Genomic DNA, 114,888 nt, shown 5'->3' with positions numbered 1-114,888 from the left:
GCTTTGCCTTCAACATCACCCAGCATTCGCAGCACCACCTGCACCCCGGCTGGCATTTCTGGGAAATCGAAGCGCAGGCGGATCACCCCCGGCTACCGGTCGGTCCCAGCGTGTTGTGCGCCATCGCGGCCATCCCGCCGCTGTGGTTCTGGTTCATGAAGCCGCATCTGGCCCGGTGGGACCGTGACTTTGCGACCGAAGAAGAACTGGCACTCTTGAAGCAGCTTTAGATCATGACCTCACAGTCGATGCCAACGTCGGCCAATTGGCTGCAGATCGCGGCAACGGGGGCATCATTGTCGGCAGGCAGGTTCAGACTCATATATACCCGTCCGTGCGACTGGGTCACGATGCAGGACGTCAAGGCAGGGGTGTTCGAGCCCGAGCCGATGCAAGTCGCCCCTGCAAGACCCGCAAAGCGATGTGTGCGGATCGGGGGCACCACCGAAAAACTGAGGCTGGTCGGGAAGTATTGAAAGCTGCGCGCGGGGTAAAGGGCTGGCAACCATGTGGCCAGCTTGCGGTGAAGCGGCAGCCCGGCGGTGATGATGTCGTAAAGCGAAAGGCGGCGTTTTTCGCGGGGCTGAAGTTTCCGGTCGCAGCAGCGGGCTAGTTGGATCAAGTCCGCATCTGGTCGCAGAACCCCTAGGCGCATTCTGAACTGGATCGAATGATCATCGAGGCCTGAGCGCAGTTTTGGCACTTCGGAAACGGCCACCGGGCAGGGCAGGCGAAGGCGCATCTGCACAGCACCGCATCCGCTGTTCACCATGCTGGCCATCAAGAGCCCCTGCCAACTGACCCCAGCCGCGCCGCTGGCCGCGCGCAGGCTTTGGCGATCAACCGACAAGATCCGCCGCGCGAACCGGTGGCGTGGCCGGGCCAGCAGTGGCGCAAGACCAATCTGCAAGACCCCCAGGGGCAATGTAAGAATGGCCAAAGTGCCCCGTTTCAGCCGGGCCGCGTGCGTCGGCGCAACCCGCTCACGCGTGGGCGTACCCAGCTTCAGCACGTCGATGCCTTCGATGGCGGCATGCGGCGCCGAGAAGAACAGGAGCGTTTCCTTTCGGGTTCGTGATGGCACGACGCTACAGTGAAAGGTCGGCTTCAATCCTGGCGTGAAAGGCTCAGCCAGGTCGGCAAGCAGTCCGGCAAGCGCCCGGGCAAAGTCCTGTGGCGGGCGCAGGTCCAGCAGGTCGTCGGTGTTGCCTTGCCGGGCGTGAAAGCTCTGCGATCGAGCCAGATCAACCTCACAGCTTAGCCGGGGGAACACCGCCATAAGCTCATCCAGTAACCCGGCGACCTCATCCGGCGTCGGGTGTCCGGGCACGACAAACGCCATATAGGCGATGTGGTGCGAGCGGTTCAGGAACCACTGAATGTTGCTCAGGCGCGTCGCGCGCATTGCCGAACCTCGCGGGAACACTGGGCCAGGTAAAGGCCCCATCTCGTCCGGGTATATCAGCTGTCCACCGGGCTTCCATCGCGCAACTTGGCGCAGGTCCGGTGCTCAGGTGACCTGACGCAGGGCCGTGTCCAGCTTGTCGGTGATCTCGCCGATATGGTCGTGGGTCATGATGAAGGGCGGGGCCAGAAGAACGTGATCACCCTGCACGCCATCGCGTGTGCCACCCATCGGGTAGCAGACCAGCCCGGCCTCGAACGCAGCGGCCTTGAAGCGCGCGGCGGTCTTTCTGTCCGGGGGCAGGGGCGTTTTCCCGGCCCGGTCGGCGACAAGTTCCATCCCCAGGAACAAGCCCCGACCGCGAATGTCGCCCACATGGGGGTGGTTGCCAAAGCGATCCTCCAGCGCGCCCTTCAGCGCGCGCCCCAGCGTCTGAACCCGTGGCACCAGCCCGCGATCCAGAATGGCGCGCGTCACCGCCAGGGCCGCTGCGCAGGCGACCGGATGGCCGATATAGGTGTGACCGTGCTGGAAATACCCGCTGCCCTCGGCGATTGTGTCATATATTTTGCGGGTGCACAGCATTGCGCCGATCGGCTGATACCCGGCCCCCAATCCCTTGGCGATACACAGAATGTCCGGCGCGACGTCGTCGCCGTCACAGGCGAACAGATGCCCGGTGCGCCCCATGCCGCACATGACTTCGTCAAGGATCAAAAGCACGCCGTATTGGTCGCAAATCTCACGGATACGTTTGAAATACCCTTCAACGGCCGGCACCGCGCCCAGCGTCGCGCCGACGACGGGTTCGGCCAGGAAGGCCATGACCGTGTCGGACCCCAACCGCAGGATCTCGTCCTCCAACTCCTGCGCCACGCGCTGACCATAGTCAAAGCTGCTCTCACCCTCGGGCCGTTCGGCATATTCATAGCAGGGCGCGATATGGGTGATGTCGATCAGGATCGGTTGAAACTGCGCCCGACGCCATTGGTTGCCGCCCGCCGCCAGCGCGCCCAGCGTGTTCCCGTGGTAGCTTTGGCGCCGCGCAATCACGTGGCGGCGCTGCGGTTCGCCGCGCTCAAGATGATATTGTCGGGCCAGCTTCATCGCGGCCTCGGTCGCTTCGGAGCCGCCAGAGACGAAATAGACCCGGTCCAGGTCGCCGGGAGCATGTTTGATCAGCAGATCCGCCAGCTCCTCGGCCGGGTCGGTGGTGAAAAACCCGGTATGGGCAAAGGCCAAGCGTTGGGCCTGATCCTGCACCGCACGGATGATCTCGGGGTCGCCGTGACCCAAACAGGACACCGCGGCGCCACCCGAACCGTCGAAATACCGCTTGCCGTTCGCGTCGATCAGGTAACAGCCCTCGGCCCCCACGGCGGTGGGGGGCGGGGTCGCGATGTTGCGGGGAAAAACGTGGCTCATGGCATCACCCGTCGCGGTTGGAACCCGGCCCTTGCGGCGGTTTCGACAAAGGCCGCGACCGATGCGGCATTGTCAGGGTAGGGCGTGCCGTCGGCGGCGATGGTGTTGTTTTCAAACCCGATGCGCGCGTGGCCGCCGGTGTTCAAAGCCGCCATCAAGCAGTCATGTTCTTTCGGGCCGAAGGCGCAGACCGACCAGGTCAGGTCACGCGCGCCAGGCACGGCCAGGAACGGGGTCAGATCGTCCGGGGTGGCCACCTGATGTTCGCTGTAGCGGCCAAGAACGAACAGCACCCGGCGCGACCGTGGCGCGATCAGCCCCTGATCGAAATACTGGAGCAGAAGCTCCAGGTCGGCCGCGTCATAGAGGATGTGCTGCACGTCCGTTCCGTTTGCCTCGACCACCTTATATGCTTCGGTCAGAAGGTCCGGGCGGCGGGTTATTTCACGCAAGGCAATGCTGGCATCCGGCGCCTTCACAGCGCGCAGGCATTCGATCTGGGTCGGGACATCGAAGATGCCCACCGCTTCGGTCGACATCTGCACCCGGATCGGCGTGCGCTGCGCCACGGCAGCAATGGCCTTGTCATACAGGTTCGCGTCCAGTGCATGATGCCCGTCGGCGTCGCGCACGTGCAGGTGAATTGCCCCCGCGCCCGCAGCGGCGCAGGCGGCGGCAGTGCGCGATAGCTCCTCGGCCGTGCAGGGCACGGCGGGGTGATCAGCTTTGCCAAGGCGTGCGCCGTTCGGGGCGACCATCAGGTCAAACGCGGTTCCCATTCGGATCTCCGGTGGAGGGGTGGTTTGTCGTTCGATTTGGAAGTGAATTACAATTTCTGTCAATCGCGCAGAAAAATAACATATGTTATTCGTTGTTGCGAAAGGCGAATCAGCATGGATCCGACCCTGAAATCCCGACTTGTGGCGTCATTGAAGGACGAAATCGCGCATCTGGCGCCGCAATTGCGCACCGCTGCGAAATACGTGATCGACCACCCGTCCGATTTCGGATTGGATTCCATTCGCGAAAGCGCGCGCAAGGCGCAAGTCAGCACCTATACCTTTGTTAACATAGCGAAAACGATGGGGTTCGCCGGTTTCGAGGAGTTTCGCCAGCCGTTCCGTCATGCGCTGGTTTCAGGCGGCTTCGACGCGGTTGCTCCGGCCTGGTTGGACGATGTGGCCACAGACACGCCGCTGGCCACGACCTATGTGGACGCGGTGAAGAACACGATGTCGATCGTTGATCGTTCGTTGGAGCGTCAAGTGATCGAGGAATTGGACGCGGTTGCCGATGCTCTGACCGCCGCGGATCGGGTCTATCTGACCGCTGTGCGCTCAAGTTATGCGATGGCGTATTACCTTCACTATGTCGGGCGGATGGCGCTCCCCAGCCTTCACCTGATCCCGCGCCACATGAATTCTGCAATCGATGATCTGAACGAGGCGGGGCCGGGTGATGTGCTGATCGCGATAACCATCACGCCTTATTCCCGCGAAACCATCGAAGCGTGTCGGTTTGCCAAGGAAAAAGGGGTGAAACTGGTTTTGATCACCGATAGCGAGGTCGTTTCGCCCGAGCTTGCGCCGGAATTCAGCCTGGTCGCCTCGGTGCTGAGTACGCACCATTTTGGCTGCTTTAGCGGCATGATGGCGGTGATCGAAACCCTGATCGCGCTTCTGATGCAAAGGGGTGGGGATGCGGCGCGGGCGCGAATCAAATCCTATGAAACCTTGCGGAAAGAGAACAACGCCTATTGGGTGGCGCAGAAAAAACATTAGTTTTTTCGTGACTCCGTCCCAAACATTTCAGAACCTTCACGCACAAGCGCGATCCCAAAACGCGCTGAATCGAATGGGAGTGATTCATGAAATATACGAAAATCATCGGCGGCTTTGTTGCAGCTGCGGCGATCTCGCTGGGCAGCGCAGCCTCGGCGGCTGATCAGCAATTCATCTCGATCGGGACCGGTGGCGTCACCGGCGTTTATTACCCGACCGGCGGTGCCATCTGCCGTCTGGTGAACAAGTCGCGCAAGGAGCACGGCATCCGCTGTGCGGTCGAAAGCACCGGCGGCTCGGTCTACAACATCAACACGATCAAGGCCGGTGAGCTTGAGTTCGGCGTGGCCCAATCCGACTGGCAGTACCATGCCTACAACGGCACGTCGAAATTCGAGGACAATCCGTTCCCGGAAATCCGTGCGATGTTCTCGGTCCACCCGGAGCCTTTCACCCTTCTGGTGCGTGCCGACAGCGGCGTGACCAAGTTCGAAGAGCTTGTGGGCAAGCGCGTGAACGTGGGTAACCCCGGATCCGGCCAGCGTGCGACGATGGAAGTCGTGATGGGCGCCTTCGGTGTGACCATGGACGATTTCGCGCTGGCGACCGAATACAAAGGGTCCGAGATGGCCAAGCAGATCTGCGACGGCAACATCGACGCGATGATCTATACCATCGGTCACCCGGCCGCGGCGATCAAGGAAGCCACCACCACCTGTGACGTGAAACTGATCTCGGTGAATGGTGAGGGGATCGACAAGCTGGTCGAAGAGAACCCGTATTACCGGACTGCAGTCATCCCGGGCGGCACCTATGCTGGTAACCCGGACGACACCCGCACCTTCGGTGTTGGCGCGACCTTCGTGACCTCGGCCGATGTGTCTGATGACGTGGCCTATGTCGTCGCCAAGGCGGTTCTGGCCAACCTGGACGACTTCCGCGGTCTGCACCCGGCGTTTGCCAATCTGGATGCCGCGCAGATGATCAAGGACGGCCTGTCCGCTCCGCTGCATCCGGGCGCCGAGCGGGCCTATAAGGAATTGGGCCTGATGGACTGACGGCGCGTGCCGTTTTCCAAGTGACAAGAGCGCCAGCGCATCGATTTCGGTGCGCTGGCGTTTTGCAAAAAGACTGTGTGAAAGACTGAGGGGCGTAGGATGACCGAGACAGAACTGAAATCCGCCGAAGACATGGTGGCCGAGGCTGATACCGGGGCGCGGCAAGCGGGTGCGTTTGCAACGCGCCTGATCTTCTGGCTCTGCGTGACCTGGTCGGTCTTCCAGCTTTATATCGCCTCAAAAGTTCCGGGCATCGTGGCCCAGGCCACCGGAATCAACGATTTCGCCAACATCGTGGCGCAGGCGCGGTATGTGCACCTGGCCTTTGCACTGGCCCTGGCCACGCTGGCCTTTCCGATCTTCGGCCATCGCCACAAGATCCCGCTTTATGACTGGGCGTTGCTTGTGGCCGGGGTGTCGGCCTGCCTGTATCTGGTCGTGTTCCGGTTCGAGATCGCCGACCGTCCGGGCCTGTGGACCACGACAGATATCGTGATGTCCGCTATCGGCATGGGCGTGCTTCTGGTCGCCGTGTTCCGGTCGCTGGGCCTGCCGCTTGTCATCATCGGGTCGCTGTTCCTGGCGCTGGCGTTCTTCGGCGGCTATTCCTCCTGGATCGGCTCGATCACCAACTATGGTGGCGCGTCCTTCTCAAAGGCGATGGGCCACTACTGGATGCAGACCGAGGGCGTGTTCGGCGTCGCGCTGGGCGTATCCACGACGATGATCTTCCTGTTCGTGCTGTTTGGCGCGCTGCTTGAGAAAGCAGGCGGCGGCAACTGGTTCATCAAGGTCGCCATCGCGCTTCTAGGTGCCCTGCGGGGCGGGCCTGCGAAGGCGGCTGTTCTGTCGTCGATGATGACCGGCATGATTTCGGGGTCGTCCATTGCCAACACGGTAACCACCGGCACATTCACCATCCCCTTGATGAAGCGTATCGGCTTTTCCCCCGAAAAGGCCGGCGCGGTCGAGGTGGCCTCATCGACCAACGGTCAGCTGACCCCGCCCGTGATGGGCGCCGCGGCGTTCCTGATGGTCGAATATGTGAACATTCCCTATATCGAAGTCGTGAAACACGCCTTCCTGCCGGCAGTGATTTCCTACATCGCACTGCTGTATATCGTGCATTTGGAAAGCCTGAAGCTGGGCCTGCAGGGTTTGAAAAAGCCGGGCCGTCATATCGGCGTGGTGATGATCATGGTGTTGTTCCTGACCGGCTTTTTGGGCATGGCGGTGATCACCTTCGCCGTCGTCAGCTTCCGCGCGATGCTGGAGCCGATGATGCCCGGCGCAACGGTTTATCCGGCGCTGGTCCTGCTTGGCGCGGCCTATATCGCGCTGACCTACATGGCGTCGAGATTTCCGGATATCGAGGTGGATGATCCCAACGCGAAGGCCGTCAGCGCCCCGCGTTTGACCCCGACCTTCCTGGGTGGTGCTTATTATGCGCTGCCGATCTTCGTGCTGGTCTGGAACCTGATGGTGCGCACCGAGCATCTGGACCGCCTGTCCCCTGCGTTGTCGGCCTTCTGGGCGACCATTGCGATGGTCGTCGTGTCGATGACTCATCGGCCGCTGAAAGCGTTCTTTCGCGGCGAACACCACATGGTAGAGGAGGCCCGCGAAGGCGTGCGCGACTTCATCTCTGGCCTGGAAAGCGGCGCGCGCAACATGATCGGGATCGGTGTCGCCACCGGTGCGGCCGGTATCATCGTCGGCACGATTTCCCTGACCGGCGCACACCAGATCATCGGTCAGGTGATCGAGGTGATCTCGGGCGGCAACCTGATCATCCTGCTGCTTTTGGTTGCGGTTCTGTCGCTGATCCTGGGCATGGGCCTGCCGACCACGGCGAACTATATCGTCGTGTCGTCGCTGATGGCGCCGGTGATCGTGTCGGTGGGCGCGCAGTCGGGCCTGATCGTGCCGCTGATCGCGGTGCACATGTTCGTGTTCTATTTCGGCATTCTGGCGGATGACACGCCACCGGTGGGCCTTGCGGCCTATGCGGCTGCCGCGATTTCACGTGGTGACCCGATCAAGACGGGTCTGGTGGGCTTCAGTTATGACATCCGAACCGCGCTTTTGCCGTTCATGTTCATCTTCAATACCGACCTGTTGTTGATCAACGTGGGGCCGGTGAAGGCGGTTTTCGTGTTCTTCGTGTCGCTGATTGCGATGCTGCTGTTTGCTGCCGCGACCCAAGGCTATTTCATCGCGAAAAGCCGCAAGTGGGAAACCGCGGTGATCCTGTTGATCGTGTTCACCCTATTCCGCCCCGGATATTGGCTGAACCAGTGGCAGGACCAGTACACCGAGGTGACCGGCCCCGCTGCGATCACGGCGTTGGGCGATCTGCCGGTGGGCACGCCTGCACGCTTGCAGGTTTCCGCGCCAGATTTCGACACCGGTATCGTCGGCACCACCACGGTGGTCCTGACCCCCGAAGCCGAGGGCAGCGGCGAAGAGCGGCTTCAGGCCGCAGGTCTGGCCGTGATGGAGAACGATGGCATCCTGCAACTGGACGAACCCTTCCCGGGCACGCCGTTCTTCGACATTTTGGCGAATGACTATGACTTCTATGGCGATGAACCGGCTCAGATCGCCTCGGTCGCCATTGAGAATGATCGGATGCCGAAGGAAATCTTCTTCATCCCTGCATTCATCCTGCTGCTGTTGATCGTCGCGCTGCAAAGCCGCCGCGCAACCCAGCCAGCGTTCTAGGAGGGCGTGTGATGTTCAAGACCGTACTGATACCCGTTGACGTGACGATCCCCGAGGAAACCCAGAAGATCCTGGCGACAGCCAAAGGCCTGTCGGCGTGCTGGGGCAGCGAACTGCATGTTGCCACCATTGTGCCCGATGTCGGCATGGCCATCGTCGGATCTCATTTCGACAAGGGGTTCGAGGAAGAGAATCGGCACCGCGCCCATGACGAATTGGACGCGGCCCTGGCCGAAGCTGGGATCAAGGCCGAAACCCATGTGATGTCGGGCACGGTTTATGACCGTGTCATTGCTCTGGCCAATAAGCTGGATGCCGACCTGATCGTGTTTGGTGCCAGTCGGCCCGAGTTGAAGGATTACCTTCTGGGATCGAACGCGGCCCGCCTGGTGCGGCATTCGAACCGCTCGGTTCTGGTGCTTCGCGACTAACGGTTTCGCAGCGGTCACAACTTGGTAGCGCTTGGCATCATGGCTTTGGACGCGAACTGACGCGTGATGTCCCGACGCTGCGTGAAAGTGAGCGGCAAGTGGATGATGCGCTGTGGGAGGACTACGGGTTCCCCATACCGCTCCGGTCGTTTCTGCAGTTCGCCAAGGGGTGACTTTCGGCCGGCGGTTCCTGTGGGCCGACCTGACGGCGTGGTTCGCAGGAAGCATTGGAGTTGAACCGCAAACGGGGACTGGTTGAGGTTGACTGGTCGACTGTCACAGGCGGACTAGCCTTGATGCGTCAGTCCTTGCGCCGAAGATAGGCGCGCGCCTGATCGCGGCTTTCAAAGATGTGGGAGCGGTGCTCGGCAAAGACCTGCCCCAGTTTCATCCGCATGAAGGCCGACCCGGAATAGCGGGTGACATTGCGGTAGTATGCTGACTCAAGCCCGGCCACCATGCGGGCCCAATCGCCAGTCAGGTCTTCGTCAATTCGGAATCCGTCATAGTTCACGATCACGTCTACCGGCCCCGGCGCAGCCTTGCAGGTGTCGGCCACGGCGCGGCCAATCTGGTCGACTTCTTCCAGGCTACGCACGCGCATCTTTTCGAAGTTCAGAAATAGCTGACGCGCGTCCGTGTCCATTGCGATCCGGTCCGGCAGGTCGAGGTGCAGAAGATCCGTGCGTAGGTTCATCTCACCGGGCAGGAACAGGCGTGGGTCCATCTCGGCAATCTCATCGATGATGGGGCGGGTATCCATTTGCGCCAGAATGTCCCGCTCCAGGTCGATCCCCGGCGCGATTTCGGTCAGTTTCAGGCCGTCTGTTGTTAGCTCGAACACGCAGCGTTCGGTGACAAAAAGCACGGGCTGCCCCAGCCGGGCCGCGCGCGGGCCCGAGAAGGTGACCTGTTCGACCTGCTCCAGGAATTTGCGCGACGTGCCTTCGCTGCGGATTGTCATGCGGCCGTCGTTGATGTCGACCGTCAACCCCTTGGCGGTGAAGGTGCCGGCAAAGATCACGTTGCGCGCGTTTTGCGAGATGTTGATGAAGCCGCCCGCGCCTGCCAGCCGGGGACCGAAGCGCGACACGTTCACGTTGCCCGCCGTGTCCGCCTGCGCCAGCCCCAGGCAGGCCATGTCCAGCCCGCCGCCGTCGTAAAAATCGAACTGGTTGTTCTGCGCGATCACCGCGTCGGTGTTCACGGCAGCGCCGAAGTCCAGCCCCGATGCGGGTTGCCCGCCCACCACGCCAGGTTCGGCGGTCAGGGACAGGTGATCCAAAAGCCCCTCCTCGGCGGCCACGGCGGCCACACCTTCGGGCATGCCGATGCCCAGGTTCACTACGCCATTCACCGGAAGCTCAAAGGCGCAGCGCCGGGCAATCACTTTGCGGGCGTCCAGCGGAAGCGCCGGAATCTCGCCGGTGGGCGGGCGGATGCGGTTGGTGAAGGCCTGTGAAAAGGCAGTTTTGTAGGTTTGGACGTGGTTCTCCGGGCGCGCCACCACCACCGCGTCCACCAGGATGCCGGGAATGATCACGTCGCGCGCGGGAAGCGTTCCGGCCCGCGCCAGGCGTTCGACCTGGACGATCACCACGCCGCCCGCGTTCTTCACTGCCATCGCCTGCGCCAGGTTGTCGAGGATCAGCGCCTCGCGCTCCATCGTGATGTTGCCGACCTCATCCGCTGTGGTGCCGCGCAGCAGGGCGACGGTCATGCGCTGGGCTGGATAGAACAGGAATTCCTCGCCGTTCAACTCGGTCAGTGTGACCTGGTCCTCGGTGCTGATGTCGTTGATGCGCCCTCCGCCGTTGCGTGGATCAACGAAGGTCTCAAGCCCAACGCGCGACAGCATGCCCGGCTTGCCCGCCGCCACGTCACGATAAAGCTGGCTGATGCAGCCCTGCGGCAGGTTCCAGCCCTTGATCTTGCCCGCCACCGCCAGGGCGGCGACTTTGGGCGCGAGACCCCAGTGCCCGCCCACGACGCTGGCCAACAACCCCTCATGCCCCAGGTGGTTCAACCCGCGGTCGCCCCCGTCGCCTTGCCCGGCGGCAAAGATCAGCGACAGGTCGCGCGGGGATCCGGTCTCAAGGAAACGTGCTTCGATCGCCATGAGAAGTTCATCGGGCACGCCAATCCCGACAAAGCCAGATGTGGTGAGTGTGTCACCATCGTTGATCAGGGCGGCGGCGTCGGCGGCAGAGATAACCTTACGTTTCATGACAGTATTGTCAGGCAGCCGGGCTGCAACCGTCAACAGCGTAACTCAGCCGCAGGGAAACTTGTCGTTGAGGGCTTCAAGAATGGCGTCACCCACGGGCATGTTGCCCCGTTTTCGGAACGATCCGTGAACCCACTGCGCAAAGGCGCGGCGCACCTGATCGTCGCGGTTCGCATCCGGCAGGCAGATCTTTTTGCCAAGGTCGGACAGATCCACCGCCGCCATGAAGCCGCGGATGAAACTGACGCACTCAAGTTCGGCAATGAACCCGTCACGGGGGTCGTTGTCCGCCTCCTGACAAGGTAGGAGCAGGTCCTTGGCCACAGTTAGATCGGGTACGGTCTGGGCCTGAAGCGGGGTGACGGTGGCCGTCGCCAATGCGCAGGCAAACAGGATGGGGGTCACATTTCGCATGGGGTCTCCTTGGCGCAAAGGTCGGCGCATGTCTCAGGCGATATTCAACAGGTTGTGGTGGAAAAGAAAAGGCCCGGCCGGGTGTAGATCCGGCCGGGCCCAGGTCTTTCATGCTGTCCGACTACTCGGCGACCGGGTTGGTCTCAGCATAGGCTTTCAAAGCCGCGTCCAAAACGTCCTGGTGCTCTTGGTTGGTGACAAAGCCAGGTGAATTGACTTTGCTCCAGAGCTCTTCGTTGGTCATGTTCTGGTGGCAGCCCATGCACAGGCCGGTGCGTTCCATCTTGTCACGCATCTCCTGCGGCAGCGGGCCGGTCAGCGGCCAGTGCGACCCGACGGTCACGAGCTGCTTGCCATCCTCGGTCACGATCCGGCTAAGGTCGTGGTCGAGCGACGGGATCGGCTGCGACTGGAACTGGCTCTGCTGCGGGATGATTTCACCCGTTGCAGTTTCCAGGTCGACAACAAGGCCGTCCTGATACCCAGCCATGAAGCGGCCACCCATGATCCCATAGCCAAGGGCTTTCGGGTTGTTGTGGCAGCTTTCACACTCGCGCGCCTGACGCCCGGCCGTGTGCGGTTGCACTGCAGCGTGGTCCAGGCCCTTGGTGCCACCGGCGTCCGGCGTCATCCAGGTCTCGTTGTGGGCGACAGTGTTGCCGTCCTTGTCGATGACCGTCGTGATGACCTGGCAACCCGGCATCAGCGGGCTCACGCGACCTTCGCCGTTGATCCCGAGGGTCGGCTCTTCCCAACGCAGGTAGGAGCGCGTCTCGGAGACCTTGCCAGGAGACGTCAGGCCGTTGGTGCCAAGCTCGTTGTCCGGACCAAGACCGTTCGCGCCGATGGCGTTCGCGTTGTTGATCCAGTCGACGTCGGTTTTGCCTTCCGAATAGTCCACGGTGATGTGGCAGCCATAGCACTGCGGGGCCCAGTCAGCGTGGCATGCATAGCATTCCATGCTTTCCATATGCGACCCGACCTGGCTCATCGCGACCATGGCGTCCGGGGACTTCCACGTGTTGTCGATTGCCAGCTGCTTGAGCACCGGAACCTCGAAGTCGAGACCGGATGCCGAGTGCATGATGACCTTGTCACCGTTGCGCACGACGTTGCCGAAGGGGTTGCCGCGAGCGGTCAGCAGATAGCCGTCAGTGGCTTCGTACTCATACCCGAAGGTATAGGACTCGTCGTTGGTTTCTTCCGAAACACCACGGGCAACGTCCGGCAGCTCCATGCCATGCTCTTCGCCATAGCCCAGCGGCAGTTCCCAGGGGAATTGCGCGACGGTGCCGTGACAATCCTCACACTCGATTTCCACCTGCGCCAGCGTGGTGCCCGGCAGGTTGCCGTCGCCATGCATGTCGATCGTGGTGTGGCAATCCTGGCAAAGCATGCCGCCTTCAGGGTTGCCCGGCCGCGACTCGGTCGAGTGGTGCAGGTCGTCCTTGATGTACAGGTAGTTCTTAGTGTGCAGCTTGGGCTGCTTGCCACCTGTCTCGCTGTAGGGCGAGCCATAGGGGAACTCCATGATACCCTGGTAACTCACGCCGATCCGCTTGCCGCGGTTGTGGCAGGAGTTGCAGGTCTCGGACGGAATGCCGGAGTAGCTGACGTCGCCAACATGCACGACACGATCACGCGTCGCTTGCATCTGGTGGGTCAGCAGCTTGCCGGGCTGGTCCTTGGCAATCGTGGGGTCGCCGCCTTCGTACAGGCCTTCGTTCGAGTAGGGAACGTGGCAGGACGAACAACCGGTGCCGCGGTAATCACCGCGCTTTTCACGACCCGTCACACCAACGTGGCAACGCTGACATTGTTGGCGCGAATAGGTGATGCCGGCCATGTTCGGGTGTTCGGCGATCGCGTCGACGTCCACTTCGGGAACCTGCTGCATCGAGGTCGGCATCTGTTCCGGGTGCGCTTCGGTGAAGGCTACCATGTAGTCCTGGTAGGCCTCGGTCCCAACGCTGGGAACACTGCCGTCTTCGTCGACAAGGTCATAGTTGCCGTAAACCGACTGGTGCGTGTCGATGACGCCCCAGGACCACAGGTTGCCCTGCAGTTTGCCGGCTTCGGTGTTCATGAGGGACAGTTTCAGGCGATCGGCATATCCGTCGTGACATTGGCCACAGGTCTTGTTGGCGATCCAGACCGAACCGGGGTCCGGGAAGAACATGTCAGGTCCGCTTTCGGCCAATTCGGCCGGGGCACCCTGGTGCGCTTCTTCGGCGGTCAGGCCTTGCGGGTTGCCACCGTGACAGGTGACACAACCGCCCGGGTCGCCATAGTCATGGCCGATGGTCATGATCTGTTCCATCATGTCGCCGGTCGTAAATTGTTCGATACCATCGTGGCACGACAAACAGCCTTTTTCCGCTGCAACGACCGGATCGACGGATTCAGGCACATCCTGCGCCGCCACGTATGTGGCAGTGCCGAACAGGAGCGCCATTGCTACCAAAATCCGTTTCACTGTGAGACTCCTCATTGAGCATTCATCGGCGCGAACGCACCGATTCCAAGCGACAGTAACAAGGGCGTGATCGGCGCGGCTCTGACAATTGTCAGAAACCGGCGGGTTTTTGGGGTGGCGGTTCCACGGTTCGAGTCAAGAAACCGAAACGAACGGCAGGTTGATCTGAGTCAACGACAAACGCCCGAAGCATCAGAAAATGCCCGCGACCACTCAACCCAGTTAGGAATGCGTATGAACACTGTCGACGCAGGCAAATGTTTTGCATGCGAATCAAAGCTTTGCCGCTTTGTCCCCGAAAAGGGATCACGCTTGACACATCGTGTATTCGATCTTGAGCGGGGCGAGCGGGTTGAGACTTGCATCAAGGCCTGTGCGAAGTTTTGGATCGTGCAGAGCGGTACAGCGGCGATCTGTGTCAGCCTTCCCGACGGTCGACGCCAGATTACCGGGATCGAGCGGGCGGGGGGCACGGTTTGCGGTCCGATGGCGAACGAAGACAGCCCGGTTTGGCTGGAGGCCTTGGAGTCCTGCCAGATCTGCGAACTGGATCTTGGCGCGAACATGGCCGAGCTGCAAGGCAACCCCGATTTCCTGCGCGTCATGTTCAGTGTTGTGCACCGGCGGCTTGAGGCGGTCACGCAGCATATGATCACGCTGGGTCGGTTGGATTCGACCGAACGTGTCACCCTGTTCCTGGCCGAAACCGCGTTGGGCTGGACTGGCCCCGGTCCAGTTCAGCTTCCGATGAATCGCGAGGCGATAGCCGACTATCTGGGCCTGAACGCCGAAACCGTCAGCCGGATCCTGACCCGATTGCGCAAAACCGGCACGTTCAAATTTCTGTCGCGCACCGAGTACCTGGTGCCGGACATGGCTGCGGTCAGGCGGCGCGTGCCGGTTGCACTGACCGCACCCGAACAGAACCCCATTCAAGCCGCCGCGGCCGGAACCCCACCCGAGGAGTACGCCAAATGATCATCGAACTGGGCCATCTTGCCCTGTGGCTGGCGCTGGCCGCTGCGTTGGTGCAGGCCATCGTTCCGATCTGGGGCACGCATACCAGATCGGCTTCGGCGATGCGGGTGGCCGACAGCGCAGCGCAGGTGCAGTTTCTTGGCGTCGCCGGAGCGTTCGCTGTGCTGACCTGGGCCTATGTAAAGTCGGACTTTTCGCTGATCAACGTGGTGATGAATTCGCATTCAGCCAAACCGATGCTCTACAAAGTCACCGGTGTTTGGGCCAACCACGAAGGTTCGATGCTGTTGTGGGTGCTTATGCTGGCGCTGTTCGGGGTGCTGATTTCCGTCTTTGGCCGGATGATCCCGGTTGTGATGCGTTCGACCGTGCTAGCGGTGCAGGCGATGATCGGCATCGGGTTCTACCTGTTCCTGCTGCTGACCTCGAACCCGTTCCTGCGCGCACCGCAGACGCCGCTGGACGGGCAGGGCATGAACCCGCTTTTACAAGACCCCGGCGTCGCGTTTCACCCGCCGCTTCTTTATCTCGGATACGTCGGCTTCTCGACCGCGTTTTCCTTCGCCGTGGCTGCGCTGATCACTGGTCGGGTCGATCCGGCCTGGGCGCGCTGGATGCGGCCCTGGGTGCTGATCGCCTGGTCCGGTCTGACCGCCGGCATCGCGCTGGGGTCGTGGTGGGCCTACTACGAACTTGGCTGGGGCGGTTTTTGGTTCTGGGACCCGGTGGAAAACGCGTCCTTCATGCCCTGGTTGATCGGCACGGCGCTGCTTCATTCGGCAATCGTTGTCGAGAAACGCAACGCGCTGTTGAAATGGACCATCCTTTTGGCCATCCTGACCTTTTCGCTGTCGCTGATGGGCACGTTCCTGGTGCGCTCGGGCATCCTGACCTCGGTCCATGCCTTCGCCACCGATCCCGATCGCGGTATCTTCATCCTGGGCCTTCTGGTGGTTTATATCGGCGGCGCGCTGTCGCTGTTTGCCTGGCGCGGCTCGTCGATCGGCGAGGGCGGCGTGTTCTCGATCTGGTCGCGTGAAAGCGGGCTTCTGTTCAACAACATGGGTCTGGCTGCCGCGACCGGAGTCGTGTTCGTCGGCACGCTTTATCCGCTGTTTCTGGAGCTGGCGAACGGCGCCAAAATTACTGTCGGCGCGCCGTATTTCAACCAGGCTTTCCTGCCGGTATTCGGCATCCTCATGTTCTTTGCCGGCATCGGGCCGTTCCTGTCGTGGAAACGCGCCCGGCCAGCCGTGGTGCTGCGCAAGGCGGCGATCGGGCTTGGCCTGTCCGCTGTGTTGACACTGGGTGTCGGCCTCATCGCCGGGTTCGACGAGCCTGTGGGCCTGTTCGGCGCGTTCATCGCGATCTGGCTGGCCGTCGCTACCTTGCAGGACCTGGCCACGCGCGCTGGCTTGCCAAAGGCGTCGCCCAGCGTGGCGCTGCGCCGGGTGATCGGCCTGCCCCGGTCGTCCTGGGGGCTATATATGGGCCACCTTGGCCTTGCGATTGCGGCGGCGGGCGTCGTGGCAGTCTCGGTGTGGAAGGACGAAACCATCCAGACCGTTCAGCTTGGCACGCCAATCGAGGTTGGTCCCTATGCCTTCAGCCTGAACGAAGTGGTGAACGATACAGGTCCGAACTACCAGACCTCGATCGCGACCGTCACCGTTACACGGGACGGTGAGTTGCTTCGCACATTACGACCTGAGCGTCGGTTCTATCCGGTCGAAGGGCAGCCTACGACAGAGGCCGGAATTGCGACGCTGTGGCATGGCGATATCTATGCCGTGTTGGGGGATCCTGATGGACGCGGCGGGTTCGTCACCCGCTACTACTACAATCCGGGCGTGCCATGGATGTGGCTTGGCGGGGTGCTGATGGCGCTGGCTGCGCTCATTTCGCTGACCGACAGACGTCTGCGCGTCGGTGCGCCTACCCGTCGCCTGCGCGCAGCCCAACCCGCAGAATAGGACCCGATGATGATCCGTCTTGCCCTGGCCCTTGCGGTCACCCTGATGACCGCGCCCGCGCTTCACGCTCTGGATGCGGTAGAGATGTTCGACGACCCGGTCGAGGAGGCCCGCGCTCGTGAGATCGGTCGCGCGCTGCGATGCCTTGTCTGTCAAAATGAAAGCATCTTCGATTCAAACGCGGGTCTGGCGCGTGATCTGCGTGTTCTGGTGCGCGACCGCATGAGCGCGGGCGATAGTGACGATGAAGTGATCGCCTATGTTGCCGAACGCTATGGAGATTATGTGTTGCTGAAGCCGCGGGTGACGACGCAGACCTACCTGTTGTGGGGTGCACCGGCAATCTTCCTGGGGTTGGGCGGCCTGTCGGTTCTGGCCTATCACCGCCGCCGCCGTCAGGCGCCGGGAGAGGTCGGGTTGAGTGACGAAGACCGCGCCAAGGCGCAACGTTTGCTGCAAGGGGAAAAAAGCTGATGTTCTGGATCATCTCAGTCGGAGTTGCGATCGTCGCAGCGCTTTGGATCACTTTGCCTTTCCTGCGCAAAGGGGCAGTCGAAATGAACGACTCGGACGGGGCGATTTCGGTATTTCGCGACCAGCTTGATGAATTGGACCGTGATCTGGCTGCGGGGTTGATCAACGAAGATCAACGCGATGCGGCGGCGCAGGAAATTGAGCGGCGCACCCTGTCGGCTGCCCGCCACCTGGATGCCGGGTTCACACGGTCGCAACGCGCGCCCGCTGTGGCACTTGGGCTTGCAGGTCTGGCAGCGGTGGTTGCACTTGGCGGTTATGCATGGGTCGGGGCGCCCGGCGTTCCGGACCAGCCGCTGGCGGCTCGCAAGACCGAGCTTTTGGAACAACGTGCCGCCCAGGGCGATGCGAACGCGCGGATCGCCCTGATGATCGCGCGCACCGAGGAGAATCCGCAGAGCTTTGAGGATTGGTGGACCCTTGCGGTGTCCTATTCGTCGCTTGGCAACCATGCCTCGGCGGTCGATGCCTATCGTCAGGCTGCCGAATTGGCACCAGATGAACCCGGCGTTCAGGCCGCCTATGCCGAGGCGATGGTACAGGCCAACGGCAACAAGGTGCCGCAAATGGCGCGGATCATCTTCGAAAATGTGATGTTGGAAACCGCCGACCCGCGTGCGCGCTACTACGTGGCCCTGTCCAAGGCACAGGAGCAGGATTTCGACGGGGCGTTGGCCAGTTGGGTCGCATTGAAGAACGACAGCCCTGAAGGCGCGTCCTGGCTGCCGATGGTGCGCCGTGACATCGTGAACATGGTGCGGTTCTTGAAACGAGATCTGGCAGATTATCTGCCCGATGCCACCCAGGCCGAGATTGCTGCTGCCGGCGGCGCTCCGGCCAGCGAGATCGACGCGACCCGGATTGCCGAGCTTGAGGCACAGCTTTCCACAGACCCGCTGGATCATTCCGCCTGGATCGAACTGGCGACGCGACTGGCCCAATCGGGTGACAACGAAAAGGCCGCCACGGTTCTGACCCAGGGTGCTGCCCATTTCGCCGCCGCGCCCTTCGTGCAGCAGAAGTTCGACGAAGCCGCGCAGAACCTGGGCATGGATATCCTGGAACCAGAACCTGACCAGATCAGCCGGGGCGGGGTGGCAAACCCGAGCGCGGAAGACGTCGCCAACATATCGGCCCTGCCTCAAGCCGAGCAGGATGACATGATTTCGGGCATGGTCGCAGGCCTTGCCGCCGAGCTTGAGGAAAGTCCCGAAAACCCGGAAAAGTGGGTCATGCTGGTGCGCTCCTATTCCGTGCTGGGCGATCCGGACAGGGCCAAGGCCGCCTATGATCAAGCAAAAGCACTTTTCGCGGGGAACGGTCCGGTTCTGGACATGATGTCGAAGGCCGTCGCAGACGTAATCTCCGAGTGAGCTGTCGCCATGCCGATGCCCCGTTCCTCACCGCGTCGTGATGGCGCCGGGGCGCCGTGTCTGGTAGCTTGAGGCAGCGAAAACGAGGCCCTATGCGAAAACTCCTGCCAAGCTTTCTGATCGTTCTGACCTTGCTTGTGCCGCCGCACCGGGCTCTGGCAGAGGAGCGCACGCCGAACCACTTAGAAGGCACCCGGTCGCCCTACCTGTTGCAGCACCTCTATAACCCGGTGGATTGGTATCCTTGGGGACCCGAGGCGCTGAAGAAAGCCCGGGCCGAGAACAAGCCGATCTTCATCTCGGTCGGTTACTCCGCCTGTCACTGGTGCCATGTGATGGAGCGCGAAAGCTTCGAGGACGAAGCCATCGCCGCGCTGCTGAATGCGCATTTCGTGTCGATAAAGATCGACAGGGAAACCCGCCCGGATCTGGATGAGCAGTTCATGTTTGTCACCCAGCTTTTGACCGGGGGTGGGGGTTGGCCGAATTCAGTCTTTCTAACACCCCAGGGCGATCCTTTCTCGGCTGGGGGCTATATGCAGCCCGAGACCTTCGCGGCGACGCTGGAGCGGGTGCGCGCGGCCTGGGATCAGGATCCGGCCTTTGTGAGTGCCGAGGCCGCGCGCGTTACCCGAACCGCCCGTGCCTATCTCAGCCGCAAGGCCGAAGCGCGTGCGGTCACGCCCGCGATCGTGAAACAGCTGGCGGACGAGTTGTTGCCTGAGATGGACCCCTTCAACGGTGGTTTTGGCACAGCGCCGAAATTCCCGCGCGAAGCGATGTTTCTGTTCCTGCTGGATCAGGCCGAGCGGACCGGAGACCGCTGGATGCTGCGCAATGTGACGGACATGTTGGACGGCATGATCCGGGGCGGCATTCACGACCATGTCGGTGGCGGCTTTCACCGTTACGCGGTGGATCCAGAATGGCACGTGCCGCATTTTGAGAAGATGTTGTACACGCAGGCCCTGACCGGGCGGCTGCTGATCCGGGCGTGGCGCATCACCGGGGCGCCGCAGTATCGCCGTGCTGCCGAACGCCTGTTCGATTTCGTCCTGCGCGACATGCGTGGTCCGGGTGGTGGGTTCTATTCGGCGCTGGATGCCGACAGCTTTGATGACGCTGGCAATCTGGTCGAAGGCGCATTCTATACTTGGACGCCCGAAGCGCTTGCTGCTCTTGGGCAGGACACGGTTTTTGCCCGCGATCTGTTTCAGGTTTCCGAGGACGGAGAGCTGGACGGCGCCAACATTCTGAACCTTGTCGACCTGCCCGCGGACACCGCCCGTATGGACGCGACTTTGGCGCGGATGTGGGAACTGCGCAGCGCGCGCCCGGCACCATTTCTGGATCGCAAGGTCGTGGTCGATTGGAACGCGGCGATGATCGAAACCCTCGCCGAGGCGTCGTACCTTTTGGACCGCCCAGACTACTATGAGGCGGCGGAAACAGCGGCGCGGTTCATCCTTGAACACATGCGCGAGGACGAAGGACTTCGCCGCTTGTGGTTCGAAGGCGTTAGCGAGGGGGCGGCGCATTTATCCGACCATGCCGGGCTTGCACTAGCGCTTGTTGCCTTGCACGATCATACGTCCGACCGGGCCGCAGCAGATCATTGGCTGTCCGAGGGCAAAGCCCTGGCCGACGACATTCCCGCGCGGTTCGGCACGGCCGACACGGGGTTTCACATGACGCAAATAGCCGACGGGCTGGGCGTTGTGATCCCGGTGGATGACGGCGACCTCCCTTCGGGTAATGCGCTGGCCCTGTCGCTTTTCGCCCGGCTTTCCCACAGGGCCGCTGTTCCAGCGCTTGATCAAGCCGGCTTTCACCTGTCCAGCGCCTTGTCGGGCCACGCCCTTTCCGCGCCTGCGCAGCGCGGCATGGCCCTGACCGCAATCAGATCACTTCAGGCCGGGGAAACCGGACCGCTGCGATACGCGGCGAAAGGGGCGGTGCGGGTCGAGTTGCAGCATGCCTGGTCGGAGAGTGAGGTCGAGATCGTGCTGGATATTGCCAAGGGGTGGCACATCAACGCCCATGCGCCTCTGGAGCCGTATTTCATCGCGACCAACCTGACGGTGACCGACGCCGGGGAGGTCGCAGTTTCCTATCCCGACCCGATCATCAAGACGCTGTCGTTCAACGACGCGCCGCTGGCATTGTATGAGGGACGTGTGCGCCTGTTCGCGCAGCTGCCAGAGAAGGATGCAGCAGGCGCGGCGACTCTGGCAAAGGTGACCTTTCAGGCGTGCAGTGATGAGATCTGCCTGCAGCCCGAAGAACTGATCTTCGCACTGTGGTAGGTTTGGGCTCAGAAATGATCGGGAAACAGGCCGCCGATGAAGCGGCAGACGATGGATTTCGCAACTTCGCGCGAAAACGCATTGGGGTTCAGAAGGTAATCAGACCACATGCCTTCGAGCAGGGCCAACAGGCCGAAAGTCGCGTCACGGGCAAGAACGTCGGGGTCTTCGTCCGGGTAGTCTGCCGCAATCTTTGAGAACGCCGCGCGGATCATGTCGCGCAGCCGGTCGTCGCGGGTGCCGCTGACCTCGGCAATGCCCGTATGGGTGCTGGCCGCACCACGAAAGGCATGCAGAATCCGGGTGGCGCGCTCGTTCAGCAATTCCTCGCTCAGGTCGGCGGTCACGACCGCCATGATGATGCGTTCGGGCGCGTGGCCGACCTTTTGAACGTGGCGGTCGATTCCGAAGTAGTATTCGTCGCTGAAAGCCTGCGCTGCGGCGGCCAGAAGTTGGGTTTTTCCACCGAAATGCAGGTGGACCATGCCGCGTGACAGCCCGGCCTTTTCGATGATCCGGCTGACGGTCGTATCGGTGATTCCGACCTCGGAGATCGACTCAAGCGTTGCACGGATCAAGGTTGATCTGTTGCCCTTCGGGTCTCTCTTCTTTGTTCGAACCTGTGCTGTCATTTCAGTCTTTCGAGAAATATCAGTGACTTATGGATGATACAGTGCCGCACGTCGCGCGCAACACCTTAAGATTGACACAGGCAGGGTCCCCGGACAATACTTAATGGACGATCGTCCATTAAGTTATCCACTTGAAGGCACGCGTGCATGGGGGAAATCCTTGGCTGGATTGAGAAGCGAAAAGGCGAAAGGTCTGGCGCTGTCGGCGCCCGCCACTGTGTATGTCGGATTCCTGGTCGCGGCACCGCTTGTCATCCTTGTTGCCTATTCGCTGTGGACGCAGACTTACGTGTCGATCGACCGCACCCTGACGCTGGCAAATTACCGCGAGGCGTTGACCGATCCGCTGGTGCGCCACCTGATGATCCGCTCGATCCTGATCGCAGCGGCGGTTACGCTGGCCACCGTGGCGCTGGCCTATCCGATCGCCTATTTCATCGCGCTGAAGGCACAGCGCAAGACGCTTTGGCTGCTTCTGATCACGATCCCGTTCTGGTCCAGCTACCTGCTTCGGGTGTTCGCCTGGAAACTGATCCTGGGCTTCAACGGCGTGATGAACTCAGCTCTTTTGGGGGTCGGGCTGATCAGTGATCCGCTGACCTTCCTGCTGTACAACGAGTTTTCCGTGGTTCTGACGCTTGCCCATGCCTGGGCGCCGTTTGCGATCCTGCCGATCTATGTGTCACTGCAAAAGATCGACCCCAGCCTGCTGGAGGCCGCAAATGACCTGGGCAGTGGCAAGGTACAGCAATTTCTGCGCGTGACACTGCCGCTGACCATTCCCGGTATCATCGCCGCCTGCCTGATCATCTTCATCCCCACGGTCGGGGATTACGTGACGCCGTCGCTGGTTGGCGGGTCGGACGGCAAGATGATCGCCAACCTGATCCAGGTGCAGTTCGGCGCCGCCAACAACTGGCCGCTGGGCGCGACCCTGTCGCTGCTGGCGATGATGTCGGTGGGTTTTGTCGCCATCCTGTTCGTCCTGTCGGCCACCGGGTTGGGGAGGCGCATTCGATGACACGACCGTCTGGCCTTGTGATGTATGCCATTTTCTACCTGGCGTTTCTGTATCTACCGGTGCTGCTGTTGCCGTTGTTTTCCTTCAACGACGGCACCATCGTGGCCTTTCCGATCAAGGGCTGGACGCTGGAATGGTATCGCCAGCTGGGGGGGCAGGACACGTTGCTTCAGGCCTTGGTGAACAGCTTGTTTGTCGGCTTTGTCTCGGCCGTCATGGCCACGTCGATGGGGCTTTTCGCGGCCCGTGCCTATGTCCGGTATCGCTTTCGTGGGCAGGAGGCGTCGGAGGCGCTGGTCATGCTGCCTCTGGTGATCCCCGGCATCATCGTCGCTTCGTCGATGTTGGTCCTGTTCATCTCGATGGGGCTGAAACCGTCGCTGACAGCGGTGATGCTTGGCCACACGTTCCTTGCGCTGCCGTTTTCCGTGTCGATCATGAAATCGGCGTTTGACGATTTCGATGTGTCGTTGGAGGAAGCCGCCTATGACCTCGGGTCTGGCGTGGTCGAGACCTTCCGCCGCGTGACCCTGCCGATCGTGGCGCCGGGTATCGTGTCCAGCCTTCTGGTGACCTTTACGGTCAGCTTTGATGAGTTCGTGCTCGCCTTCTTCCTGTCCGGCAACCAGCCGACGCTGCCGGTCTATATCTGGAGCCAGATCCGCTTTCCCGCCAAGCTTCCCAATACGCTGGCGCTGGGCTCGCTCTTGCTGCTCGCCTCGGTGCTGTTGCTTGTCGTCGCCGAATACTTCCGCCGCCGTTCCACCAAATCGACCTTGTGAGGCCGCCTGTGACCGAAACCAACATCATCCAGCTGCAAGGCATCGAAAAACGGTTTGGCAAGTTTGTTGCCGTGTCGGACCTGTCCCTTGACCTGCGTGAGGGCGAGTTCTTCTCGCTGCTTGGCCCGTCCGGCTGTGGCAAGACGACCGCGCTGCGTATGATTGCGGGGTTTCAGGAGCCGACCGAAGGCAAGGTTCTGATCGACGGGCAGGACATGGAAGGCATGCCGGCCAACAAGCGCCCGACCAACATGGTGTTTCAAAGCTATGCGATCTTTCCGCACCTGAATGTCGGCAACAACGTGGCCTATGGGCTGCGCAACAGGGGCATTTCGAAATCCGAGATCGACACGCGGGTGAAAGAGGCGCTTGAGATGGTCGAGCTGGGCGGGTTGGAAGCCCGCGGCGCGAATGAGCTGTCGGGCGGGCAACGCCAACGCGTTGCGCTGGCCCGCGCGTTGGTGATGCGGCCCAAGGTTCTGTTGTTGGACGAACCGCTGTCTGCGCTCGACAAAAAGCTGCGCGAACAGATGCAGTTCGAAATGCGTCACCTGCAACAAAGCCTTGGCATCACCTTCGTGATGGTGACCCATGACCAGTATGAGGCGATGACCATGTCCGACCGGATCGGCGTGATGTTCGATGGTCGCCTGGTTCAGGTCGACACGCCTCAGACGTTGTATGCAAAACCCGGCAGCCGCGAGGTGGCCAGTTTTATCGGCGAAATGAATTTCCTGCCTGCCGAGGTTACCGCCGAGACGGGTGACACGTTCTCGATCTCGACACCGGGGTTCGGTGCGATGAAGATCGAGGCGAACCCGAATGTCGCGCGCCACGGTCGCCACATCTCGGTCGGGATCCGCCCCGAGCAGCTGGAAATCGCGCGGCACAAACCGGACGGCTATGACGGAACCGTTCAGGGTGTTGTGCGTGACGTCGCCTTCTATGGCGAAAACGTCCACTACCACGTTGGTGTCGAAGGTTTGGACAAGCCGATCGCCGCCTCGGTCCCCAACTATTTCCACACGGTCGATCACGCGCCGGGCGACAAGGTCTGGCTGGGCGTGCAAGCCGCCTCGGTGATCGATCTGGGTGAAGACAAGCAGACATCATAACTTAAGGGAGATGACTAAGATGAAAATCACTGCATTCGGGGCGCTGGCCCTTTCGACGACGCTGGCTGGTGGGGCTGCGATGGCCGATGGCGCGGCGCTGACCGTTTTTGACTGGTCGGGCTATGAAGACGAAGGCTTCTTCGGCGCCTATATGGAAAAACACGGCGCCGCGCCGTCCTACACGTTCTTCGGCAGCCAGGAAGAGGCGTTCACCAAGCTGCAATCAGGCTTCACCGCGGACCTCGCGCACCCCTGTTCAGATGCGGTGCGCAAATGGGTCGCCGCCGATCTGCTGCACCCGCTGGACCCCAGCAAGCTGAACAACTGGGACGCGATGTTGCCCGAGATCAAGGAAGTCGACGGCATCGTGATCGACGACAAGATCTACATGATGCCTTTCGAATGGGGCAACACGGGGTTGATCTATCGCACCGACAAGATCGCGGATGACCAGATCTCGCTGCAACTGCTGGCCGATCCCGCCTATCAGGGCAAGATCTCGATCCCGGATGCGGCCTCCAGCGCCTTTGCGCTTGCCTCGCTCGCCACTGGCAACAGCGCGGACTACACCACGTTGAGCGACGAGCAGTTCCAGCAGGCGGCGGATTTCCTGCGCTCGATCCACCCGAACGTGCGGTTCTACTGGTCCGATGCGGGCCAGATGGACCAGGCAATGGCCTCGGGAGAGCTGGAAATGGGCTGGGCCTGGAACCAGTCCGAGCTGAACCTGATCTGGAACGAAACCCCGGCCAAGATGATGCGCGACATCGACAAGGGGATTGCGACCTGGGTCTGTGGCTATGTGCACCTGAAATCGTCGACCACGCCGGTGGACCAGATCTATGACCAGCTGAACGCGCTGTCGGATGCGGCCAGCGGCAAGTACATCATCGAAAGCTGGGGCTACCCCCATGCCAATGCCGAGGCGTTCACCATTTCGGACCAGGACCTGATCGCGCAATACGGGTTCGACGACCCGAAGGCTTTCTTCGAAGGCAGCCTGTTCTTCGACGCGGTGGAGCCGTCGCTGGAAGCCAAGATGCTGAAGGAATTCGAACGGATCAAAGCCGGCTTCTGATCCTTTCATGACTTCTGACCGGGGCCCATGGCGGGACCCGGTCGCCCCATACTCTGTTCACCAAAGGCGTTTTCATGTCTGAGACGAGACAATACTCCGTGCTATTCGAACCGGTCCGGATCGGGCCAGTTACGGCGCGAAATCGGTTCTTTCAGGTGCCCCATTGCAACGGCATGGGCCATATCCGACCGCAAGCCGAAGCCGCGATGCGCGCTGTCAAAGCCGAAGGTGGCTGGGCGGTCGTGTCGAACCAGGAGACCGAGATTCACCCGACCTCGGATCTATCGCCTTTTGCCGAGAACCGCCTGTGGGACGCGCGGGACATTCCCGCGCTGCGGCTGATGACAGATGCCGTGCATGACAAGGGATCTCTCGCGGCGATCGAGCTTGCGCACAACGGCAACCACGCCCAGAACCTGATGACCCGCGCGCCGGTGCTGGCGCCGTCCGACATGTCGCTGGATTACCCCTATCCGAAACAGGCGCGCGCGATGGACAAGACCGACATCCGCAACTTTCGTCGCTGGCATCGTGACGCGGCGATCCGGTCGCGCGATGCGGGGTTTGACATCGTCTATGTCTATGCCGGGCACAACATGACCCTGCCGCAGCATTTCCTGTTGCCGCACATGAACGACCGCACCGACGAATACGGCGGCAGCCTGGAAAACCGCCTGCGCCTGACGCGCGAACTGCTTGAGGAGACCCACGACGCCGTCGGCGCCACCTGCGCCGTCGCTTTCCGGTTCGCGGTGGACGAAATGCTTGGCACTGACGGCATGCAGGCCGCCGAGGAAGGCCGCGCCATCGTCGAGATGCTGGCCGAGCTGCCGGACCTGTGGGACGTGAACGTCTGCGACTGGTCGAACGATTCCCTGACCACGCGGTTTCAACCGCAGGACGGCTATCAGAACGACTACATCTCTTTCGTCAAATCCATGACCACGAAGCCAGTGGTCGCGGTGGGGCGGCTGACCTCGCCCGACATGATGGCGTCGATGGTGAAGAAGGGTGTTGTCGATTTCATCGGCGCGGCGCGCCCGTCGATTGCCGACCCGTTCCTGCCGCAAAAGATCGAACAGGATCGGATCGACGAGATCCGCGAATGCATCGGCTGCAACATCTGCGTCATGGCCGACAGCGTCGGTGCGCCGATCCGCTGCACCCAGAACCCGACGATGGGCGAAGAATGGCGGCGTGGCTGGCACCCCGAAATCATCGCGCCAAAAGAGCGTGAGGAAGACGCGCTGGTTATTGGCGCCGGTCCCGCCGGGCTTGAATGTGCGATGCAACTGGCGCGGCGGGGTTACCAGGTGACACTGGCCGAGGCCGGGTCTGAACCGGGCGGGCGGGTGTTGCGCGAAAGCGCGCTGCCAGGGCTTGGCGCCTGGGCGCGGGTCAAGGACCACCGCCTGCACGACTTGCGCCAACGCGCCAACGTACAGATTTACACAGACAGTCGCCTTGGCGCCGAGGACGTGTTGGAGCTGGGCATTCCCAACGTGTTCATCGCCACCGGATCGCACTGGCGCGCGGACGGGATTGGGCGCAACACACTGCGCAATCGGCCCGTAATGGATGCCGCCGCAACCGTGCTGACCCCTGACGATATTATGGCCGGTCAGATGCCGCCCGACGGGCCGGTTGTGGTCTATGATGACGACCACGCTTACATCGCGGGTGTCATTGCCGAAAAGCTGGCCGCCGCCGGGCACCCGGTGATTTTCGTGACCCCCGAAAGCCTGGTGTCGTCTTTTACCGCGCTGACCCTGGAACAGCACCGTGTGCAAACGCGCCTGTTGGAGCTGGGCGTGGATATTCGCTGCAACCACAGCCTGGCCGCGCTGGATAGTGCGCGCATGCAAGTGGCTTGCACCTTCACCGGGCGCACGCAGGACATCGCGTGCAGTAGCGCCGTTCTGGTGACCGAACGCCTGCGCGAAACCGCGCTGTTTGATGCGCTGCAAGGCCGCGACCTGACCACGCTTGAGCTGATCGGCGACGCTGCCGGACCTGCTTTGATCGCCGATGCGGTCTATGCCGGCCACATGGCGGCGCGCAATTTCGAACGCGCTGCAGATGCGGTGGACCGCGACTGGTTCCGCCGTGAAATTATCGACCTGACCCCGGAGATCCCCCATGCCTGACTTGTCCAAATCCCGCACCCGTCGTCGTGGTGGTGGCCGCGAGGCCCGGCTTGCCGTGCAACAGCAGACGACCGGGAACGAAGCGGTGCGTGCAGGCCTCAGCGGCGGACGCTACAAGCCGCTGACCGAGGCTGATCAGCAGGCTATTCACAACGCCGCCCTGACCATTCTGGAGCGCACCGGCCTGTCCGACCACACGCCCGAACTTCTGGACCTGGTGCTGCCCAAGGGCGCGCTTCTGAACGACCACGGGCGGCTGTGTTTCCCCCGCGCGCTGGTTGAGGACCTTCTGGCCGGGGCCGCGCGGGAATTCTATGTCTATGCCCGCGGGGATCGCGAAGGCAAAGATGACATGCATTGCACCGCCGAAAGCGTCTATTTCGCCAATTCCGGTACGGCGGTGACGACGTTTGACGCGGAAACGATGTCCTACCGCCCGTCCACCTTGCGCGATGTCTATGACTTCACACGGCTGGTCGACAAGCTGGAGAACATCCACATGCTGGGCGACACGGTGCTGGCCACCGACGTGCCGGACGATTTCACCCACGACATGAACACGCTGTATGCGATTTTGGCAGGCAGTCAAAAACCCGCCTGCCTGACGTTCCGTGACCGCAGCCATTTGCCCCACGCCATCCGCATGTTCGATCTGGCCTCGGGGGGCGAAGGCAGTTTCATGAAAAAGCCCTCGGTCATTTTCGGCGGTTGCCCGGTGGTGTCGCCGCTGCGCTTTGGACGCGAGAACCTGGAGTTGATGATCGACACCGCCAAGCTGGGCCTGACCGTCGACCTGGCGGTGCCGCCGCAGGCAGGCGCCACCGCACCCGCGACGCTCGCGGGCACGCTGGCGCAGACGGTGGCGGAAACGTTGGCCTGTGTCGTTATCGTCAACCTGATCAACCCCGGCTGCCCGGTCTGCTTTGCCGCCTGGCCGTTCATCACCGACCTGCGCAGCGGGTCTTTCACTGGTGGTGGTGGAGAACAGGCGCTGATCGGTGCCGCCGCGATCCAGATGGGCAATTTCTATGGCCTACCGACCTCGGTCGGGGCGGGCATGACGGATGCGAAAGTCCCGGATGCGCAATACGGGCTGGAAAAGGCGCTGACCTTCACGCTGGCCGCTCATGCCGGCGCCAACCGCTTGTGCGAATTTGGTGGCATGATGGGCAGCCTGATGGGTTGCAGTTTCGAAAGCATGGTGATTGACGACGAGGCAGGCGGAATGATCCTGCGCACCCTGCGCGGCATTGAAGTCTCGGACGAAACGCTGGGCGTAGACGTGATCCACCAATGCGCCATCGACCCCGGTCATTTTCTGGGCAACCCGCACACGCTGTCTTACATGAACACCGAATATGTCTATCCGCAGCTGATGGACCGCGAACGCACGGACACCTGGGAAAACCGCGGCAAAAAGGACCTGTTCCAACGGGCCCGAGAGAAATCTGATGGCATCCTGAACAGCCACTTTCCGAACTATCTCGGCGCGGCTGACGCACAGGTTCGTGACGAATTTCCCATTCAAATCCCATCGGATGACATGCTGCGCCCTGCCGCACGCGCCAAATCCAGCTGAGCAAAGGACATCAAATGTTGAAGCTGAACGACCTGAACGCCGCAAAATCGTGGGACAATGAAAACTTTGTTCACCCCTGGGAGGGCATGGGCGTAATCGGTGAAAACGACCGCACCTTTGTCGAGGGCGGAGAGGGCGTCTATGTAGTCAATGAAAACGGCGAGCGTCTGATTGATGGCCCCGGCGGGATGTGGTGTGTCCAGATCGGGTATGGCCGCGATGATATGGCCGATGCGATGGCCGATCAGGTTCGCCAGATGGCTTATTTTTCACCGTTCAACAACACCAACTCGGTCACCGCCCGGCTGGCGCATGAGATTGCCGCGCGCACGCCCGGCGACCTGAACCATGTCTTTTTCACCACCGGTGGGTCCACCGCCGTGGACAGCGCTTTGCGCTTTGTCCAGTTTCGCAACAACCTGCTGGGAAAGCCCGACAAGAAAACAGTGATTTCGCGCCACAAAGCGTATCACGGCAGCACCTATCTGGCCGCCAGCGTCAGCGGCAAGGAACGTGACCGGCTGTGGTTGGACAAGGCCGAAGGCGTGGCGCACTTCCTGCCCGACGTGAACCCGATGCACCGGGGTGATGGCGTCAGTATGGACGCTTTTCTGGACGCCAAGGTGCTGGACCTGGAGAACGCGATCCTGACCCTGGGCGCCGACAAGGTTGCCGCGTTCATTGCCGAACCAATCCTGGCCTCAGGCGGGGTGATCGTGCCGCCGCCGGGCTATCACAAGCGCTGTCTTGAGGTCTGCCGCCGCCACGACGTGCTGTATATCTCGGACGAGGTGGTGACGGGCTTCGGCCGCTTGGGTCATTGGTTTGCGTCGGAAGAGGTGTTTGGCATCACCCCCGACATCATCACCTGCGCCAAGGGCATGACCTCGGGCTATGTACCGATGGGGGCCGCGATCATTTCCGATCGTCTGATCGACGACATTTCAGGCGCGGCGTCACAGGATGCGACGTTTTCCAACGGTTATACCTATTCCGGCCATCCGGTCAGCGCGGCGGCGGCGTTGAAGAATATGGAGATCATCGAAAGTGAAGGCATCCTGGAGCATGCGCGCGCCGTCACGCCGCTGTTTCAGGAGCGTTTGCAGGCGCTGTCCGATCTGCCGATCGTGTCGGATGCGCGCGGCATGGGGCTGATGGGCTGCGTCGAATGTTCCAGCGGCGATGTGGCGTCGCTTGAGCGCGACTATGCCCTTGGTGGCGTGATCGACGCGTTTTGCCAGGCAAACGGGTTGATCCTGCGCCCGATCATCAACATGTGCGTGTTCTCGCCGCCCTTGATCATCAATGAAGCGCAGATCAACCAGATGTTCGACATTCTGGCCCAGGGGATCCGGCACGCAGCAGATCAGATGGCGGTGCAGCCGTCATGACCGGCGCGCACGCAGAGGGATTTCGCATGCGTGCCGAATGGTTGCCGCATGACAAGACCTGGATCGCCTGGCCGATGTCGCACCTGACCTTTGGCGACACGTTGGAGCAAGCGCGCGTTGAGACCGCCGCCGTGGTCCACGCCATCGCGGGTTTTGAGCCGATCACGGTGGTGTATGACCCGGACGAAAGCGAAGGCGTGGAGGCGCTGCGGGATCATGACAACGTGACCCTGCTTGAGCTGCCGATCGACGACAGTTGGCTACGTGACAGCGGCCCGACCTTCGTCAACGGCCCCGGTGGGGCGGTGGCAGGCATAGACTGGACGTTCAACGGTTGGGGCGGGCTCTTTCCGGCGGACAAGGATGGTGCCATCGCTGCACGGATTTTGGGCGCTGAAAATCTGCCGCGCTTTGCCAGCGGTATGGTGTTCGAAGGTGGCGCGATGAATATCGACGACGCCGGCACCGTTCTGATGACCCGCCAGTGTTTCGCGCACCGCACCCGCAACGGTGGGCCGGACATGGCCGAATTCGAGGCCGAACTGCACGCCCAGATCGGCGCGCGCAGGATCCTGTGGCTGGAGCGGTCGATGGAGGGCGACAGCACCAACGGCCATGTCGACGTGGTCGCGGCCTTCACCGCGCCGGGCCAGGTGGTGGTGCAGGTCAGCGGCGATCCGAACGACCCGGATTATGCGCACCTTGAGCGCCAAAGGGCGTATCTTGAAGGGGAAACCGACGCGGATGGTCGCGCCCTTACCGTGCATCAGATCGTCGGCCCGCCGGTGACGCGAAGGCCGGACGGCACACGCATCATGCTGTCTTATCTGAATTTCTATATCGTCAACGGTGGCGTGATCGTGCCGCAATACGGCTTTGCCGACAGCGACGCCGCCGCCCTTGTGGTGCTGGATGCCCTGTTTCCCGACCGACAGGTTGTCGGTGTGACCACGCCGACCATTGCGGCCGCAGGGGGCAACATCCACTGCATCACGCAACAACAGCCCAAGGGGATCGTCTGACCATGCGAAACGTGACACTTGCCGCGACCCAGATGGGCTGTGGCTGGGATATCGACGCCAATATCGCGCGGGCCGAGGTTTTGGTGCGCGAGGCCGCCGGTCAGGGTGCGAATGTCATCCTGATCCAGGAATTATTCGAAACCCCTTATTTCTGCATCGAGCAGGCGCATAAGCATTTCGACCTGGCGACATCAGCGGGCGATAACCGGGCGACGCGCCACTTCGCCAAGCTGGCGAAAGAGCTGGGCGTGGTCCTGCCGATTTCCTTCTTTGAGCGCGCGGGGCAGAGTTATTTCAATTCCCTGAACATGATCGATGCGGATGGCAGCGTGCTGGGCACCTATCGCAAGGCGCATATCCCGAACGACGTGGCTTATCAGGAAAAGCAGTTCTTTTCACCCGGGGACACTGGGTTTGTCGTCTGGGACACCGCTTTTGGTCGGATCGGCTGTGGCATCTGCTGGGATCAGTGGTTCCCGGAAGCGGCGCGTTGCCTGGTGCTGCAAGGCGCCGAGATCCTGCTTTACCCGACCGCGATCGGCACCGAGCCGAGCCGACCCGACGCCAATTGCATCCCGCATTGGCAGGTCGTGATGCAGGGCCACGCCGGGGCCAATCTGGTGCCCGTGGTGGCCAGTAACCGGGTCGGCACCGAGGTCGCGACCGAAGATGACAGCCTGAAACTGGAGTTTCTGGGCGGCTCGTTCATCGCAGACCCGTTCGGGCAGAAAGTGGCGGAATGCGACCAGGCGGACGGCGCAGTGATCACTGCGACTTTCGATCTGGACGAGATCGCCGAAACGCGCCGCTATTGGGGTGTGTTTCGCGACCGTCGCCCCGATCTTTACGGCGCAATCACGACCTATGATGGCGGCGTGGGCTAAAGCACGTCCAGCGACACTTTCACCCGGTCCATCACAACGGCGGTCTTGAACCGGCTGATGTTGGATTCGTCAAAGAAATGCTGCTGGGTGAACGCCTCGTATTCCTTGATGTCGCGCACCAGAAGGATCAGCAGGAAATCCGCCTCTCCGGTGGTGTAGTAACATTGCTGCACACAGGGTGCGGCGCGCATCTTACGCTTGAACGCCTCCAGGTGGGCGCGGTTCTCGCGCTCCAGAATGACCTCAACCACGATGGTCATGTCACGCCCCAGCCGGGCGGGGGACAGCACTGCGGTTTCCCGTTCGATCACCCCGGCCTCGCGCAGCCGTTTGAGGCGTTTCTGCACGGCCGGGGGTGACAGGCCAACATCCTGGCTGATGGCGTCGGCGGTCAGGCGGGCGTTGTCCTGCACCAGGCGAAGGATCTTGAGGTCTTTGTCATCCATGTGATGAAATTCGTCGCAAACTCGGCCCTTCGCAATGAATTTCATGCCTCGCGCGGGAATTATTTACGCATCAGCGCCGCCTGCTCGTTCTACACTCGGCATTGTCTTTCTGGCTGAACGGGGTGAATGGGTGCAGGATCGATTGACAGAGCTTCGCAGAACTTTCCATCGCGACCCCGAGCTGGGGTTTGATGAGGTGCAGACCAAGGCCCGGATCGCCGCCCACCTGCGCGGCCTTGGCATCGAGGTGCATGAAGGCATTGGCGTCGTTGGCGTGCTGTCTTGCGGTCAGGGCAACCGGGCGATCGGGCTCAGGGCGGACATGGATGCGCTGCCGATTTCTGAGGCCTCGGACCACGATTACCCGTCGCAAAATCCTGGCGTGATGCATGCCTGTGGCCATGACGGGCACATGACCATGTTGCTGGGCGCGGCTGAGCGGTTGGTGGCCGAACAGGGGTTCGTCGGCACCGTGGTCCTGCTGTTCCAGCCGAGCGAGGAAAACGGGCGGGGCGCACAGGCGATGATCGACGAAGGCGTGCTGGACCGTTTTCCGGTCGAAGAGGTCTTTGCCATCCACAACCTGCCCGGCGCGCCGGTCGGTCAGGTGTCGACCCGCACAGGCATGATCTGCAGCAGCGAAAGCCTGTTTGAAATCCACATTCAGGGGCAGGGGGGGCATGCGTCGATGCCGCAGGTGGGCGTGGACGCGATCACCGTGGGGGCGGAAATGGTGCAGGCGTTGCAAACCATCGTTGCGCGCAAACTGGCGCCCGGCGCTGGCGCGGTCGTGTCGGTGACCGAGTTCCTGACCGATGGTCAGCGCAATGTGTTGCCCGGGTGTGCCACGCTGAAGGGTGACGTGCGGGCGCGGCTGCCCGAAGATCGCCAGGCGATCGCTCGCTTCATGCGCCAGATTGCGGAGGGAGTCGCCGCCGCGCATGGGGTCACGGTCGAGGTCAGCTTCAACACCGAATTCGTTGAGACCATCAATGCGCCGGGCCCGACCGAAGCGGTCTATCGCGCCGCTGATGCGGCAGGGTGCGAGGTCATTCGCGACCGCCCGCCGATGAGCTTCTCCGAGGATTTTTCCCTTTTCACCGCCGCAGTGCCGGGGTGTTTTTTTCTGCTGGGCAACGGAGAGGACGGGCCGCAGGGTCAGCCGCTTCATGCCGCAGACTATGATTTTAACGATGCTCTGCTTCCCATTGGGGCCGAGCTGTGGGTGCAGCTGGTGAAAGACCGCCTGCCGCTTCGAAAGGACGACCATGTTTGACGTATTCACCAAGGCCCGGGTGCAGCATGTGGCGGCGACGCGCTGTGACGGCGACGCGGCGCAGCGCGTTCTGTCGCCCCAGGACTTCGCCACTGCGTTTGATGAGATCACCGCTTGGGACGGCTATGCCCCCACGCCGCTTGTCGCCCTGGGGGGGCTGGCGGGACAGATCGGCGTCGCACGGATCGACTACAAGCACGAAGGGCCCCGCTTCGGGCTGGGCAGTTTCAAGGCGCTGGGCGGGTCTTATGCCGCGCTGCGCGTGTTGCAGCGCGAAGTGTCCGACCGGTTGGGCCAGCCCGTGCAGCTTGAGGATATCCGCAATGGGCTCCACCGCGACGCGTGCGCGCAGATCACGCTGGTGTCGGCCACGGACGGCAATCATGGCCGGTCGCTGGCCTGGGGGTGCCAGCGGGTCGGCGCGCCCTGTCGCATCTATATCCACGCTGAAGTCAGCGAAGGCCGCGCTGCCGCGATGCGTGACCTGGGGGCTGAGGTGATCCGTATCGATGGCGACTATGACGCGTCCGTGCGGCTGGCCAAGGATGAGGCCGAGGCGAACGGCTGGTTCGTTGTCTCGGACACCTCGTGGCCGGGCTACTCGGACCCGCCGCGCGACGTGATGGCGGGCTACGGCGTGATGACGCGCGAGGCCTGCGAGGCGCTGGAGCAAGCGCCAACCCACGTGTTCCTGCAAGGCGGGGTCGGCGGATTGGCTGCCTCGGTGGCCGCTGGCCTGCGCCAGCACTACGGCGACCAATCGCCCCGCGTTGTGATCGTCGAACCCGACTTGGCCGCCTGCCTGTTTGAAAGCGCGTGTCGCGGCGCGCCGACCAATGTCGAGATTGTAGAAGAAACCATCATGGCGGGCCTGTCTTGCGGTGAACCTTCGGAAATGGCCTGGGACATTTTACGCGAAGAGGCGTCGGACTTCCTGACCATCCCGGACGGGATCGTCGCGCCCACGGTTCGCCTGTTGGCAAAGGCTGTAACCGGTGATCCGGTGGTCAAGGCCGGGGAAAGCGCGGTGGCCGGTCTGGCCGCGCTGATCGCCGCCCGCCAGCATGACGACCTGTCGGCCACTCTGGGGTTGGATGCAGGGTCGCGCGTGCTGTTGATCGGGTCCGAGGGCGTGACCGACCCGGATATCTTTGCCGCGATCATGGCCGGGGCCAACCATGTCTGAGCGGGGATGTTCTATGGCGTTGGTGCCGCGATGAAGCTGCCGTTTGACACCGATGACGGGATCGGCACGCGCGCCACGCTGGGGGTGATCGTCTTGGAAACGGACGAAACGCTGGAGCCGGAATTTGCCCGAATGACGGACCTTGAGGGCGTTGCGCTGTACCATTCGCGCATCCCGATGGTGGCCGAGGTTCGCCCCGACACACTGGCGCAGATGGAGGCGGACCTGCCCGCCGCGGCCAAGCTTTTGCCGCCGTGGCTGGAGTTCGACGTGATCGGCTATGGCTGCACCTCGGCCTCGTCCGTGATCGGGTCGCACAAGGTGGCACAGGCGATCCAGAGTGTGTTTCCGCGCGCGCGCGTCACCGACCCGCTGGCCGCGATCATTGCCGCCGGACGCAGCCTGGGGGCCGCCCGGCTGGGCTTTGTCACGCCCTATGTCGCCAACGTGTCGGCGCGGATGCGCGGCCGGTTGGAGGACGCTGGGTTTGCCATCGCAGGGTTCGGGTCGTTCGAGGAGGGCAACGACCGGGTCGTCGCCCGGATCACCGAGGCCGCGATCAGCGAAGCCGCGCAACAGGTCGCGGGGGCCGCGCCCTGTGATGCAGTCGTCATTTCCTGCACCAACCTGCGCTGTCTGCGCATCATTCCCGAGATCGAGGCGCGTATCGGCGTGCCGGTGATCTCCTCGAACCAGGCTCTGGCCTGGCACATGCTGCGGCTGGCCGGGGTTGAGGCCTCTTTGCCGCAATTCGGTCAATTGTTCGAACAGAACTGAAAGAGTTGGGGCCGCGTCCGAAGATCGCATGCACAGGTTCCGCAATCGTCTGGCCGCGTCCGGGTTCGACGTCGCGTTTATTACCGATGAGGACAACGTTCATTACCTGACGGGGTATTACGACTACCTGCACATGGAGTTCGGGCGCCCGACCATATGCCGCCTGTGGTGCGCGCCTGTGTCGAGGAGCTGGCAGGCGCCGAACATCTGGTCAGCGCCTCGCCGATCCTGGCCGCGATGCGCGTCACGCGCCGGGGCGAACCCGTGTTCCTGTGTTTCTGCGGCATGACGAATTTTCACCGTTTCAAGCTTGGCTTCGACCGGACTTTCTAGATCGGAGAGATTGCGGATCGCAGCCAGGAGCCGGTTTACGAGGTCGCGCTGGCTAGCCAGGCGGCTGCGTTGCAGGCGTTACGTCCGGTGGTAACGGCTGAAAGTGTGCACGCGGCTTTTGCCGAGGTGATCCAGAGCGCGGGCTATGAATACCCGTTCCGCTATGGCCGCGCGACCGGGTTCAGCTTTCTGGAGGCGCCGCAGCTTGTGACCGGTGATACCACGACCCTGCAACCGGGCATGGTTCTGGCGTTTGACGGATCGGTTTCGGTGGACAGTTTCCGCGCGCAGGTGGGGGACAGTTTCATCATCTCAGAGGACGGTCATGAGCCGCTGACCGATCACCCGAAAGCACTGGAACAGATCATCGTGTAGCGCCACTCCGGGGTCACCGTCACGCTGCCTTTTTCAGGTGGGGAGGTTGAGGCCCACCCAATCTGATCAAAGATTTTGGATAAATCTCCGGAAAACCTGCTTTGGTGGAAACGTTGCGATTCGGGAGGAGCCGTGCAGTGCCGTATTTGGCCGGGCCAGCACCCGGGCTTGGTGTGAGGAAACAGGATGAGCTTTGATTTCGTGATTGTCGGCGGGGGCTCGGCGGGTGCCACGATCGCTTCGCGCCTGAGTGAAGACCCGAACGTGACGGTCTGCCTTCTGGAGGCGGGCGGCAAAGGCGCGGGGGCGCTGGTGCGCACGCCGATGGCCGTGGTCGCGATGCTGCCGGGACGACCGAAGATCAACAACTGGGCGTTTCATACAGTGCCACAGCCCGGGCTGAACGGGCGTAGAGGTTACCAACCACGCGGCAAGGCTCTGGGCGGCTCCAGCGCGATCAATGCGATGGTGTATATTCGCGGCCAGCGCGAAGACTTCGACGGCTGGGCCGAATTGGGGAATGAAGGTTGGGGCTGGGACGATGTCCTGCCCTATTTCAAGAAGGCCGAGAACAATTCGCGCGGGGCGGATGCGGCGCATGGGGATACTGGTCCCTTGCAGGTGTCCGACCAGAAGGCCCCGCGCCCCATTTCGAAGGATTTCATCGACGCCAGCACCCAAATGCAGATCCGCAGCACCACGGATTTTAACACTGGCGACAACGAAGGCGCCGGGATGTGGCAAAGCACCCTGTTCCATTCGCCCGATAAGAACGGTGAGCGGTGCTCGGCCGCTGCCGCCTATCTGCACCCGGTCATGGGCGCGCGCGCCAACCTGACCGTGATCACGCGTGCGCATGCCACCAAGGTTCTGTTCGACGGAAAACGCGCGGTCGGCGTCCTCTATCGCCAAGGCAAGCAGAACAGGGAAGTGCGCGCCAGCAAAGAGGTGATCCTGTGCGGCGGAGCGTTCCAGTCGCCACAGCTTTTGATGCTGTCGGGGGTTGGCCGGTCGCAGGACCTTGGTCCGTTGGGCATCGACATGGTGCACGACCTGGCCGGTGTCGGGCAGAATTTGCAAGATCACCTGGATTTCGTCCTGGGCTACAAGACGAAGGACCGCGACAATTTCGGGATCGGCCTTCGGGCCGGTTTGAAGCTGCTTCCCGAGTTCTTCAAATGGCGCAAAGACGGCAATTCAATGTTTGCCTCGACAATAACGGAATCGGGTAGCTTTTTCAAAAGCGATCCGTCGGTGGACCGTCCCGATCTGCAAACCCATTTCGTGATCGCGGTGGTCGATGATCATGCGCGAAAGCTGCACTATGGTCACGGCTATTCTTGTCACGTCTGCATCTTGCGTCCCCATTCGCGGGGTCAGGTTTTCCTGCAAAGCGCGGACCCGATGGCTGCACCGGGGATTGATCCAAAATTCCTGTCAGATGAACGCGACCTTAAGGCGCTCATCAAGGGCGCCAAAATCACGCGTTCGGTGCTCGAAGCGCCATCGCTAGCGAAGTACAAGCGCAAGGAATTGTTCGGGGTGCATGACAACATGACCGACGCTGAGTGGGAGGCGCAGATCCGCACCCGGGCTGACACCGTTTATCACCCGGTCGGCACCTGCAAGATGGGGCACGATGACATGGCCGTCGTCAGTCCCGATCTGAAGGTGCATGGGCTGAAGGGGCTTCGCGTCGCGGACGCGTCGATCATGCCACTTCTGATTTCAGGCAACACCAACGCGCCGACGATCATGATCGGTGAGAAATGCGCAGACATGATCAAGGCGGAATACGCGGAGTGAAGTTTGTTTTCGTGCCGCCCTTTCTAACCCCCGATGAAATCTGCTCTCCGTTCCATCAGAGCAGCACACAGATAGTCAACAAACAGCCGCACCCGGCGGACCCGGCGCAGATCGTGGTGCAGCAGAACCCAGGTGGACCGTCGGTTGTCCAAAGCCGTGCCCGGCACCTGCTGCAGCTCGGGGAACCTGACTTGGACCCAGGCCGCTAGCACGGTCAGACCCGCCCCGGCCCGTGCCAGATGCAGGTGCATTTCCGGGTCCTGAATGCTGTGGCGCACACGGGCTTCGGGAAACGGAGACTCGCTGATATAGGACAACAACTCCGGTTCAGATCCGTATCCGATCCACTGTAATCCCTGCCCCTTCGGCCCGGCCGACGGCAAGGCGCGATCAAGATAGTCGCGCGCGGCATAGATCCCGATGGACAGGGGGAATAGTTTGCGACCGACCACGTCTTCGTCGACTTCGGCCATATGGCGCACCGACACGTCGGTTTCCAGGTTTTCGATCGAGTCGATCCCGAAGGAGAGCTGAAGCTCGATATCGATTTCCGGGTAGAGTGCTGAAAACTCTGCCAGCACCGGAGCCAGAAGGAAGTGTGCGGTCATCGGGTCGGCGGACAGGCGGATACGTCCTGAGGCTTCTCGATCTAGCCCCTGCACCGCATTGAACCCCTTCAGCAACGCGTCTTCGGCCTCAAGCGCCTGTGGCAACAGAGTGCGACCTGCGGCTGTCAATTGCAGTCCTGCGGTTCCGCGCCGAAACAACTGAACCCCAAGGCGCGTTTCCAACGCTTCGATTTGGCGACGCAGGGTGGCATGGGTTGTGCCCAATTGCTCGCCCGCTGCGCGCAGCGACCCTTGTCGAGCAACCGCCAGAAAGGCGGGAAGGGATTTCCAATCCATCATAGGTGGTTCATTTATTAACCGCTGTGGGGTGATTGAGTGAGTAGTCGTATCATTTACTACCCGCTAGGACATGTGCGTCAAGTCAATTTAAAGGAAAGAAAATGAATACCGCACTCTCTGCCTGGAGCGTTCGCCGATATGGCGGCCCCGACCAGCTTGTCCCCGTCACCCGACCGCTTCCAACCCCTGGTCCAGGCCAGGTACTGATCCGCATTCAGGCTTCGGCCGTGACTCGCGCAGATGGGATGATGCGCGCGGGTGTTCCGCGCTGGGCCCGGCCGTTTTTGGGGTTTCGTCGACCGCGCAAGGACCTGATCGGAACCTGCCTGTCGGGCGAAGTCATCGCAACCGGCCCGGGCGTGTCACGGTTTGCAATCGGGGATCGGATATTTGGAGAGGCCGGTCTGAATTTCGGTGCAAATTCCAGCCATATCTGCATGGAGGAAACCGGTGTTTTGATGCGCGCACCCGATGGCCTGTCGCCAGAGGAGGCTGCGGTGATGTGTGATGGGGCGCTCACGTCTCTCAATTTCCTGCGCGAAGTCGCCGGGCTGCGAGCTGGAGAAAAGATTCTTATCCTTGGCGCGTCGGGCAGTCTTGGCAGTGCTGCCGTGCAGCTTGCCTGCGCGATGGGGGCTGAGGTCACGGGCACGTGCAGCGCGCGCAACACCGCTTTGGTCAGCTCTTTGGGGGCCAGCCGTGTCATCGACTATACGCAAGAGGATTTCAGGCGGGAAAACACGCGTTATGACGTGGTATTTGACACGCTTGGCGTCAGTTCGTTTGACCAGTCGAAGTCGGCGTTGACCACATCGGGCCGCTATGTCTGCCCGGTACTCAGCCTTGATCTGTTGTGTGCCATGCTGCGCACGTCCTTGTTCGGAACACGCAAGGCGCGGTTTTCGGCCACGGGTATGCTGAAGCCCGACGTGTTGCGCCCGATGCTGGGCGATTTGATCGACTTGGTCGCTGCCGGCACGTTTGCCCCGGTCATGGACCGGACTTTTGCACATAACCAACTGGTCGAGGCGCATCGCTATGTGGAAACCGGGCGCAAGACGGGAAATGTGGTGTTGGTGTAAACCTGACCGGTTGACGCGTCAGGTGATCAGGTCCGGTAATCGTCGATCAGTGGGCTGGGTTTGGCAAAACGCTCAAGGTCTTCCTGGTCGGTGATGTGAATCCGGTTACCGTTCACGGTGACGCCGTAAGGCACCAGCCCCTTGAAGGCGCGGCTAAGGTTTTCCGGGGTCATCCCGAGATAGGACGCAAGGCGGCGTTTCTCAGTCAGCAGTTCGATTTTCGCACTGCCCCCCGCGCGCTTTTGTTGGCGCAGAATGTAATTCGCCAACCGCTCAAGCGAAGTGCGCAGCCTCAGGTCCTTCGTCGATTTGATCGCAGTGCGATAGCATTGCGCCAACTCCCCGACGATGGCGCGCGCGAATTCGGCGTCTCGCATAAAGATGGCCCGCACGTCCTGGCTCGGGATCAGAACGACCCTGCTTTTCTCAAGCGTGCGGGCGGACATGAGATAGGGCGCGTCCTTGATCGTTGCGGCCAGAATGAAGGTTGAAATCGGGTGGATCGTCGCCATGCTGGTTTCACGCCCATTCCAGCTTGAAAACAGATCGACCGACCCGGACAGCACGATATGCAGGAAATCGCTGGGCTCGCCCTCGCTGATCAGCTCGATCTGCGGCGGGAAATTCTGCACGTAGGATCCGCGCATCAACGCTTCGAATTGATCGTCGTCCATGGCGGCGAAGACCTCTAGCGAGCGGATATCTGAGTAGTGAGATTCGAGCATAGCGACAATCGAGCGTTTAAGGTGATTGATGGAATTAGCAGACACGATTGATAAATGTCAATGCTTCAGTTGAGGGCTGCGAAGGTCCCGCTTGATGTGTCAGAGTGTCGCAACCTGAATTCTGTGCCTGCCCGTTTATTTCGTCGTGGTTTTTCCGAAAATTGATCTAGGTCAAACGAGTTCCACCGTTTTCCCCCGCTTTTAGACAGCAATTCGAGCACGCGCCCTCGCGTTGAGGTCTGCCTTGCTCGCCACTTGGAGAAAGCGAAATGGAACTAGAAAACAAGGCAACAAGCCTTTGGCGCAACTTTTTCAACGTGAGAATGGTTCAGATCCGAACCTTCCACATGACGTGGTTCGCTTTCTTCGCCTGTTTCTTCGCCTGGTTCGGCATCGCGCCGATGATGATCGTTGTGCGCGAAGAGCTGGGGCTGACGAAAAGCCAGGTCGGTTGGACCATCATCGCCTCGGTGGCCGTGACCGTGTTTGCACGGTTCTTCATCGGCTGGCTGTGTGACCGGATCGGGCCGCGGCTCGCTTACACCGGTCTTCTCATCGTCGGGTCGATCCCGGTGGCCGGGATCGGCCTTGCGAATGACTTCACGACCTTCCTGTTGTTCCGCCTGATGATCGGCGTGATCGGTGCGTCGTTCGTGATCACGCAATACCACACCTCGGTGATGTTCGCGCCGAACGTGGTGGGCACGGCCAACGCGACCTCGGCCGGCTGGGGCAACCTGGGTGGCGGTGTCACGCAGATGGCGATGCCGCTGATCTTCACCGGCTTCGTAGTCGGCTTCAATTTCACCGACGCGGCCGCATGGCGCGCCTCGATGGTGGTTGTGGGCATGGTCACCTTCCTGATCGGTATCGCCTATTACTTCCTGACGCAGGACGCGCCTGACGGGAACTACAAGGAGCTGCGCGCGCAGAACAAACTGCCGCAGAAGGACAAAGTCACCGGCGCCTATTTCAACGCGATGAAGGATTATCGCGTCTGGCTGATGTTCATCATCTACGGTGCCTGCTTCGGGATCGAGCTGACGGTGAACAACGTCGCGGCGCTGTATTTCTTCGACTACTTCGAAGGCATCACGCTGGTGACCGCAGGTCTGATCGCGGCATTGTTTGGCCTGATGAACATCTTTGCCCGGACCCTGGGCGGCATCTTCGGTGATAACTTCGCCGCCCTGTGGGGCCTGCGTGGCCGCACAACCTGGCTGTTCATCGCGCTTCTGGGCGAAGGCCTGGCGCTGATGCTGTTCAGCCAGATGCCGATCCTGATCCTTGCGATCCCGACGCTGATCGTCTTCTCGCTGTTCACGCAGATGTCCGAAGGCGCGACCTACTCGGTGGTGCCCTTCGTCAACAAGAAGGCGTTGGGCGCAGTTGCCGGTGTGGTTGGTGCGGGCGGCAACGCCGGTGCGGTTGCTGCAGGCTTCCTGTTCAAGGGTGAAATGCCCTGGGATCAGGTTTTCCTGACCATCGGCATGATCGTGACCTGTGTCGCCTTCCTGGCTCTGTTCATCCGCTTCTCGCCCGAGAAGGAACAGGAAGAGAAGGCGCTGTTCGAAGCGGCCCACATGGGCACGCTGCAGCATCGGGCTGATGAAGCCAACGCCGCCCTGGTGCGGTCGCAGGAAATCATCTCCGACTACAACAAAACGCACAACCAGAAACTCTGAACAAAAATGGCGGGCCGCTGAAGGCCCGCCCCAACCTCGCCACTAGGAGGGTGACACGTGGGACAAGACCTAAGAAACTGGAACATTGAGGACGAGGGCTACTGGGCCTCGACCGGCAAGGCGATTGCCACGCGCAACCTGTGGATATCAATCCCCAGCTTGCTGTGTGGCTTTGCCGTTTGGCTCTATTGGGGCATCATCACCGTGCAAATGGTGAACCTGGACTTCGGATTTGCGAAATCCGACCTGTTCACGCTAGGCGCAATCGCCGGCCTGACTGGTGCGACGCTTCGTATCCCCTCGACTTTCTTCATTCGGATCGCGGGCGGACGAAATACTATCGTCTTTACAACCGCGCTTCTGATGATCCCGGCGATCGGTGCCGGTCTTGCGCTGCAAGACCCCGACACCCCGCTGTGGTACTTCCAACTGCTCGCCTTCCTGTCGGGTATCGGTGGCGGTAACTTCTCCTCCTCGATGTCCAACATCAGCTTCTTCTATCCGAAGAAGATCCAGGGCTATGCGCTGGGCATGAACGCTGGTCTGGGCAACTTTGGTGTGACCACCATGCAGATCCTGATCCCGCTGGCCATGACCATGGGTATCTTCGGGGGCGAAAGCCGCACGCTGGTAAACACCTCGGGCACGCTGATCGGGAAAATCCCGGCCGGGACCGAGACCTATATCCAGAACGCCGGCCTGATCTGGCTGGTTTTCCTCATCCCGCTGGCTGTCATCGGTTGGTTCGGAATGAACAACATCCGCGACGAACACGTGTCGCCCAACATCCCGAACCCGCTTGGCGCCTTTGCCACGATCACCGGCATGTTGATGATCGGCTTCATCACCGCGGCCTTCGGCCTGTGGCTGCTGCTGCCGACAGTTGACGGCGGCCTGCCGACGTCGGGCTTCGGTGTTTCGAAATGGATCGTGCTGCCCATCGTCATCGCGGCGACCGTTCTTGGTCTGAAGATGATCCCGGGTGCCGTCGGCCAGAACCTGAGCCGTCAGTACAAGATCTTTGGCAACAAGCACACCTGGGCGATGACCGTGATCTACACCATGACCTTCGGCTCGTTCATCGGCTACTCGGCCGCTCTGGCGCTGACCATCAAGGTTGTGTTCGGCTTCACGCACGTTGCCGGCGCTGATGGTGTGATGATGCACGACGCGGTGAACCCGAATGGCCCGTCGGCCCTAATGTTCGCCTGGATGGGCCCGTTCATCGGTGCGCTGATCCGTCCGATCGGCGGCATGATGGCTGACCGGTTGGGTGGCGCACGTGTGACCCAGTGGATCTCGATCGTGATGGTCGGCTCGGCCCTGGGTGTCGCCTACTTCATCCAGCAGGCATACGCTTCGGCCACGCCGGAACAGTACTTCTACCCGTTCCTGGGCCTGTTCCTGATCCTGTTCGCTGCCACCGGTATCGGCAACGGCTCGACCTTCCGCACCATCGCGATGGTGTTCAACAAAGAGCAGGCTGGCCCGGCTCTGGGTTGGACGGCCGCCGTCGCCGCCTATGGCGCCTTCATCATCCCGAAGGTGTTCGGTGAGCAGCTGAAAGCCGGTCATCCGGAATACGCGCTTTACGGCTTTGCGATCTTCTATGCGGTCTGCATCGCGATCAACTGGTGGTTCTACCTGCGCCCCGGCGCATACGTGAAGAACCCCTGATCCAAACACTCCGCGCGCGCCGGTGAACGGCGCGCGCGCCCTATGAACACCTCGTTGAGGAGCCACGAGATGAGCCATCTGCTCGACAGACTGAACTTTCTCCAGTCAAAGGAACTGGAACAGTTCTCGAACGGCCACGGTCAGGTCACGCGCGAAAATCGCGACTGGGAAGACACCTATAGGAACCGCTGGCGTCACGACAAAGTCGTGCGCTCGACCCACGGGGTGAACTGCACCGGGTCCTGCTCGTGGAAGATCTATGTGAAATCCGGGATCGTGACCTGGGAAACGCAGCAGACGGATTATCCGCGCACGCGTCCCGATCTGCCCAACCACGAACCGCGTGGCTGTGCGCGTGGCGCAAGCTACTCCTGGTATCTGTATTCCGCCAACCGGGTGAAGAACCCGCTGGTGCGCGGCAAGCTGATGCGCGTCTGGCGCCGCATGCGCGAAACGATGGGCCCGATCGAGGCCTGGACCGCGCTTCAGGATGATCCGATCCTGCGCGCGTCCTATGTCGAGACCCGTGGGAAGGGCGGCTTCGTGCGCGCCACGTGGGACGAGGCCACCGAAATCACCGCCGCCGCGAACGCCTATACCGCCAAGACCTACGGCCCTGACCGTGTCTTCGGCTTCTCGCCGATCCCGGCGATGTCGATGGTGTCTTACGCAGCCGGCTCGCGCTATCTGTCGCTGCTTGGCGGCGTCTGCATGAGCTTCTATGACTGGTATTGTGACCTTCCGCCGGCCTCGCCGATGACTTGGGGCGAACAGACCGACGTGCCGGAAAGTGCCGACTGGTACAACGCGGGTTACCTGCTGCTTTGGGGCTCGAACGTGCCGCAAACGCGGACGCCTGACGCGCATTTCTATACCGAAGCACGTTACAGAGGCACCAAGTCGGCGGTGATCTGCCCCGACTATTCGGAAGCCGCAAAATTCGGCGATGTCTGGCTGAACGCCAAACAGGGTACCGACGCTGCACTTGCGATGGCCTTCGGCCACGTGATCCTGCGCGAATTCCACCTGGATCATCAGGCCGAGTATTTCGAAGAATACACCCGAAAATACTCCGACTTCCCGATGCTGGTGAAGCTGGAAGAAAAAGGCGGCAGTTTGATCCCGGGCCGCTTCCTGCGTGCCGATGATCTGGACGGCAAGCTGGGCGAAGAAAACAACCCGGAATGGAAGACCGTCGCGCTGGACGAAGTGTCCGGCGAGCTGGTCGCACCGAACGGCTCGATCGGCTACCGCTGGGGCGAAGACGGCGAATGGAACCTTGAGGAGAAAGCCGCCGAGGCTGAAACCAAGCTGAACATGTCGCTGGTTCTTGACGGCGATCACGACGAAGTTGCCGGGGTCGATTTCCCGTATTTCGGCGGCGTCGCGACCGAGCACTTCAGCACAGGGGACGAACGCCCCAACGTGCTGACGCGCAACATCCCGGTGAAGGTGATCGAAACCGCGGACGGCCCGGTCAAGGTGGCCACCGTGTTCGACCTGTTCTGCGCCAACTACGGTCTTGATCGTGGTCTGGGCGGCGACTGGGTTGCCAAGGATTACGGCGACGACGTGCCGGGCACCCCGGCCTGGGCCGAGAAGATCACCGGCGTTTCCGCCGACAAGATCACCCATGTTGCCCGTGAATTCGCGCAGAACGCCGAGAAGACCAACGGCAAGTCGATGATCATCATCGGTGCGGCGATGAACCACTGGTATCACATGGACATGAACTACCGGGGTGTCATCAACATGCTGGTGATGTGCGGTTGCGTCGGCCAATCGGGCGGCGGCTGGGCGCACTATGTGGGCCAGGAAAAGCTTCGTCCGCAGACCGGCTGGTTGCCGCTGGCCTTTGGCCTGGACTGGGGTCGCCCGCCACGGCAGATGAACTCCACTTCGGCTTGGTATGCCCACACCGATCAGTGGCGCTACGAGACGCTGGAAGCCGACGAGATCCTGTCGCCCACCGCGCCAGAAGGCGACTGGGACATCAACATGATCGACTACAACATCCGCGCTGAGCGGATGGGGTGGTTGCCGTCGGCCCCGCAGCTGAAGACCAATCCTCTGGAAGTTGCCCGCAAGGCGAAAGCTTCGAAGAAAGAGGCCGCCGCATACGTTGCGGATCAGCTGAAATCCGGCAAGCTTGAGATGTCCTGCGAAGACCCTGACGCGCCCGAGAACTGGCCGCGCAACCTCTTCGTCTGGCGCTCGAACCTGTTGGGGTCGTCCGGCAAGGGCCACGAATACTTCCTCAAGCACCTGCTTGGCACCGATCACGGTGTGATGGGCAAGGACCTGGGCGAAGAAGGTCGGCAGTTGCCGAAGGAAGCCAAATGGCACGAGGACGCCCCGCGCGGCAAACTCGACCTTCTGGTAACCATCGACTTCCGTATGTCGACCACCGCTGTCTATTCGGACATCGTGTTGCCGACGGCCAGCTGGTACGAGAAGAATGACCTGAACACCTCGGACATGCACCCGTTCATCCACCCGCTGCAGGCGGCTGTTGATCCGGCGTATGAATCGAAGTCGGACTGGGAAATCTTCAAGGCGATCGCCAAGAAGCTTCAGGAAATCGTGCCGGGTTATCTGGGCGAGGAGACCGACCTGGTCGCGATGCCGATCCTGCACGACACGCCCGGCGAATTGGCCCAGGACGTGGTCATGGACTGGAAGAAGGACGAATGCGACCTGATTCCGGGCAAGACTGCGCCGAACTTCATCACTGTCGAAAGGGACTACGGCGCGATCTATGACCGCTTCGTGGCGCTTGGACCGCTGATGGACAAGCTGGGCAATGGCGGCAAAGGTATCGGTTGGAAGACCAAGCACGAAGTGCAGCACCTGCGCGAGTTGAACGGTGTGTGGGAAGATGGCCCGGCCAAGGGCTGCGCCAAGATCGAGACCGACATCGACGCCGCCGAAGTGGTATTGATGCTGGCGCCCGAGACCAACGGCGAAGTGGCCGTGAAAGCCTGGAGCGCGCTGAGCGAGGCCACTGGCCTGGACCACACGCACCTGGCCAAGCCGAAGGAAGACGAAAAGATCCGCTTCCGCGACATCGCAGCCCAGCCGCGCAAGATCATCTCGTCGCCGACATGGTCGGGGATCGAGAGCGAGGAGGTCTGCTACAACGCTGGTTACACCAACGTGCATGAGCTGATCCCGTGGCGGACGCTGACCGGTCGCCAGCAGCTCTATCAGGATCACCTGTGGATGCGGGCATTTGGCGAAGGCTTCATGTCCTACCGTCCCCCGGTCGACCTTAAGACGGTCAACCCGGAGGTGCAGGATGCGGAAGACACGCTGGTTCTGAATTTCATCACTCCGCACCAGAAATGGGGCATCCACTCGACCTATTCTGACAACCTGTTGATGCTGACGCTCAACCGGGGTGGTCCGGTGATCTGGATTTCCGAGAACGACGCCAAAACGGCGGGGATCGTGGATAACGACTGGGTCGAGCTGTACAACACCAACGGGGCGCTGACGGCCCGTGCGGTGGTGTCGCAGCGGATGAAGGACGGAACAACCTTCATGTACCACGCTCAGGAGAAGATCGTGAACACGCCCGGATCTGAAAAGACCGGCAATCGTGGCGGTATCCACAACTCGGTGACCCGCACCACGCTCAAACCGACCCACATGATCGGCGGATATGCCCAGCAATCCTATGGTTTCAACTATTACGGAACCGTCGGTGCGAACCGGGATGAATTCGTCGTCGTCAGGAAGATGCGCAAGGTCGACTGGCTTGACCAACCCGCAGACAACAAGGAGTCCGCACAATGAGAGTTCGTGCGCAAATCGGCATGGTGCTGAACCTCGACAAATGCATCGGGTGCCACACCTGCTCAGTCACCTGCAAGAACGTCTGGACGTCGCGCGACGGTGTCGAATACGCTTGGTTCAACAACGTTGAGACCAAGCCCGGCACCGGCTATCCGACCGACTGGGAAAACCAGGACCGTTGGAACGGCGGATGGGAGCGGACCAAGTCCGGCAAGCTTCAGCCCAAGCAGGGCGCGAAATGGCGGATCCTGTCCAACATCTTCGCCAACCGCGATCTGCCTGAAATCGACGATTACTATGAGCCGTTCGATTTCGACTATGACCATCTGAAGTCGGCGCCTGAGATGAAGGCGTTCCCGACCGCACGCCCGCGTTCCAAGATCACCGGCGAGCGGATGGAGAAGATCGAGAAGGGTCCGAACTGGGAAGAGATCCTGGGCGGCGAGTTCGCCAAGCGGTCCGAGGACTACAACTTCGAGGGCATCCAGAAGGAGATCTATGGGGAATACGAGAACACCTTCATGATGTATCTCCCCCGTCTGTGTGAGCACTGCCTGAACCCGGCCTGTGCGGCCAGCTGCCCCTCGGGCGCGATCTACAAACGCGAGGAAGACGGCATTGTCCTGATCGACCAGGAAAAGTGTCGCGGCTGGCGGATGTGCGTCTCGGGCTGTCCTTACAAGAAGGTCTACTACAACTGGGAAAGCGGCAAATCCGAGAAATGCACCCTGTGTTACCCGCGCATCGAAAGCGGCAACCCGACGGTGTGTTCAGAAACCTGTGTGGGTCGGATCCGGTATCTGGGCGTTATGCTGTATGATGCCGACAAGATCGACCAGGCGGCGAATGTCGAGGCCAAGACCGACCTCTATGACGCCCAGCTGGACGTGTTCCTTGATCCCAAGGATCCCGAGGTGATCGCCGCAGCGCGGGCCGATGGTGTGCCTGAGGACTGGATCAAGTCGGCACAAGAAAGCCCGGTTTGGAAAATGGCGATGGACTGGAAGGTTGCCTTCCCGCTGCATCCCGAATACCGGACCCTGCCGATGGTGTGGTACATCCCGCCGCTGTCACCGATCCAGAACGCCGCCGAGGCGGGCGCAATCGGCATGGATGGCGCGATGCCGGACGTGAAGAACCTGCGCATCCCGCTGCGGTATCTGGCCAACATGCTGACGGCTGGTGACGAGGCCCCTGTGGCCACGGCGCTGGAACGGATGCTGGCGATGCGTGCCTATATGCGGTCCAAGACCGTGGAAGGCGTGATCGACGAAGGTATCGCCGAGCGCGTCGGCCTGGACGGTCGCACGATCGAGGACATGTACAAGATCATGGCCCTTGCGGATTACGAAGATCGTTTCGTCATCCCGACCACGCACCGTGAACAGGTCGAAGACGCCTATGAGCTGCGCAGCGGCTGTGGCTTCACCGATGGCAACGCCTGTTCGCCCGGGATTTCGAAAGGGTCGCTGTTTGGCGGCTCCAAGAAAGCCCTGAAGATGCCGACGGAGGTGCAGTGACATGGATCGTACACTGAAATCCATTTCTCTCCTGCTCAGCTACCCAACCCGGGAGCTGCAGGAGGCGATGCCGGAAATCGGCGGCGTGCTGGCGTCTGACTCGCGGTTGACCGCGGCGATGCGCCGGGATCTGCGTCCCTTGGTGGAGGCAATCCAGGGCGGTGATATCTTCGAGCTGGAAGAGCAGTATGTCATGCTGTTTGACCGCTCGCGCACGCTCTCGCTCAACCTGTTTGAGCATGTCCACGGCGAAAGCCGGGACCGGGGTGGCGCGATGGTGTCGCTGATCGAGACCTACCGCGATGCCGGCTTTGAGCCGGTGACGTCGGAACTGCCCGATCACCTTCCCGTGCTTTTGGAATTCCTGTCGACGCGTCCCTTCGCGGAAGTGCAGGATACCTTGGCGGACGCGGCGCATATTCTTGACGCTCTTCGCGAACGGCTTGTCCGTCGCGAAAGCTTGTATGTGTCTGCGTTCGCCGCTCTTTCCCAGCTTGCCGGCGTCACCGCCGACAGCGCGGCTGTTGCCGAGTTGCTGGAAGAGCCGGAGGTCGACCCCGATGATCTGGAAGCGCTGGACGCGGTCTGGGAAGAAAGCGAAGTCCGTTTCGGGCCCGACCCGAACGCGGGCTGCCCGCAAGTGCGGGACATGCTCAGCAAAATGGATGAACCCACCAACCCCGCGCCCAATGTGGCAGCGGAATAAGGGAGGCTACTATGCACAACTTTCTCTTCGGTATCTTCCCCTATATCGCGCTTAGCGTCGGGATTGTGGGAAGCATCGCGCGTTATGAGCGTGATCCGTTCACCTGGAAAACCTCGTCGTCGCAGCTGTTGCGTCGCAAGCAGCTGGTGATGGGCTCGATCCTGTTTCACGTCGGCATTCTGGTGATCTTCTTTGGTCACCTGGTCGGTCTTCTGACCCCGATCTGGATTTTCGACGCGATGGGCATCAGTCACGGCGCGAAACAGCTGCTGGCTGTCATGGCTGGTGGTGTTGCAGGCGTCATGGCGCTGGTGGGCGGCCTGATGCTGTTCCACCGTCGCTGGACCGATCCGCGCATCCGCAAGACCTCCAGCACCTGGGACATTGCGATCCTGGCGATGCTGCTGGGTCAGCTGGTGCTGGGCCTGTTCACGATCGTGGCCTCGCTTGGCCACCTGGACGGCCATGAGATGGTCAAGTTCATGTCCTGGGCGCAAGGGATCTTCACTTTCGACAGTAACGCGGCCAGCTACGTCACCGACGTGGCGCTGGTGTTCAAGCTGCATCTGATCCTGGGTCTGACGATCATCCTGGTGTTCCCGTTCACGCGTCTTGTGCACATGCTCTCGGTTCCGCTGCGCTACTTCCTGCGCCCCGGATACCAGATCGTGCGCTCGCGCCGGACGGTTCCCTTGCCGACGCGCACGGGCACCGGTGGTAAATCGTAACGTCCTGGACAAACAGTAACCCTGCCCCCTGAGTTCCGGGTGGTTTGGCGGAGAAACGTAGATGAACACAGCACTTTTCCCCGACCTTGTGGTCAACGGTGAAACGGTCCCCCACACGGTGGTCGCCGCCGAGGCACAAAACCACACCGGGCCCAGCGACAAACCGGGCATCGCCTGGCGCAAGGCCGCGAACGCGGTCGCGATCCGGACCCTTCTGCTGCAAGAAGCGCAGCAGCGGGGGCTTGAGGCCGACCCGGCCGAAGTCGGTCCCGGGCGCTTTGAAACCGAGGAGGAGGCCCTGATCCGGGGCCTTCTCGACACCGAAATGGATGGTGCGGCGCCGGACGAGGAGGCGATCCGAACGGAATGGGATCGCGACCCGGAGCGGTTCCGTGCGCCGCCCTTGTGGGAAGTGTCGCACATCCTGTGCAGCTGCGATCCGCGCGACGAGGCCGCCACGGCCAAGGCGAAGGCGTGCATCGAGGGCCTTGCCGCCAAGGTGCAGGCCAACCCGCGCGCTTTCGCGCATATTGCCACCGACAATTCCGACTGCGGCTCCAAGTCTTCGGGCGGCGCGCTGGGCCAGCTTGGACCCGGCGACACGGTTCCCGAATTCGAAGACGCACTGCGTGGTCTGAAGGCGGGCGAAATCACCGCCGAGCCTGTGCTGACCCGTCACGGCTGGCACCTGATCCGCATGGATGCGGTCGCCGAGGGAGCCGTGCTTCCCTATGAGACCGCACGCCCGCGCATTTCGGATGCGATACAAAAGACGAACTGGGCCCGTCAGGCACAGGCGTTCGTCAACAAACTGGTCGCCAGCGCCGAGATAACCGGCGCGGACCTGCGGCGCGAGTAGCCCGGGCCGATGTTGCGATGAGCCCCTCCTCTCCTGACCCAGGCCGGCCGCTTCCCGCGCCATTGGCCAACCTGCGAGAGCTGGGGAACCCTCTTGAATTCCTCTATCTTGATCACCTGCAGGAGCGTGAGATTTGCGCGGTCCTGGACCGGATATCCAACGCCCTGGCCGTGGACCCTGACGACGTGTCCGACGTGCTGGCGTTCCTTCGAGAGGTGTTGCCGTTTCACCTGGCGGACGAAGAAGAGGACCTGTTCCCGCTCTTGCGAAAACGGTGCGAGGCCGAAGACGAAATCGACAAGGCGATCCATCGCCTTCTGTCCGATCACAGCCATGCGGCCGAGGATACGCCGGACGTCATCACCATCCTGGAACGACACGCGGCGGGGGGCTGCGAATTGGAAGAAGGCGAACGCATGGCCTTGAAACAATACGCGAGCCATGCCCGCCGCCACCTTGTTCTTGAAAACGCAATCATCCTGCCCATCGCCAAACTGCGGTTGAACGAAGAAGACCTCGACAGGCTCAGGCATGGGATGCTTGAGCGCCGGGGGCTTGGTCGTTTGTGGGACAGCCCGCATACTGGATGAACCACCCACCTGCTTGCATGACGAAAGAGACCCCAAGACATGAACATCGCCTACACAATGGCCCCCGGGCGCGGGGATACGAATTCGCTTTTGTTCAAACTGGCGCAGTCCCTGGTGGCGCGCGGCTATCGCCCGTCTGGCACTGTGCAGATCGACACCGAACGCGACTACGACGGGCCCTGTGACATGGATGTGAAGGTTCTGCCTGACGGTTCTGTGCTGCGAATATCGCAAAACCTGGGCCGCGGATCTTCGGGGTGCCGGCTGGACGTAGGCGCGCTGGAAACTGCAGTTGGACTGGTCGGGGCGGACCTTGCCTCGGGGGCTGATTGCCTGATCGTCAACAAATTCGGGAAACACGAGGCTGAGGGGCACGGTTTTCGCACTGTGATCGCCGACGCCCTGGCGCGCGATATTCCGGTTTTGGTTGGCACCAACAAGCTTAACCAAGCTGCGTTCGAAACCTTTGCCGATGGACTTGCGCAGAACTTGCCGCCCGACCTGAAAAGCCTCGAGGATTGGGTGTTCACCCACAGCCCCCTGCGCGCCAAGACGGTGTGACCCTTCGCGGCCGACGTCGAAATGCACCTGGCTTTGGGCGCTATATGGCTTCGTCCCGTTGATAGTTCTTGGCAAAGTCGGGTTATGAAAAGCCTGCGTTTCGGGACAAACTGCCCTGAAACGAACCCTTGATGCGCAGGCTTGACCGAGCTTCCGAGGCAACGAGTGCTTTGTGGCGGGAGGGGTCACGCCGCCGCCGTCTTGCAGCGCGATTTGAGGGCGTATAGCTATCGTGTCACTTCACATGGGGCAGGTGACATGGGCACAACTTCGATCGACCCCGCAACTCTGGCGCGGCTTGAGGCGCTGCCACCGGCAGTGCGCTGGGTCATCGCCGCCCGGATCAAGACACTGGGCCTGTCGCTTACTCCGGTCGCGGCAGGCAGTTGGTTGGCGGCCTCTCTGGGCGGGTGGACCCCTTGGGTGACGGCGGTTGCGATGGGTGCATCGGTGGCGATCCAGATCGGTACGAACCTGTGGAACGATGCGGGGGATGGTGCGCGTGGCGTGGATGGTCCGGATCGGCTGGGCCCGCTGCGGCTGACCGCTCTGGGTCTTTTGAACCCCAGCCAGGTGCGTCGCGCCGCCGCTGCGGTCTTCGGGGTCGCGGTGCTTCTGGGGCTCTTCCTTGTCGCGCTTGGCGGCTGGCCGATCGTGGCAATCGGGGGGACATCCCTGGCGCTTGGATTTTTCTATTCGATGGGTCCGCATCCATTGTCCGCCACGCCATTGGGAGAGCTTCTGGTGATCACCTTTTTCGGTGTCGTGGCTGTGGCAGGAACAATGCATCTTCACGGTGCCCGGGTGGACGCGCAGGCACTACACCTGGGCGTAGTCGTCGGCCTTCCGGCATCGGCGGTGCTGCTGCTGAACAACCATCGCGATCGTGTCACGGACGCGCGCGCCGGGCGGCGCACGCTGGCGATCCTTTTGGGGCAGGGCGCATCGAAGGTGCTGTACGCCCTGCTTTTGTTGCTGTCGGTGGTCCTGGCCGGGCTGTTTTCAGGCGCGTGGCTCACGCTTTTGCCCGCTGCGTTACTGGGGGGCGGCTTGGTCGGCGCATTGGTCCGCCTACCGCTTTGCCGCACATTGAATCGTCTTATCCCCGGGACGGGTGTTTTTCAGATTCTGCTTCTGCTTGGATTGGTTGGGGGCGCAATCGGGTAGCGCGCTGGCATGACCAATGACGGGCCAGGATGACTTGACATGTACCGGGTTGCGCAGGCTCTGTTTGCCGGTAGCCCGAAACGGGTCCACGACCGGAGACACCGATGTCCGAAATCCTTGCCCGCGTGTTGCCCCTCGGGTTGGTCTTGCTGATGTTCGTGGTCGGCTTGCGCTTGACCCCGCAGCAATTTCTGCGCGCGTTTGCCCGCCCTAAGGCGTTGGGACTGGGGCTGGCGGTGCAATGGCTGGGCTTGCCCATGTTGGCTTTGGCGCTGGGGGCGCTGCTCGACCTGGCGCCCGAGATGCGGGCCGGATTGCTTTTGGTGGCGCTTGCACCGGGCGGGGTGACGTCGAACTATATCGCGCATCTGGCGCGGGCTGATCTGGCGCTGTCAACCGCCATGACACTGGTCACCACGCTTCTGGCCAGTGTCACGATCCCTGTAGCTTTGCTCCTCACTGGGTTGGTTGCCCTGCCTGATGGGGCGAACCTGCTGTCGATCAGCGCAAAAATGAGCGTTATCGCGATCCTTCCGGCCGGTCTTGGTATGGCGGTTCGGGCAGTTGCGCCGCGTGCGTCCGGAGGTCTGTTGCGATGGTTGGAGCCCGCTGCACGCTTTGCCTTCGCCGCGATGGTCATCTCGACATTCCTCCAGAACCGCGACGCGATGTTGGCCCATATCGGGTCGGTCGGTCTGGCGGTGATAGCCCTGAACCTGGGAGCGCTGGCCCTGGCTTGGGGCGTGTCGCGTATGGCTAAACTTACCATGTCTGCGCGCCGCGCAATCATGGTCGAGGCGTCGCTGCAGAATGTTGCCGTGGTCCTGTTTGTGGGCGGTGCATTGCTTCGTGACCCGACCTTGTCGATTCCCGCGCTGATCTATGCGGTGGTCATGAACGTGTCGGCGATCGTGCAGATTGCCCTGTCTCGCCATCGTGCACACGCCGACTAAACTGCTCAATGACCACTTGGAACGAATTCAAGCCGCTTGGTTGATGGCCAGAGGCTTGGACCGCAGAACAACATTGTTGAGCACGGTTTTGCGCTTGAGGAATTTCCGCGCGGTGGGGCCATAGGCCTCTTCCACCGGCTTGACACCCAGTCCAGGCACCAGCGTTTGCAGGCCCTTGACGATTTCGACCGGGAACATCTCAAGCGCCCATTTGCCTGGATAGAAGCTTTCCGACGCGGCACCGTTTGCAAAGACGATCTGGTGCTCGGCGAACATCAGGTGGATGTAGGTGACCGTCTTCTTACCCTTGGCGATGCGCACCGGGCCCGGCGCCTCGGCCAGGTGCTTGGCCCGCGCCAGCGCCTCTTCACCCGTCTGGCCAGCGTCAAGCATCATGCCATGCAGCGGTGACACCAGAAGCGGTGCGTAGTTGCCGCAGACCCCTTCGGGGATGAGAACAGGTTTCAGGTTCGGCTGGGCAAACAGCTCTTTGGCGGTCAGCGTGCGGGTGCCGATCCACATGAGCTCTTGCGCGCCATTGTCCGCGGTCATCACCGTGTCACCGGGTTTCAGCGTCTCGATCGGCACCTCACCGCACGGTGTGCGGATCAGCGTGCCGGGTGTGAAACAGGGCACGCCGATCGAATTCAGCGCCGTTGTCCCGGTCACAGCGGCCGCTGCGACGCCTTCCAGCAGGATCGATTCACCGTTGGGGAAACTCAGCAGCGCGTTGCCAAATCCGTCGTCAGTGACCACCACGTCCCAGGCGTTGACCGGGTCGCCGTTGGCGTCGGTCAGGCTGCTGACATCCAGCTGGTCATTGGTCGTGCCGTCACCGGAATCCGTCAGGTCGAAGCCCGACACCACGTCATCGCCCGACCCATCGGCCAGGGTCAGCGTATCGCGACCAGAACCCAGCGTTATCTTCTCGATCTGGCTGAACACGGCGGTCCATCCGCCGCCCGAGACCGATCCGGTTTCGGAATTGCTGTTGGCCAGATCAATCGTCGTGTCGACCGTCAGCCCGGACAGGTCCAAAAGGTCGCCATCGATCTCACCTGTTTCGCCGCCGGTGATCGTGTCGGACCCGAAACCGTCAAGAAGCGCGAAGATGTCGTCGCCGCCGTCGCCGTCCAGCACATCGTTGCCAGCGCCGCCGTAAATCGTATCGTCGCCCGCACCACCTGACACGGTGTCATCGCCAAGCCCGGCCCAGATCGTATCATCGCCGCCGTCGGCTAGGATCGTATCGTCATTCGATCCGTCCGAATGGTCGTTGCTGTCGATATGGTCGCCATCCGGGTCACCGGTATAGGACCCGTCGATCACATCATTGCCCGCCCCGCCTTCGACGATGTAATCGGCGGTCAGGTTGTCGCGGAAATCAAGGTCATTGACCAGTGGCGTCGCGCCAGACCCATCGGTGGCGGTATCGCCGTCCGTATCGGTCAAAAGGAAATCGCCCAGGGCGTCGATGTCGGTGTCGTTCACGTCCCAACCGAACACATCGTCGACCGCATCCATGATGCCGTCACCGTCGCTGTCGCCCGAAGCGTCGATCGTCGCCTGGTCCACGCCGTGACCGGCCTCGGCCACATCGTCGGTGCCGTCATTGTCGCTGTCGGTGTCGATGTAGTCTGCCGTGCCGTCGCCATCCGAATCGACCGGGGTCAGCCCGCCGGTCTCATAGGCATCGTCCAGCCCGTCGCCGTCACTGTCCACACCGGTGGGCGCCACATAGCCGTCGGTGCTTTGCGCCTCGATATTGTCGGTGATGCCGTCGTTGTCGCTGTCCAGGTCCAGGTGGTCAAAGATCCCGTCACCATCACTGTCCACGGGTGACATGGTTTCGGCCACCGTGAAGGTGCCCGTCAGAAGGGTGCCGAAATTTGGGTTGCCACCGGAATTGTAGACTTCAATCCCATCAACGGCGACCGTGACTTCCCCGAATTCGCCGCCCGAAATACCGTCGCCATAGGTGTCGTAGACCTGCAACGTATATTCGCCCAGGTTGGGGACGACGGTATCCGTGATCTCGATGGTTGAATCGCCCGGATTGCCACTGGCGATCAGCGTTCCGCTGGCGTCGTAAAGCTCCCAGGTGTTTTCCGACCCCGACCACTGGTCGCCATCGAATGTGACGGTGATCGTGCTGGGCGTCGTTGTCCCATATTCATCTTCGTTCAGGATGCCGTCGCCGTCGATATCCACATCGACATCATCCGCGACGCCATCCCCGTCGCTGTCGGGTGCAGGAACATCGAAGCTCAGATCACCAATGCCCGTGCCGCCCGATTGCGTGCCGTCGGGGCCGTTTTCCAGAACGATCGACAGCTGCGAAATCTGACCCGGCAGCGACAGGGTCACGTCGTTGGCGGTACCGCCGTCCGCCTCGATCGACACCGAGCCGTCCGGGTTGGTGACAACGGTTTCATCAACCAGCCCGGACAGCCCTGCAATGACGTCCGCAGCATCCAGTATGATGCCGTTCTCATCATAGGCATAGATCGTGAACATGTCGTCATAGGTCGACCCGGATGAGTTCACATGCTGAAGGTCGAAGGACAGGTTTTCGACGGGCTGCGAGAACTGGTAGTCCGCAGTGATCGGCGAGCTGACCCCGAACGCACCGAATTCAGAAACGGCATACCCGCTCTGGTCGTCGTCCCAGGCGTTCGCGGTGAAGGTACCCGTTACGGTGGTGCTGAAGGCACCGTCGGTGATGACAGTTGTACCACTGACGGCAGTGCCGCCCGCGCCTGTCAGCCAAATAGCATTGTCAAGAATGGCCATGACAGACCCCACAACTCATTACACGTTTTGCAGCGGGATCTACGCGCGGTGTCAAAAGGGGGGAACGCTTCCAAACGGGTTAGCCCCGCCTTCCACTCCGTCCTGCCTTTGATGCCCGACTGTCGCATCGACTTTTCCACTAGTTACCAAGGATTGTATTGATTTCGGAAACAGTCGGGGAGGGGGCGGAATTGTGGAAAATGTAGGGCAAATTTTCTTAAACTACTGAAAAAATGAGATAAATTCACCTTCGAGTTGAGGATTCTGAGCTGGCTGCACTAGAAGTTGTGCATTGTGCTTATGGATATCTGGGAGCGTTTGGGGGGGGTGAACCGAAGTCGGGTTACCTGTTTTCAGCGACCGTCCTGTGCTCAAGGCAAGGGTGTCATTCTGGCCCCAACCTGCGCACCAATGAAAAAACGCGCACCTAATGGGGGTGAACTGGGCCACGTGGGGGGCGCCCAAACGTGGCCCAGAACTTCATATTGTCAGCGCTGGTCTTAGAAGTGGACCGAGCGCGCGCCGGCCGGCTTTTCTACCGGCGGGGCAAATTTTGTCAGGTTGATGCCATCAACTGCGGCTTTGTATTCGTCCATGCTGGGCGTCCGGCCAAGAATGGCGGACAGGACGACAACCGGGGTCGAGGCCAGCAGGCTTTCCCCCTTCTTCTCGGCGCTGTCTTCCACAACACGGCCCTGGAACAGGCGCGTGGACGTGGCCAGAACGGTGTCGCCCTTGGCGGCCTTTTCCTGGTTGCCCATGCAAAGGTTACAGCCGGGGCGTTCGAGATAGAGGATGTTCTCATACTCTGTCCGCGCCGCACTTTTCGGTGCGAAGTCGTCGAATTCGAAACCCGAATACTTCTGCAGGATTTCCCAGTCGCCTTCTTCCTTCAACTCATCAATGATGTTGTAGGTCGGGGCAGCAACGACCAGAGGCGCGTTGAACGTCACCTTGCCCTGCGTCTGTTCGATGTTCTTGAGCATCTGGGCGACGATTTTCATGTCCCCCTTGTGCACCATGCACGATCCGACAAAACCCAGGTCCACCTTCTTGTCACCACCATAGAAGGACACGGGGCGGATGGTGTCGTGGGTATAGCGCTTGGACACATCGGCGTTGTTCACGTCGGGGTCGGCGATCATCGGTTCGTCGATCTGGTCCAGATCCACCACGACCTCGGCGAAATACGTGGCGTTGTCGTCCGGGGTCAGGGCGGGCTTTTCACCCGACGTGATCTCGGCAATCCGCTTGTCGGCTTTGTCGATCAGGCCCTGAAGGGTCTGGGCCGCATTGTCCATGCCCTTGTCGATCATGATCCGGATGCGCGACTTGGCCAGCTCCAGCGAGCCAATCAGCGTCTCGTCGTTCGAGATGCAGATCGAGGCTTTCGCCTTCATCTCGGCGGTCCAGTCGGTGAAGGTGAAGGCCTGGTCGGCCAGCAGCGTGCCGATGTGCACTTCGATCACACGGCCCTGGAACACGTTGTCACCGTGCTGCGACAGCATCTGCAACTGGGTGGCGTGCACCACGTCGCGGAAGTCCATGTGGTCTTTCATCGTGCCTTTGAAGGTTACCTTGACCGATTCCGGGATCGGCATGGTGGCTTCACCGGTCGCCAACGCCAATGCCACGGTGCCGCTGTCCGCGCCAAAGGCCACGCCCTTGGACATCCGGGTGTGGCTGTCGCCGCCAATCGTGATGTCCCAGTCGTCCACGGTGATGTCGTTCAGCACTTTGTGGATCACGTCGGTCATCGCGTGGTATTCGCCCTTGGGGTCACGCGCGGTGATCAGGCCGAACTTGTTCATGAAGCCCATCAGCTTGGGAATGTTTGCCTGTGCCTTGGCGTCCCAGACCGATGCGGTGTGGCAGCCCGATTGATACGCACCATCAACCGACGGAGAGATGACCGTTGCGGCCATCGCTTCAAGCTCTTGCGACGTCATCAGGCCGGTGGTGTCCTGCGAACCGACAATGTTCACCTGCACACGCACGTCAGAGCCGGCATGCAACGCACCCTTGGCGTTCACACCGCGGGCGTTGCGGTTGAAGATCTTCTCAACCGCCGTCAGGCCGCGGCCCTCATCGGTGATCTCTTTCGCCGGGGCGAAAACCAACGGGGCTTCGATGCCCAGCGCCTCGGCGGCAAAGCTTTGCAGCTTCTTGCCAAAGACGATGGCGTAAGATCCGCCAGCCTTCATGAATTCCATCTTCTGCGGCGTGAAGGCCGAGGATACATCAACCAGCTCTTCATCACCCGCTTCGTTGTAAAGTTTCTGGGTTTTGGTGTTGATGGACAGGACAGTCCCGGTCTCGACCGAGTATTTCTGCTCAAGGATCGGGTTGCCATCATTGTTCAGAATGGCATTGCCGTCTGCGTCCACTTTCTTGACCCAGTTCTTCAGGTCCAGACCGATGCCGCCGGTCACGCCCACGGTGGTCAGGAAGATCGGCGAGATGCCGTTGGTGCCGGCCACAACCGGGGCAATGTTCACGAAGGGCACATAGGGGCTGGCCTGTTTGCCGGTCCACAAAGCCACGTTGTTCACGCCCGACATCCGCGACGAGCCCACGCCCATTGTCCCCTTTTCCGCAATCAGCATGACGCGTTTGTCCGGGTGCTGCAGCTTCAGCGCCTCGATTTCCTGCTGTGCCTTTTCCGAGATCAGGCATTTGCCGTGCAATTCACGGTCCGAGCGCGAATGCGCCTGGTTGCCCGGCGACAGAAGGTCGGTCGAAATGTCGCCTTCCGCGGCGACATAGGTCACGACCTTGACCTCTTCGTCCACTTCGGGAAGCTTGGTGAAGAACTCGGCTTTGGCGTAGCTTTCCAACACATCCTTGGCGATCACGTTGCCAGCCTTGTAGGCGGCGTCCAGCCGGTCGGTGTCGGCCTCATACAGGAAAACTTGAGTCTTCAGGACTTCGGCAGCCTGCTTGGCAATCTCGACGTTGTCCCCAAGGGCCAAGTCCAGCAACACGTCGACCGAAGGGCCGCCTTTCATGTGCGACAGCAGCTCGAACGCGAAGGTCGGTGTGATTTCTGCCACAGCAGCAGTGCCAAGAATGATCTCTTTCAGGAACCCGGCCTTTTCGCCCGCAGCGCTCGTGGTGCCGGGCAAAGTGTTATAGATGAAAAACTTGAGGGCCTCTTCCCGCTGCGAGTTTCCGGTATCCTTGATCAGCGCGATCAGGTCTTTGACAAGCGCGCCATCATCAATGGGCTTGGGGTTCAGCCCCTGTTCTTTACGAGTGGCAATCTCATTCAGGTAGTCCGTGTACAAGCTCATGATGGATCCAACGTTCAGGTGTTCGAGGAAATCCAGGCACCGAGCCGCAGAATCGTCTGGCCAGCCGACGCCTGGATGCGTTGTATGCCGAAGTATACCATGCGGATGGGAGTTGCAAGACATCTGGTCGCAGCATTGTTCGCAAAGTGGCCCAATGTCGCCGGCTTCCCGGTGAACAAAAGAGCGCTGAATTGGCCGTGCCGCGCCCTTGGCTGTCAGTTTGCCGATTTGAGCAGGTCAGGGCGCTAGGATGGCCAAGATCTCCGCCATACCTCAGCCGATCACCATTAGGTCGGGGGTGGCACGTGTTGTCAAAAGGCGCGCGCCTTGCGCACCGATGATTATGTCTTCTTCGTGCACCATCATGCGCCCGTCGCCGTAAGACAATGACGGCTCAAGCGTCAACACCATGTTTTCCTGCAGCACCGTTTCGTCATAAGCCGCGTGCGAAGGCTGTTCGGTCAGCTGCATGCCCAGCCCGTGCCCAAGACGCCCGATATCGCCGCCGCTGTCGTCCATCTCGGCGATCACCGCAGACATGGCATTGAAAAGATCGCGGCAGGTGTTTCCGGGTCGGGCTGCGGCCAAACCTGCCTCGGTTGCCCGCCACAGCACGTCATAGGCGCGTTTTGCCATGGCATCGGCCGACCCGATGGCCCAGTTGCGATCAAAATCGCAGAAATAGCCGTCCCAAGTGCAACCGGTATCAAGCATCAGAACATCGCCCCCCCGCAACGGGCGACGCGTTGGCGGAGAGATCACATCGCCGTAGCCGCCCTGATCGGCGGCCCCCACCAGATAAGGCGCATCATCGGCACCTAACCCGATTGCAGCCCGCCGGAAGGTGCGAAAGACCTCCTCCAACGGCATGCCCTCGTGGACCAGCGCGGGAACCTCGGCGAAAGCAGCAGAGCCAATGGTGCAGATATGGGCGAGCTTTTCGATCTCGGCTGGTGTCTTGACCATACGCAACCCCTGCACGATCCCGGTCGCATCGACTATTTCGACCCCCGGCAGTTTGGTCAAAAGTCGCTCCCAGTCGGCCAAAGGCATACGAAGCTGCGTTTCGTGGCCCTTCATCACGCCAATCCGGGCGCCATTGGCGGCATAGGGTGCCAGAAGTTCAGTCAGTAAACTGATCCCGTCGTCCTCGGGCGCTGGCGCGCTCCAGGTGCGAATGTCGTCCAGCCAGCCGCGACGCATCAATTCGGCCCCGATTTCCGGAATCAGCGCAATAGGTTTGCCCGAGGCCGGTACGAAGACGAACCAGGGGCGCGTCGGACTTTGCCAGAACAGCGTGTGAAAGCCGGTGAAGTAGCGCACGTCCGGTTCGCTCATCAACAGCATCCCGGCAAGGTCAGATGATGCCATCAGGGCCTGGGCCCTCGTGGTGCGCGCGGCAAATTCCGCGTCATCAAACCCTCGGCTGGGAGGCTCATGCTTCATGATCGTTCTCCGATACGACGGATGCAGAGGTGCTGCTTTGCTGAATACACCCCCCGGGGGATGCGGGAGGTCGGGCGGTCTGACGATAGCGCGCGCGGCAATTTCCGCAAGCGCGCTAACGCGCGTTGCTCGACCCTATTGGCCACGATGACGCCTGGTTCGAGGCCTGTCCCAGTCGTCAGGTCAGAGCCAGAAGGCTCAGACCGATGCGACGTCGGCGGGCATGCGCGGGACTGTCAGAGCACACGAGCATACTGGTTTGCCCTTAATGGACAAACCGGGGGCAGCCGCCCCCGCCCGTTAGGCAGGGGCCAATCAGGTCACACGTCCTGAAGGTGGTCGAACTCCGACGTGAAGCTGCCGACGCCCATCGTGGCTGATCGCAGCTCCATGATCAGGTCGCCCATTTCGGCCGCCGGGATCTGGCATTGTACCTGTTCCCATCCGGTCCAGCCGTCGCGCGCCTCGATCCCCAGGATCTGACCACGTCGGCCCATCACGATCTTCTGCACGCCGGCGATGAACTGATCCGGCACCGCGATGCTGACCGCGTTGATCGGTTCCAGCTTCACGGGTTTCGCATCCGCCAACGCCTCGCGCATGGCTTGTCCGGCAGCTTTGCGGAACGCCATTTCCGAACTGTCGACCGAGTGGTGCTTGCCATCTGTCAGCGTGGCCGAGACATCGACCACCGGGTAGCCCAGCGGCCCTTTCTCCAAGGCGTCGGTCACACCGTGTTCGACTGCGGAAAGATACTGACGCGGCACAGCGCCGCCGTGGATGGTTTCGTTGAACGCGTTCCCCGCGCCGCGTGCGACCGGCGCGATCTTGATCTCGACCTCGCCAAACTCTCCGTGCCCACCCGATTGCTTTTTGTGGCGCACGCGCTTCTCGGCCGGTTTACGGATCGTTTCGCGGTACGCCACTTCGGGGGGCGAGACATCGACCTTCAGCCCGGTGCGGTTCTCCAGCCGCTCAAGACACAGTTTCAGGTGCATTTCGCCCTGACCTTCCAGAACCTGCACGCTGTTCACGGCGTCGAAGGCGACGGACAGCGACCGGTCCTCGTCCATGAGCTTTCGAAGGTTGTCGCCCAGCTTCACGTCGTCCGCGCGGCGGGTCGCCTTGATCGCCTGGGCAAAGGCCGGGGCGATCGGGGCCAACTTGGTGGCGCTGCGCCCGGTGGGGGTCAACAAGTCGCCGGTCTGCACGCTATCGAGCTTGGTCAGTCCGACAACGGCGCCCACCCCTGCCTCTTTCACTGGGGTCAGCTTGCCGCCGAAGATCGTGTTGATCCCGGCCGGGCGTTCGCCGTTTAGCGTGTCGCCGGATTTGAGCGTGCCGCTCATCACCCGAGCGATCGACATCTTGCCGGCATGGCCCGCCTGAAGTGTTTTCAGAACCTTCAGCTGAGCGCTATCGCCCGACACGCCCATCCGGGCCGCGGTGCGGGTCACGTCCGGCGCATCATGGCGCAGCGATTTCATCAGGCGATGAATGCCGTGACGCTGGGTGGCCGAGCCGAAGAAGACCGGAACCACAAGGTCCTCGGCAAGATCCTTGGTCATGTCGTCATAGACCTCGGTGGTCGACGGCGTCACGTCTTCCAACAGCTTTTCAAGCAGGCCATCGTCGAAATCGGCCAGCCCCTCCAGCATCTCGGTGCGCGCTTCGGCCTCGCGGTCCAGCACGGTTTCGGGCAGCTTGATCAGGGTCGAGGGTTTGCCTTCCTCCCATTGGAAGGCGCGTTCGGACACCAGATCGACATAGCCGGTCACCTGACCACCTTCGTGGATCGGAATTTCACGCAGCAGAAGCGGTTTCGAGGACACCGCCTGGAAGGCTTCCATAAGTTCGCGCGCGGAATTGTCATAGCGGTCGAACTTGTTGATGAAGATCACGTGCGGGATGTCCGCGTTTTCCAACGCCTTGAGGTGCGAGGCGAAGGTCACGGCTTTGGCCGGGTCGGGGTCCACGACGACGACGGCGATATCCGCCACATCCATCGCATCGCGCATTTCTTGCCCCAGCTCAACCGAGCCGGGCACGTCGATGAAGGTCCAGCTTTCCTCAAGATAGTCGGCGGTTGCCACGTTCATTTCGGTCGACATGCCGTGGGCCAACGCTTCGGGCGAATGGTCGGCGATGGTGAAGGCGGACTGAGCGGACGCATGGGGTTGCAATGCACCTGCTTCGGTCAGCAGCGCCTCGAACACCGAGGTCTTACCCGAAAGATACGGCCCGCAAATCAGGGCGGTGCGGGGGCTATGCGGGATTGAGGTGGCCATGGAAGTCCCTTTCTGTCTGGCTGATTCGGGCGCAGCTCTTGCATGCGGCGAACCGGATTTGCGCCCAACCTAGAACGGGATTCGCGCCTTTGCGTTGATCTGCCTCATGCTGCGCGCTTGAATGCCTACCCCGTGGCGCCGCCCGACCACCCACCCCGTCATCCCGAGGCAGGCAGGTCTTGCGGCTGGCGCTGTTTGCGCTACCTTGCGCCCTTGCGAACAGGGGAGGGTGCCATGGCGGCAATCGTAACAGTATCGGGTCTGACCAAGACTTATGACGGTGGGTTTGAGGCGCTGAAGGGCGTCGACCTTGAGATCGAAGAGGGCGAAATCCTCGCCCTGCTAGGCCCCAATGGCGCAGGCAAGACGACGCTGATCTCGATCATCTGTGGCATCACAACACCCAGCGACGGGCGCATCACCATCGGCGGCCAAGACAGCCAGGCAGAGTACCGCGCCGCGCGGTCTTTGATTGGTCTGGTGCCGCAGGAAGTCAGCCTGGAGCCCTTCGAGACCGTGTTGAACACCGTGAACTTTTCACGTGGGTTGTTTGGCAAACCGCGTGATCCGGCGTACATCGAAAAAATCCTGCGCCAGCTGTCCTTGTGGGACAAAAAGGGCGCCAAGATCATGACCCTGTCGGGCGGGATGAAGCGCCGGGTTCTGATCGCCAAGGCGCTGAGCCACGAGCCGCGCGTGTTGTTCCTGGACGAACCCACCGCTGGTGTGGACGTCGAGCTTCGCAAGGATATGTGGGAGATCGTCGAGACCCTGCGCCAGTCCGGCGTGACGATCATCCTGACCACGCATTACATCGAAGAGGCCGAGGCCATCGCCGACCGGGTGGGAGTGATCAACAAGGGTGAAATCCTGCTGGTCGAGGAAAAGAACGCCCTGATGCGCCGGATGGGACAGAAGGAGCTGCGGATAGATCTGGATACGCCGCTAGACGCCGTGCCAGAGGCGCTTGCCGCCTATCCGCTGGCGCTGTCGGCCGACGGGGGGCTGACCTATACCTATGACACCCGCGCCGAAAGCACCGGCATCACCCGGCTTCTGGCGGACCTGTCCAAGGCCGGGCTGCACATGAGCGATCTGCACACCACCCAGTCGTCACTGGAAGACATCTTTGTCGACCTCGTGAAGGAGGACGCCCAATGAACCTGCATGCCATTCGCGCCATCTATGTCTTTGAAATGGCGCGCACCTTTCGAACGTTGGCGCAAAGCATCATTTCCCCGGTGCTGTCGACATCGCTGTATTTCATCGTCTTCGGCGCCGCCATCGGGTCGCGGATCGACCAGGTTGACGGGGTCAGCTATGGCGCCTTCATTGTGCCGGGCCTGATCATGCTGACGGTGATCACGCAAAGCATCACCAACGCGTCGTTCGGCATCTATTTCCCGAAATTCATCGGCTCGATCTATGAGCTTCTGTCGGCCCCGGTCAGTTTCTATGAAATCGTGATCGGATATGTCGGCGCGGCGGCGACCAAAGCGTTCATGATCGGGTTGATCATCCTGGCCACCTCGTTCGCCTTCGTGGATATTTCGATCGCGCACCCGGTCTGGATGCTGGCGTTTCTTGTCCTGACTTGCGTCAGCTTCGCCCTGCTGGGCTTCATCATCGGTATCTGGGCAGGCAATTTCGAACAGCTGCAACTGGTCCCGCTTTTGGTGATCACGCCGCTGGTGTTCCTGGGGGGCAGTTTCTATTCGATCACCATGCTGCCACCGTTCTGGCAGAACGTCACGCTGTTCAATCCGGTCGTCTATCTGGTGTCCGGGTTTCGCTGGAGCTTTTTCGGTACCGCAGACGTGGCAGTGGGCTGGTCGCTGCTGGCAATTGGTGGCTTCACCGTGGCCTGCCTGTTGGCGATCCGCTGGATTTTCCGTACCGGCTACAAGATCAGGACCTGACGTCATGATCACAAGACCACACTCATTGTTCCCGCACCCTTGTTCCCGGGGCGGGGGGGCTCTATCTCTCTGCCCATGAAACGCTGGATCCCTTTCTTGAAATCGACCCCGACCGTCGCGGTGCTGCGCCTGACTGGCGTCATCGCCACCGGTGCGCGGGGGCAGTTGAACGATGCCACCCTTGGCCCGGTGATCGAACGCGCCTTCCGCAAGGGCAAACCGGACGCGATAGCCTTGGTGGTGAACTCACCCGGCGGCAGCCCGGTGCAATCCAGCCTGATCGCTGGCCGCATCCGGCGTCTGGCGGCGGAAAAGGACGTGCCGGTGTTTGCCTTCGTCGAGGACGTGGCCGCCTCGGGCGGCTATTGGCTGGCCTCAGCAGCGGACGAAATCATCGTGGACGAAAATTCGATCGTTGGCTCGATTGGGGTGATTTCATCGTCCTTCGGTTTTACTGGCGCGATGGAGAAACTGGGCGTCGAACGCCGGGTCCACACCGCCGGGAAATCGAAAAGCATGCTGGACCCGTTCCAGCCGGAAAAACCCGCGGACGTAAAACGTCTGAAGGCGTTGCAGGAGGATATCCACGCCAGTTTCATCCGCCAAATCACGTCGCGCCGGGGTGCGAAGCTGCCGGAAGGTCAGGACCTGTTCACCGGGGATATCTGGGTCGGACAGGGCGCCATCGATGTGGGTCTGGCGGACCGGATCGGCCACCTGGTGCCGACGATGAAGGACCGCTATGGCGACAAGGTCCGGTTCCGGGTCTATGGCCCGCGCCGGTCGGTGTTCCAACGCTTTGGCATGCGCCTGATGGACGACACCCTCGCCACGTTAGAGGACCGCGCGGCCTTCGCCCGGTTTGGTCTGTGACATGGTCATCAAGGTCGTCTTTCTCTTCCTGATCGGCATGCTGGTGCTGGCCATGTTCGGACGCTTGCGGTATCCCGGCAAGGATCGCGTAGACGCGATGAAATGCCCCCGTTGCGGGCGCTATCGCATCGGGAAATCCCCGTGTGATTGTTCGAAGAAGGGCTAAGTCTTGGACCTGATCTATGCCGCACTGGGCCTTGTGATCCTTCTGCTTGCCGGCGACTCGCTGGTGCGCGGCGCGGTGAACATGTCGCTGCGCCTGGGCGTGCCCGCCCTGATCGTGTCCCTGACCATCGTCGCCTTCGGCACCTCGGCGCCCGAGCTTTTGATCGCGATTCAGGCGATCGACGACCATGTGCCCGGCCTTGCGATGGGCAACGTCGTGGGGTCGAACACGGCCAATATCCTGTTGGTGCTGGGTGTGCCTGCGATCTTGTCAGGCCTGTCCACGGGCGAATGTGACACCCGAAAATCCTATTTCCAGATGATGGCGGCGACTGTTCTGTTCATGGTTCTGGCGATGGGCGGCGTGATCACCTGGGTGCAGGGCCTCGTGCTGCTGGCAGCCCTGGGCCTGATGCTGTCGTCGGCGTTTCGCCAGGCGATCCATCACCGCCGTGCCGTGGCCGCCGGGCTGGAAGAAGAGACCGAAGAAGACGAAGATGTCGAAGGGGCTGACCCCGACATGCCCTGGTGGAAGGTCATCCTGTTCCTGATGCTGGGCCTGATCGGCCTTCCGCTGGGCGCCGACCTTCTGGTCGATGCCTCGACCAGCATTGCGCGCCACTATGGCGTGTCGGAAACGGTGATCGGCCTGACGCTGGTCGCTCTGGGCACGTCACTGCCCGAGCTTGCGACCACCGTGATGGCCGCGATGCGCAATCAGGCCGAGGTCGCGATGGGCAACGTGATCGGGTCGAACATGTTCAACCTGCTGGCGATCATCGGCATTGCCTCTTTCGTTGGCCCTATCCCGGTCGAGTCGGGGATTTTGCAGTTTGACCTGTGGGTCATGGCCGGCGCGTCACTTCTGCTTGCGCCCTTCGTTCTGTTGAAATGGCACATGGGGCGCGTCTGGGGTGCGGTGCTGGTGGTGCTGTATGTCGTGTACATCCTGGCCGTTCTGGCCGCGTGACGCGTTGAAAAGCCTCTGATCTGCGACAACTTGTGCACCGGAGGAATGTGTCGGGAACTGAACATCTGATTTTTGTAATGTTTTCATGCATTTACGAAATGTGCATATTTCTTTCGTTGAAAAACAAGGACTTAGATATGTGCCTAAAAATTAGGCAAATAAATGAAGCCAGCCAAAAACAACGAAAAATCCCTTCTGAGCAAAACCTTTCCTCAGACTTATCCACAGAAGATGTGGGCATGTTTTCTCTTGTAACCATATGGTCAAAGATGCAGGCGACCAGAGAATCGCGATGAGGCCCGGATGAGCGACCCCGAAGGCACGCCAAAGGATACCAAGTCACCGACCGGTCACGGGGTGGTGCAGGGATATCTGCGCGTGCTCGACAATTCGCCGGGCGTGTACCGGATGCTCGATGCGCAGGGGCGGGTGCTTTATGTCGGCAAGGCGCGCAATCTGAAGAAACGTGTGTCGAATTATGCCAAGCCGACCGGCCATTCAGCGCGGATCGCGCGGATGATCTCGCAGACCGCCAGCATGATGTTCCTGACCACGCGCACCGAGACCGAAGCGCTTTTGCTGGAACAGAACCTGATCAAGCAGTTGAAGCCCCATTTCAACGTGCTCTTGCGCGACGACAAGTCGTTCCCGAACATCCTTGTGACTGATCACGCTTTTCCGCAGATCAAGAAACACCGCGGCGCGAAGAAAGAGAAGGGGGCGTATTACGGCCCGTTCGCCTCGGCGGATGCGGTAAACCGGACGCTGAACCAGCTGCAGAAGGTGTTCCTTTTGCGCAATTGCACCAATGCGATGTTCGAAAGCCGCACGCGGCCTTGTCTGCTGTATCAGATCAAGCGCTGCGCCGGGCCCTGCGTGGGCAAGATCGACGAAAAGGACTATGCCGGGTTGGTCTCGGATGCGACCAATTTCCTGACCGGGCGATCGACCAAGGTGCAAGAACAGCTGGCCGCCGACATGGCGACGGCCTCGGCCGACATGGAGTTCGAACGCGCCGCCGTGTTGCGCGACCGGATCCGGGCGCTGACCCAGGTGCAGCAGGCCCAGGGCATCAACCCGCGCGGCGTGGCCGAGGCGGACGTGATCGCGCTTCATATGGAAGGCGGTCAGGCCTGTGTGCAGGTCTTTTTCATCCGCGCCAACCAGAACTGGGGCAACCGTGATTTCTATCCGCGCACCGGGGCGGGGGCCGGGCCGGGCGAGGTGTTGCAGGCCTTCGTCGGCCAGTTCTATGACCAGAAGGACCCGCCGCGGCTGATCCTGCTGTCCGACCCGCTGGACGAACAGGACCTGATGGCCGAAGCCTTGTCTGAAAAGGCCGGGCGCAAAGTCGAACTTGCCGTGCCCCTGCGTGGAGAAAAGTCTGAACTGGTCGTGAATGCGCAACGCAACGCGCGCGAAAGCCTGGGGCGCAAGATGGCCGAAACCGCGACGCAAGCCCGGTTGCTGGCAGGCGTGGCCGAGGCCTTTGCCCTGGACGCCCCACCGGCGCGGATCGAGGTCTATGACAACTCGCACATCCAAGGCGCGCACGCGGTGGGGGCGATGATCGTGGCAGGCCCCGAAGGCTTCATGAAAAGCCAGTATCGCAAGTTCAACATCAAGGGCGAAGACCTGACGCCGGGCGACGATTTCGGCATGATGAAAGAGGTTCTGACACGCCGGTTTAAACGATTGTTGAAGGAAGACCCTGAGCGTCAGGGCGAACACTGGCCCGACCTTCTGCTGATCGACGGCGGCGCAGGCCAGGTCAGCGCGGTGCATGAAATCATGACTGAACTGGGCGTCACCGACGTGCCGATGATCGGCGTGGCCAAAGGGGTGGACCGTGACCACGGTAAAGAGGAGTTTCATCGCCGGGGTGACCGCCCCTTTGCGTTGCAGCGCAACGACCCGGTGCTCTATTTTATCCAGCGTATGCGGGACGAGGCACACCGTTTTGCCATCGGCACCCACCGCGCGAAACGCGCCAAGGCCGTTGGCGCGACGCCGCTGGACGAGGTGCCGGGCGTGGGCGCGACCCGCAAGCGGGCCTTGTTGCAGCATTTCGGTTCGGCCAAGGCGGTCAGTCGCGCGGGGCTTGAGGACCTCAAGGCCGTGGACGGCATTTCCGCCACCCTTGCAGAAACCATCTATGGCTTCTTCCATGACAAGGGCTGACGCGGTAAAGGTGACGACATGAAATGGACCCTTCCCAATATCCTGACCGTTGCCCGGTTGCTGGCAGCCCCGCTGGTGCCTGTGCTGTTTTTGTATTTCGCCCGCCCCTGGGCGGATTGGTATGCGATGATCCTGTTCATCGTCGCCTCGATCACCGACTACCTGGATGGCTACCTGGCCCGCGCCTGGAAACTGGAAAGCCTGTTTGGCGCCGCGATGGACCCGATTGCCGACAAGGCGATGGTGCTGATCGCGCTTTTGGTCATCAATGGCTATGCCGGGATGACTCCGTGGATCCTGTTGCCCTCGGCGCTGATCATCTACCGCGAAGTGTTCGTGTCCGGCTTGCGTGAGACGCTGGGCGACAAGGCGCGCGCGCTGAAGGTCACCAACCTGGCCAAATGGAAAACAACCGTTCAGATGGTGGCAATTGCGATCCTGTTTTCTACTGGCATTTTTGAGCATTCCCTGCTGGACCGTATCCAAGGCATGGATGACCAGATGGTTGCGGCAATCATGAATGGCGACGTGGCGGATGAGATCGGCCTGCGCTTCTATGCCACCGGGATGACCTGGTCGGCCTGGATCGGCATCGGCCTTCTGTGGATCGCCGGCATTCTGACCCTGATCACGGGCTGGGATTATTTCAGTAAGGCAATGCCATTCCTGCGTGAGGACCCCGAGGATGCTTGACGTCATGTATTTCGCCTGGGTGCGCGAACGTATCGGAGAACCGCGCGAGCAGGTCGAGACCAACGCCGCCACTGTTGCCGAGCTGATCGAGGAACTGCGCCGGCGGGAAGAGCGCTATGCGCTCGCGTTTTCCGACCTGTCGGCCCTGCGCGTGGCGCTGGATCAGGAGCTGTCGGACTTCGACGCACCGCTGGACGGGGTGCGCGAAGTCGCGTTCTTCCCGCCGATGACGGGGGGCTGATGGCCGTCCGGGTGCAAGCCGAGGGATTTGATCCCGGCGCCGAGCTGTCCGGTTTTGCCTGCGGGCGCACCGATGTGGGGGCCGTGGTCAGCTTCACCGGCGTGGTGCGTGACACCGACGGCGGGCTGGACCGGATGGAGATCGAGCACTATCCGGGCATGACGGAACGTGCGATTGCGGCGATGGTCGAAACCGCAACCGCGCGCTGGGATCTGGCCGACTGCCTGGTCATTCACCGCCATGGTGCGATGATGCCCGGAGAACAGATCATGATGGTCGCGACCGCCGCGCCGCATAGGGTCGCGGCTTTCGAAGCGGCCGAATTCCTGATGGATTACCTGAAGTCCCGCGCCCCGTTCTGGAAAAAGGAATTCGGCACAGATGGGTCCGGCTGGGTCGAGAGCAAGGACGAAGACGAGGACGCGCTTAGCCGCTGGGAATAGAGTAGGTCAGAGCCCCTGCCCGGCGCAGCTCCCACCCACCCTCCCCGCCGCGCCGGGCAGGGGATACATCGAACAGGAGAGGTCGCCGCGCAGCGGCGCCACGCCCAACGGGAAGAAGCGCCGTTAGGCGCTGATGACGGGCGGGAGCATTTCCGGTCGGGGCAGGCGGGTTCAGCCCGCGTTCGTCCGTTCGATATAGGCGCGCAGTTCTTCCGCCTCGGTGCGCGCATCGCGCAACCCGTCCATCGCCGCTCGCAATTCGGCTTCGGTCTGGTGCAGCTGGTTCGACATTTCGGCCTCGCGCTGCTGCAGATAAGTGATCGCCTGGTCGCGGGTCTCTTCCGCTTCGTGCAGCGATTGCGCCATCTTGTCGATCTCGCCCATCTCGCCGCCCGAGACCTTGGTGAAGCGGTGGATCATCCAATGGGCGAACCAACCCAGCGTGAAGGCCACGAACAGAATGATCGCGGTGACGATGATGAACTCGGTTCTATTCATTGGTTTGCTCCGTGGCTGTGTCGTCAGCCTCTTCAGCGCCCTCGGCGGGGGCTTGGTCATCAGGGGTTTCTTCGGCGCTGTCTTCGGCCCCGATCAGGCGGAAATTGATCCGGCGGTTCGCTTCGCGACCTTCTTCGGTGCCGTTGTCGGCAATCGGGTCTTCTTCGCCATAGCCATGCGCCGTCAGGTTCGAGGTTAGAACCCGCCGCGCGAGCAGCGCATTCAGCACAGCCTGCGCGCGCGATTGCGACAGAGCCCTGTTCATCTCTTCGCGGCCCTGGCTGTCGGTATAGCCGGCGATTTCCATCGGCACATCCACGCAGCCTTTCATCAGTTCAACAATCTTGTCGATCGTCGCACGCGCTTCGGCGTCGATATTGGCCGATCCCGGCGCAAAGGTGATCTTGGCCTCGCTCAGCACAGTGTTGATGCTGGCCACGCATTCCTCGGGCGCGGGCAGCGCCTGTTCGGGGTCCAGTGCTTCCTGATAGGTGACGTTCACGCGGAAATCCTGCGCCTCGCCCAGCTTTTCAGACAGGATGCGCGAGATTTGGGCACTGGCCTCCGGGTCGCCAGTGTTGCCGCGCACATCGACCACATCGGGCTGCACCACGACCGCGCCATTGTCGAGGAAGCTCAGCGCCTCAAGTCCGGCCAGAACCCGTGTCGACCAGCCACGCGGCAGGTCTTCGTCCAGCCGGGTTGCGGCATAGACGGCTTCGAACCCGAACCGGGCGCGCGCTAAACTCTCGGTGGCCGAGCGTTGCACTTCGTCGGTCAGGCGCCCGCGCAACTGCACCAGGCCCTCGGGGCTGCGGGTGGCCACGAATTCCGGCGGCCCGTCGCCTTCGCCGCTGCCGTCGATCTTCACCGGTTCGGGCAACACCGCGTGCAGCGAGAACAGGTCGGGCAGGTCGGCCTCCAGTTCCGCAGCCACCTTGTCGAAAGTGGCCTGCGGCGTTGTGTCTGGCGCGACCAGCGTGACGTCGGCGTCGGAAAAGGTCAGTGAACCGCCCTCAAGCCTGGCCAGCGCGTCGATGCCGGTCACAACCGCCTCGGCCCAGGTGGGCGACGGCACGCCCAGGCCCAGGGTGCATTCGGCATCTCCCGTCAGCCCGGCGCGCATGGCGGCATCCAGGATGCGCGCGCGCCCGACTTCGTCATGGGCTGAACAGGCGTCGAACCGGGCCGCGTCCTCTTCGATCAGGAACCGCAGAGTGAAGGGGGTGATGACGGGGCGCGGCGCCGAAATGTCGACCGAAAGCATCAATCCGCCCGGGGCGCGAGCGGCAAGCTCACTTTCCCACGTGCGCTTTTGGGTCGCGCTGTCGGAAATGGCGGTGATCGCCACACGCTGCGCATCCATCGAGATTTTCGATCGCGGCAGTTTCTCAAGCGCGTCGATCGCATAGGCTAGTGTCTGATCCCACGCAGCAGGCATCGGGTAGTCGGCGGTTTCAAGCAGGTCAGCCACGTTGGTGCCGCCCGCGATCTCCTTGATCCGGGCGCGCAGGGCGTCGCGGTCGCTGTCTGCCGGGATCAACCCGATCAGCGATATGCCCGCATCATTTCGCAGGATCTCGATCGAGAATCGCGGCGGTGTGATCGCGGCGGCGGCGGTCACCTCCATCTGGTCGATCACCCGAGTGGCATCCACTTCGCTGCCAGCAATGGCCAAAGCGCGGAACCGTGTGGCCTCGTTCGGGGCGGTGCCCGACAGCACGACCTGAAGCCCGGTGGTTTTCACCCGCGTCCATTCGTGCCCTTGCAAAACCAGCGCATCACTGACCGCGTCTTGTGAGTTGCGTTCGATGATTCCAACCGACAGCCAGGCAGCCAGAAGCGCGGCAAGGGCGGCCAGAAGAAACAGGCTGGGGACAAGGATGATACGGGACAGGCGCATGTAATCAGACAGGTCTTTCTTGTTTCGCCCTACCTAGGCCGTCTTGGCCCGGCGTGCAATCACAGGAGCACGGCTGCGGCAAGAAACAGCACAGGGATCAAGCCGGCATCGCGGTTGGCACGAAACAGGCGCAGGCAGTTCTGGGCGTCGTCGATGTCGAGCATTCGCATTTGCCAGGCCAGATGCCAGCCCAGAAACCAGGCGCTGCCCAATGCCACGACCAGCACCAGCATGTTGTTCAGCGGTGCCAACGCCAGGATGATTGCCAGCGCCATCAACACCACGGTGACAATCAGGAAGGCGCGCAACCACAGGCGCGGGCTGTCGCCGAACAGCCGCGCGGTGGATTTCACCCCGATCAGCGCGTCGTCTTCGGTGTCCTGATAGGCATAGATCGTGTCGTAAAACAGCGTCCAGGCCATCCCGGCCAGGTAAAGCGCCACCGCGGGCGCCTCCAACGCGCCGGCGTGGGCGGTCCAGGCCAAAAGCGCGCCCCAGTTGAACGCGATGCCCAGAAAGACCTGCGGCCACCAGGTAAAGCGTTTCGCAAACGGGTAAACCAGCACCGGCACCAGCGCGGCTATGCCCAGAAGGATCGCGGGCAGGTTGAAGCTCAGAAGGATCGCGAAGGCGATCAGCGCCTGAAGGCCCATCCAGGCGGCAGCTTGTTTCACGCTGACCTGCCCCGACGGGATCGGGCGTGATCGCGTGCGTTCGACCTGTGCGTCGAAGTCGCGGTCGGTGATGTCGTTCCAGGTGCAACCCGCCCCGCGCATCAGCCAGGCGCCCGCCGCACAGCCGACCAGGATCCAGACATCGAACAGGCCGAACCTTCCCGTGCTGGCCGCCGCCAACAACAGCCCCCACCAGCAGGGCAGCAAAAGCAGCCAGGTGCCGATCGGCCGATCCGCGCGGCTCAGCCGCAGATACGGCCGGGTCCATCCCGGTGCCAGGTGGTCCACCCAATTGCCCTTCACCGCGTCGGAAACCTGACCCTTTGGCTCTGGCATATCGGGCTGATGGGTCATAGGTTTCCCTCATGAAACAGGTGAAAGTCAGGCTCTATGTAGAGCACCCGCTGGGGCCGGGGCAATCGGTTCCTCTGATCCAGGCCCAAGCGCATTACCTGTTCGGTGTGATGCGGCTTGCGGTTGGCGACCCGGTGGCATTGTTCAATGGCCGGGACGGAGAATTTCGGGCCGAGGTGGCCGAAGCGGGCAAGCGCAAGGGCGCACTGACCTGCATCGAACAGACCCGGCCGCTGCAAATGCCACCCGATCTGTGGCTGTGTTTCGCCCCGATCAAGAAGGCGCGCACGGATTTCATCGTGGAAAAGGCCGCCGAAATGGGGGCTGCACGCATCCAGCCGATGCAGACCGAGTTTACCAATTCCGAACGTATCCGCCGCGACCGCTTGCAAGCCCACGCGGTGGAAGCCGCCGAGCAATGCGGCGGCACCTTTGTGCCCGAAGTGGCCGAATTGCAAAAGCTGGACCGACTGCTGGCGGACTGGCCCAAAGACCGACAGATCATGTTCTGTGACGAAGCACTTGTGGGCATGGCGCAAACCCTGGGCGCGGCGGGCGGTGACAAATGGGCGATCCTGATTGGCCCCGAAGGCGGTTTTTCCCCCCGGGAACGCGATCGGCTTCACGCGATGGAAAACGCCCATCCTGTCAGCCTTGGCCCCCGCATTCTGCGCGCCGACACGGCGGCGGTCGCGGCAATGGCCCTGTGGCAGCAGGCGTTGGGAGACTGGACGTGATCCGCCCGGCAACTGCGGGGGACGAAACGACGATCGAGGCGTTCCTGGCTCGCCACGCGGACACCAGCATGTTCCTGCGGTCGAACCTGCGTGCCTTCGGCCTACACAATCGCGACGACCCGCGCGGCACCGCGTTCTGGGTCGCGGGGAAGGGCGGGATTGATGCCGTCTTTGCCCTGTCAAATGCGGGCTTTGTAATGAGTCAGGCCCCGAATGCCGGGGACGAGACCTGGCGCGCCTTTGCCACCGCCATTGCCGGGCGCCAAGTGTCGGGCATCACCGCAGAGGTGTCTCAGGTGCGCGCGGCCAAGCTCGCGCTTGGCGTGACCGACGCCTCCTTTGCGCTCGATGAACCAGAACCCCTTTATCGTCTGTCGCTGGAGACCTTGGTCGCACCGGATGGTCCGGGGAGGATTCGCCCGCCCGAGGAGGCGGATCGGGATTTAATCTTCAAATGGACCCGCGCTTACTCCGCCGAACTGCACATGTCGCCGCCCGAGCGGTTGGACGAAGAGGCCAAAGGGCGCACCGACCGGGCGATTGCCACGGGCGATGTGCGCCTTCTTGAAGTGCAGGGCACTCCCGTCGCGATGACAGCCATCAATGCACGCCTGCCCGATATGGTGCAGATTGGCGGCGTTTTTACCCCGCCGGACTTGCGCGGCCGCGGCCATGCCCGACAGGTGGTCGCGGCCCATTTGGTCGAAGCGCGTGCCGAGGGCGTCAAAACCGCCATTCTGTTCGCCAGCGGCCCCGCCGCCTGTCGCGCCTATGAGGCGATCGGCTTTGAGCGGATCGGGTGCTATAGCCTTGCCATCCTGAAAAACCCCGTCACCCTGGAGGCCGCATGAATTTCATCCGCCCGGAAGCCCGTGAAAACCTGATGCGCTGGCGCGAGGCGCTGGCAGGCGCTGCAGTGGCCCTCTTAGGCCTGTGGTGGGCGCTGGGGTCATTGGGTCTGTTGAAATGGATGGGCATCGCGCTGGCCTTGATGGGCGCGGCGCTGTTGTGGTCCGGCATTCAACGCGCGCGCTTTCGTGGCGGGCACGGGGGGCTGGGCGTGGTTTCAGTGGATGAACGTCAGATCACCTACCTGGCCCCGGTCGGTGGTGGTTTTGCGTCAATCGACGCGCTGGTGCGGGTCGAGATCGGGCCGGACATGGCCGGGCACCCGGTTTGGCGCTTTCGTTCGGTCGGCGAGGTTCTGTCGATCCCGGCCAGCGCCGAAGGCACCGATGCGCTGTTCGACGCGCTGGCCGCCTTGCCCGGCGTCGACATGCAGGCCGCCATTCGCGCCAGTACCGGCACGCCGGACGCGGTGGTGGTCATCTGGCAAAAGACGCAGCCGCGCCTGCTGCACTAGTCGCGACACACGCCGTTCTGGTAACTCCCGACGCTGCGGATCACGTCGCCCGGGGCGGCTTCGATGCGCCGGCCAGACAATTCCGACCCCAGCACCCGCACCATCAAGCTGTTCAGCTTGGTGACCTGGTAGCAGCTGATCGTCGGTTCCGCATGGCCATAGCCCACGCCGCTGTCGTCAGTCAGAAACAGATACCGCCCACCGCTTTGCGCCGAGGCCTGACGCATCAAGTATTCGCTTTCGCGCGCCACGCCCGAGGCACCAAGCCCGAAGATCTGCACACCTTTTTGCGTGGCGGCGCGTGCGGCTGTCAAATAGGCGCGCGCGTCGCGGTCATGCGGCGGGGCGTCAGCAATGTGGAACATCAGCCGCTCGCCCTTGCCACGCCGCCAGGGCAGGTTGGCCCCGGCCATCAGCGCCTCGGCGGCGGCTTCCGGGTAGTCCCCGCCGCCCGCCGCCTGTTGCGTCCGCAGCCAGCTGCGCATCTGGCTCTGGCTTTTCGTGAACCCGAAATTGCGCACGACATAGGCGTCACCATCGTCGCGATAGACGATCAGGCCATAGCGGATATCCACCCCCGGCGCCCGCCGCCTGGCGCGGCTGACGATCGAGGACAGCTCTTTGGTGAGCCAGGCCAGTTCGTCAGCCATTGACCCTGTCGTATCGACGACAAAGGCGAGGTCCAGGAAATCGGGCGACCAGCCACCCGCGAAAGGAAGGGCGACGTTGCGCCGGTTCCCCGACGCGATCCGCTGCGTCACGACCTGGCCTTGCGCATCGGGAAACACCTTCAGATCCGCGCGCGACAGCCCGCCCGCGCCATGCAGCGCGGGGAACACGGTCACCATGCCGTCCACGCCGGAATAGCCGTCATAGAACGGCTGCGCCGCGCCCGGACGGCTGAGCGTCACACGCAGCCCCGGTGCGGGCTGGCCATCTGGCCCGGTCAGCCGCGCCAGCATCGGGCGGGTGAAATTGGCCGAGGGTAGCCGGGTTTCAGCCCGACCCTTCGACACGAAGCGCGAGAAAGCGCCCAGGTTCAGCGTGTCGTCGATGTCGCCTGCGGTCAGCACCCGTGCGCGTGCACGCCCTGTCGAAAGACCGCGCCGGCCGGGGTCGATGATGATCGACGGTTCAACCATCATGTCCATACGCGGGGCTGGCAGGCTGGTTTTTCCGGTCTCGGCGGCCATCGCCGGGGCGGCCTCGGCAACCACGGCGGTTTCTGATGGCCCGTGGGTGCCTGTGTCACAGGCGATCAACGCGGCTAGAGACAAGGCGGCAAGGGACAGGCGGGCGAAACGAAACATGGGGCCTCCGCAAATTGATTTCGCGCTTACGCTAGCGTCCGCCTGACCCGGTCGCAAATACGTGAGCGGGTCTTCGCCGGATTGACACCGCCCGCCGAAAAGCCCACCAGTTGAGGTCTGAAACGTCGAGCAGGAGCGCGCAGATGTCCATTCCCCAATCCGGTGGCGGCCCGATCACCCATCACGACCAGCTGGCCCAGTATCTGGCCGACGGCTGCAAGCCGCCTGAGACGTGGAAGATCGGTACCGAGCACGAGAAATTCGGCTATTGCGAAGACACGCTGAAGCCGTTGCCCTACGACGGACCGCGCTCGATCAAGGCGATGCTGGAAGGCTTGCGCGATGGCTATGGCTGGAGCCCGATCGAAGAGGGCGGCAACATCATCGGGTTGGAACGCGACGGCGCCAACATCAGCCTGGAACCCGGCGGGCAGTTCGAATTGTCCGGCGCGCCGTTGGACAGCATTCACCAGACCTGCGACGAGGTGCACGAACACCTGCGTGAGGTGCATGAGATCGCGGACAAGATCGGCGCGCGCTTCATCGGTCTGGGCGCGGCGCCGGAATGGAGCCATGAGCAGATGCCGGTCATGCCCAAGGGGCGCTACAAGCTGATGACCGATTACATGGACCACGTCGGAACCCACGGCAAACAGATGATGTATCGCACCTGCACCGTGCAGGTGAACCTGGATTTCGCGTCCGAGGCGGACATGGTGCAGAAATTCCGCGTGGGCCTGGCGCTGCAGCCCGTGGCCACCGCGCTGTTCGCCAATTCACCGTTCTTTGATGGCAAGCTGAATGGCCACAAATCCTGGCGTTCGCGCATCTGGCGTGATCTGGATGCGGCCCGGACCGGCACGCTGCCTTTCGTATTCGAAGACGGCATGGGGTTTGAACGCTATGTGCAATACGCGCTGGATGTGCCGATGTACTTCGTCTACCGCGACGGAAAATACATCAACGCGCTGGGCATGTCGTTTCGCGATTTCCTCAAGGGGGAACTGCCCGCGTTGCCCGGCGAAATGCCGACCCTGTCGGATTGGGCCGATCACCTGACCACGATCTTCCCCGAGGCGCGGATCAAGCAATACATGGAGATGCGCGGCGCCGATGGTGGCCCGTGGCGTCGGCTGTGCGCGCTGCCGGCCCTGTGGGTCGGGTTGATGTATGACCAATCGTCACTGGACGCGGCCACCGACCTGATCAAGGATTGGGACGACGAAACCCGCGAAGGTCTGCGCGTCGCGGCGTCGGTCGACGGGCTGCAGGGCGAGGCCAACGGCGTGAAGCTACAGGACCTCTCGGCGCAAGTTGTCGAGATTGCCAAGGCCGGACTGAAGGCCCGCGCCAAGCCCGGGATCGGCGGCATGGTGCCTGATGAACGCCATTTCCTGAACGCGCTTCAGGATTCAGTCGAGGAGGGCATCGTTCCTGCCGATGAGTTGCTTGAGCGATACCACGGCGTCTGGAACGGCGATATCTCGAAGGTATACGAGGAGTTCAGCTACTGACCTGTTCGGGTTAGTCGCCAGACACGTGCGGGATGCGCGACGGGGTGTATTCCACGTCGCCGCCGCCGCCGCCACCACCATACCCGCCCCCCAACGGATCGGGGCCAAAGCTGTTGTCGCCCTCGTCGCCCTGGGTCGCGTACCAGATGATCAGGATGATCCAGCCGATGATCGGCAGCAGCCACAACCACCACCACCAGCCGCTGCGCCCGGTGTCATGCAGGCGCCGCACGGCTGCGGACACAGCGGGCAGGAAGGTGCCCAGTCCAAAGACCATCGACAGGATGCCAGTATCCGCCGCCCGCGCGCCGAAGATCATTGCATCGGCCAGCGTGGTCAGGATGTTGCCCAGAAAGACAAACAGGACAAACCACCAGTATTCCGAACGCGACGCGCGGCCCGAGAAGACCACGTATTTGTCGAAACAGGTTTTGACGGCGGTTTGGAAATCCATCGCGCAGGGTCCATTGGAAGGGAAAGGCCGGGCGTTTAGCACCCGGCCCGGTCATATGTTGAGATCAGTCGTTCGATACGCTGGGGATCGTGCTGGGTGCGTAGTCGTCGCCTCCACCCATGCCGCCGCCAGAGCCACCAAGCGGATCGGCGCCAAAGCGGTTTGCGCCGTTGGTGCCTTGCCCAGCCCACCAGACGATCAGAATGATGATCCCGACCAGCGGGATCAGACACAGCAGATACCACCAGCCCGAGCGGTCGGTATCATGCAGACGCCGCACCGCGACAGCCAGTGCCGGCAGGAAAATCCCCAGGCTGAACAGCCCTGACAGGATCGGCGTGTCGGTCTGGGCTTCGAACCCGCCTTCAACGGTGGTGACAGTGCCGAACAGCGTGCTGTCGACGATTGACAGGATAATCTGACCCGCGAAGGCGAACAGCATGAACCACCAGAACTCGGACCGCTGCGCGCGTCCCGAGAAGGTGACGTATTTCGAAAAACAGGTTTTGATGGATGTCATGAAGTCCATGGAGCTCTCCCCTTTATGACTTTTTGCCGATACGGGGTTCATCCCCTGCGATCAGTCGTGAAATGTTGGACCTGTGGCGATAGAAAATCAACAGGGCAAGGGCGGCCGACAGCGCCAGCACATGTGGCAGGCCCAGCATATAGGCCCAAAGTGGCGACAAGGCAGCGGCCAGAAGGGCTGCCAGCGACGAGATGCGCATGAGCACGGCAGCGGCCAGCCAGATGCCACAGGCGGCCAGGCCCAGCGGCCAGGCCAGCGCCAGCAGCGTGCCGATCCAGGTCGCCACGCCTTTGCCGCCCTTGAAACCCAGGAACACCGGGTAACAATGGCCCAGGAAGGCCGCGAAACCGGCCATCTGCGCCGCGTCTTCGCCCACCAACATGCGCGCGACGATCACTGCGATGCCGCCTTTGCCCGCGTCCAGAATCAGGGTCAGGAAGGCAGCCAGCTTGTTGCCGGTGCGCAGCACGTTGGTGGCGCCGATATTGCCCGACCCGATGGTGCGCAGATCGCCCAGTCCAAACAGCCGTGCCATCACGATGCCGAAGGGGATGGAGCCCAGAAGGTACCCGGCAAGCGCCACGAGGACGAGCGTCAGGGGGGCAGAGGTCAGATCAGGCATTCTCGCCTCCGAACACGGATGTTCCCGCAACCCAGGTGCCGATCACACGGCCTTGCATCCGGGCGCCGTCGAACGGCGTGTTCTTGGATTTTGAGCGCAGTGCGAACCGGTCCAGCACGAAGGGCGCGTCGGGGTCGAACAAGACCAGATCCGCCGGGGCGCCTTCGGCCAGGCGGCCGCCGGGTAGGCCCAGGCGCTTGGCCGGGTTCAGTGACAGGGCGCGCCACAGAGTCGGCAGGTCGATCGCGCCGGCATGTACCAGACGCAAGGCGGCGGGCAGCAGGGTTTCCAACGCGACGGCACCGCTGGCCGCTTCTTCGAACGGCAGGCGTTTGCTTTCCTCGTCCTGCGGCGTGTGCATCGAACTGATGATGTCGATCAGGCCGGTTGCCACGGCCTCGACCAGCGCCATCCGGTCGTCTTCTGAGCGCAACGGCGGCTTGACCTTGAAGAAGGTGCGATAATCGCCCACGTCCAACTCGTTCAACGTCAGGTGGTGGATGTTCACCCCCGCGGTGACGTCCACGCCGGCCGCCTTGGCGCGCTCCAAAACGGGCAGGGCAGTGGCGGCCGACAGGCTGTCGGCGTGATAGCGCGCGCCGGTCATCTCGACCAGCGCCAGGTCACGCTCCAGCCCCATGCGTTCTGCCATCGGCGACACGGCAGGCAGGCCGCGCAGGGATGCGAACTTGCCCGAGGTTACGGCGGCGCCTTTGGACAGGGTTGGTTCCTGCGGGTGCGCGATGACCAGCGCGCCCAATGATCGGGCATAGGTCAGGGCGCGCGAAAACACCTTGGGGTTCGCGGTCACGTGGTCGCAATCGGTGAAGGCCACGGCGCCCGCATCCAGCAGAAACCCGATCTCGACCATCTCGCGGCCCTCTCGGCCCTTGGTGAGGGCGGCCATCGAATGCACGTTCACCGGCGCGGTCTGGCCCGCGCGGCGGATCACGAATTCCAGCGTTTCAGGCGTGTCCACGGCGGGGGTCGTGTCGGGGCGGATCACCATCGTGGTGACCCCGCCTGCCGCCGCCGCCGCCCCTGCGCTGCGAAAGCTTTCCTTGTGGCGTTCGCCCGGTTCGCCGATCTTCACGCCGATATCGACGATTCCAGGCGCCAGGCATTTACCGCCACAATCGAGGACCTCGCCAACCTCGGCCCCGTTCAGCGCAGTGATCACCCCACCGTCGATGGTCACTGAGCCGATCGCGTCGCTGCCGGTTTCGGGGTTGATCAGGCGGGCGTTGGTGAAGGTCTTGGTCATGGTCTTCGTCCTGCTGGGCTTGGGCACAATTAACGCGGCTGGGCAGCGTTTGCCACACTTGTCTTTCGTCCTACACCCCGCGTGCGCGGTCGATGATGGACTGGGTGTCCTTGGTGTCGGCCTGATATTTCAACAGGTATTTGTCCCCCGAGCGGGTCACGACCTGGGCTGCGGAAAAGATCGTGCGCACCTCTGCGATGTTTTCCAGCAAGATCGTGCGCTCCCCCGGTCCGATCAGGCGCCGGTCGGTCAGATGCCAGGTGAACCCCAGCTGTTCGCGCGCCACGTAGAACCCGCGCACCGCAATCGCCAGGACCGCGCCGACGATGCCGGTCCAGGCATGTGGATTGCCCATGTACATCAGCGTGCCGGACATCAGGAGCGAACCAAGGGCTGCCAGCAGCACATGTTCCTTCACATAGGTCGTCATGTTGCCGGGAAACGAGGTGATCAGCGTCTCGCCCGGATCAAGGTCGGGGGTGTCGGTCATGTCAGCGTCCTTGCGGTTATCCATCGGTCAAACCCCCGCTGCCGTGCGGATCAGGTCAGATACGGCTTTGGCGTCGGGCAGGTCAGTCATCCAGATTGCATAATGCCCGCTGCCCTTGGCAGGGTGCACGATCACGGTGTCGGGGTGGGTTTCGATGCGTTCCAGCGCGGTGAACGGGATCAAAAGCGCGCCCGAGCCGACCGCCTCCATCCCCTCCAGCCGCGCCGCCGGGCCTTGCGGTGGGGACCAGACGCCAACCCGGTGCGAGGTCAACAGGTAGATGTCGCGTTCGCGATTGCGCCGCGCGATGCCCTGGGCGACCAACATCACCGGAACCACCAGGATCGGCAGCAGGCGCGGCATCGCACCCCAGCCCAGCGCGATCATCACGATCAGGACGATGCCGCTGAGCCCGGCCGCGATCAACACGCGACGGGTCTGGCGGCGGATCAGGCTTGGCAGGTCAACGCGCCCTTGCCACAGAACCTCCTCATCCGGGTCCAGAATCGAGGCGGGAAGTTCGCTCATGCGTTACACCAGAACGCTCTCGGGCTCGGCCCCGGCGCGCAGGTTGCGGGTCAGAAGGTCCATCGCGGCCATGCGCACTGCAACACCCATTTCCACCTGTTCCTGGATCACCGAGCGGTTGATATCGTCGGCAATCGTGCCGTCGATCTCGACTCCGCGGTTCATCGGTCCCGGGTGCATCACGATGGCGTCGTCCTTGGCATGGGCGAGCTTGGCGGCGTCCAGACCGAAACGGTGGTAGTATTCACGCTCGGACGGGATGAAGCCGCCGTCCATGCGTTCACGCTGAAGCCGCAGCATCATCACGACATCGGCGTCCTTCAGCCCTTCCTCCATGTCGTCATAGACCTCGACCCCGAACTGGTCGATCTGGCTGGGCATCAAGGTGGGTGGGCCGACCAGGCGCACCCGGTTCTCCATCTTGCCCAGCAGGATCAGGTTCGATCGGGCCACGCGGCTGTGGGCGATATCGCCGCAAATCGCGATGGTCAGCCGGTGCAGCCGGCCCTTTTCGCGCCGAATGGTCAGTGCATCCAACAGCGCCTGGGTCGGGTGTTCGTGCCGCCCGTCGCCTGCGTTCAGAACCGCGCAATTCACCTTCTCGGCCAACAGGTTCACCGCGCCGGAATGCGGGTGACGCACGACCAGAAGGTCGGGGTGCATCGCGTTCAGCGTCAGCGCGGTATCAATCAGGGTTTCACCCTTTTTGATCGAGCTGGCCTGCATCGCCATGTTCATCACATCCGCGCCCAGCCGCTTGCCGGCGATCTCGAAACTGGCCTGCGTGCGGGTGGAGTTTTCAAAGAACATGTTGATCTGGGTCAGACCCTTCAGCACATCCGAGCGCTTGGTCGCGGATCGGTTCAGATCGGCATAGCTGTCAGCCAGGTCCAGCACCGTCTTGATCTCTTCCGGGTGCAACGGTTCGATGCCCAGAAGATGGCGTTGGCGGAATGTCATGCGGGGGCCTCCGTCCGATGGTCAGGTGGGTTGTAGAGCGCGGGGGCGGGCGGGGCAACACCTGCGATGGCGCGCGATTGCGCCGGGGGGGCGTGACAGGTAGCTTGGCGGCATGGAATCGGCACTGGAATGGCATACCGCGCGCGCCCTGCTGGAATGGCAGGTCGAAATGGGCGCAACCGAGGCGATCGGCGACGCGCCGGTGGACCGCTATGCGATGGACCCGGCGCCGGCCAAACCGAAACCCGCCCCAGCGGTGGCAGCGGCCACGCCTGCGCAAGCGCCTGTGCGCTCTGTGCGCCCGGCTGCCCCGTCCATCGACCACGTGGCCTTGGCAAAACAGATGGCCAGCGGGGCGCAAGACCTGGACGGGCTGCGCGCGGCCCTGAACGCCTTTGAGGGCTGTGAGCTGAAGAAAGGCGCGCGCAACACGGTGTTTGCCGACGGCAACCCGGCCGCGCGCGTGATGATCATCGGCGAAGCACCCGGGCGGGATGAGGACATCGAGGGCAAGCCCTTCGTCGGACGCGCCGGGCAGCTTCTGGACAAGATGTGCGACGCAATCGGCATGGGTCGCGCGGCGCCTTTGTCGAAAGACGCGGTCTATATCACTAATGTGCTGCCTTGGCGCCCGCCGCAGAACCGCGACCCGAAGCCCGAGGAGGTGGCAATGCTTCTGCCCTTCCTCACCCGGCACGTGGAGCTGGTCGCGCCCGACGTGCTGGTCTTGATGGGCAATCACGCCTGCCAGGCGGTGCTGGGCAAACGCGGCATCACCCGCCTGCGCGGGCAATGGGGCGAAGCGCTGGGCCGTCCGGCGCTGCCGATGTTCCATCCGGCCTATCTGCTGCGCAATCCGGCGGCGAAACGTGAAGCCTGGGCCGACCTGTTGTCGCTTCAGGCGAAATTGAGGGAATTGGCATGAGCCGCATCGACGAGAGCAAGGAATTCATCCCGGTCCGCATTGCGGTCCTGACCGTCAGCGACACGCGCGGGCTGGATCAGGACAAATCCGGCGACACGCTGGTTGGGCGGATCGAGGGCGCGGGCCACATCCTGGCCGATCGCAAGATCATCCGCGACGAACGCGATGAGATCGCCGACCAGCTGCGGGCCTGGAGCCTGGACCCCGAGATCGACGTGATCATCTCGACCGGCGGCACCGGTCTGACCGGGCGCGATGTCAGCGTCGAGGCGCATCGTGACGTCTATGAAAAGGAAATCGAGGCTTTCGCCACGGTGTTCACGATGGTCTCGATGGACAAGATCGGCACCTCGGCGGTGCAAAGCCGCGCGACCGGCGGGGTTACCAACGGCACCTATCTGTTCGCACTGCCCGGCAGCACCGGTGCCTGCAAGGACGCCTGGGACGAAATCCTGCGCTGGCAGCTGGATTACCGCCACATGCCCTGCAATTTCGTCGAGATTTTTCCGCGCCTGGAAGAACACAAGCGACGGAAATGACGCCCTGCGACGTAAGCGCCTTGTGATCCAAGTGACCTTGCGGGCCGTAGTCAGAGCAGGCAGGGTTCTTCGGAACGGAATTTGAGAGGCCAACATGCGTTTTTTGGGTCGCAGCCTGACCGGCATTTTTCTGCTGGCAGCTACCATCGGCATCCTCGCCCTGGCAGGGCAGACGATCTACTCCGCGCTGCAAGAACGCTGGGCGCAGGAAAGCACCCCGCGCACCGCGCGCGAACGGGTGTTTTCGGTCAATGTTGTCACAATCGAGGCCGAAACGATCACGCCGGTTCTGCAGGCGTTTGGCGAGCTTCGCTCACGCCGTACGTTGGAGCTGCGCGCCTCGGCCGGGGGCACCGTCGTCGAACTTGCCGACGGGTTCGAGGAAGGTGGCACGGTCGAGGCCGGGCAGCTTCTGTTGCGCATCGACCCCACGGATTTCGAAGCTGCACTGACCATCGCGCGCACCGATCTGTCCGAGGCCGAGGCTGACCTGCTGGATGCACGCGCGGCGTTGGAGCTGGCCAAGGACGATCTGGCCAATGCCGGGCGGCAGGCCGATCTGCGTGCCGCTGCGCTGACCCGGCAACAGGACCTTGTCACGCGCCGGGTGGGCACCGAAGCCGCAGTTGAAAACGCGGCCCTTGCGGCGGCGGCGGCGGAACAGGCGGTGCTGTCGCGCCGTCAATCCGTGGCCAGCGCCGGGCTGAAAGTGACCAATGCCGAAGCAACGTTGTCACGCCGCAAGGTGAACCTGGCCGATGCCGAACGCAAACTGGCTGATACCGAAATCCGCGCGACCTTTGCAGGCACGCTGAGTGATGTGAACGTGGTGCAGGGGCGGCTGGTTTCAGCCAACGAAAAACTGGCGCAGATCGTGGACCCCGATACGCTTGAGGTCAGCTTTCGCGTCTCAACCGCGCAATACGCGCGACTGCTGGACGAGGCGGGCGGATTGGTGAAGGCCGAGGTCGACGTGATGCTGGACGTGGCTGGCGTGGACCTTGTCGCCAAGGGGCGCATCAACCGCGAAAGTGCTGCGGTGGGCGAAGGACAGACCGGGCGGCTTTTGTTCGCGCGGCTGGATCAGGCAACGGGTTTCCGTCCCGGCGATTTTGTCACCGTGTCGATCCGGGAAACGCCGCTGGAGCGCGTCAGCCGCCTTCCCGCCAGCGCAATTGATGCGGCGGGCACGGTGCTTGTGCTGGGGGAAAACGACCGTCTGGAAAGCGCCGAGGTCGAGCTTTTGCGCCGTCAGGGCGACGACATCCTGGTGCGCGCGCGCGGCCTTCAGGGACGCGACGTCGTGGCCGAACGCAGCCCGGTTCTGGGCGCGGGCATCCGGGTGAAGGCGATCCGCGCTGATGGGGCCGCTGCGCCCACCGCGCCGGAAACCGTGGCATTGAGCGATGAACGTCGCGCGGCACTTCGCGCTTTTGTCGAGGGAAACACGATGATGCCGGATGAGGCCAAAGCGCGCATCCTCAAGGCGCTGGAGCAGGACGAAGTTCCCGCCAGCATGGTCGAGCGGCTGGAAGGCCGCATGGGGGGCTGATCCAGATGAAAGCGCCCCGGATTCACCCGCACGGCATTCTGTCCTATTTTACCCGTCACGCGACGGTAGCGAACCTGCTGCTGGCGCTCATGATCGCGGCGGGTCTGCTGGCGTTTCCGCGCATGCGGGCGCAGTTTTTCCCTGATGTGGTGATCGATAATGTCACCGTTTCGGTCGCCTGGCAGGGCGCGGGCGCCGAGGACGTGGATGCGGCCATCGTGCAGGTGATGGAGCCAACACTCCTGGCGGTCGAGGGGGTCGAAAGCAGCGCGGCGCGCTCGTCCGAAGGCAGCGCCTCGATCACGCTGGAGTTCGAGTCGGGTTGGGACATGGGGCGCGCGGCGGATGACGTGCAGGTGGCGGTCGACGCGGTGTCGGACCTGCCGGACGACGCTGAAGACCCGCGCGTGCGTCGAGGCGCCTGGCGCGATCCAGTCACTGACGTGGTGATCACCGGCCCGGTCGGGGTGGACCAGCTGGGCCGCTTCGCCGACGAAATGGTGGCCCGCCTGTTCACCCAAGGCGTTACCCGCACCACGATCCGTGGCGTGGTGGCGCCTGAAACCATCGTCGAAGTGCCGTCCCTGTCGCTGATCCGAAACGACGTAACAATGGAGCAGATCGCTGGCGCCATCGCCGAGGAGGCCGCCGCCGACCCGGCGGGCGACGTTTCCTCGGGGGCCGCACGGGTGCGCACCGGTGTGGCGAAACGGTCCGCCGACCAGATCGAGGGCATCGTTCTGCGTTCGAACCCGGATGGGTCAAAACTGACCATCGGCGATGTGGCCCAGGTGCGTGTCGAAGGCGTGGACCGCGCCCGCGCCTATTTCGTCGGCGACAACCCGGCGGTGGCGATCAACGTGGCGCGCTCGGCCCAGGGTGATGCGATCGACATGCAGGCCCAGGTCGAAGAGGTCGCCGCCGAGATGCTTTTGACCCTACCCACCGGGGTCGAGATCGAGCTGATCCGCACCCGCGCCGAGCTGATCACCGCCCGTCTGAACATGCTGTTGGAAAACGGGCTTCAGGGTCTGGGCCTGGTGCTGTTGCTGTTGTTTCTTTTCCTGAATGCCCGCACGGCATTGTGGGTCGCGGCGGGCATTCCGGTCGCGATGATGTCCGCGCTGGCGCTGATGTATGCCGCCGGGCTGACCATCAACATGATTTCCCTGTTCGCGCTGATCATCACGCTGGGCATCGTGGTGGATGACGCCATAGTCGTTGGCGAACACGCCGATTTTCGCGCCCGGCGTCTGGGCGAAGACCCGGTGACCGCCTCGGAAAATGCCGCCCGGCGCATGTTTCCCCCGGTTTTTTCCGCCACCATCACCACCGTCATCGCCTTTTTCGGCCTTGTTGCGGTGGGTGGACGGTTCGGAGACCTGATTGCCGACATTCCCTTCACGGTGATCGTGGTGCTTCTGGCGTCGCTGGTCGAATGCTTTCTTATCCTGCCGCACCACATGTCCCATGCCCTGACCCACACGGCCAAGGAACACTGGTACGATTGGCCCTCTCGCATGGTGAACCGGGGCTTTCGCTGGGTGCGCGACCACCTGTTTCGCGGGCTCATGCGGTTGGTGGTCTGGGCGCGCTACCCAGTGCTGGCGGGCGCGGTTCTGATCCTCGCGCTCCAAGTCAGCCATTTCATTCGCGGCGACATCCAGTTCCGGTTCTTCAACGCGCCCGAACAGGGCACGCTGACCGGCAATTTCGCGATGGTCCCGGGTGCCACGCGTGACGACACGACCGCGATGATGAAGATCCTGCAACAGGCGGTTGAGGATATCGGCGCGAAATATGAGGCCGAGCATGGCGCCAACCCGGTTGTCTATGCCATCGCCGAGGTTGGCGGATCGGCGGGCCGGGGTCTGTCCGGCGTCGAGGCGAAAGAACCCGAGCTGCTTGGGTCGATTTCGGTTGAACTGTTGGACGCCGACCTTCGCCCCTATTCGTCTTTCACCTTCGTGTCGGACCTGCAGGACGCGGTGCCGCGCCATCCGTTGCTTGAGGTCATCAGCTTTCGTGGCGGGCGCTTTGGCCCCGGCGGTGACGCGCTGGATGTCGAGCTGTTCGGCGCCTCGGCGGACACGCTGAAACAGGCCGCTGAGGCGGTGAAAGTCGCGGTATCGCAATACCCTGAGGTCTCGGCGGTCGAGGACAGCCTGGCCTATGACAAGGAAGAGCTGGTGCTGGAGCTGACCCCGCAGGGGCAGGCGCTGGGCTTTACCATCGACGGGCTGGGCCGCGTGCTGCGCAACCGCCTGAACGGGATCGAGGCCGCGACCTATCCGGACGGCATGCGGTCGGCGGCGATCCGGGTCGAGCTGCCCAATGGAGAGCTGACCGCTGATTTCCTGGAGCGGGTGCAGATGCGGACCGGGGCGGGTGAATACGTGGCGCTGGCCGATATTGTCACCGTCACCTCGCGCACCGGGTTTTCCACCGTGCGCCGTGAAAACGGTATTCGCCTGGTCAGCGTGACCGGCGACATCGACGAAAGCGATCCGGCGCGCGCGGAGGAGATCCAGCGCACGCTCGAAACCGAGATTTTGCCCGAGGTCAGCCAGAACCACGGCGTCGAGTTCCGCATCTCTGGCCTCTCTGAGCAGCAGGACGAATTCATGGCAGGTGCGCGCATGGGTCTGATCCTGACGCTGATTGGCATCTACCTGACGCTTAGCTGGATCTTCTCATCCTGGACCCGACCCGTGGTTGTGATGGCGGTGATCCCCTTCGGGTTGGTCGGCGCAATCTACGGCCACATGCAATGGGGCGTGCCGCTGTCGCTGTTTTCGGTCGTGGGGCTGATCGGGATGACCGGAATCATCATCAACGACAGCATCGTTCTGGTGACGACGATCGACGAATATGCGCGTGAACGCGGGTTGCTCCCGGCCATCATCGACGGCACCGCAGACCGGCTGCGTCCGGTTCTTCTGACCACGCTGACCACGGTTCTGGGGCTGGCACCACTGCTGTACGAAGGCTCAAGCCAGGCGCAGTTTCTCAAGCCCACCGTGATCACGCTGGTCTATGGCCTTGGCTTCGGGCTGGTGCTGGTTCTGCTGGTCGTGCCGTCCCTTGTGGCGGTGCAGATGGATGTTGGACGGCGCATCACAGCGCTGCGCCGGATGCTGCGCAGCGACCACCGTCTGGGCTGGGCGCGCGGGGTTGTGGCGGCCGTTGCGCTGGGGGCAGGAGGGCTGTTTGCGGCGACGATGGGTGTGGCGCTGACGAACGGAACTGGCCTGATGCAGGCCTTCGCGACCTTCCTGGGCGGGGTGCTTGCCCTGTCGCTTGTAGCGTTCCTTGCGGTTGGTATTGTCGCGCGGCTGCGGCGCAAACCGGCCTGATCAGATGGCGAAGCCCGCGTAGGGCAGGAAGCGCACCGGGTCGCCTTCGCGTAACTCTTGCGCGTCGTCGCCCAGTTCAACCAACCCCTCGGCCCAGCTGAGCCCCGAGATCAGGCCCGAGCCCTCTGAGCGGAACCGCTCAACCCGGCCATCTGCCGTCATGCGCGCGCGCAGGTATTCGCGGCGGCCGGGCTTTTTCGACTTCGAAAATGCCGCGGGCAAGGTGAAAGATTGCGGCTCCAACCAGGCGCCGCCGGCCAGTACCGATAGGGACGGGCGGGCAAAAATCAGCGTGGTGACAAGGGCGGCAACCGGGTTTCCGGGCAGGCCGAACACCGGGACACCCTGCCATAGCGCCAGTGCCAGAGGGCGCCCCGGTTTGATCGCGATTCGCCAGGTCGTCAGATCGCCTTCGCCGGATAACAGCGCCGAGACGTGGTCCTCTTCCCCCGCCGAGGCACCGCCCGAGGTCAGAAGCACATCCACACGCGCAGCGGCATCGTTCAACCCGCCCCGGATCGCGTCACGATCGTCGGGCAGGTGCCCCAGATCCACAGCCTCATATCCCCAGCCCGCCGCCAGTGCCAACAGCATCGGGCGGTTCGCGTCGAACGTATGGGCGGGGTTATCTGAGGGGCCCGGCGGCACGATTTCATCCCCGGTGGACAGAACACCAACCCGCAACCGGCGATGCACGGTGACCCGCGCAATACCCACGGCGGACAGGAGCGCCAGGTCGGGCGCACGCAGAAGATGCCCGGCAGACAGGGCGGTGGTCCCGGCCTCCACGTCTTCCCCCGCACGCCTTGTGTTGGCGCCGGCTTTGGCGCCCGCAGCAAAAGCAATCTGGCCGTCGCTGAGCGTCACGTCCTCTTGCAGCACCACGGTATCAACCCCGTCAGGCACCAGCGCCCCGGTCAGGATACGCACCGCGTGGCCCGGTGGCACGGTGCTGGCAAACGGTGCCCCGGCGGCGGATCGCCCGGCGACCAGCGGCAGAACAGGGTCACCATCCGACAGCGTATGGTGCGCAAATCCATATCCATCCACGGCAGAATTCGCGCCGGGCGGGTTTGAGCGCAGCGCAATCGCGTCGCGCGCCAGGATGCGCCCGGCTGAATCAATCACCGGGATGTCTTCGTGCGCGACGACGGGCGACAGTCGGTCGCGCAGCATCGCCCGCGCCTCATCCACCGGCGTCCAATCCACGCCGGGAGGCAGGGCAAAACAATCGTTCTTGAGCCTGCCTGTTGGGGCACCTTCAGGGGCAGAGCGCAGCAGGCCCAGATCTTCCAGGATGAACTCAGCGATCGCCGCGGTATCGTCCAGATCGAACACAGGCTGGGTCAGGTCCTCAAGCGGGTGGTCGCTGGCCACTGCCGTCACCGTGGTATCACCCGCCGCGATCAAATCGCTGCCGGTTGCGCCCCGATGCGCTTCGATCTTGGGGTGGCTTTCGGTCTTGAAGCCTTCGACCAGCACGATGTCGCAAGGGCCAAGCCGGGCCACCAGCGCATCAAGGGTCGGTTTGTCTTCGCCCCGCAGCTCATGCATCTGCGCCACCCGCGCGGAGGAGGCCAGAACAACCTCACGCGCACCGGCCTGGCGGTGGCGAAAACTGTCGGTGCCTTCGTGATCAACATCGGCGCCGTGGTGGCTGTTCTTGATCGTCGACACGACCAGCCCGCGGGCGGTGAAATGTTCGACCAGCCGCACGACAAGCCCGGTCTTGCCCGAGTTCTTCCAGCCGATAACGCCATAGGTCTTCATGATGCGGCCCCCTTCAAAAGTGCCGTGGCCTGGGCCAGGTCCTGCGGTGTGTTGACGTTGAAAAATGGGTCAAACGGAGCGTCAGGCCAAACCGCCAGCGCCGCGCCGTGCTGGTCGGTAAAGGCCACGACTTTGCGGGTGCCCTGCGCAAGCGCGTCGCGCAGGGCGTCGCGCAGGTCCACCGGCCACAACCCGAAGGTTGGCTGGCGCATCGGGCCGCGCACGGCGTCCTCGGTGGCGGCCAGGGCGATCGGCGTGCCGCCTTCCTCGGCGGCCAGAAGAAGGCGCGGGACCAGATCGCAGGGAAAGAACGGCGTGTCCCCGGCGGCGGTCACGATATGATCCGCGCCCTGATCAGCGGCCCAGTCCAGCCCGGTCAGGATACCGGCAAGCGGACCTGCGAAACCCGCGATACTGTCAGCGATGACCGGCAGGCCGGATCCGAACCGGTCCGGGTTTCCGTTCGCGTTCAGGGCAACCGCAGCCACCTGTGGCTCCAACCGGTCGCGCACGGCGGACAGCAAGGTGCCATCGCCAAGCGGCAAAAGGGTCTTGTCGCCGCCGCCCATACGGGTGGCCTGACCGCCAGCCAGAATGACGCCCAGCGGCTGTCTCATGACTGACCCGTTTTGTGCCAGGCCCGCACGTCCGCCAGGAACGCGGGCACGTCTGCGACGTCGGATTTGGGCAGGACGAACACCATGGCGGTGGACAGGAACACGATGCAGTCGGTGCTGGCCCAGGTGGCCGAAAGGTCGACGCCGGACCCTTGTGTGCGCACGCCCTCGGACGACACGGAGAAGCGGGCGGGGGCGGACAGCCAGCTGCCCTCCATCGTGCCGCGCGCCATTGCCGCGAGGGTGAGCTTTTGGCTCAGGATGCCAAACGCCACGCCCAGCCCCGTGCCGATCAGGATCAGCGGGAAGGGCAGGGGTTGGGTGTCGGTCAGCAGGAAATGCCCGACCCAGACCACGGCAAGCGCGCCCGCGATGGTCAGGGTCGCGCTGAGAAGGGTGAGCAGGGGAAACAGCCCCGCTCCGCCGCGCTTGGCGATGAACCGGCTAGATCCGTTCAGCCCGACCTCTATCTGCTTGCGGGTCAATCGCGTGTCGAACGCATAGCTCATCCGCCTTCCCCCTTGCGCGCGTGCTTGCGCCCTTCGACCGGTGCATGGGCCGGGTCGATGTCGCGGATCAGGCGGTCTTCGCCCGACAGGCAGACAAAACGCTGGCCTTTCATGCGGCCGATCAGGGTCAGCCCAACCTCTCGGGCGATCTCGACCCCCCAGGCAGTAAAACCCGACCGTGAGGCCAGCGTAGGAATGCCCATCTGCGCGGTCTTGATCACCATCTCAGAGGTCATGCGACCAGTCGTATAGAGGATCTTGTCCGCCGGGTTCGCGCGCTCGGACAGCATCCAGCCCGCGATCTTGTCCACCGCGTTGTGGCGCCCCACGTCCTCCATATAGACCAACGGGCGATCCTGCTGGCACAGCACCGTGCCGTGGATCGCGCCGGCTTCAAGGTACAGCGACGGCGTGGTGTTGATCTTGTGCGCCAGGGCATAGAGCCACGAGGCACGCACCGGGGTCGGGGGCAGGGTCAGCCCCTCCAGCCCTTCCATCATGTCGCCAAACACGGTGCCGACCGCACAGCCCGAGGTGCGCGTCTTCCGCTCCAGCTTCGCCTCATAGGTGGTCTGCGACGCGGTGCGCACGACAACGGTGCCGGTGTCATCGTCGTGATCCACACCGGTCACGTCGTCCATGCCCGACAACATGCCCTGGTTTTTCAGAAACCCAAGCGCCAGGTATTCGGGGTAATCCCCGATCGTCATCGCCGTCACGATCTCCTGTTTGTTGAGGTAGATCGTCAAAGGGCGCTCCTCGACCACGCTGATGTCGACCGGGCGGCCATGTTCATCATGGCCCGCCACGCGACGGGTCAGGCCACTGGCGCCGGGGTCCGGGGCGATAAGGTAGTCGGTGGTCAATTGCATCTCCGCGCGTTTGCCCCTAGGGGGAACAAAAGCAACTTAGGGCCGGGGCATGACAACGTCCAACCTCAAATCCGTCTATTGGAAGGGCGTGCGCGACGGCGCGCCGTTCATATTGGTCGTGATCCCCTTCGCGCTGCTGTTCGGCGTGGTCGCGACCGAGGCCGGGTTGAACGTGGCCGAGGTCATGGGATTCTCGGTTCTGGTCATCGCAGGCGCGGCACAGTTCACCGCGCTGCAGTTGATGGTGGACGAGGCGCCGACGGTGATCATCCTGGCCACGGCCTTGGCGGTCAACCTGCGCATGGCGATGTATTCCGCGTCGCTCACCCCTTATTTGGGTCAGGCAACGCCGTGGCAGCGTGTGCTGATCGCCTATTTCCTGGTCGACCAATCCTATGCGCTGGGCCACGCGAAATACGAATCCTCGCCGCAGATGACGCTTTCAGAACGCCTGGCCTATTATGCAGGCGTCCTGTCGCCGGTCGCCCCCGGTTGGTATGGGGCCAGCCTGGCCGGCGCGCTTGTCGGCACTGCGATCCCGCCGGTGTTCGCGCTGGATTTCGCGGTGCCGATCACGTTTCTGGCGATGATTGCCCCGGCCCTGCGCAGCCTTGCGCATATTGCGGCGGCGGCGACGTCCGTGGTGCTGACGCTGGCCTTCTTCTGGATGCCCTATGGCACGGGCCTTCTGGCCGCGGCACTGGTCGCGATGATCGTCGGCGCGCAAGTGGAGCAAGTCATGGCACGCAGGAGGCCAGCATGAGCATGAGCACGGGCCTGATCTGGTTCATCATCGCGATGCTGGGCATTGGCACCTTCCTGATCCGCTTCAGTTTTCTGGGGCTGATCGGGGATCGGCCTCTGCCGGAATGGGTGCTGCGCCACCTTCGGTATACGCCGGTCGCAGTCCTTCCCGGGCTGGTGGCGCCGCTGGTCTTGTGGCCTGATGCGACCGGCGGCAATTTGGACCCCGCGCGCCTGTCGGCGGCGGCGGTGACGCTGGCGGTGGGGTATCTGAGCAAGAACGTGCTGGCCGCCATCCTGTGCGGCGGCACGACACTTTACGGGTTGCTTTACCTTTTGGGATAAGATGCGACGGGGCGGCTGGACGCCAAATCAACCAAACCTGTGTGCGCGTTCCGCGCACCCCGCTGGATCAGGCCAGATCAGAGCGGCGCGATGCCCCGGGCCAGGATATAACCGTTTTCTTCCGGGTCGTCGTCATAGGTGACTTCTTCGACCACACCCGGCAATTCGCGAAACGCATCCGACAACTTGTTAGGCCACAGGGTTTGCGGCAGGGTTTCGAACCCCGGCACAGGCAGCTGCCGCAGCATGCGCGACACGGTGGTTGTGCACATCGCTTTGTTCACCGACCCGTTTTCCTGGACCATGCGCAGCGCCATTTCCGCCACTTCCGGGCTGACCACAAGATCCTGGCGGATCGTGCGGTAGGTCACGCGCGAATGATAGTCGATGTAGAAATAGACCGCAGGGTCGGTGATGCCGTAGTGCACGTCATGGCGTTCCGGCAGGTGCGGGTGATGCCAGGTGCCGGCCGGGTCGAACAGCACGCGTTGCGATCCGTTGATCATCAGGGCCGAATGCGCGCCACCGTCGCTTTTATTGTTGATCACGGTGAACAGCGTGATCATCGGCGGGCCGTCATGCACGTATCTGGCCCGCGCCACCAGGTCATCCGACGCCCATTCATTGTCCCCCGCGCAGCCCGCGAGGGTCAGAAGAAGAAGGACAGGTCCCAGAAAACGACGCAACACGGCCTCACCCCACTGTTCGGATCGTCGGATCAGGCGCCGACGAGGGCCAAAAACACAAAAAACACGATGATCGCGATCACCGAACGGGTGGTGAACTTGATGAACCCTTCATAGGTCTTTTCCTGAACCCGGGTGTCCATCGAACCGATTTCGTGGTCTGCCATCTTGTGTATTCCTTGCTGAATTGGTCTTTCGTCCTGCATTAGACGATTTGCACGCGCCTGTCACCCTCAGATGCGCCCGGATGTCGCAGGTGTGAAGCGGGTCGGTGGCCTCAGCCCTTTTCGAGGTCGGCAGCCAGGCGAAAGCCGATCCGGGTCGGCGCGCTGGCTTCGGGTTCCTTCGGCAGCGCGCGCAGCATGACCGACAATTGGCTGACGTGCTGGATCAGCTGCATCGGTGCCTCGGTTTCGTCGGTGCCATAGAAGGTCACGATGTCCGGGTCGAAAAAGCCGATCCCTTCGATGCGCAGCACACCGGCGTCCCCACCGGTGAAGCCCATCGCCACCTCGTGCTCGTTGTCCAGCTGTTCTTCGAAGTTCTGGATGTAAAGGATCAATCGTTCATAAGCCCATTCCGCCGGGCTTTTGTCTTCGATCGGGGTATCGGCCATGGCGGCGGGCAGGGGTTTCTGCTCGGCCGTCAGCGGCGCGGCTTCGTCGCAATGGGCCGAGCGCGAGCGTGGTGGTTTCGCCGGTTTCTTGGCTTTCTTCGCCTTGTCTGCCTTTTTAGCCTTTGCCGCCATGTCTCACCCCTTTGTCTGCCACAACCAGGCGCCATCGTCGCGCCGGGTCCGCGTGATGCGGCCCTGATGGTACAGGTGATTGACGTGCCCGACCGCTTCGACCAGCGCAAGCCCGTATTCGCCTTCGCCGATCTTGCGCTTGAACAGTGGCGGGAAACAATCGCCCGCCGTGTGCGGTGTTTCCAGAAAGGCCTCAAGCCGCTCAAGCGCGTGGTGGTGGTTCTGGATCAGCTGTCTCATCCGGGTCGGCAAACCGGTGAACGGCAGCTTGTGACCCGGCAGAACAAGGTGGGTGTCGCGCGCGTGCGGCGCCAGCGTTTCGCAGCTGTCCAGCCAATCGCCTACCGGGTCAGCCTCGGGTTCGGTGGCATAGACGCCCAGGTTCGGGCTGATCGTCGCCAGAAGCTGGTCGCCCCCGATCACCAGGTCACAATCGCGCGACCAGAGTGTTGCGTGTTCGGGCGCGTGGCCATTGCCGATGCGCACGTCCCAGTCGCGGCCACCAAAGCGAATCACGCTGCCTTCCTTGATGCGGCGAAATCCCAGCGGCATGTCGGCGACGATGTCGGCATAGTTGAACGGACGCTCCGTGCGCCTTTTTTCATAGACCTCGGGGTCCATTCCCGCCGCGCGCCAATAGGCCAGGGTTTCGTCCACCGGCACCATCTGTTCGTCCAACAGCAACATGCGCGAAAACAGCCAGGCGGTACGGGTCGTGATCAGCTCGGCGCCATGGTCGCGCTGAAACATGCCGGCAAGGCCGACGTGATCGGGGTGGTGATGCGTCACCACGACCCGCGCGATGGGCTTGCCGCCCAGCGGCCCGGCCAGCAACGTGTCCCAGATGCGCCGCGTGCGCGAGGTGTCGAACCCGGTGTCGACGATGGTCCAGCCATCCGCGTCCTCGAAGGCGTAGACGTTGACGTGATCCAGCTTCATCGGAAGTGGCAGCCGCAGCCAAAGCACGCCGTCTGCGATCTGGACAGCTTCACCTTCGCCGGGCGCGTCGGGGAACGGAAACGAAAGCGGCGCGCTCAAACCGCCAGGTCCTCGACCGACAGGGCGTAAAGCCCTGCGGCCCCCGCCCGTGCCTGGGCCAAAAGCGAGGTGTGTTCGGGCAGCAGGCGGGCGATGTGGAAGCGGGCAAGCTCTGTGCGCGGCCCGGTGCCGCCTTCGGCAATTGCGGCCTTCAAGTGCAGATGCGCGCCCAGCACGCGGGCGAAGGCGCGCAAGAAGGGCACGGCACCTGCCGCGCGGTCCTGCATGTCGCCTTGCGCCACCATCCATTCGGTGCTTTCGCGCAGGGTTTCGGCTGCCGACCAGACCGCTTCGGACATGTTCGGAAACTGTGCCCGCGCGGCCTCGGCGCCGGTCTCGACCTCTTCCAGGATGCGGAAGGCGGCTTCGCCGCCGTCCATCAGTTTGCGGCCCACAAGGTCCATCGCCTGAATGCCATTGGTGCCTTCGTAGATCGCGGTCACGCGCACGTCGCGGGCAAATTGCGCGGCACCTGTTTCTTCGATGAAGCCCATGCCGCCGTGCACCTGGATGCCCATCTGCGCGACCTCGTTGCCGATGTCGGTGCCATAGGCTTTGCAGATCGGTGTCAGGAACGCCGCGCGGGATTTCCAGTCCGCGTCGCCGGTTGCGTGGCCCATGTCGATCGCCACGGCCAGCGACATGGCAATGGCGCGGGCAGCGAACAATTCGGCCTTCATCGTGGTCAGCATCCGGCGCACGTCGGCGAAATCCACGATCGTGCCTTCGCCCGCGTCGCCCAGCGGCGTGCGGCCCTGCTTGCGCTCCATCGCGTAAGCCAGCGCCTTTTGATAGGCGCGTTCGCCGGTGCCATAGCCCTGCACGCCCACACCCAGGCGGGCGTTGTTCATCATCGTGAACATGGCGGCCATGCCCTTGTGCGGCTCGCCAACCAGCCAGCCGGTCGCGCCCTCAAAGGACATCACGGCGGTGGGGCTGCCATGCAGACCCAGCTTGTGCTCCAGGCTGACGACGCGCAGGGAGTTGCGCTCACCAGGATTACCATCCGCGTCCGGGATCAGTTTCGGCACCAGGAACAGCGAAATTCCCTTGGTTCCGGCCACACCGTCCGGCAGGCGTGCCAGCACCAGGTGGCAGACGTTTTCGGTGATGTCACTGTCGCCCCAGGAGATGAAGATCTTCTGACCGGTCACGGCAAAAGTGCCGTCACCATTGTCGACGGCCTTGGAGGACAGCGCGCCCACGTCCGACCCGGCTTGCGGTTCGGTCAGGTTCATCGTGCCAGCCCATTCGCCCGAGATCAGCTTGGGCAGATACAACGCCTTCAGATCGTCCGAGGCGTGGTTCTCCAGCGCTTCGATCTGGCCCTGTGTCATCAGCGGGTTCAGTTGCAGCGACAGGCACGAGGCCGACATCATGTCGTTTACTGCGGTTTGCAGCGTCAGAGGAAGGCCCATGCCGCCATGCTCAGGGTCCGCCGCCATGCCGATCCAGCCGCCTTCGGCAATCGCCTGGTAGCCCTCGGCAAAGCCCGGCGAGGTGCGCACGACACCATTTTCCAGCACCGCACCCTGCAGGTCGCCACCCCGGTTCAGCGGGGCCAGAACCTCTTCGCACATCTTGCCCGCCTCGGTCAGGATCGCGGTGACCATGTCCGGAGTCGCCTCGGCAAACTTCTTGGTCTGGGTCAGCTGATCAAAGCCGACGATGTGGTCGAACAGAAAGCGGAAATCATCTGTGTTGGCGCGATACGGCATGGGCGGTCCTTCTTGGCAATTGTGGCGGGTGCCTTTAGGTGTCCCATACCGAAGGAACACCAGCACTCAAAGGAAAACGCGGCGTCATGACGGCGAAGATCATGCAAACCGAGCTGTTGCAGGCGGATGATGCCGGCATAGCCCGCGCGGCCACCCTGCTGAACGCAGGCGGTCTGGTGTCCTTCCCGACCGAGACCGTCTATGGCCTTGGTGCCAATGCGCGCGACGACGTGGCGGTGGCGCGGATCTATGAGGCCAAAGGGCGGCCCAGCTTCAACCCACTGATCGTACACGTGCCTACACTTGAGGCCGCCCGTGCGCTGGCGGTGTTCGATGATCAGGCTGAGCGTCTGGCCGGAGCCTTCTGGCCGGGTCCGCTGACCCTGGTCTTGCCCCTCAAGGAAGATGCCGGGCTGTCGCCGCTGGTGTCGGCTGGCCTGGCGACTGTCGCGCTGCGCGTGCCGGAACATCCGCTGGCGCAAAACCTGTTGACCCGGGCAGGCGTGCCGGTCGCCGCACCCTCGGCCAACCCTTCGGGCCGAATCAGCCCGACACAGGCGGACCATGTGATGGCGGGCCTTTCCGGACGGATCGAGGCGGTGCTGGACGGCGGCACCTGCGGTGTTGGCGTCGAAAGCACCATCGTGGGCTTTGCTCCCCATCCCGTGTTGCTGCGTGCGGGCGGCTTGCCTGTCGAAGCGATCACCGCCTGTCTTGGCGCGCCGCTGTCTGTCCACGCCCAAGGCGACGGCGTGACCGCGCCCGGGCAGCTTGCCTCGCATTATGCGCCCACGGCGGCGATGCGCCTGAATGCAGACCGCGCACGGCCGGGTGAAAGACTGCTGGGGTTCGGCGCGGTTGAGGCAGATTTGAACCTGTCGCCGTCCGGGGACCTTGTCGAAGCGGCGGCGAACCTGTTTCGCCACCTGCACACGCTGGACGCCGGGGGGGACGCGCCCATCGCCGTGTCACCTGTGCCCGATCACGGGTTGGGCCGCGCCATCAATGACCGTTTGCGCCGGGCTGCTGCGCCACGCGTCTGACCTCGGGTCCCGCCTTTTTCGACAGGCCCCTGCGCTCGGCCTGTCGCGACCTGATTGGGTCACTTGGCGGGCGCGCAGCCGCGTATATCCACGGCACGGCCGTTTGAGAGTAGAGTGAAGCGCAGGCTGTCGCGGCTGAGCAGGAACGGTTTCGCATCCGGCGCGACCATCTCTGATGTTGCGACGAGGGTGTCGCCAGACCGTGTGACGTTGGCCTCGGAAACCCAGATCGCAGGGTCGGGAAGCTCCATCACGACCACCTCTTCGCGGCCTAGGCGCGGCAGGGTCAGGCGGGTGGTCAGACGCAAGCCATCCGCGATCGGGTCAATTCGGCAGGTCGCGGATCGCAAACCGGCCTCGCGCGCGGTGTCCGGGCGTTGTGCCAGGGCGCGTTCGATCATCGCGTCGGGGGTCGTGACAACTGGCAGTGTCGCTTTCAACCGCGTCTGCATCGGCATGCAGACGTCGCGGCAGACACCCATCGCCAGGCGTCCCTTCAAGCTGATCGGGTCCTCTGCACGCAGCGGTGTCAGACGCGCTGGCAACACCAACTCATGGCTATAGCCAATCGTGCGCATGCCGTTGGTTTCGAACACTTGCGGCGTGGGCCACTGGAACGCAACCGCACCCAGATTGCGCGACCCGGACCAGTCAAAGGCCGGCGGAATCCCCGCGTCACCCGGCGCGCGCCAGTACGTTTTCCACCCCTCGGCAAGGCGAATACGGATTGCGGCCATGTGCGTGCCGTCTGGCAGGCGCCAACCGGGCAGAACATCGACCTGCGCGACCTTGTCCGGGGCATAGCCCATGTCGCCCGCCTGGGCGGTGGGGGCTATGGTCAGCGCCAGAATGGCCGCCATGAGGAAGCGTATCAAATGGGTCATGCCCTGATACATAGGCACCCCGTCGTCGATGGGAAATCACTTTTCGCTCACTATGACGCGAGAGCTAGACCTCCGTCGTCCAAACGCTACAGGCGTTTCCACGCCACTCCCGGTGCAAGATGTCACGCCCTCTTGCCATTCAGGGCCGCTTGACCCCATTTTGATTGCATGACCCTGACCCCCACGAATACTGACCTTAGCGGCAAGCTTCTGATCGCCATGCCGGGCATGAGCGACCCACGGTTCGACAAATCCGTGGTCTATCTCTGCGCTCATTCCGACGACGGCGCGATGGGGCTGATCGTCAACAAACCCGCGCAGGATATTGCACTGGAAGACCTGCTGGAACAGCTCGGCATCGACGGGGGGGAACAGACACCAAAGGCGAAAATCTACTTCGGCGGCCCGGTGGAAACCGGCCGCGGCTTCGTGCTGCATTCTGGCGACTATCCGGGCAACGAGGCAACGTTGAAGGTCGATGAGACCTTTTCGATGACCGCCACCCGCGATGTCCTGGAAGACATAGCATGCGGCAAAGGACCTTCGGCCACGCTTGCGGCTCTTGGCTATGCCGGTTGGGGACCGGGGCAGTTGGAGGGCGAATTGCAGCAAAATGCCTGGCTGATTTGCGATGCGGACCAAGCCATCGTTTTTGCCGCCGATGTGGGTGGTAAATGGTCCGCCGCCTTGGCCAAGCTTGGGATCGACCCGTTGATGCTGTCGGCGGAAGGCGGGCGGGCCTAGCTTCGCGATCACTTGGCAGGGGCGAAATCCAGCTGGAGTCAGTCGAAGGTGCCCGTCACGCGGCCAAGCAGCATGAAGGCACGCGCGGTGCGGGTGTCGCTCATTGCGGCGATTTCCTGATCAGTCGCGTTCTTTTCGAAACCCGAAAAAGTCTGGTCGAACTTGCGCAAGAAATGGTGCACGGCGTCACGAAAGATCGGATCTTTGCGCATCCGCCCGGCCGACAGCGCCAGTGAAGATCGATCCCGCACGCCACCAAGCGGTGCAATTGCCCGACCGCGTTCACCGGCCGCGAATTGGCGCCAGATTTCGGGGCGCGCGCGGTCGGGGCGCAGGTCGTCCATATAGATGCCATCCTGAGAGAGCAGCGTCAGCACGTCTTGGGCGGCCTGCACCAGGCCAGAGACCTGGCGGTCCTGCAGCGCCCGGCGCAGCGCACGGAAGCCTTCTGCATCCTCGGCGTTTTCGGGGAAATGCATGGCGCGGATGAAATCCTCGACCGACAGCGGTTGCGACAGCGCTTCGGCGGGGGTTCCCAGCGCCAGTGATCCCTGGTCGATGGCGTCCGACGTGTCCAAATCGCTGGCAATCGCCGTATGGGTCGACATTTGCGTCGGCGACGGTGGGCGGATCGAGGTGAAAGTGGCGATTGCTGTCTCGGTCTGCTTCTGGGCCTGCGCGATCTCCTCAAGCTTCTTTTCGACCGTGGAAGGTTTGACCCCGCCAGCCTGCTGTTGTTGCAGGTAGGTGTGGCGCATTGCCTCAATCGTGGCATGAAGCCGGGCGCTTTCTTCGCGCATGATGCGGGCGGATCGGGTCGCGGCGGTGGCCACCCAGATGATCGCCACCGGCATGAAGATCGCCAGCGCGGTCATCACCAGGCGCAACGGGTCGGCCACCACACCGGTGCCTGTGCCGTCGCCATCGCCCAGCACCAGGAAAAACACCGCGCAGCCCACCAGCCACACGGCCGACAGCGCCAGCGCGATCATTTCGCCCGGGCCAAGCCTCGGTTCGCCGGCCCCTTTGCCATAGACGCCCAGGTCGACGGCAGGTTCCTGTTTGGGTTCGCTCATGTCACGTCCTCGCGCATCTGCGCTCAGATAAAGTCGATCTTCAGGATCTCATAGGCCTTTTCGCCACCCGGTGTGCGGACCTCGACACTGTCGCCTTCTTCCTTGCCGATCATCGCCCGCGCCAGCGGCGACTTGATGTTCAGCTTGCCGGCTTCGATGTCGGCCTCGGGTTCGCCCACGATCTGATAGATCTTTTCTTCATCGGTATCTTCATCGACCAGGGTCAGCGTTGCGCCGAACTTCACCGTGCCCGACAGGGTTGTCGGGTCGATCACCTGCGCCAGACCCAGAATTCCTTCCAGTTCTTTCACACGGCCTTCGATGAAGCTCTGCTTTTCCCGCGCCGCGTGGTATTCGGCGTTTTCCGACAGGTCGCCATGTTCGCGCGCCTCGGCAATCGCCTTGATGACGGCGGGGCGTTCCACCGACTTCAGCGTCTTCAACTCGTTATTCAGCGCGTCGTTCCCCGCGCGGGTCATCGGTATCTTGTCCATGAGAACCTTTGTTCACATCTGCGGAGGCCCGGCAACAGGTTTCCCCGCTTTCGACCCCCAATTGGCATATTCAATGGGCAAAGCGCCGCGAAGGCGCTAGGTTTCGTCAAAAGAAAAGCAAAATCGAGTGGTTTGCAATGCAATTGTTGATGCGGCTGACAGCGGTCTACCTGCTGGCTGGCGGTGCCGTGGTGGCGCTGTTTCGGGACAACCCGGTGGTTCTGATCGCCGAGATCGCCCGCGCCCTGCCGCAATCCATCGGCTTTTTCCTGCACCTTGCCTGGTGGGTCGTGCCCGCCTTCGTCGGCATGTTCCTGTTGGCCCCCAAGCGTGACCTGCTGGGCCGCCTGCCGCGCGCGTTTCTTGCGGTGATCCTGTGCACCGCGTTTTTTCTGGTTTTCACCATGCTGAAAACGACAATGCCGTTCATCTGGCCGTTCTGGGCCGATCCGATGTTTGCGGCGCTGGACCGGGTGCTGCATCTGGGGGCGGATCCCTGGGTCTGGACGCATGGCTTTGCCGAGCGGATCAGCATCGCCACCGCCGATCGCATCTACATGGCTGCCTGGCTTGTGCCAGCGATGTATCTGCCGGTGCTGCTGATCCTGTTCGATGGCGATCAGACGCGGATCAACCGGTTCATCTGGCTCTATGCCTTTGCCTGGATCGGGCTGGGCAATCTTCTTGCGCTGGCGTTTTTGTCCGCGGGCCCGGTCTATTTCGACCGTCTGTTCGACCCCGACCTGTTCACGGCGCTCCCCCCGGCGCTGGATGCTGCAGGCATCACCGACAGCGCGATCGGGCGCACGCAGACGAAACTGTGGCGCGCCTTTCAATCCAGCGCGCAGGAGGCCGGGTCGGGCATTTCCGCCTTTCCGTCGGTTCATGTCGGCATGGTCACAGTATTCGCCTTGTATCTGTTCGAGCGCCATCGTCTGATGGTGATCCCCGGCATCGCTCTTGTCGCCACGTTCCAGTTCCTGTCGGTCTATCTGGGCTGGCATTACGCGGTGGACGGCTATGCGTCGATTCTGTTGGTCGTGGCGCTGTGGATCGCCATGCGAAAACGTCCTGTCAGCGCAAACATTCCGGAAAAATCGCGATAGGACGCGGCGGAACGGCCCTGCGACGTTTCACGGCGATTGACCCGGCCTGACCCAAAAGCTAACGATCTTGCAAAAGTGACCTACCAGGGGACAGATCATGAGCGAGATTGAACGCGAGTCGATGGAATACGATGTGGTCATCGTGGGCGCGGGGCCGGCTGGCCTGTCCGCAGCGATCCGTTTGAAGCAGCTGGATGAAGACCTTCAGGTCGTCGTGCTGGAAAAGGGCTCGGAAGTGGGGGCCCACATCCTGTCCGGCGCGGTGCTGGACACCTGCGGTCTGGACGCTCTGATCCCGGATTGGAAGGACAAGGGCGCACCGATCAAAACCGAAGTGAAGCGCGACAACTTCCTTCTGCTTGGCCCGGCGGGCCACATACGCGTGCCGAACTGGCCGATGCCGCCCCTGATGAACAACCACGGCAAGTACATCGTGTCGATGGCCAACGTCACCCGCTGGATGGCCGAACAGGCCGAAGCGCTGGGCGTGGAGATCTTCCCCGGCATGGCGTGCTCGGAACTGGTGTATGGCGACAACGGCGAAGTCAAAGGCGTCGTCGCCGGGGTTTTTGGGCTGGAGCCTGATGGATCCTATGGTGAGAACACCGAACCGGGCATGGAGTTGCACGGTAAATACGTGTTCATTTCCGAAGGCGTGCGCGGGTCGTTGGCCAAGGAAATCATCGCCAAATACGACCTGCAAGCGGGTCGTGATGTGCAGAAATTCGGCCTGGGGATGAAGGAAATCTGGGAGATCAGCCCGGACAAGCACCGCGAAGGCACCGTGACCCACACGATGGGCTGGCCCCTGGGCAAGAACGCCGGTGGCGGCAGCTTCATCTATCACCTGGAAAACAACCAGGTGTTCGTCGGCTTCGTGGTTCACCTGAACTACAAGAACCCGCACCTGTATCCCTATATGGAATTCCAGCGCTTCAAGCATCACCCTGAGATTGCCAAGCTGCTTGAGGGCGGCAAACGCGTCGCTTACGGCGCGCGGGCGATCAGCGAAGGCGGCTATCAGTCGATGCCCAAGGCCTCGTTCCCCGGCGGCGCCCTTTTGGGTTGCTCGGTCGGCCTGGTCAACGTGCCGCGCATCAAGGGCAACCACAACGCCATGTTGTCGGGCATTGCTGCCGCCGAGGCTGCCGCGAAGGCGATCAAGGCCGAGCGGTCCGGCGACGACCTGGTGGAATACGAAGAGGAACTGCGCACGGGCGCCGTTGCCAAGGACCTGAAAAAGGTGCGCAACGTGAAACCGCTGTGGTCCAAGTTCGGCATGCTGCCCAGCCTGGCCCTGGGCGGTTTCGACATGTGGGTCCAGTCGCTTCTGGGCTTTTCGCCATTCGGCACCGTGAAGCACGGCAAGAACGACGCGCAGGCCACCGAAGAGGCGTCGAAGCACAAGCCGATCGATTACCCGAAACCGGATGGCACCCTGTCCTTCGACCGGCTGACCAACGTGAGCTTTGCGGCCACCAACCATGAGGAAAGCCAGCCTTGCCACCTGAAACTGATCGACCCGAACGTGCCGATCAGCGTGAACCTTCCGAGGTTCGCGGAACCCGCGCAGCGCTATTGCCCGGCTGGTGTCTATGAGGTGGTCGAGGAAGAGGGCAAAGACCCGCGTTTCGTGGTGAACTTCCAGAATTGCGTGCATTGCAAGACCTGCGACATCAAGGACCCCAGCCAGAACATCACCTGGACGGTCCCGCAGGGCGGCGACGGGCCGAACTACCCGAACATGTGATCCTCACGCAGAAATCATCACATGCGGGGCGTCCGATTGGGCGCCCCGCATTGCGTTGCGGCGACGGGGCGCCTAGGTTTCAGCCAAACACCTTTGATGTGAGCGAGCCGCCTTGTCCCTGATCCGCCCCCTCCGATCCCTGACCGCCCTTGCGGTGCTTCTGTCCACCGCGCTGCCGTTGGCCGCCGACAGCTCGGCGGGGTCGTACTTGGCCGCACGCCAGGCCGACTATGCCAGCGACTACCGTGCGGTGGTTGAATACGGCACCCGCACCCTGGCCCAGGACCCCGAAAACGTGGACATCATGGAGGGGCTGCTGATCGCCTATCTTGGTCTTGGAGATTTCGACACCGCGCTCCCGGTTGCACGACGCATGGTGCAGTTGATGCCGGACAGCCAGGTGGCCGGGCTGGTCCTTCTGGCCGACGCGGTAAAACGCGAAGATTGGGCCCGTGTGCAGGAACTTCAGGCGGGCGGAACCTCGGTTGGCGGGCTGATGGACGACATGATCGCGGTATGGTCGCAGTTTGGCGTTGGGCAGGTCGACAAGGCCTTCGATGCCTTTGAGGCGCTGGGCGACGAACCCGGCACCGGTGGCATGGCGCGATACCATCAGGCGATGGCCTATGCGATGGCGGGCGATCATGAAAACGCGGCCCGGCTGTTTTCCGGCGACGAAGGCCGGTTGCAGATGGATCGCACAGGGATCATCGCCTACGCACAGGTTCTGAGCCAGCTTGAGCGCAGCCCGGACGCGGTCGAAATGCTGGACAAGGTTGCCCCGAACACGACCGATCCGACGCTTGTCACCATGCGGGCGGAATTGTCGGCGGGCAAACCACAAGTCTTCGATGCCCTGACATCGCCGCGCGAGGCCATCGCCCAGGTCGTGTTCAAGGTTGCTGACACCCTGGCCGCCGAAGCAGACCCGACCGTGGTGCTGCTTTACGCCCGGCTGGCGGAGTTTCTGGACAGCGACACGGTAGGTGCGACGCTTCTGTCAGCCCGCCTGCTGGAAAGCATGGAGCGCTATGAGCTTGCCGTAGCCGCTTATGACAGCGTGCCGCCGGACCACAGCGCCTATCCCCAGGCTGCGCTGGGTCAGTCCGACGCGCTGCGGCGGATGGGTCGAGTGGACGAAGCGATCGGGGAACTGCGCGCCCTGACCAAGGCCTATCCCGAATTGGCCGCGATCCATGTGGCGTTGGGTGACGCGCTCAGGTTCGAGGATCGTTTTGCCGAAGCGATCCCGGCCTATGACGCGGCCATCGCATTGTATGAGGCACCGGTGGCGTCGCAATGGGTTGTCTATTTCGCCCGCGCGATCTGCCTTGAGCGCGAAAAGAACTGGCCCGCCGCCGAGGCTGATTTTCGCTATGCGCTGGAGCTGAGTCCGGACCAGCCGAATGTCCTGAACTACCTCGGCTATTCCTTTGTCGAGATGCAGACCAACCTGGACGAGGCGCTGGGCATGATCGAACGTGCGGTCGCCGGGCGTCCCAATGACGGCTATATCACCGACAGCCTGGGTTGGGTTTACTACCGCTTGGGTCGCTACGACGAAGCGGTGGACCAGATGGAGCGCGCGGTTGAGTTGATGCCGGTGGACCCGGTGGTCAACGACCACCTGGGCGATACCTACTGGGCCGTTGGCCGTCACCGTGAAGCCGAGTTCCAATGGTCGCGCGCCCTGTCCTTCATCACCGATGACAGCGACCTGGATGAGGTGAAGCCCGACCGTATCCGCCGCAAGTTGGAGGTCGGGCTGGACGTTGTGCTGGACGAAGAGGGGGCCGAGCCCCTGCACGCGGTCGAATGATCCTCAAGACCTTTGCCCCGGCCAAGGTGAACCTGACCCTTCACGTCACCGGACAGCGCGCGGACGGCTATCACCTGCTGGATTCGCTGGTCGTGTTCGCCGATGTGGGCGACCGGATCACCCTGATGCCCGCCGGGCAGACGACGCTGGAGGTCACCGGGCCAAAAGCCGACGGCGTGCCTACGGATGGCACCAACCTTGTCCTGAAGGCTGCCGCGCTGTTTGATCAGCCCGTGCGCATCGTGCTGTCCAAACACCTGCCAACCGCGGCCGGGATCGGCGGCGGGTCGTCGGACGCGGCCGCGACCGTGCTTGCGCTGGCCGAGATGACGGGGGATACGCGGCTACCGGACGTGACCGCCTTGGGCGCCGATACCCGCGTCTGCCTGATGCGCCAAGCCGCACGCATGTCGGGGATCGGAGAGATTGTTGAACCAGCACCCGGCCTGCCGGTGTTGCATGCGGTGCTGGCCAATCCGGGCGTGGACGTGCCAACACCAGAGGTGTTCAAGGCACTGGAAACAAAGCAGAACAGGCCGATGCAAAAGCGGCTGCCGCAAGGCATGAAACTGCCCGCCTTCGTGAAGTGGCTGGCCGCACAACGCAACGACCTTGAGGCGCCAGCCATTGCCCGCGCACCGGTGATCGGGGACTGCCTTCAGGCGCTTGGGGCATTGCCCGACGCCCGCATCGCCCGCATGTCTGGATCAGGCGCAACCTGCTTTGCCCTGTTCGACATCCGCGCACAGGCCGATGCGGCCGCCGCCGCGCTGGCCTCGGCTCAGCCGGACTGGTGGGTGCAGCCCGCGACGCTCAGTTGACGCGCGCCACGACGTAATCGGCAATCTCGCTTAGCATCTGACGGATTGGATGGTCGGGCAGGACGTCCAACGCGGTTTTTGCCTTGTCGGCCCAGGCCAGCGCCTCAAGACGCGTTGCCTCCAATGCGCCATGCTTGTTCAACAGCTCCAGCGCGTGGTCCAGATCGCAGTCGTTCTGTTCGCCTTTTTCGATCGTGCGGGCCCAGAAAGCGCGTTCGCCCGCGTCGCCCGCCGCCACCGCCTTGATCAGCGGCAAGGTCAGCTTCCGTTCGCGGAAATCGTCGCCGATGTTCTTGCCGGTCGCATCCCCGCCCCAGTAATCCAGCAGGTCATCGACGATCTGGAAACTGATCCCCAGGGCATCGCCATAGGCATTGAGCGCCTGCACCATGTCTTCGTCGACGCCCGCGATCACACCACCAACCTCGGTCGCGGCGGCAAACAGCGCGGCGGTCTTGCCGCGCACCACTTGCAGATAGATCGCTTCGGTCGTGGCCAGATCCTGCGCTGCGGTCAGTTGCAGCACTTCGCCTTCGGCAATCGTGGCCGAGGCATTGGCCAGGATGTCCAGAACCCGGATCGAGCCGGTTTCGACCATCAACTGGAACGACCGCGAAAACAGGTAGTCCCCCACCAGAACGCTGGACTTGTTGTCCCAAAGCAGGTTCGCCGTGGGTCGCCCACGCCGCTGTCCGCTTTCGTCAACCACGTCGTCGTGAAGCAGTGTCGCAGTGTGAATGAATTCAACCGTCGCCGCCAAATGCACATGATACGGCCCGTCATAGCCGCACATCCGCGCGGCGGCGAGCGTCAGCATCGGGCGCAGGCGCTTGCCACCGGCCTCGACCAGATGTGCGGTCACCTCGGGAATGCGCGGTGCGTGTTTTGATGCCATACGTTCGCGAATCAGGTGATTCACGGTTTCCATGTCATTCGCCAGATACGCCCCAAGGCGTTCGTGCGGCTTGGTTGCTGCTTCGTCCAGCATTTTCACCTTCCCGTCATCCATCGGCTTTGGGCCGTCATCCCTCTCGACAAACCCGGGGGTTTGCCCTTAAGTCTTTGAACATGAAAGAGCTTCTGCGCACTACGAACCCGATACTCATCCCATTTGTCACCGCTCTTCTTGAGGGGGAGGATATACCCTGCTTTCCGATGGACGTCCATATGAGCACGCTTGAGGGATCAATAGGCATTTTACCCCGCCGCCTTATGGTTCGCGACAAGGATCTGTTTCGAGCCCGCGCCATATTGCGCGACAATGACGTTGACTGGGAGGGATAGCATGGGCGTTGCGCGCAACGCGGTGACCGCAGACAAGTTTCTGGGGGGCGACGTTATGCTGCTTCAACCCCGCGACGGGTATCGCGCAGGCGTTGATCCCGTGTTCCTGGCTGCCTCGATCACGGCCCACAACGGCCAAAGCGTGCTGGACATCGGCTGCGGCGTTGGCGCCGCGGCGCTGTGCCTGGGGCGCCGCGTGCCGGGTCTGCGGCTTGTCGGCGTTGAACGGCAGACGGAATATGCCGACCTTGCGGAAAAGAACGCCTTCGAAAACAACGTCGGTTTTGAGGTTCACAATTGCGACCTGACCGCCCTGCCGGGCGCGCTGCGCGAAGAAAACTTTGACCACGTCATCATGAACCCGCCCTATCACCTGCGTGATCGGGGCACTGCCGCCGCCAATCCGGGGCGTGAGGCCGCGCTGGGCGAGGGCACACCGTTGGTCGACTGGGTCGACACGGCGACCAAGCGCCTGAAACCGAAAGGTTTCCTGACCATGATCCAGAAGGCAGAGCGTCTGCCGGAAATCCTGGGGGCGATGGACGATCGCCTTGGGTCGGTTCTGGTCAAACCGTTGTGCCCGCGCGAAGGTCGGGCCGCTGGGCTGGTCCTGGTCCAGGCCCGTAAGGGTGGGCGCGGGGCGTTTCGCCTGGCCACACCTCTGATCCTGCATGACGGGGTGGAACACGTGGGCGACCGCGAAAGTTACCGCCCCGAAGTCAGCGCGATCCTGCGCGACGGTGCCGCCCTTCCGCTGTGGTGATTCACCCATTGTTAAGCATGTTGGTGCGACGCTGGGGCGATCAGTTTGCCCGAACGGGGTCGTGACAACGGCTTCGTTTTGTGGTGCACTGAAGTGCATTCAAACAGGAGGAAAGCCATGAGCATGAATTCGCATCTGGAAGCGCTGCGTGAGAAACACGAAGCTCTGTCCACGCAGGTCGAAGAGGCGCAACGCGCCCCGGGCAGCAGCGACAGCGAAATCTCTGAACTGAAAAAGCAGAAGCTCAAGCTCAAGGAAGAGATCGAGCGTCTGACCGACGCCTGATCGGGTCAACCAATTGTGCTGGCGGCCGCACTTGCGCGCGCGGCCAGCACGGCACCGCCGGTGATCAGACCGGCAGCCAAAAGCAGGCTCCAACTGGGCGCCGCCACCCCGGCAAGGATCAGCGCAAGCGTCGACAGAAGCGGCGCGCCATAGCTGGCAACGCCCAGAAGCTGGATATCGCCCCGCTTCACCCCCACATCCCAGACATAGAAAGCCAGCCCGACCGGGCCCAGTCCAAGGCCCAGGATCGCGGCCCAGCCCAGGCGCGTAGCGGGCCAGATCGTATCCTCCAACGCGAGATGCGCCAGCGTAGATAGTGCAGCACTGGCCAGGCAGAACACGGCGACGGATGCGGTGGGTGTTGAGCCCAAACGGCGTGACAGCACAGAATACCCGCTCCAGGTCAGGGCGCACAGCGCGGCCAGGGCAAAGCCCGGCAGGGCCGAGGCATCGAATCCCGACGCCCCGCCCAGCACGATCACGGCCGCACCTGCGAAACTGATCAGTGCGCCGATCACGTGGCCTTTGCGCAGGTGTTCGCCGGGCAACAGCCCTGACAGCAGCACAATCAGCAGCGGCCAGAGATAGGCGATCAACCCGGCCTCGGCCGCAGGCGCCATACGCAGGGCGCTGAAATACAGGAAATGGTATCCGAACAGGCCTGCGGTGCCGAAGGCATAGACCCGAAATGGCACCCCGCGCAGCACGCCGAACCCGCCTGTCATCCCGGTCCAGATCAGTCCGATGCCCCCGCCAATGGCAAAGCATATGGCGTTCAACTGGAAGGGCGGGACCGGGGCCGACCCCACGGTGAACAGGGCCAACAAGGCCCACAAAAGAACAGCGACGAAGCCGATGCCGGTGGCGTGCAGGCGGGTCATGTGACGGGAACCTCTTCAACAGGAATGATGGTCAGGGCTTCAGAAACAAAAGCGGTCTTTTCGATCTCATCCATAATCCAATCTCGAAACGCCTTGATCT

105 protein-coding genes and 1 pseudogene (2 of these 106 only partly in view) are annotated in these 114,888 nt (G+C 62.4%); 66 read left to right on the top strand and 40 right to left on the bottom strand.

The features are described from left to right. Positions 1-230: the final stretch of a fatty acid desaturase gene (locus MN188_RS09695; protein ID WP_242108652.1), read on the top strand. The gene continues 859 nt to the left of window position 1, outside the view; only the last 230 of its 1,089 coding nucleotides appear in the window; its start codon lies off the left edge, out of view; it ends in the stop codon at positions 228-230. Here the strand turns inward: MN188_RS09695 and MN188_RS09690 are convergent. The 3 genes from MN188_RS09690 to MN188_RS09680 form a co-directional block, all read right to left on the bottom strand. Continuing rightward, positions 227-1,405, bottom strand: a complete 1,179-nt coding sequence (locus MN188_RS09690; RefSeq protein WP_242108650.1) for a hypothetical protein — start codon at positions 1,403-1,405, stop codon at positions 227-229. The two genes, MN188_RS09695 and MN188_RS09690, sit on opposite strands and share 4 nt — an antisense overlap. A 105-nt stretch (positions 1,406-1,510) precedes the next feature. Further along, on the bottom strand, positions 1,511-2,830 hold the full coding sequence (locus MN188_RS09685; protein WP_242108648.1) for an aspartate aminotransferase family protein: 1,320 nt from the start codon (positions 2,828-2,830) through the stop codon (positions 1,511-1,513). Then, positions 2,827-3,609 carry a beta-keto acid cleavage family enzyme gene (locus tag MN188_RS09680; RefSeq protein ID WP_242108646.1) on the bottom strand — a complete coding sequence of 261 codons (783 nt, stop codon included), beginning with the start codon at positions 3,607-3,609 and terminating at the stop codon, positions 2,827-2,829. The genes MN188_RS09685 and MN188_RS09680 overlap by 4 nt, the downstream gene beginning before the upstream one ends. A gap of 114 nt (positions 3,610-3,723) precedes the next feature. On the opposite strand from MN188_RS09680, the gene MN188_RS09675 reads away from it, so the two are divergent. From MN188_RS09675 to MN188_RS09660, 4 genes are all read left to right on the top strand, one after another. Further along, on the top strand, positions 3,724-4,611 hold the full coding sequence (locus MN188_RS09675; protein ID WP_242108638.1) for a MurR/RpiR family transcriptional regulator: 888 nt from the start codon (positions 3,724-3,726) through the stop codon (positions 4,609-4,611). 86 nt (positions 4,612-4,697) lie between these two features. Continuing rightward, the gene (locus MN188_RS09670) at positions 4,698-5,669 is read left to right on the top strand and encodes a TAXI family TRAP transporter solute-binding subunit (RefSeq protein ID WP_242108630.1); all 972 of its coding nucleotides are present in this window, start codon (positions 4,698-4,700) and stop codon (positions 5,667-5,669) included. A 99-nt stretch (positions 5,670-5,768) separates the two neighbouring features. After that, the gene (locus tag MN188_RS09665; RefSeq protein ID WP_242108627.1) at positions 5,769-8,393 is read left to right on the top strand and encodes a TRAP transporter permease; all 2,625 of its coding nucleotides are present in this window, start codon (positions 5,769-5,771) and stop codon (positions 8,391-8,393) included. 11 nt (positions 8,394-8,404) lie between these two features. Further along, positions 8,405-8,824, top strand: a complete 420-nt coding sequence (locus MN188_RS09660; protein WP_242108626.1) for a universal stress protein — start codon at positions 8,405-8,407, stop codon at positions 8,822-8,824. Between the two features lie 301 nt (positions 8,825-9,125). On the opposite strand, the gene MN188_RS09655 is transcribed toward MN188_RS09660, so the two are convergent. From MN188_RS09655 to MN188_RS09645, 3 genes are all read right to left on the bottom strand, one after another. Next, positions 9,126-11,051 carry an acyl CoA:acetate/3-ketoacid CoA transferase gene (locus tag MN188_RS09655; protein ID WP_242108624.1) on the bottom strand — a complete coding sequence of 642 codons (1,926 nt, stop codon included), beginning with the start codon at positions 11,049-11,051 and terminating at the stop codon, positions 9,126-9,128. A gap of 45 nt (positions 11,052-11,096) precedes the next feature. After that, the gene (locus MN188_RS09650) at positions 11,097-11,465 is read right to left on the bottom strand and encodes a Rap1a/Tai family immunity protein (protein WP_242108622.1); all 369 of its coding nucleotides are present in this window, start codon (positions 11,463-11,465) and stop codon (positions 11,097-11,099) included. A 121-nt stretch (positions 11,466-11,586) separates the two neighbouring features. Further along, positions 11,587-13,941 (bottom strand): hypothetical protein, encoded by a 2,355-nt coding sequence (locus tag MN188_RS09645; RefSeq protein WP_242108620.1) that lies wholly within the window; start codon positions 13,939-13,941, stop codon positions 11,587-11,589. Between the two features lie 312 nt (positions 13,942-14,253). Between MN188_RS09645 and MN188_RS09640 the strand changes: the two genes are divergently transcribed. The 5 genes from MN188_RS09640 to MN188_RS09620 all read left to right on the top strand — a co-directional run bounded on the left by MN188_RS09640 (position 14,254) and on the right by MN188_RS09620 (position 21,105). Beyond that, positions 14,254-14,919 (top strand): Crp/Fnr family transcriptional regulator, encoded by a 666-nt coding sequence (locus MN188_RS09640; protein ID WP_242108618.1) that lies wholly within the window; start codon positions 14,254-14,256, stop codon positions 14,917-14,919. Then, positions 14,916-16,892 carry a heme lyase CcmF/NrfE family subunit gene (locus MN188_RS09635; protein ID WP_242108615.1) on the top strand — a complete coding sequence of 659 codons (1,977 nt, stop codon included), beginning with the start codon at positions 14,916-14,918 and terminating at the stop codon, positions 16,890-16,892. The genes MN188_RS09640 and MN188_RS09635 overlap by 4 nt, the downstream gene beginning before the upstream one ends. A 9-nt stretch (positions 16,893-16,901) precedes the next feature. Then, positions 16,902-17,366 carry a cytochrome c-type biogenesis protein gene (locus MN188_RS09630; protein ID WP_242108614.1) on the top strand — a complete coding sequence of 155 codons (465 nt, stop codon included), beginning with the start codon at positions 16,902-16,904 and terminating at the stop codon, positions 17,364-17,366. Beyond that, positions 17,366-18,799, top strand: a complete 1,434-nt coding sequence (gene ccmI / locus MN188_RS09625) for a c-type cytochrome biogenesis protein CcmI (protein WP_242108613.1) — start codon at positions 17,366-17,368, stop codon at positions 18,797-18,799. The genes MN188_RS09630 and ccmI overlap by 1 nt, the downstream gene beginning before the upstream one ends. A 92-nt stretch (positions 18,800-18,891) precedes the next feature. Beyond that, entirely contained in the window at positions 18,892-21,105 is a 2,214-nt protein-coding gene (locus MN188_RS09620) for a DUF255 domain-containing protein (RefSeq protein WP_242108612.1), read from the top strand. Positions 21,106-21,113: 8 nt separating this feature from the next. On the opposite strand, the gene MN188_RS09615 is transcribed toward MN188_RS09620, so the two are convergent. Further along, entirely contained in the window at positions 21,114-21,683 is a 570-nt protein-coding gene (locus MN188_RS09615; protein WP_242108611.1) for a TetR family transcriptional regulator C-terminal domain-containing protein, read from the bottom strand. 214 nt (positions 21,684-21,897) lie between these two features. Between MN188_RS09615 and MN188_RS09610 the strand changes: the two genes are divergently transcribed. From MN188_RS09610 to aguB, 9 genes are all read left to right on the top strand, one after another. Then, a complete protein-coding gene (locus MN188_RS09610) occupies positions 21,898-22,758 on the top strand; it encodes an ABC transporter permease (RefSeq protein ID WP_242108610.1) in 861 nt (286 codons plus the stop codon). Further along, positions 22,755-23,540 (top strand): ABC transporter permease, encoded by a 786-nt coding sequence (locus MN188_RS09605; RefSeq protein ID WP_242108609.1) that lies wholly within the window; start codon positions 22,755-22,757, stop codon positions 23,538-23,540. The genes MN188_RS09610 and MN188_RS09605 overlap by 4 nt, the downstream gene beginning before the upstream one ends. Before the next feature lie 8 nt (positions 23,541-23,548). Then, positions 23,549-24,655, top strand: coding sequence for an ABC transporter ATP-binding protein (locus tag MN188_RS09600; RefSeq protein WP_242108603.1), 1,107 nt, complete (start codon positions 23,549-23,551; stop codon positions 24,653-24,655). A gap of 19 nt (positions 24,656-24,674) precedes the next feature. After that, positions 24,675-25,733 carry an ABC transporter substrate-binding protein gene (locus tag MN188_RS09595; protein ID WP_242108601.1) on the top strand — a complete coding sequence of 353 codons (1,059 nt, stop codon included), beginning with the start codon at positions 24,675-24,677 and terminating at the stop codon, positions 25,731-25,733. Positions 25,734-25,807: 74 nt separating this feature from the next. After that, positions 25,808-27,880 carry an FAD-dependent oxidoreductase gene (locus MN188_RS09590; RefSeq protein ID WP_242108599.1) on the top strand — a complete coding sequence of 691 codons (2,073 nt, stop codon included), beginning with the start codon at positions 25,808-25,810 and terminating at the stop codon, positions 27,878-27,880. After that, complete coding sequence (locus MN188_RS09585) at positions 27,873-29,459, top strand: trimethylamine methyltransferase family protein (RefSeq protein WP_242108589.1); 1,587 nt, start codon at positions 27,873-27,875, stop codon at positions 29,457-29,459. The genes MN188_RS09590 and MN188_RS09585 overlap by 8 nt, the downstream gene beginning before the upstream one ends. A 14-nt stretch (positions 29,460-29,473) precedes the next feature. Next, positions 29,474-30,850, top strand: coding sequence for an aminotransferase (locus MN188_RS09580; RefSeq protein ID WP_242108580.1), 1,377 nt, complete (start codon positions 29,474-29,476; stop codon positions 30,848-30,850). Between the two features lie 26 nt (positions 30,851-30,876). After that, entirely contained in the window at positions 30,877-31,872 is a 996-nt protein-coding gene (locus MN188_RS09575) for an agmatine deiminase family protein (RefSeq protein ID WP_242108566.1), read from the top strand. 2 nt (positions 31,873-31,874) lie between these two features. After that, on the top strand, positions 31,875-32,756 hold the full coding sequence (aguB, locus tag MN188_RS09570) for an N-carbamoylputrescine amidase (protein WP_242108564.1): 882 nt from the start codon (positions 31,875-31,877) through the stop codon (positions 32,754-32,756). On the opposite strand, the gene MN188_RS09565 is transcribed toward aguB, so the two are convergent. Next, entirely contained in the window at positions 32,753-33,202 is a 450-nt protein-coding gene (locus MN188_RS09565) for an Lrp/AsnC family transcriptional regulator (RefSeq protein ID WP_242108562.1), read from the bottom strand. The two genes, aguB and MN188_RS09565, sit on opposite strands and share 4 nt — an antisense overlap. Positions 33,203-33,332: 130 nt before the next feature. Between MN188_RS09565 and MN188_RS09560 the strand changes: the two genes are divergently transcribed. The 7 genes and pseudogenes from MN188_RS09560 (at position 33,333) to MN188_RS09530 (ending at position 38,955) form a co-directional block, all read left to right on the top strand. Next, positions 33,333-34,478 carry an amidohydrolase gene (locus MN188_RS09560; protein ID WP_242108555.1) on the top strand — a complete coding sequence of 382 codons (1,146 nt, stop codon included), beginning with the start codon at positions 33,333-33,335 and terminating at the stop codon, positions 34,476-34,478. After that, complete coding sequence (locus tag MN188_RS09555) at positions 34,471-35,664, top strand: diaminopropionate ammonia-lyase (RefSeq protein WP_242108553.1); 1,194 nt, start codon at positions 34,471-34,473, stop codon at positions 35,662-35,664. The genes MN188_RS09560 and MN188_RS09555 overlap by 8 nt, the downstream gene beginning before the upstream one ends. Positions 35,665-35,670: 6 nt before the next feature. Beyond that, complete coding sequence (locus MN188_RS09550; RefSeq protein ID WP_242108551.1) at positions 35,671-36,441, top strand: maleate cis-trans isomerase family protein; 771 nt, start codon at positions 35,671-35,673, stop codon at positions 36,439-36,441. A gap of 28 nt (positions 36,442-36,469) precedes the next feature. Then, positions 36,470-36,535 (top strand): annotated as a pseudogene (locus tag MN188_RS09545) (hypothetical protein); the annotation flags it as partial. Between the two features lie 62 nt (positions 36,536-36,597). Next, on the top strand, positions 36,598-36,774 hold the full coding sequence (locus MN188_RS09540) for a hypothetical protein (protein WP_242108955.1): 177 nt from the start codon (positions 36,598-36,600) through the stop codon (positions 36,772-36,774). A gap of 69 nt (positions 36,775-36,843) precedes the next feature. After that, positions 36,844-37,149, top strand: coding sequence for a M24 family metallopeptidase (locus MN188_RS09535; protein WP_242108535.1), 306 nt, complete (start codon positions 36,844-36,846; stop codon positions 37,147-37,149). A 186-nt stretch (positions 37,150-37,335) separates the two neighbouring features. Then, positions 37,336-38,955: a GMC family oxidoreductase gene (locus MN188_RS09530; RefSeq protein ID WP_242108524.1), complete on the top strand. Its 1,620-nt coding sequence runs from the start codon at positions 37,336-37,338 to the stop codon at positions 38,953-38,955. 23 nt (positions 38,956-38,978) lie between these two features. Here the strand turns inward: MN188_RS09530 and MN188_RS09525 are convergent, their stop codons facing one another. Then, complete coding sequence (locus MN188_RS09525; RefSeq protein ID WP_242108522.1) at positions 38,979-39,860, bottom strand: LysR family transcriptional regulator; 882 nt, start codon at positions 39,858-39,860, stop codon at positions 38,979-38,981. A 104-nt stretch (positions 39,861-39,964) separates the two neighbouring features. Between MN188_RS09525 and MN188_RS09520 the strand changes: the two genes are divergently transcribed. Further along, positions 39,965-40,945 (top strand): NAD(P)-dependent alcohol dehydrogenase, encoded by a 981-nt coding sequence (locus MN188_RS09520; protein ID WP_242108519.1) that lies wholly within the window; start codon positions 39,965-39,967, stop codon positions 40,943-40,945. A gap of 26 nt (positions 40,946-40,971) precedes the next feature. Here MN188_RS09520 and MN188_RS09515 read toward each other — a convergent pair whose 3' ends face one another. Beyond that, on the bottom strand, positions 40,972-41,670 hold the full coding sequence (locus MN188_RS09515) for a cyclic nucleotide-binding domain-containing protein (protein WP_242108517.1): 699 nt from the start codon (positions 41,668-41,670) through the stop codon (positions 40,972-40,974). 347 nt (positions 41,671-42,017) lie between these two features. Between MN188_RS09515 and MN188_RS09510 the strand changes: the two genes are divergently transcribed. From MN188_RS09510 to MN188_RS09460, 11 genes are all read left to right on the top strand, one after another. Beyond that, entirely contained in the window at positions 42,018-43,355 is a 1,338-nt protein-coding gene (locus tag MN188_RS09510) for an MFS transporter (RefSeq protein WP_242108515.1), read from the top strand. Between the two features lie 57 nt (positions 43,356-43,412). After that, positions 43,413-45,032: an MFS transporter gene (locus MN188_RS09505; protein WP_242108513.1), complete on the top strand. Its 1,620-nt coding sequence runs from the start codon at positions 43,413-43,415 to the stop codon at positions 45,030-45,032. Between the two features lie 69 nt (positions 45,033-45,101). Then, positions 45,102-48,830 carry a nitrate reductase subunit alpha gene (locus MN188_RS09500; RefSeq protein ID WP_242108511.1) on the top strand — a complete coding sequence of 1,243 codons (3,729 nt, stop codon included), beginning with the start codon at positions 45,102-45,104 and terminating at the stop codon, positions 48,828-48,830. Beyond that, positions 48,827-50,350 (top strand): nitrate reductase subunit beta, encoded by a 1,524-nt coding sequence (gene narH, locus MN188_RS09495; protein ID WP_242108508.1) that lies wholly within the window; start codon positions 48,827-48,829, stop codon positions 50,348-50,350. Before MN188_RS09500 ends, narH begins: the two co-directional genes overlap by 4 nt. A gap of 1 nt (position 50,351) precedes the next feature. Continuing rightward, positions 50,352-51,056 (top strand): nitrate reductase molybdenum cofactor assembly chaperone, encoded by a 705-nt coding sequence (gene narJ / locus MN188_RS09490; RefSeq protein WP_242108506.1) that lies wholly within the window; start codon positions 50,352-50,354, stop codon positions 51,054-51,056. A gap of 11 nt (positions 51,057-51,067) precedes the next feature. Further along, complete coding sequence (gene narI, locus MN188_RS09485) at positions 51,068-51,784, top strand: respiratory nitrate reductase subunit gamma (protein ID WP_242108504.1); 717 nt, start codon at positions 51,068-51,070, stop codon at positions 51,782-51,784. Positions 51,785-51,845: 61 nt separating this feature from the next. Continuing rightward, positions 51,846-52,643, top strand: a complete 798-nt coding sequence (locus MN188_RS09480; RefSeq protein ID WP_242108488.1) for a peptidylprolyl isomerase — start codon at positions 51,846-51,848, stop codon at positions 52,641-52,643. Between the two features lie 62 nt (positions 52,644-52,705). Continuing rightward, positions 52,706-53,233, top strand: coding sequence for a hemerythrin domain-containing protein (locus MN188_RS09475; RefSeq protein ID WP_242108486.1), 528 nt, complete (start codon positions 52,706-52,708; stop codon positions 53,231-53,233). A 39-nt stretch (positions 53,234-53,272) separates the two neighbouring features. Continuing rightward, entirely contained in the window at positions 53,273-53,794 is a 522-nt protein-coding gene (locus MN188_RS09470) for a DUF2478 domain-containing protein (RefSeq protein WP_242108484.1), read from the top strand. A 258-nt stretch (positions 53,795-54,052) separates the two neighbouring features. Continuing rightward, positions 54,053-54,961 carry a 1,4-dihydroxy-2-naphthoate octaprenyltransferase gene (gene menA, locus MN188_RS09465; RefSeq protein ID WP_242108482.1) on the top strand — a complete coding sequence of 303 codons (909 nt, stop codon included), beginning with the start codon at positions 54,053-54,055 and terminating at the stop codon, positions 54,959-54,961. 104 nt (positions 54,962-55,065) lie between these two features. Beyond that, positions 55,066-55,914, top strand: a complete 849-nt coding sequence (locus MN188_RS09460; protein WP_242108474.1) for a bile acid:sodium symporter family protein — start codon at positions 55,066-55,068, stop codon at positions 55,912-55,914. A 27-nt stretch (positions 55,915-55,941) separates the two neighbouring features. Here MN188_RS09460 and MN188_RS09455 read toward each other — a convergent pair whose 3' ends face one another. From MN188_RS09455 to MN188_RS09440, 4 genes are all read right to left on the bottom strand, one after another. After that, on the bottom strand, positions 55,942-58,707 hold the full coding sequence (locus MN188_RS09455; protein WP_242108472.1) for a Hint domain-containing protein: 2,766 nt from the start codon (positions 58,705-58,707) through the stop codon (positions 55,942-55,944). Positions 58,708-59,207: 500 nt separating this feature from the next. Next, complete coding sequence (locus tag MN188_RS09450) at positions 59,208-62,000, bottom strand: bifunctional aconitate hydratase 2/2-methylisocitrate dehydratase (RefSeq protein WP_242108463.1); 2,793 nt, start codon at positions 61,998-62,000, stop codon at positions 59,208-59,210. 273 nt (positions 62,001-62,273) lie between these two features. Continuing rightward, complete coding sequence (locus MN188_RS09445) at positions 62,274-63,446, bottom strand: M24 family metallopeptidase (RefSeq protein ID WP_242108462.1); 1,173 nt, start codon at positions 63,444-63,446, stop codon at positions 62,274-62,276. Between the two features lie 320 nt (positions 63,447-63,766). Then, positions 63,767-65,734, bottom strand: a complete 1,968-nt coding sequence (locus MN188_RS09440) for an elongation factor G (protein WP_242108460.1) — start codon at positions 65,732-65,734, stop codon at positions 63,767-63,769. A 234-nt stretch (positions 65,735-65,968) separates the two neighbouring features. Here MN188_RS09440 and MN188_RS09435 point away from each other — a divergent pair, with 234 nt between their 5' ends. The 9 genes from MN188_RS09435 to MN188_RS09395 all read left to right on the top strand — a co-directional run bounded on the left by MN188_RS09435 (position 65,969) and on the right by MN188_RS09395 (position 73,219). Then, positions 65,969-66,895 (top strand): ABC transporter ATP-binding protein, encoded by a 927-nt coding sequence (locus MN188_RS09435; RefSeq protein ID WP_242108457.1) that lies wholly within the window; start codon positions 65,969-65,971, stop codon positions 66,893-66,895. Then, positions 66,892-67,653, top strand: a complete 762-nt coding sequence (locus MN188_RS09430) for an ABC transporter permease (protein ID WP_242108455.1) — start codon at positions 66,892-66,894, stop codon at positions 67,651-67,653. Before MN188_RS09435 ends, MN188_RS09430 begins: the two co-directional genes overlap by 4 nt. 75 nt (positions 67,654-67,728) lie before the next feature. Continuing rightward, positions 67,729-68,526, top strand: coding sequence for a S49 family peptidase (locus MN188_RS09425; RefSeq protein WP_242108453.1), 798 nt, complete (start codon positions 67,729-67,731; stop codon positions 68,524-68,526). A gap of 1 nt (position 68,527) precedes the next feature. Then, a complete protein-coding gene (locus MN188_RS09420; protein WP_242108451.1) occupies positions 68,528-68,692 on the top strand; it encodes a hypothetical protein in 165 nt (54 codons plus the stop codon). A gap of 3 nt (positions 68,693-68,695) precedes the next feature. Next, positions 68,696-69,661, top strand: a complete 966-nt coding sequence (locus MN188_RS09415; RefSeq protein ID WP_242108444.1) for a calcium/sodium antiporter — start codon at positions 68,696-68,698, stop codon at positions 69,659-69,661. Positions 69,662-69,964: 303 nt separating this feature from the next. Next, a complete protein-coding gene (gene uvrC, locus MN188_RS09410; RefSeq protein WP_242108442.1) occupies positions 69,965-71,842 on the top strand; it encodes an excinuclease ABC subunit UvrC in 1,878 nt (625 codons plus the stop codon). A gap of 18 nt (positions 71,843-71,860) precedes the next feature. Continuing rightward, positions 71,861-72,535: a CDP-diacylglycerol--glycerol-3-phosphate 3-phosphatidyltransferase gene (pgsA, locus tag MN188_RS09405; RefSeq protein WP_242108440.1), complete on the top strand. Its 675-nt coding sequence runs from the start codon at positions 71,861-71,863 to the stop codon at positions 72,533-72,535. After that, a complete protein-coding gene (moaD, locus tag MN188_RS09400) occupies positions 72,528-72,776 on the top strand; it encodes a molybdopterin converting factor subunit 1 (RefSeq protein WP_242108439.1) in 249 nt (82 codons plus the stop codon). Before pgsA ends, moaD begins: the two co-directional genes overlap by 8 nt. Then, positions 72,776-73,219: a molybdenum cofactor biosynthesis protein MoaE gene (locus tag MN188_RS09395; RefSeq protein WP_242108436.1), complete on the top strand. Its 444-nt coding sequence runs from the start codon at positions 72,776-72,778 to the stop codon at positions 73,217-73,219. Before moaD ends, MN188_RS09395 begins: the two co-directional genes overlap by 1 nt. A gap of 171 nt (positions 73,220-73,390) precedes the next feature. Here the strand turns inward: MN188_RS09395 and MN188_RS09390 are convergent, their stop codons facing one another. The 3 genes from MN188_RS09390 to ubiA are packed head-to-tail and all read right to left on the bottom strand — an operon-like array spanning position 73,391 to position 76,648. Further along, positions 73,391-73,717, bottom strand: a complete 327-nt coding sequence (locus MN188_RS09390) for a hypothetical protein (RefSeq protein ID WP_242108434.1) — start codon at positions 73,715-73,717, stop codon at positions 73,391-73,393. Next, complete coding sequence (locus MN188_RS09385) at positions 73,710-75,620, bottom strand: OmpA family protein (protein ID WP_242108432.1); 1,911 nt, start codon at positions 75,618-75,620, stop codon at positions 73,710-73,712. The genes MN188_RS09390 and MN188_RS09385 overlap by 8 nt, the downstream gene beginning before the upstream one ends. 59 nt (positions 75,621-75,679) lie before the next feature. Further along, the gene (gene ubiA / locus MN188_RS09380) at positions 75,680-76,648 is read right to left on the bottom strand and encodes a 4-hydroxybenzoate octaprenyltransferase (protein ID WP_242108430.1); all 969 of its coding nucleotides are present in this window, start codon (positions 76,646-76,648) and stop codon (positions 75,680-75,682) included. 11 nt (positions 76,649-76,659) lie between these two features. Between ubiA and MN188_RS09375 the strand changes: the two genes are divergently transcribed. The 3 genes from MN188_RS09375 to MN188_RS09365 are packed head-to-tail and all read left to right on the top strand — an operon-like array spanning position 76,660 to position 78,748. Next, positions 76,660-77,385, top strand: a complete 726-nt coding sequence (locus tag MN188_RS09375; protein WP_242108428.1) for a 16S rRNA (uracil(1498)-N(3))-methyltransferase — start codon at positions 76,660-76,662, stop codon at positions 77,383-77,385. Further along, positions 77,382-78,236 carry a GNAT family N-acetyltransferase gene (locus MN188_RS17710; protein ID WP_242108419.1) on the top strand — a complete coding sequence of 285 codons (855 nt, stop codon included), beginning with the start codon at positions 77,382-77,384 and terminating at the stop codon, positions 78,234-78,236. The genes MN188_RS09375 and MN188_RS17710 overlap by 4 nt, the downstream gene beginning before the upstream one ends. Continuing rightward, positions 78,233-78,748, top strand: a complete 516-nt coding sequence (locus tag MN188_RS09365; RefSeq protein ID WP_242108418.1) for a hypothetical protein — start codon at positions 78,233-78,235, stop codon at positions 78,746-78,748. Before MN188_RS17710 ends, MN188_RS09365 begins: the two co-directional genes overlap by 4 nt. Here MN188_RS09365 and MN188_RS09360 read toward each other — a convergent pair. Next, positions 78,745-80,058 (bottom strand): vWA domain-containing protein, encoded by a 1,314-nt coding sequence (locus MN188_RS09360; protein ID WP_242108416.1) that lies wholly within the window; start codon positions 80,056-80,058, stop codon positions 78,745-78,747. The genes MN188_RS09365 and MN188_RS09360 overlap by 4 nt on opposite strands. A gap of 143 nt (positions 80,059-80,201) precedes the next feature. On the opposite strand from MN188_RS09360, the gene MN188_RS09355 reads away from it, so the two are divergent. Next, positions 80,202-81,572, top strand: a complete 1,371-nt coding sequence (locus MN188_RS09355) for a glutamate--cysteine ligase (RefSeq protein ID WP_242108414.1) — start codon at positions 80,202-80,204, stop codon at positions 81,570-81,572. Between the two features lie 10 nt (positions 81,573-81,582). Here the strand turns inward: MN188_RS09355 and MN188_RS09350 are convergent, their stop codons facing one another. The 7 genes from MN188_RS09350 to MN188_RS09320 all read right to left on the bottom strand — a co-directional run bounded on the left by MN188_RS09350 (position 81,583) and on the right by MN188_RS09320 (position 86,419). Continuing rightward, entirely contained in the window at positions 81,583-82,026 is a 444-nt protein-coding gene (locus tag MN188_RS09350; protein ID WP_242108412.1) for a DUF805 domain-containing protein, read from the bottom strand. Between the two features lie 64 nt (positions 82,027-82,090). Then, entirely contained in the window at positions 82,091-82,555 is a 465-nt protein-coding gene (locus tag MN188_RS09345) for a DUF805 domain-containing protein (protein WP_242108410.1), read from the bottom strand. Between the two features lie 13 nt (positions 82,556-82,568). Further along, complete coding sequence (plsY, locus tag MN188_RS09340; protein WP_242108408.1) at positions 82,569-83,177, bottom strand: glycerol-3-phosphate 1-O-acyltransferase PlsY; 609 nt, start codon at positions 83,175-83,177, stop codon at positions 82,569-82,571. Next, entirely contained in the window at positions 83,170-84,441 is a 1,272-nt protein-coding gene (gene pyrC / locus MN188_RS09335; RefSeq protein WP_242108407.1) for a dihydroorotase, read from the bottom strand. Before pyrC ends, plsY begins: the two co-directional genes overlap by 8 nt. Before the next feature lie 70 nt (positions 84,442-84,511). Continuing rightward, positions 84,512-84,931 carry a hypothetical protein gene (locus MN188_RS09330; RefSeq protein WP_242108405.1) on the bottom strand — a complete coding sequence of 140 codons (420 nt, stop codon included), beginning with the start codon at positions 84,929-84,931 and terminating at the stop codon, positions 84,512-84,514. A gap of 27 nt (positions 84,932-84,958) precedes the next feature. After that, entirely contained in the window at positions 84,959-85,459 is a 501-nt protein-coding gene (locus MN188_RS09325) for a hypothetical protein (RefSeq protein ID WP_242108404.1), read from the bottom strand. Positions 85,460-85,462: 3 nt separating this feature from the next. Continuing rightward, a complete protein-coding gene (locus MN188_RS09320; protein ID WP_242108403.1) occupies positions 85,463-86,419 on the bottom strand; it encodes an aspartate carbamoyltransferase catalytic subunit in 957 nt (318 codons plus the stop codon). A 112-nt stretch (positions 86,420-86,531) separates the two neighbouring features. Here MN188_RS09320 and MN188_RS09315 point away from each other — a divergent pair, with 112 nt between their 5' ends. The 4 genes from MN188_RS09315 (at position 86,532) to MN188_RS09300 (ending at position 92,791) form a co-directional block, all read left to right on the top strand. Then, positions 86,532-87,344, top strand: a complete 813-nt coding sequence (locus tag MN188_RS09315) for a uracil-DNA glycosylase (protein ID WP_242108402.1) — start codon at positions 86,532-86,534, stop codon at positions 87,342-87,344. Continuing rightward, positions 87,341-87,883, top strand: coding sequence for a molybdenum cofactor biosynthesis protein B (gene moaB / locus MN188_RS09310; protein WP_242108401.1), 543 nt, complete (start codon positions 87,341-87,343; stop codon positions 87,881-87,883). Before MN188_RS09315 ends, moaB begins: the two co-directional genes overlap by 4 nt. Positions 87,884-87,977: 94 nt before the next feature. Next, complete coding sequence (locus MN188_RS09305) at positions 87,978-89,435, top strand: efflux RND transporter periplasmic adaptor subunit (protein ID WP_242108389.1); 1,458 nt, start codon at positions 87,978-87,980, stop codon at positions 89,433-89,435. 5 nt (positions 89,436-89,440) lie between these two features. After that, complete coding sequence (locus MN188_RS09300) at positions 89,441-92,791, top strand: efflux RND transporter permease subunit (protein WP_242108371.1); 3,351 nt, start codon at positions 89,441-89,443, stop codon at positions 92,789-92,791. Here the strand turns inward: MN188_RS09300 and MN188_RS09295 are convergent, their stop codons facing one another. Genes MN188_RS09295 through MN188_RS09280 form a run of 4 tightly spaced genes read right to left on the bottom strand, consistent with a single transcriptional unit; the run spans position 92,792 to position 96,559 of the window. Further along, positions 92,792-94,561, bottom strand: coding sequence for a bifunctional molybdopterin-guanine dinucleotide biosynthesis adaptor protein MobB/molybdopterin molybdotransferase MoeA (locus MN188_RS09295; RefSeq protein WP_242108364.1), 1,770 nt, complete (start codon positions 94,559-94,561; stop codon positions 92,792-92,794). Next, the gene (mobA, locus tag MN188_RS09290; RefSeq protein WP_242108362.1) at positions 94,558-95,178 is read right to left on the bottom strand and encodes a molybdenum cofactor guanylyltransferase MobA; all 621 of its coding nucleotides are present in this window, start codon (positions 95,176-95,178) and stop codon (positions 94,558-94,560) included. Before mobA ends, MN188_RS09295 begins: the two co-directional genes overlap by 4 nt. Further along, on the bottom strand, positions 95,175-95,687 hold the full coding sequence (locus MN188_RS09285) for a hypothetical protein (protein ID WP_242108360.1): 513 nt from the start codon (positions 95,685-95,687) through the stop codon (positions 95,175-95,177). The genes mobA and MN188_RS09285 overlap by 4 nt, the downstream gene beginning before the upstream one ends. Further along, positions 95,684-96,559 carry a formate dehydrogenase accessory sulfurtransferase FdhD gene (locus tag MN188_RS09280; RefSeq protein WP_242108358.1) on the bottom strand — a complete coding sequence of 292 codons (876 nt, stop codon included), beginning with the start codon at positions 96,557-96,559 and terminating at the stop codon, positions 95,684-95,686. Before MN188_RS09280 ends, MN188_RS09285 begins: the two co-directional genes overlap by 4 nt. A 49-nt stretch (positions 96,560-96,608) precedes the next feature. On the opposite strand from MN188_RS09280, the gene MN188_RS09275 reads away from it, so the two are divergent. Both MN188_RS09275 and MN188_RS09270 read left to right on the top strand, forming a co-directional pair. Then, positions 96,609-97,322 carry an AzlC family ABC transporter permease gene (locus MN188_RS09275; RefSeq protein ID WP_242108356.1) on the top strand — a complete coding sequence of 238 codons (714 nt, stop codon included), beginning with the start codon at positions 96,609-96,611 and terminating at the stop codon, positions 97,320-97,322. A gap of 2 nt (positions 97,323-97,324) precedes the next feature. Then, complete coding sequence (locus MN188_RS09270; protein WP_420838976.1) at positions 97,325-97,648, top strand: AzlD domain-containing protein; 324 nt, start codon at positions 97,325-97,327, stop codon at positions 97,646-97,648. A gap of 77 nt (positions 97,649-97,725) precedes the next feature. On the opposite strand, the gene MN188_RS09265 is transcribed toward MN188_RS09270, so the two are convergent. The 5 genes from MN188_RS09265 to MN188_RS09245 form a co-directional block, all read right to left on the bottom strand. Beyond that, the gene (locus MN188_RS09265; protein WP_242108352.1) at positions 97,726-98,337 is read right to left on the bottom strand and encodes a hypothetical protein; all 612 of its coding nucleotides are present in this window, start codon (positions 98,335-98,337) and stop codon (positions 97,726-97,728) included. A 29-nt stretch (positions 98,338-98,366) separates the two neighbouring features. Next, entirely contained in the window at positions 98,367-98,501 is a 135-nt protein-coding gene (locus tag MN188_RS09260) for an aa3-type cytochrome c oxidase subunit IV (RefSeq protein ID WP_242108350.1), read from the bottom strand. A gap of 110 nt (positions 98,502-98,611) precedes the next feature. Continuing rightward, positions 98,612-99,082 carry a DUF6173 family protein gene (locus MN188_RS09255; protein WP_242108348.1) on the bottom strand — a complete coding sequence of 157 codons (471 nt, stop codon included), beginning with the start codon at positions 99,080-99,082 and terminating at the stop codon, positions 98,612-98,614. Between the two features lie 3 nt (positions 99,083-99,085). After that, complete coding sequence (locus tag MN188_RS09250) at positions 99,086-100,120, bottom strand: MBL fold metallo-hydrolase (RefSeq protein WP_242108345.1); 1,035 nt, start codon at positions 100,118-100,120, stop codon at positions 99,086-99,088. Next, on the bottom strand, positions 100,117-101,838 hold the full coding sequence (locus tag MN188_RS09245; RefSeq protein WP_242108343.1) for an acyl-CoA dehydrogenase: 1,722 nt from the start codon (positions 101,836-101,838) through the stop codon (positions 100,117-100,119). The genes MN188_RS09250 and MN188_RS09245 overlap by 4 nt, the downstream gene beginning before the upstream one ends. A gap of 86 nt (positions 101,839-101,924) precedes the next feature. On the opposite strand from MN188_RS09245, the gene MN188_RS09240 reads away from it, so the two are divergent. Continuing rightward, positions 101,925-102,881 carry an L-threonylcarbamoyladenylate synthase gene (locus MN188_RS09240; protein ID WP_242108341.1) on the top strand — a complete coding sequence of 319 codons (957 nt, stop codon included), beginning with the start codon at positions 101,925-101,927 and terminating at the stop codon, positions 102,879-102,881. 59 nt (positions 102,882-102,940) lie between these two features. Here MN188_RS09240 and MN188_RS09235 read toward each other — a convergent pair whose 3' ends face one another. Continuing rightward, on the bottom strand, positions 102,941-103,765 hold the full coding sequence (locus MN188_RS09235; protein ID WP_242108339.1) for a protein-disulfide reductase DsbD domain-containing protein: 825 nt from the start codon (positions 103,763-103,765) through the stop codon (positions 102,941-102,943). A gap of 168 nt (positions 103,766-103,933) precedes the next feature. Between MN188_RS09235 and MN188_RS09230 the strand changes: the two genes are divergently transcribed. Beyond that, positions 103,934-104,509 carry a YqgE/AlgH family protein gene (locus tag MN188_RS09230; protein WP_242108337.1) on the top strand — a complete coding sequence of 192 codons (576 nt, stop codon included), beginning with the start codon at positions 103,934-103,936 and terminating at the stop codon, positions 104,507-104,509. Positions 104,510-104,547: 38 nt separating this feature from the next. Here MN188_RS09230 and MN188_RS09225 read toward each other — a convergent pair whose 3' ends face one another. Next, entirely contained in the window at positions 104,548-105,585 is a 1,038-nt protein-coding gene (locus MN188_RS09225) for a hypothetical protein (protein WP_242108335.1), read from the bottom strand. 23 nt (positions 105,586-105,608) lie between these two features. Next, on the bottom strand, positions 105,609-106,079 hold the full coding sequence (greA, locus tag MN188_RS09220; RefSeq protein ID WP_242108333.1) for a transcription elongation factor GreA: 471 nt from the start codon (positions 106,077-106,079) through the stop codon (positions 105,609-105,611). 149 nt (positions 106,080-106,228) lie between these two features. Here greA and MN188_RS09215 point away from each other — a divergent pair, with 149 nt between their 5' ends. The 4 genes from MN188_RS09215 to MN188_RS09200 all read left to right on the top strand — a co-directional run bounded on the left by MN188_RS09215 (position 106,229) and on the right by MN188_RS09200 (position 111,575). Further along, on the top strand, positions 106,229-107,185 hold the full coding sequence (locus tag MN188_RS09215; RefSeq protein WP_242108331.1) for a phosphatase PAP2 family protein: 957 nt from the start codon (positions 106,229-106,231) through the stop codon (positions 107,183-107,185). Between the two features lie 97 nt (positions 107,186-107,282). Next, entirely contained in the window at positions 107,283-108,935 is a 1,653-nt protein-coding gene (locus tag MN188_RS09210; protein WP_242108330.1) for an electron transfer flavoprotein-ubiquinone oxidoreductase, read from the top strand. A 112-nt stretch (positions 108,936-109,047) separates the two neighbouring features. Beyond that, entirely contained in the window at positions 109,048-110,754 is a 1,707-nt protein-coding gene (locus MN188_RS09205; RefSeq protein WP_242108328.1) for a tetratricopeptide repeat protein, read from the top strand. Continuing rightward, entirely contained in the window at positions 110,751-111,575 is an 825-nt protein-coding gene (locus tag MN188_RS09200) for a 4-(cytidine 5'-diphospho)-2-C-methyl-D-erythritol kinase (RefSeq protein ID WP_242108325.1), read from the top strand. The genes MN188_RS09205 and MN188_RS09200 overlap by 4 nt, the downstream gene beginning before the upstream one ends. Here MN188_RS09200 and MN188_RS09195 read toward each other — a convergent pair. Further along, complete coding sequence (locus tag MN188_RS09195; RefSeq protein WP_242108324.1) at positions 111,568-112,584, bottom strand: polyprenyl synthetase family protein; 1,017 nt, start codon at positions 112,582-112,584, stop codon at positions 111,568-111,570. The genes MN188_RS09200 and MN188_RS09195 overlap by 8 nt on opposite strands. A gap of 59 nt (positions 112,585-112,643) precedes the next feature. Between MN188_RS09195 and MN188_RS09190 the strand changes: the two genes are divergently transcribed. The 3 genes from MN188_RS09190 (at position 112,644) to MN188_RS09180 (ending at position 113,907) form a co-directional block, all read left to right on the top strand. After that, positions 112,644-112,859 carry a putative signal transducing protein gene (locus MN188_RS09190; RefSeq protein ID WP_242108322.1) on the top strand — a complete coding sequence of 72 codons (216 nt, stop codon included), beginning with the start codon at positions 112,644-112,646 and terminating at the stop codon, positions 112,857-112,859. Between the two features lies 1 nt (position 112,860). Next, positions 112,861-113,622, top strand: a complete 762-nt coding sequence (locus tag MN188_RS09185) for a tRNA1(Val) (adenine(37)-N6)-methyltransferase (RefSeq protein WP_242108318.1) — start codon at positions 112,861-112,863, stop codon at positions 113,620-113,622. A gap of 117 nt (positions 113,623-113,739) precedes the next feature. Further along, complete coding sequence (locus tag MN188_RS09180; RefSeq protein WP_242108317.1) at positions 113,740-113,907, top strand: DUF465 domain-containing protein; 168 nt, start codon at positions 113,740-113,742, stop codon at positions 113,905-113,907. Positions 113,908-113,912: 5 nt separating this feature from the next. Here MN188_RS09180 and yddG read toward each other — a convergent pair whose 3' ends face one another. After that, positions 113,913-114,788 (bottom strand): aromatic amino acid exporter YddG, encoded by an 876-nt coding sequence (gene yddG / locus MN188_RS09175; RefSeq protein ID WP_242108308.1) that lies wholly within the window; start codon positions 114,786-114,788, stop codon positions 113,913-113,915. After that, a protein-coding gene (locus MN188_RS09170; protein WP_242108306.1) for a transcriptional regulator GcvA crosses the window boundary here: on the bottom strand, positions 114,785-114,888 show its 3' end. 844 nt of this gene lie beyond the right edge of the window; the window shows 104 of its 948 coding nt (coding positions 845-948); the start codon falls outside the window, past its right edge; it ends in the stop codon at positions 114,785-114,787. Before MN188_RS09170 ends, yddG begins: the two co-directional genes overlap by 4 nt.

The sequence above is a fragment of the Aliiroseovarius subalbicans genome, from assembly GCF_022678625.1.
Classification (GTDB): Bacteria; Pseudomonadota; Alphaproteobacteria; order Rhodobacterales; family Rhodobacteraceae; genus Aliiroseovarius_A; species Aliiroseovarius_A subalbicans.
This window is presented reverse-complemented; position numbering and strand designations above follow the sequence as displayed.

Excerpts from the sequence above, each read along its gene's own strand:
- MN188_RS09690 (WP_242108650.1), bottom strand. The coding sequence starts at position 1,405 with ATGCGCGCGACGCGCCTGAGCAACATTCAGTGGTTCCTGAACCGCTCG.
- MN188_RS09685 (WP_242108648.1), bottom strand. The coding sequence starts at position 2,830 with ATGAGCCACGTTTTTCCCCGCAACATCGCGACCCCGCCCCCCACCGCC.
- MN188_RS09680 (WP_242108646.1), bottom strand. The coding sequence starts at position 3,609 with ATGGGAACCGCGTTTGACCTGATGGTCGCCCCGAACGGCGCACGCCTT.
- MN188_RS09675 (WP_242108638.1), top strand. The coding sequence starts at position 3,724 with ATGGATCCGACCCTGAAATCCCGACTTGTGGCGTCATTGAAGGACGAA.
- MN188_RS09670 (WP_242108630.1), top strand. The coding sequence starts at position 4,698 with ATGAAATATACGAAAATCATCGGCGGCTTTGTTGCAGCTGCGGCGATC.
- MN188_RS09665 (WP_242108627.1), top strand. The coding sequence starts at position 5,769 with ATGACCGAGACAGAACTGAAATCCGCCGAAGACATGGTGGCCGAGGCT.
- MN188_RS09660 (WP_242108626.1), top strand. The coding sequence starts at position 8,405 with ATGTTCAAGACCGTACTGATACCCGTTGACGTGACGATCCCCGAGGAA.
- MN188_RS09655 (WP_242108624.1), bottom strand. The coding sequence starts at position 11,051 with ATGAAACGTAAGGTTATCTCTGCCGCCGACGCCGCCGCCCTGATCAAC.
- MN188_RS09650 (WP_242108622.1), bottom strand. The coding sequence starts at position 11,465 with ATGCGAAATGTGACCCCCATCCTGTTTGCCTGCGCATTGGCGACGGCC.
- MN188_RS09635 (WP_242108615.1), top strand. The coding sequence starts at position 14,916 with ATGATCATCGAACTGGGCCATCTTGCCCTGTGGCTGGCGCTGGCCGCT.
- MN188_RS09630 (WP_242108614.1), top strand. The coding sequence starts at position 16,902 with ATGATCCGTCTTGCCCTGGCCCTTGCGGTCACCCTGATGACCGCGCCC.
- ccmI (WP_242108613.1), top strand. The coding sequence starts at position 17,366 with ATGTTCTGGATCATCTCAGTCGGAGTTGCGATCGTCGCAGCGCTTTGG.
- MN188_RS09620 (WP_242108612.1), top strand. The coding sequence starts at position 18,892 with ATGCGAAAACTCCTGCCAAGCTTTCTGATCGTTCTGACCTTGCTTGTG.
- MN188_RS09605 (WP_242108609.1), top strand. The coding sequence starts at position 22,755 with ATGACACGACCGTCTGGCCTTGTGATGTATGCCATTTTCTACCTGGCG.
- MN188_RS09595 (WP_242108601.1), top strand. The coding sequence starts at position 24,675 with ATGAAAATCACTGCATTCGGGGCGCTGGCCCTTTCGACGACGCTGGCT.
- MN188_RS09590 (WP_242108599.1), top strand. The coding sequence starts at position 25,808 with ATGTCTGAGACGAGACAATACTCCGTGCTATTCGAACCGGTCCGGATC.
- MN188_RS09585 (WP_242108589.1), top strand. The coding sequence starts at position 27,873 with ATGCCTGACTTGTCCAAATCCCGCACCCGTCGTCGTGGTGGTGGCCGC.
- MN188_RS09580 (WP_242108580.1), top strand. The coding sequence starts at position 29,474 with ATGTTGAAGCTGAACGACCTGAACGCCGCAAAATCGTGGGACAATGAA.
- MN188_RS09575 (WP_242108566.1), top strand. The coding sequence starts at position 30,877 with ATGCGTGCCGAATGGTTGCCGCATGACAAGACCTGGATCGCCTGGCCG.
- aguB (WP_242108564.1), top strand. The coding sequence starts at position 31,875 with ATGCGAAACGTGACACTTGCCGCGACCCAGATGGGCTGTGGCTGGGAT.
- MN188_RS09565 (WP_242108562.1), bottom strand. The coding sequence starts at position 33,202 with ATGGATGACAAAGACCTCAAGATCCTTCGCCTGGTGCAGGACAACGCC.
- MN188_RS09555 (WP_242108553.1), top strand. The coding sequence starts at position 34,471 with ATGTTTGACGTATTCACCAAGGCCCGGGTGCAGCATGTGGCGGCGACG.
- MN188_RS09550 (WP_242108551.1), top strand. The coding sequence starts at position 35,671 with ATGTTCTATGGCGTTGGTGCCGCGATGAAGCTGCCGTTTGACACCGAT.
- MN188_RS09540 (WP_242108955.1), top strand. The coding sequence starts at position 36,598 with ATGCCGCCTGTGGTGCGCGCCTGTGTCGAGGAGCTGGCAGGCGCCGAA.
- MN188_RS09530 (WP_242108524.1), top strand. The coding sequence starts at position 37,336 with ATGAGCTTTGATTTCGTGATTGTCGGCGGGGGCTCGGCGGGTGCCACG.
- MN188_RS09525 (WP_242108522.1), bottom strand. The coding sequence starts at position 39,860 with ATGGATTGGAAATCCCTTCCCGCCTTTCTGGCGGTTGCTCGACAAGGG.
- MN188_RS09520 (WP_242108519.1), top strand. The coding sequence starts at position 39,965 with ATGAATACCGCACTCTCTGCCTGGAGCGTTCGCCGATATGGCGGCCCC.
- MN188_RS09515 (WP_242108517.1), bottom strand. The coding sequence starts at position 41,670 with ATGCTCGAATCTCACTACTCAGATATCCGCTCGCTAGAGGTCTTCGCC.
- MN188_RS09510 (WP_242108515.1), top strand. The coding sequence starts at position 42,018 with ATGACGTGGTTCGCTTTCTTCGCCTGTTTCTTCGCCTGGTTCGGCATC.
- MN188_RS09500 (WP_242108511.1), top strand. The coding sequence starts at position 45,102 with ATGAGCCATCTGCTCGACAGACTGAACTTTCTCCAGTCAAAGGAACTG.
- narH (WP_242108508.1), top strand. The coding sequence starts at position 48,827 with ATGAGAGTTCGTGCGCAAATCGGCATGGTGCTGAACCTCGACAAATGC.
- narJ (WP_242108506.1), top strand. The coding sequence starts at position 50,352 with ATGGATCGTACACTGAAATCCATTTCTCTCCTGCTCAGCTACCCAACC.
- narI (WP_242108504.1), top strand. The coding sequence starts at position 51,068 with ATGCACAACTTTCTCTTCGGTATCTTCCCCTATATCGCGCTTAGCGTC.
- MN188_RS09480 (WP_242108488.1), top strand. The coding sequence starts at position 51,846 with ATGAACACAGCACTTTTCCCCGACCTTGTGGTCAACGGTGAAACGGTC.
- MN188_RS09470 (WP_242108484.1), top strand. The coding sequence starts at position 53,273 with ATGAACATCGCCTACACAATGGCCCCCGGGCGCGGGGATACGAATTCG.
- menA (WP_242108482.1), top strand. The coding sequence starts at position 54,053 with ATGGGCACAACTTCGATCGACCCCGCAACTCTGGCGCGGCTTGAGGCG.
- MN188_RS09460 (WP_242108474.1), top strand. The coding sequence starts at position 55,066 with ATGTCCGAAATCCTTGCCCGCGTGTTGCCCCTCGGGTTGGTCTTGCTG.
- MN188_RS09455 (WP_242108472.1), bottom strand. The coding sequence starts at position 58,707 with ATGGCCATTCTTGACAATGCTATTTGGCTGACAGGCGCGGGCGGCACT.
- MN188_RS09450 (WP_242108463.1), bottom strand. The coding sequence starts at position 62,000 with ATGAGCTTGTACACGGACTACCTGAATGAGATTGCCACTCGTAAAGAA.
- MN188_RS09445 (WP_242108462.1), bottom strand. The coding sequence starts at position 63,446 with ATGAAGCATGAGCCTCCCAGCCGAGGGTTTGATGACGCGGAATTTGCC.
- MN188_RS09440 (WP_242108460.1), bottom strand. The coding sequence starts at position 65,734 with ATGGCCACCTCAATCCCGCATAGCCCCCGCACCGCCCTGATTTGCGGG.
- MN188_RS09435 (WP_242108457.1), top strand. The coding sequence starts at position 65,969 with ATGGCGGCAATCGTAACAGTATCGGGTCTGACCAAGACTTATGACGGT.
- MN188_RS09430 (WP_242108455.1), top strand. The coding sequence starts at position 66,892 with ATGAACCTGCATGCCATTCGCGCCATCTATGTCTTTGAAATGGCGCGC.
- MN188_RS09425 (WP_242108453.1), top strand. The coding sequence starts at position 67,729 with ATGAAACGCTGGATCCCTTTCTTGAAATCGACCCCGACCGTCGCGGTG.
- MN188_RS09420 (WP_242108451.1), top strand. The coding sequence starts at position 68,528 with ATGGTCATCAAGGTCGTCTTTCTCTTCCTGATCGGCATGCTGGTGCTG.
- uvrC (WP_242108442.1), top strand. The coding sequence starts at position 69,965 with ATGAGCGACCCCGAAGGCACGCCAAAGGATACCAAGTCACCGACCGGT.
- pgsA (WP_242108440.1), top strand. The coding sequence starts at position 71,861 with ATGAAATGGACCCTTCCCAATATCCTGACCGTTGCCCGGTTGCTGGCA.
- moaD (WP_242108439.1), top strand. The coding sequence starts at position 72,528 with ATGCTTGACGTCATGTATTTCGCCTGGGTGCGCGAACGTATCGGAGAA.
- MN188_RS09395 (WP_242108436.1), top strand. The coding sequence starts at position 72,776 with ATGGCCGTCCGGGTGCAAGCCGAGGGATTTGATCCCGGCGCCGAGCTG.
- MN188_RS09390 (WP_242108434.1), bottom strand. The coding sequence starts at position 73,717 with ATGAATAGAACCGAGTTCATCATCGTCACCGCGATCATTCTGTTCGTG.
- MN188_RS09385 (WP_242108432.1), bottom strand. The coding sequence starts at position 75,620 with ATGCGCCTGTCCCGTATCATCCTTGTCCCCAGCCTGTTTCTTCTGGCC.
- ubiA (WP_242108430.1), bottom strand. The coding sequence starts at position 76,648 with ATGACCCATCAGCCCGATATGCCAGAGCCAAAGGGTCAGGTTTCCGAC.
- MN188_RS09375 (WP_242108428.1), top strand. The coding sequence starts at position 76,660 with ATGAAACAGGTGAAAGTCAGGCTCTATGTAGAGCACCCGCTGGGGCCG.
- MN188_RS09365 (WP_242108418.1), top strand. The coding sequence starts at position 78,233 with ATGAATTTCATCCGCCCGGAAGCCCGTGAAAACCTGATGCGCTGGCGC.
- MN188_RS09360 (WP_242108416.1), bottom strand. The coding sequence starts at position 80,058 with ATGTTTCGTTTCGCCCGCCTGTCCCTTGCCGCCTTGTCTCTAGCCGCG.
- MN188_RS09355 (WP_242108414.1), top strand. The coding sequence starts at position 80,202 with ATGTCCATTCCCCAATCCGGTGGCGGCCCGATCACCCATCACGACCAG.
- MN188_RS09350 (WP_242108412.1), bottom strand. The coding sequence starts at position 82,026 with ATGGATTTCCAAACCGCCGTCAAAACCTGTTTCGACAAATACGTGGTC.
- MN188_RS09345 (WP_242108410.1), bottom strand. The coding sequence starts at position 82,555 with ATGGACTTCATGACATCCATCAAAACCTGTTTTTCGAAATACGTCACC.
- plsY (WP_242108408.1), bottom strand. The coding sequence starts at position 83,177 with ATGCCTGATCTGACCTCTGCCCCCCTGACGCTCGTCCTCGTGGCGCTT.
- pyrC (WP_242108407.1), bottom strand. The coding sequence starts at position 84,441 with ATGACCAAGACCTTCACCAACGCCCGCCTGATCAACCCCGAAACCGGC.
- MN188_RS09330 (WP_242108405.1), bottom strand. The coding sequence starts at position 84,931 with ATGACCGACACCCCCGACCTTGATCCGGGCGAGACGCTGATCACCTCG.
- MN188_RS09325 (WP_242108404.1), bottom strand. The coding sequence starts at position 85,459 with ATGAGCGAACTTCCCGCCTCGATTCTGGACCCGGATGAGGAGGTTCTG.
- MN188_RS09320 (WP_242108403.1), bottom strand. The coding sequence starts at position 86,419 with ATGACATTCCGCCAACGCCATCTTCTGGGCATCGAACCGTTGCACCCG.
- MN188_RS09315 (WP_242108402.1), top strand. The coding sequence starts at position 86,532 with ATGGAATCGGCACTGGAATGGCATACCGCGCGCGCCCTGCTGGAATGG.
- moaB (WP_242108401.1), top strand. The coding sequence starts at position 87,341 with ATGAGCCGCATCGACGAGAGCAAGGAATTCATCCCGGTCCGCATTGCG.
- MN188_RS09305 (WP_242108389.1), top strand. The coding sequence starts at position 87,978 with ATGCGTTTTTTGGGTCGCAGCCTGACCGGCATTTTTCTGCTGGCAGCT.
- MN188_RS09300 (WP_242108371.1), top strand. The coding sequence starts at position 89,441 with ATGAAAGCGCCCCGGATTCACCCGCACGGCATTCTGTCCTATTTTACC.
- MN188_RS09295 (WP_242108364.1), bottom strand. The coding sequence starts at position 94,561 with ATGAAGACCTATGGCGTTATCGGCTGGAAGAACTCGGGCAAGACCGGG.
- mobA (WP_242108362.1), bottom strand. The coding sequence starts at position 95,178 with ATGAGACAGCCGCTGGGCGTCATTCTGGCTGGCGGTCAGGCCACCCGT.
- MN188_RS09285 (WP_242108360.1), bottom strand. The coding sequence starts at position 95,687 with ATGAGCTATGCGTTCGACACGCGATTGACCCGCAAGCAGATAGAGGTC.
- MN188_RS09280 (WP_242108358.1), bottom strand. The coding sequence starts at position 96,559 with ATGCAATTGACCACCGACTACCTTATCGCCCCGGACCCCGGCGCCAGT.
- MN188_RS09275 (WP_242108356.1), top strand. The coding sequence starts at position 96,609 with ATGACAACGTCCAACCTCAAATCCGTCTATTGGAAGGGCGTGCGCGAC.
- MN188_RS09270 (WP_420838976.1), top strand. The coding sequence starts at position 97,325 with ATGAGCACGGGCCTGATCTGGTTCATCATCGCGATGCTGGGCATTGGC.
- MN188_RS09260 (WP_242108350.1), bottom strand. The coding sequence starts at position 98,501 with ATGGCAGACCACGAAATCGGTTCGATGGACACCCGGGTTCAGGAAAAG.
- MN188_RS09255 (WP_242108348.1), bottom strand. The coding sequence starts at position 99,082 with ATGGCGGCAAAGGCTAAAAAGGCAGACAAGGCGAAGAAAGCCAAGAAA.
- MN188_RS09245 (WP_242108343.1), bottom strand. The coding sequence starts at position 101,838 with ATGCCGTATCGCGCCAACACAGATGATTTCCGCTTTCTGTTCGACCAC.
- MN188_RS09240 (WP_242108341.1), top strand. The coding sequence starts at position 101,925 with ATGACGGCGAAGATCATGCAAACCGAGCTGTTGCAGGCGGATGATGCC.
- MN188_RS09235 (WP_242108339.1), bottom strand. The coding sequence starts at position 103,765 with ATGACCCATTTGATACGCTTCCTCATGGCGGCCATTCTGGCGCTGACC.
- MN188_RS09230 (WP_242108337.1), top strand. The coding sequence starts at position 103,934 with ATGACCCTGACCCCCACGAATACTGACCTTAGCGGCAAGCTTCTGATC.
- MN188_RS09225 (WP_242108335.1), bottom strand. The coding sequence starts at position 105,585 with ATGAGCGAACCCAAACAGGAACCTGCCGTCGACCTGGGCGTCTATGGC.
- greA (WP_242108333.1), bottom strand. The coding sequence starts at position 106,079 with ATGGACAAGATACCGATGACCCGCGCGGGGAACGACGCGCTGAATAAC.
- MN188_RS09215 (WP_242108331.1), top strand. The coding sequence starts at position 106,229 with ATGCGGCTGACAGCGGTCTACCTGCTGGCTGGCGGTGCCGTGGTGGCG.
- MN188_RS09210 (WP_242108330.1), top strand. The coding sequence starts at position 107,283 with ATGAGCGAGATTGAACGCGAGTCGATGGAATACGATGTGGTCATCGTG.
- MN188_RS09200 (WP_242108325.1), top strand. The coding sequence starts at position 110,751 with ATGATCCTCAAGACCTTTGCCCCGGCCAAGGTGAACCTGACCCTTCAC.
- MN188_RS09195 (WP_242108324.1), bottom strand. The coding sequence starts at position 112,584 with ATGGATGACGGGAAGGTGAAAATGCTGGACGAAGCAGCAACCAAGCCG.
- MN188_RS09190 (WP_242108322.1), top strand. The coding sequence starts at position 112,644 with ATGAAAGAGCTTCTGCGCACTACGAACCCGATACTCATCCCATTTGTC.
- MN188_RS09185 (WP_242108318.1), top strand. The coding sequence starts at position 112,861 with ATGGGCGTTGCGCGCAACGCGGTGACCGCAGACAAGTTTCTGGGGGGC.
- MN188_RS09180 (WP_242108317.1), top strand. The coding sequence starts at position 113,740 with ATGAGCATGAATTCGCATCTGGAAGCGCTGCGTGAGAAACACGAAGCT.
- yddG (WP_242108308.1), bottom strand. The coding sequence starts at position 114,788 with ATGACCCGCCTGCACGCCACCGGCATCGGCTTCGTCGCTGTTCTTTTG.